Here is a 112,650-nt window from a genome sequence, read left to right on the forward strand (position 1 = left end):
GAGAACTTGACCTGCGCGCATCATGATGCGCGCAGGTCACGTGTCACCTATGTCTCCGAACACCTGTTACCCATGTCTCCGGTCTGTACATGCGGGAGAGGGGGCACCCAGGCGGTTATCCAACACCGGTTGCTCCTGCTATCCCTTCAAGGGACCCCGTTACACAGTGATTGATCAGGCAAACGTATCGATCTCGCCACGCCCAAGCACACGCGCGGGACGCACCGTCGTACTGGCCCCTGCCGCCGGCTCAACAGCCGCCAGCGTGCCGCTACCAAAGCCGGTTTGCCCGCGCCCATTCCCCGGCGCTTGCTGTTGCTGCCCGTTCCCATTGCCCGCCTGGCTGGCAAAGGCGTCTGCGCCCACCGAGGTCTGGCCAAGCTGGATGCCGTTCTCCGACAGCGCGGTGCGCAGGTGCGGCAGCGCCGCTTCCACCGCGGCGCGCACGGCCTGGTGGGGCGAGACGAACTGGGCCTGGGCCTGGTCGTTGACCACGTTGAGCACGACCTTGAGCGGCCCGAGATCGGGCGGGTTCAGCTGCAGTTCGGCGCGTTGCTGGCCTTGCGTGCTCATGCGGATCATCTGCTGGCCAAGGGCCTGCGGCCACTGGCTGTCGTACAGCTGCGGGGTGACCACCGGACGGGCGGAGGCGGCGGCAGCGGCTGCAGTAGCCGACGGGGTGGCCTGGCCGGCCAGCGCGGCGGCCACGGCTGGTGTGTTGTCGGGGCTGGCCGCGCCAGCCTCGCCGGTGCGGGCGGCAGCCTGTGCGACGGCGAACGGCGTTGCCGCGGGCCTGGCATCGGCCGTGCCGGGGCTGGCGGCGAGCGGATCGGCGCGGTGCTGGGCGATGCCGCTGTCCGGGCGCTTGCCCGATCCGCCGGCAGACTGGCCGCTGGCGTCCTGCTGGACCGCGAGCACGTCGCCCGGGATGGCCTGGGCCGTGCCGGCCTTGCCGTCGGTGCCTGCGCTGGTGCTGGTCTGCATCGCGGCGCGCTGGGATGCGATGGTGGCCAGCGTGTCGGCTACCGAAGGCTGTGCTGGCCGGGCTTCGGTGGTGACGACCTGCAGCGTTTCCGGCAGTGGCGTGGCGGCCGCCGGCATGGCATCGGCCTGGGCATCTGCCGTGGCCGGCTGCGCGGCATTTGCCAGTGCCGCCTGCAGTGCGGCGGCGCCGGTGTCGGCAACGCCGGCGATGGCGGAACCCGCCGCGCCGGCCGGCGCGGCAGCGGGGCTGGCCGGGGCTGCGGCGGGAAGCATCAGGGCCAGGGCCGCTGCGGCAGCGGCTGCGGCATCCGTCGGCGTGGCCGCCGCGGTGTCATCCTGGTCCTGGTCTTCATCCTTGTGGTCGGCCGCGGGCTTCTTGCCGGCCGCGGCGGCTGGCTGCGGCTTGCCGGCGTCGGCCTGCGCCGCGGGCTGGCGCGATGCGGGCTGGTCGCGCGCGGCGGCTTCCCTGGCCGGCGGCGCGGGCGCCTTGCTGCTTTCGCGGGCGCGCGACAGCGCGTCGCCGAATCCGCTCGCGGTTGCATCGGCGCTGGCGCGCCTGGCGCCCTCGACCGCATTGGCGGCGCTGCTGACAATCTGGCTGATATCGATCATGGAGTTGGCTACGGGGGTGGCCCGGGTCAGGCTTCGCTGAGACGGCTGGCCGTGGTGCGGGCCAGGCGGGCGGCGTATTCGTCGTTGGCGCGCTGCTCGCGGCGCGCGGCACCCTGTTCTTCCTTCGCTTCGGCGCGCGCGATCAGTGTGTCGAACGAGTTCAGGCGGCGCTTCTGGTGCTGCCAGTGGTTGCGCCCTGCCAGCAGGTCGGCTTCGGCCTTGGCCAGCGCCGCGCCCTGCTGGCGGATGGCATGGTCGAGCGAATCGAGAAAGCGCGAGAAATCCTGCCAGCGGCTGGAGGTCATGCCTTCGGCGGCCACCATCTGCATGCGCGCGCGGTACTCATGGCGGTACTCGGTGAGCTGGTTGAGCTGCTGCTCAGCCTGCGTGCGCAGTCCCTGCAGCCTCCCCAGCTCGCGCGCGGCGGCGTCGGTATCGTTCTGGGCGAGGTCAGCCAGCGTATTAAGCGGTGAATGCTTGAGCATGTTCACTCCTGTCGAAGAGGCTGTGAAGCTGAGCGATGGCGTCGTCGTAGCCGGCGCGCTCGTGGATGTCCTGCTGCAGGAAGGCTTCCATGCGCGGGTGCAGGCGCATCGCCAGGTCCAGCTCCGGGTCGTTGCCCGGCACATAGGCACCCACGCTGATCAGGTCGCGGTTGCGCTGGTAGCGCGACATCAGCTGCTTGAAGCGCCGCACCGAGCCGAACTGCTCCTGCGGGATCAGCGCGGTCATGGCGCGGCTGATCGATGCTTCCACGTCGATGGCCGGGTAGTGGCCGGATTCGGCCAGGCTGCGCGACAGCACGATATGGCCGTCCAGGATGGCGCGCGCGGAATCGGCGATCGGGTCCTGCTGGTCGTCGCCTTCGGTCAGCACCGTGTAGAACGCGGTGATCGAGCCGCCCCCTTCGGGGCCATTGCCGGTGCGCTCGACCAGCGTCGGCAGCTTGGCAAAGACCGAGGGCGGATAGCCCTTGGTCGCCGGCGGCTCGCCGATGGCCAGCGCGATCTCGCGCTGCGCCATGGCGTAGCGCGTCAGCGAATCCATGATCAGCAGCACATGCTGGCCCTGGTCGCGGAAATACTCGGCCAGCCGCGTTGCATAGGCGGCGCCCTGCATGCGCAGCAGCGGCGAGGTATCGGCCGGCGCGGCCACCACGACTGATCGTGCGCGGCCTTCGGGGCCAAGGATGTTCTCGATGAACTCCTTCACTTCGCGGCCGCGTTCGCCGATCAGGCCGACCACGATCACGTCGGCGCTGGTATAGCGCGCCATCATGCCGAGCAGCACGCTCTTGCCCACGCCCGAGCCCGCGAACAGGCCCATGCGCTGGCCGCGTCCGACGGTCAGCATGCCGTTGATGGCGCGCACGCCGGTATCGAGCACAGTCTCGATCGGTGCGCGCATCAGCGGGTTGATCTGCTCGCCGGCCAGCGGCACTTCCATGGCGGCGGTGATCGGGCCCAGCCCGTCGAGCGGACGGCCCGCGGCGTCCAGCACGCGGCCCAGCAGGCCGGCGCCAACCGGCAGGCGCTTGGAGCCCGGCTCGCGCGGCGTGGCGGTGCCGGCCGGCTGCGGCGATGGTTCCAGCGGATAGACGCGCGCGCCCGGCAGCAAGCCCACCACATCCGATTGCGGCATCAGGTAGAGCCGGTCGGCGCCAAAGCCCACCACCTCCGCCTCCGCGGTGCGCGGGGCATTGCTGTCGGTGGTGAACTGCCCCGCGGGCAGCTCGATCAGGCAGTCGCTGCCCACCGGCAGGCGCAGGCCCACGGCTTCCAGCACCAGGCCCGCGGCGCGCGTCAGGCGGCCGCAGCTGCGCTTGCTGTCGAGCCCGGCGATGCCGGCCGCGGCGCTGTCCAGCGCGCCGATCCAGCGTTGCGCATGAGGCAGTCCCTGATCCGGTGCGGGCGTGGCTTGCGCGGCGGTGTCAGGCATGTGGCGGCTCCCATGGATCGTCGCGGCCCAGCGCCTTGACCACGCGCGTCCAGCGCGTGGGCAGCGTGGCATCGCGCTCGCCGCTGGCGGCGCTGGCGATGCAGCCGCCGCGCGCCACCAACGGATCGGCGCGTACGGCCCAGCCCGCCGCCGCCAGTTCGCCATGCAGATGGGTTTCCACCAGCGCCACGTCGTCGGGATGCAGCAGCAGGCTGGGCGATCCGCACAGCGCGGGTTCGCTGGCCAGCAGCTCGCGCACGGCCGGCAGCAGCACCGCGGGGTCGTCGGCAAGCGCAGTGCGCACCAGCTGGCGCGCCACGTCCAGCGCCAGCGACACCAACGCGCGCGAGACCTGGTCGTCCACGCCGCTGAGCGCGCTGCGGAAGTTGGTGGCCAGCGCCTGCAGTTGCGTGGCCTCGTTGCGTGCGGCTTCGAGGCCGCGGGCGTAGCCCTCGCGGTGGCCGTCGCCGTAGCCCTGGGTCTGCCCCTGGGTGTAGCCCTGGGCATAGCCTTCCTTGCGCGCGCCTTCGCGCATCGCGTCAAGCGCCTCGAAGTCGATCGGCGGCGGTGCGGGCTCGGAGGGCATGGCGGCCAGGGCTTCGGGCGGCTCGCTGTCGCGGGGATCGAGCGAGCCCATCTGCCAGCGCTGCCAGCCGGCCGCGCCGCCACGGGCGCGCCGCGGAGGCTCGAACGGCGCAAAGCCGCCGGGTTCGGCGGCCGCGCCGTTGCCGGCAAGGGAAGAGAGCGGGTCGCCGCGCGGCGCGTGGCGTGCGGCCTGGCCGCGCTCAGGGTTTGCCTCAGACATAGGCATCGTCGCCTCCGCCGATCTGCACTTCGCCCGCATCCGCCAGGCGTCTTACCACCTGCAGGATGGCCTTCTGCTCGGCCTCGACCTGCGACACGCGCACCGGGCCCAGCGCGTCCAGGTCCTCGCGCAGCATCTCGCCGGCGCGGGTGGACATATTGCGGATGAACTTGTCGCGCAGTTCCTGCGGCGCGCCCTTGAGCGCGACGATGAGCGACTCGGTGGCGATTTCCTTGAGCACGCGCTGGATGCCGCGGTCGTCGACCTCCAGCAGGTTCTCGAACAGGAACATCTCGTCGATGATTTTCTGCGCCAGGTCGCCGTCGTGCAGGCGCACGCCGTCGATGACGGCCTCTTCGTGCGCGGTGCTCATCAGGTTGATGATCTCGGCCGCGGTGCGCACGCCGCCCATGCGGCTGCGCTTCAGGCTCTGGCCCGCCAGCAGCTTGGTCAGCACGTCGGTCAGTTCCTGCAGCGCGCCCGGCTGCACGCCGCCGAAGGTGGCGATACGCAGGATCACGTCGTTGCGCAGGCGGTCGGTGAACAGTGCCAGCACTTCTGACGACTTCTGGCGGTCCAGGTGGATCAGGATGGTGGCGATGATCTGCGGGTGCTCGTCGCGGATCAGCTCGGCAATGGCCGTGGCGTCCATCCAGTTCAGCGAATCGATCCCGCCGCCCGGATCGCGCGACTCCAGGATGTCTTCGATCACCGACTGGGCGCGTTCCTCGCCCAGCGCCTTGTTCAGCACGCTGCGGATAAAGGCGTTGGAATCGACGTTCAGGGCCAGGTACTGCTCGGTCTCGGCGCGGAACTCGCCCAGCACCTCGGCCATTTCCTCGCGGGTGACCGAGCTGAGTGTGGCCATGGCCGAGCCCAGTTCCTGCACTTCGCGCTGCGACAGGTGCTTGAACACCTCGGCCGCGGCATCCTCGCCGATCGCCATCATCAGGACGGCGCTCTTTTGCAGGCCAGATTCGGAGATGCCCTTAGCGGTTGTCATTGGCAATCCAGTTCTTGATCACGCTGGCGACCAGGCGCGGGTCGCGCTGTGCGGCGTCGCGCACCAGCGCGAGGTCGCTTTCATACTTGGCGGCAAGCCGCAGGATCTCCGGGTTGGCGGGCTCGTCCGGCGGCAGCAGCACTGCCTCGGTCTCGTCCTTGGCTTCCGGTGCCGGCAGCGGCGGCGAGGTGTAGCGGCGCAGGATCGGGCGCGCCACCTTGAACCACACGAACAGCGCCAGCACTGCCAGCAGCAGGTAGCCAGCAAGGGTCTTGCCCAGCTCGATCATGTCGGGCTGCTTCCACAGCGGCACCTCGGGCGCGGCCTTGTCGCGCTCGGCGGTGAACGGGCTGTTGACTACGTTGATGGAGTCGCCGCGGTCGGCCGAGAACCCCATCGCCTCCTTGGTCAGGTTCTGGATCTGCGCCAGCAGTGCCGGCGGCAGCGGTTCGGCCACGAGCTTGCCCTTGGCATCGGCCTGCTGGCGGTAGTTGACCACCACCGCCACCGACAGGCGGCGCACGCCGCCCGGTGCCTGCTGCACGTGGCGCACGGAGCGGTCCAGTTCGTAGTTGACGGTGGAGTCGCGGCGATTGCTGCTGGGGCCGCCGGAAGCCGTGGAACTGGCGCCCTGGGCCCCCTGGCCTGGCTGGGCAGCCTGACCCGGCTGTCCCGGTTGCGCGGCAGCCGGAGCGCCGGCCTGTCCCGGCGCCTGGCCCGCACGCGGCGTCTGCGGCGTGGTCACGGGCGCGGCGGCGGCAGCCGGCGGCTGGTTCGACAGCGCGCCGGGCACGCCGCCCGGCGGCGTGACACCCTGCTGGGTCGACTCGCTGGTCTGCTGGCTGCGGATCGCCGAGCGGGTCGGGTCCTGGTTGGGCTTGTAGCTCTCGTCGGTGTGCTCGACGATGGAAAAGTCCACGTCGGCGGTCACCTGCGCGCGCACGTTGTCCTTGCCGACGATCGGCGTCAGGATCGCTTCGATGCGCTTCAGGTAGTTCTGCTCCAGCGCCTGGACGTACTTGAGCTGGGTCGCGTCGAGCATGCGCTCGTTGCCGCTGTTCGACAGCAGGTTGCCGTGCTGGTCGACGATCGAGATCGACTTGGGCGTCAGCTCCGGCACGCTCGACGACACCAGGTGGCTGATCGCAGCGACCTGGCCTTCATCGATGGCGCGGCCCGGGTACAGCTGCAGCACGATCGACGCGGTCGGCTTCTGGCGCTCGCGCACGAACAGCGTAGGCTTGGGGATGGCCAGGTGCACGCGGGCGGACTGCACCGCGGCGATGGATTCGATCGAGCGCGCCAGTTCGCCTTCCAGTCCGCGCTGGTAATTGACCTGCTCGGCAAACTGGCTGATGCCGAACTTCTGGTTGTCCATCAGCTCCATGCCGGCCGTGCCGCTCTTGGGCAGGCCCTGCGATGCCAGGCGCAGGCGCGTCTCATGCACCTTCTCGGCCGGCACCATGACCGCGCCGCCGCCTTCGGCGAACTTGTACGGCACGTTCATCTGCTGCAGCGACTGCAGCACCGCGCCGCCATCGCGCTCGGACAGGTTGCTGTATAGCACCTTGTAGTCCGGGCTGCGCGACCACAGCACGCCCACCGCGATGGCCGCGGCCAGGGCGGCGCCGGCCAGCATCAGCGGCAGCTTCGGGTTGGCCTTCAGGCGCTCGATCACTTCTGCCGGGCGCCCGGGCAGTGCCACGGTCGCGGTCATGCGCGTGCTCCGGATCCGGCGCCGCGATGCTGGCGACGGCACGGGCGATGCTGACCGCCTTGGTCGTCGGCGCGGCTCACGGCACGGCTCACATTACGCTGCAGAGAAAACACGCGTACTCCCGAATCGATGGTTGTCTGGTGATTTCCGGAGCCAGCACAGGACGGCCGCCCGCGCTCTTCCGGCACGATGGCAATGATCGGCCAGACTTGAGCGCGACAATCCGGCGAACAGACGCGGTTTTTTGTCCGATTTCGGCCCATGGGAGGACGGAGACGGCGGGTACTCTGCGGGGGCTGAAACTGGGTGCGAACCGCCTGAGGCCCTCCTGCCGGCAGGCTGCTCTGCGATGCGAGGGGCGCGCCACAAGACGAACTCTGCCGGTGGACCGGCATACGACGAGCCAAATGACCACTATCTCTTCCATCGAGGGCATGCTGCAGCAACTGCGCGGGATGTCCCAGGTTGCCTCGGGCAACAGTGCCAGCCAGTCCGCCGCGCCGGTCGGCGGCGGCTTTGCCGGCGAGCTGCAGCGCTCGCTGGGGCGCATCAACGCCGCGCAAGAACGCGCCTACGGCCAGGCCGAGGCGTTCGAGCTGGGCAAGCCCGGCGTGGCGCTCAATGACGTGATGATCGACCTGCAGAAGGCCAATGTGTCGTTCCAGACCGGGGTGCAGGTGCGGAACCGGCTGGTGGCGGCTTACCAGGAAATGATGAATATGGCGGTGTAAGCCTACCGGCCTGCCTCTAAAGCAAAAAGCCCCTGGGCGCGCAAGCGGCCAGGGGCTCTTGTCGTCAGGGAGGCCTGCCGGGTCAGGCCTGCGCTTCAGCGCCTGCGTCCCTGCCCGCTTCAAGGTGGTAGATCCACGCCAGCAGCTCTGCCACGGCCACATAGAGCTGCGGCGGCACGTGGCTGTCCAGGTCGACCTGCATCAGCAGGTTCACCAGGGTGGGTGAATCGTGGATATAGACGCCCGCATCGCGCGCGCGCGCGATGATGGCTTCGGCCACCACGCCATAGCCCTTGGCGACCACGCGCGGGGCCCTGTCGCTGTGCTGGTAGGACAGCGCGATCGCCGCGCCGCGGTCTTGCGCCGCTTCGCTCATCGCGCCGCTCCTTCCATCATGTTGTCCTGGGTCTGCACGCTCAGGCGCTGCAGCACGATGCCCTGCGCCTCCAGCTGGTTGCGCAGCAGCGGCCGTGCCGCGATCAAACGCGCCGCGACATCGGTCTCGGGCGTTGCCACGCGGGCGTCGAGCCCTGCCGGCCCCAGTGTCAGCACCGCTTCGACGATGCCGAGGCTCGGCAATTGCAGCCGCAGGCGGCTGGACCATGGCCGGGCGCTGTCGTCATGGGCCTGAGCGGCGCCATCCGCGTCGGGGCGCAGCAACTCCCACTCCATCGGCACGCCGGGCCAGGCTTCGCCGGCAAAGCGGAACTGCTGCGTGGCGAGCAATTCCAGCTGCTGGCGGACCACGCCTTCGGTTGCCGGATGGATGGCCGGGCCGGCTGCCGCGGCCTGCCGGCCGGCGTCCGCCGAGGCGGTGTCCGGCAGGCCAGCGGCGGCGCGCGCCGCGTGGGGGATGAGGCTGTCCGGCGCGGCAGCGCGCGCGCCAGCCTCCGCGGTGGTCTGGTAGGCCTGCGTGGCCAGCGCCGCGGCGGACTGGCGTTGGGCCCCCGGTTCGGCAGCGGCTTCGCGGCTGTAGGCCGCCGTGGTGGCGGCGCCTTGCCGCAGCGCCTGTTCCGCCGCCGCATGGCTGTGGGCCACGCGCGGATTGCCGGCCGAGGCCAGCGCTTCAGCCAGCACCTGCGAGGCCGGAATCAGCGGCGGCGCCGAGGGCCGCGCCGGCTCTGCCGCTGCGGCACCGCCGGCGTAGGTCAGCAGCGAAGACGGCGGCGGTGTTGCCGCGGCTTGCGCAGTGCCACCTGGAGCAGCCGCTCGGGCCGGCACCGGTACTTGCGCCTGCGGCTCCTGGCGGATGCCGGGCAACGCGCGCGCGCCGGCAACCCACTGTGCCAGGTGCGATTCGTAGAACAGGCCGCTCTGCCCGACCGTATTGGCAAGGGCCGCCGCGGCGGCCTGCGCGGACGCAGGCGTGGGCGCGGCGGCCAGCAGCGGGCCGGCGCTGCGCACCGGCTGGGCCTCGGTACCGTCCATCACCGCCAGGATGGCGCGTGCCGCCGCGCTCAGCGATTCCTGCGTCGAAGTGCCCGGCAGCAATGCAGCCTGGCCTGCCACGGCGTTGGGACCGGTGGCCTGCTGGCTGTGGCGGATCGCCTGGCCGGTGGAGTTCTGGACATTCGCCTCGGTGGCCTCGGGCACGGGCTGCAGCGCAGCCAGCTTGTCGATGGCAAGCGCGGTGCGCAACGGTTGTGGGTCCGGGGCCTGACCGGGTGCCAGGCCTGGAGGCAGATGGATGCCGGTCATACGGGTCGTGTGAATGCAGACGGCGGGCATTCCGGCCCGCCGCGGTGAGTAGCGCAGCGGTCAGGCTGCGTCAGGCGGTGGCGCCGTAGGCGGCGGACAGTTCGATCTGGCGGCGCGAGCTGGTCAGCATGTCGCCAAGCTTCTTCAGCTGCGGCATGGCCAGGTCGCGGATGCGGGCATCGTAAGTGAGGATGCGGTCCAGCAACTGGTAGCGGCGCATGCGCTCCGCATCGGAGAACGGTGCCTCGTGGTCCATCTGGCGCAGGCGGTCCACCTGGGCCAGGTAGCCCTGCTGCAGCTCGGCGACGGTGTCCCAGTCAGCTGCCTGGGCGGCTTCGTGCATCCGTGCGGACAGCGCGAGGATTTCCTCGTAGCAGTCCACGATCGGGGAAAACTCGGGAAGGGAAGCCATGTCAGTTGTCCTGTAAAGCGGGTTGCCGATCCGCGGCCGTGTCGTCGATCTGCGCCCAGGCCGAAGCCAGACTTTCGAGCAGCGTGTCGACCTCGGCCAGCAGGGCCGCGTCGCTGCGCAGGTTGGCCAGCATCAGGCGGCGCACCATGTACTCGTACAGGGATTCGAGGTTGGCGGAGATCTCGCCGCCAGCCTCATGGTCGAGCACGGCGCGCAGGCCGTTGTCGATGATGTCGATGGCTTTGGAGATGGCGTTGCCGCGTTCGGCAATGTTGCCGCCTTCCAGGTGGAACTTCGCCCGCGCGATGGCTGCGCGCGCGCCGTCGTAAAGCATGGTGATAAGCTTGTGCGGGCTGGCGCTCATGGCACCGGTCTGGACGCCCACCTGGGCGTAGGCGTTGGCGGATGCGCGGGCGAACATGGTGGCTTTGCTCCGGAATGGTTACTTGGAGTTGTTGCTCAACGCGTTGAACTGCTGCGTCAGGTAGCTGCTGGTGCGGTTCATCTGCGCGACCACAAGGTCCAGTTGCGTGAACTGGGCCTTGTAGCGGTCGATGGTGGCGGTGACGCGGTCCTGGACGCGGTCATAGTCGTCTTCCAGGTTCTTCAGCGTCTTGGTGATGCCGTCTTGGGCCACCTTCAGCGCGCCATCGGTCTTGCTCAGGCCTTCGATATAGGTGGTTGCCTGCTTGCCGATGCCGCCTGTGCCCGTCGTGCTGGAGAACATGGCCGTGACGCCGCCAAGGTTGTTGTTCAGCGCCTTGGTCAGCTTGGCATCATCGAGCTTCATGGTGCCGTCCTTCTCGAACGTGATGCCGACGTCGATCAGCGTGATCTGGCCGCCCTTGCCGTCATCCATGGCGCCGCCCAGCATCGAGCGCAGGCTGGATTGGATCGAGCGCAGCGTGCCGTCGCCGGTCAGTGCCGCGGAGGTGCCGGCCTTGGTATCGAATGCCGTCAGCGACTTGGCCGTGCTCTGGATATTGTTGTAGGCGGTGACAAAGGCCTGGACCGACGCCTTGATCGCATCGTTGTCGCGTGTGACCACCAGCGAGGTGGTGCCGGTCTTGGCCAGGTTCATGGTCACGCCCTGGGCGGCGTCCACCACTGAGTTGCTCTGGCTGACCACGTCGATGCCGTTGATCTTCAGCGTCGCGTTTGCCGGCGGGACCTTCTGCTCCATCTTGTTGACGCCCGCGGCTGCGGCCGGGTCGAAGGCGATCACGTTGTTCAGCGCCGCATCGGCCGACGACACGCGCATGGTCGCCTGCGTGCCGGTCTTGTCCGAGGTCAGCACCAGGCGGTACGGGCTGGCACTGCCGTCATTGACGACGCTCGCGGTCACGCCGATGCCGGCCTTGTTGATGGCGTCGCGCATGCCTTCCAGGGAGGAGCCAGCCGGGATGGTGACCTTCTTGGTGCTGGTGGCCGCGCCGCCGGTTGCCAGCGCGTCGCCGAAATCAAACGTGATCTCGCCGCCGCCGATGGCCGCCTTCTGGTCGGCAACGTTGCCGCTCACCAGCGACTGGGCGGTGGCCAGCGTGTTGACGGTGATGCTGTAGTTGCCCGGCACCGCGTTGGCGGCGGTCGTGACGGACATCACATCCGGCGTGCCCACGTTCGCCTTCACCGCGCCGAAGGTGCCGGCCTCAGACAGCTTCTTGGCGGCTGCCTTGTAGGCATCCAGCACACTCTGCACCTGGCTGTAGGCCGACAGCTTGGTCTGGTAGCTCTTGGCCTGCGTGTTGATGGCGTCAAGCGGCGCCTGCTCGGCCTTCTGCAGCTGGTCCAGCAGGCTGCTCAGGTCCAGGTTGGAGCCGATGCCGATGGAGGAGATCGTTGCCATGTTCTTGTCTCGTCTTCAACTGATGTTCAGGTCTCAGGCCGCCTGGCTGATGAACAGCCCCTGCAGCTTGTCGATGGCGCGGGCGATGCGCAGCACCTCTTCGGTGGGCATCTGCCGGATCAGGTCGCCGGTTTCCTTGTCGATCACCTTGGTGATGACGCGGTGGGTGGTCTCGTCGATTTCAAAACGCAGGCCGACCGAAGTGGTCTTGAGCGCCTCGACCAGTTCGCCGATGGCGGCGGACGTATCCACGGTTTGCGACGACGGGGCGACGGCGTTTCCCTCCAGTATGCGAAAGGCGGCCGCTGCGCGGGCCGCAGTGCTGTTGGGCAGCACTTCAGACGGCAAGCGCGCTGCGGTTGGGTTCACGGTTGGTGGTGGCGCCATGGTCTGCTCCGTCGGCGTGGTTTGTCCTCAGGCTGAAGCGCTTGGCAGGCAGCGGTCTGCCTGCGAAACGTTCCAGCGTGTTCCGGCAAAAAGGCCGGGCCTTGCGGCCCAGCCTTGTATGCCTGCTCGCGGATGCGATTAACGCAGCAGCGACAGCACGTTCTGCGTGGTCTGGTTGGCTTGCGCCAGGACCGAGGTGCCAGCCTGTTGCAGGATCTGGGCGCGGGTCATGTTCGACACTTCCGTCGCGTAGTCTGCATCCTGGATGCGGGAGCGCGAGGACGACAGATTGTTGACGGTGGTGCCCAGGTTCGCGATGACGGAGTCAAATCGGTTCTGAACGGCACCCAGCGAGCTGCGGAGCGTGTCCACTTGCGCCAGTGCTTTGTCCAAAGCGGCCAGCGGCGAGCTGGTTGCCGCACCCGCAGGGGTATATTCGGCAGCAGCGGCAAGCGTGGCCGCGTCGACGATCGCAGCATTGGCGAAAGTCACAGCGCCGGTGCCTGCATTCACCGCACCTTGATACTGCTTACCGTTGTCCAGGCGGATGATGTAGTCGGTGTACGTGCCGTTGGCGGCTGCAGTGCCGACGCCATGCACGGTGAACTTGCCTGCGCCTGCAATCCCATCGACGGAGGTCGTGGTCAAGTTCGTGACGGTGGTTTTTCCAGCGACCGAAGTGTCGGTGAGCGACGTCAGGGCCTGCGATACGCCACTAACACTAAAGCTGCTCAGACCGAGGGTCTTGGAGCTGATTTCGCTCAGGTTAATGGTGATGGTTTCCCCGTCTTTCGCGCCAACCTGAACTTTCAAGGGACTGGCAGCACTCGACAGGACCTTCACGCCGTTGAAGTCCGTCTGCGTCGACACACGGTCGATTTCCTGCAGTCGCTGGCCGATTTCATCCTGGATCGACTTCAGGTCCGAAGCCGAGTTCGAACCGTTGGCAGCCTGCACGCTCAGCTCACGGATGCGCTGCAGGTTGTTGTTGACTTCGGTCAGCGCGCCTTCAGTGGTCTGCGCCAGCGAGATACCGTCGTTGGCATTGCGCTGGGCTTGCGTCAGGCCCTTGATGTTCGCGGAGAAACGGTTCGCAATCGCCTGGCCGGCGGCGTCGTCCTTGGCGCTGTTGATGCGCAGGCCCGACGACAGACGCTGGATCGCCGTGTTCAGCGACGATTGCGACGTGTTCATGTTGTTCTGAGTCATCAGAGACAACGAATTGGTGTTAATGACTTGCGCCATGATACGACTCCTATATGCAAAGTTTTGGGCATTCCGGCTAGTGCCGTAACGTTGGCGGCCTGCTTTGCAGGGCGTAGAGTGCCTCCGTTGCTTGGGTTATCGACCGGGCAAGGCAAAGGTTTAGAGTGATCTCCGCGATAGTTTCGCGGGGTGCCGGTGGGGCGGGAAGGCGCGTGAGGCGGGCGTTGACCTAGCGGCGCTTGTGGGTGCGGGGGATGTAGATCGGCAGGAAGTCCGGCTCTGGAGCCAAATCCGGCGCCACCGCCGGCGCGTCCGGCGCATTGGCCAGCGTGACCAGGCAGATGGCCCGCTTGTAGACCACCGTGGGCCGGATGTCGTCCGGCTGCCGGCCAAGCAGCACCACATAGTCGTCTGACGCCAGGATGAGACCCTGCAGCCGGGCGCCGGTGGACAGGTGGACGATCACCGGGGCCTGGCTGGTGCTGTATGCCGCAAATTGCTGGTGCTGCAGTTGTTTCCGGCTGCGTGACTTGGGCCGGGTTTCCTTCTTCTTCACAACGACTCCGGAAGAGCCCGCAAGGGTTCTGGCGGCTGATAACAGTCCATTGGCCGGCGGCTTGGTGTGCGCCACGGCCAGGGCGGCACGAGAAACATCCGCTCTCGGTAACGGCGCAGGTGCCGGCGGTTGGCGCTGCCAGAAGAGAAGGGGAGTACTTCAGCGCCGAGAGTAACAAAGTTTTTTCAAGCGTTGACGAACCGCACGCCGTTCCTGGAATAGAGGTGTTGCTCTATAAAAGTTGTTGCTCTTGAGGCTGTGATATTGTAGCCGATTGTGTGCCGCATACTGCGGCCAGAGCGGCGAGCCACGCAGGCTCGATGTGGACTGCGCTCGCGAGGAAATTGCCAGCCCATACGAAAAATGCCCTGATGTAGCGTCAGGGCTAAAATCATCAAAAGTGCGCCAATAATCTCATACCGTCATAAGGGAATCCCCTGATAGAAACGGGATTTACACCTCATGTAAGCGCGTTTATATTCTTGGCAAGAGCTTTTCGGCTCGAGCAGTCCTGGAAAGCCTACGAGCACCCCGCGCGTAGGCTTCTTTTTTTGCCTGCGTCGTTTGAATCGCGCTCTGTGGCGCTGTGGCTGGTGCGGTTAGTAAAACCGACCGGCCGTTCGGAATGCCCAGGCAGATTTAATGCCACTTTCGCGTCGCGCAATCCTCCGAAATGCGAGGGTTTTTGCCGCCAATTCTCATTTCCGTTCAAGAAGTTCGGCTGAAAGCCGATAGCCGGCGCGAGCCTCAGCCGGTCGTCGTGGCGGTGCCGCGGGCCACGCGCCGCCGTGCGCGCGCTGCCAGGCCGGCGCCCAGCACCCAGCGCAGCGCCGGTGCCAGCACATGCATGCCCGCGAGTGCTGCCGGGCGCCGTATCGAAGGGCCGTCCAGATCGAGCTGTTGCCGTGCCCACGGCGGCAGCAGTGCGATGCCCGCGTCGGCCATGATCCGCACCGCCGGCTGCAGCAGCGGGTTGGCCACCGGCATCTTCCGCACCAGCCGCACTACTTCGCTGGTGCGTTCGCTGGCCAGCAGCGCAGGCCGCATGGCCTCCAGGTAGGCCGTGACTTCGGCGCGCGAGCGCGGCACGTCGGCCGCGCCCAGCATCTGGGCGATGCGCGCAACCTCGTCGTAGTAGCGATCCTGCTCGGTGCCGCTCAGTGGTCCGACATAGCGCAGATAGCCAGCCAGGAAGCTCGAGACCTCGGCCACGTGCACCCACGTCAGCAACGCCGGGTCGGAGGCGGCATAGTGCCGCCCGTCCGGGGCCACGCCGACCACGCCGGCATGGATGCGCCGTACGCGCCCGATCAGCGCCATGGCATCGGCACGGCTGCCGTAGGTGGTGCCGGCGATGAACTGCGCGGTGCGCCCCAGGCGCCCCTGCATGTCGGTGCGAAAGCTGGAGTGGTCCCAGACCCCGGCCAGCGCCAGCGGATGCAGCGTCTGCAGCAGCAGCGCACTGACGCCGCTCGCGAGCATTGCCGGAAAGTCGGCATGCACGCGCCAGCAGACCGCGTCGGGCCCGAACAGGCCGGGATCGCCCGGCGGGTTGTCGTAGTCGAGGGTCAGGCCGGAATTGCTGCGGGTCAGCGCGCGCACGTGCGCGCCGGCGCGCTCGCGCAGCCTGGTGGAGAGATGGTTCAGCGGGCCGCGTCGTGGCTGCGCAGAGCGGCCGGCGGCGGGGTCGGTAAAGCTGGACAAGGCCGGTGCCTGAATCGGAAAGTCAGGGCCAGCATACACGGGATGCGGGGCGATGTGCGCGGGGTCATGCCGCTGCGCTTGCCGCAAAAAGGGCCGGAGCCCCCTTGCGGGAGTCCCGGCCTGTCAATCTCCGGCGTATGCCCCTGCGGCCGCACCGCATGTTGCTGCCGCACATACCCGGAAAGCTGCCTGTTGTCGTGGCTGGTGCGGCTTACTTACGGCTGGCGTTGTCCGCCTTGCTGGCCACCCTGTTGCCCGCCCTGGCCGCCTTGCTGGCCGCTGCGTTGGCCGCTTTGCTGGCCCGGTTGCGAGCTGCCGCGATCCTGCTGCTGTTGTTGGTCCTGCTTGCGGTCCTGGTTACCCATCTGACCGCCGCCTTGTTGTTGTCCCGGCTGCTGCTGGCTGCCGCGCTGGCCAGATTGTTCCTGCTGCTTCTGTTCCTGCGGCTTCTGGCCCGACTGCGATTGACCCGGCTGTTGCTGCTGTCCCATTGCTAGCTCCTTGACGCGGCGAACTGCCGCATTCCCTGTTTCGCAATCGCCATGCCAAGCATGGAAGGACCCGGGTGCCGCCAGCAATGGCCTGTAGCGGGGAATGCAGCACATCACGCGGCGGGCGCTTTTACAACGGGCGGCCCGATTTACACACCCTGGATACGGTCGCGGACGCCTGGTGCGGCCTGGCTGGCAGGTATGGAGCTTGCTCAAATATGCCTTACCAGTGGTTCCGCGTGCCAGGCAAGGCCGGCAACGGATGCGCTGGTGACCCGAAACAGGAGGCAGCCATGCGTTTTTCCCGAATCCCCGCGCGCGCCGTGCGGATGGCCTGTGTTGCTGCAGCGCTGGCGGTGGCCGGCAACACCCTGGCGCTCGACAAGAGCGGCCTGATCCTGGTTGCGGCCGACGATACCCCTGTGGCACCCGTCAATTCCGCGCCGGGCATGCCCGGCCGTGCCGACCCTGACCGGGGCGCCGCCCCGGACGTGAGCGCCGACAAGGCCAAGCGGGCCGTCGAGGACGGTGCCATCACCACCAGGATCAAGACCAAGCTGCTCACGACCAAGGACCTCAAGTCCACCGGCATCCGTGTGAAAACCAGGCAGGGCACGGTCGACGTGAGCGGCACGGTGCCGAGCCAGCAGCAGCACGACGTGGCGCTCGACGCGATCCGCAGCGTCGAGGGCGTGACGTCGGTCAATGACAACCTGAAGGTGTCATCGCGGTAAGCGGGTTTGTTCGATGCTGAGGGTTTGCTCCCCTCTCCCGCGCGCGGGAGAGGGAGAACGCAATCGGAATTTGGCCGCCTGCCTAAGCCGCGTGCTTCCTGCGCGTAGTGCTTGAACTCTTGCGCGCGGCCGGCGCGTGCGACTCGCGCTTGGCCGGTGCACGCTTGGTCTTGGCGGCGGTGCTGGCGCGCTTGGCAGGCGGGGTCGCAGCCCGCTTGGCAGCCGGCTGCTTCCTGGCGGCGGCATGCCGCGCAGGGGCCTTGCGGCGCGCGGGCGTGGCGTCTTCCTTGTCTTCCTTGCCGCGCTGGCCCAGGCTCTGGCGCAGCAGCGCCACCATGTCGATGACCTTGGCGCCCTGGCGCGGCGCTTCTTCCTCTTCCGCAGGCGGGGTCAGCTGGTGGGTCTTGCCGGAGTCGATCTTTTCTTCGATGCGCGCCATCAGGTCGTCACGATAGCTGTCGCGGTACTGTTCCGGCTCCCAGTCTTCGCTCATGTCCTCGACCAGCTTGGTGGCCATCTCGATCTCGCGCGCATGCGCGCCGGTAGGTTTGCCGGTGGCCGCCTTGGGCAGGCGCAGTTCGGAGATGGGCAGCACCTCGTCGGCAAAGCGCATGGTGTTGAGCACCAGCGCGTCGCCGTGCACCAGCATCGCGGCCAGGTGCTGGCGGGCGCGCAGCACCACCAGCGCCAGCGCGGCACGCCCGGTGCGGCGCATGGTTTCGTGCAGCAGCGCGTAGCCGCGCTCGCCGCGCTTGTCGGGCTCGAGGTAATAGGGCGTGTCGAAGTAGTACGGCGGGATGCTCTGCGCGTCGACAAAGCTGACGATATCCACCGTCTGCGTGGCCTCGACATTAGCCTGGCGGAAGTCTTCCTCGTTCAGCAGCACGTATTCGTCCTTGGCATACTGGTAGCCCTTGACGATATGCTCCTTGTCGACCGGCTTGCCGGTGCTCTTGTTGATGCGCTGGTAGCCCACCGGCGCCATGTCGCGCACGTCGAGCAGGTCAAGGTCCAGCGTCTGGCTGCGCGACGCGGGCCGCAATACCACCGGGATATTGACCAGGCCAAAGGTTATGGCGCCTTTCCAGATGATGCGTGACACGTGAGGGCTCCTTTGCCAGCCGCACGGGCACGTTGCGGCGGCGGGGGCGGCAGATCGCCCGGAGGCGGGTCTGCCACCGGTTCGGGCGGGCCCGGCGGAGGTTCCGGCGGTGGGGTTTCAGGCTTGCGCGGCGGGATGTCGGGATCGGGCGTGGTATGCACGGAGCTTCCTTGTTCAAGGGTGGATGGGAGCGGCGGCTGGCATCGGCATCGCGCTAGGGATGGTCCGCGCTGAGTGCGTCCAGCAGCCGTGTCAGCGCGTCCAGGTCGGCCGGCTTGACCAGGTGCTGGTCGAAGCCGGCTTCCAGCGCGCGGCGGCGGTCCTCGGGCTGGCCGAAGCCGGTCAGCGCCACCAGCGTGGCGCCGCGCATCTCGGGCAGCGCGCGCAGGCGGCGCGCGGTCTCGAAGCCGTCCATGGCGGGCATGCCCAGGTCCAGCAGCACCACCTCCGGCCGGGCATCGGTGGCGCGCGCCAGCGCGCTGGGGCCGTCGGCGGCGGTCACCACCGTATGGCCGAGCGTCTGCAGCGTCATCATCATGGCCTCGAGCGCGTCAGGGTTGTCGTCCACCACCATGATCCGGCGGGGTATGCCGCGGTGCGGCGCGGCGCGGCCGGAGCCTGGGTGCCACTTCTGCCACGGCTCCACCGGCAGCGTCACCGTGAAGGTGCTGCCCTGTCCGGGGCCGGGGCTGTCGGCGCGAATGGTGCCGCCATGCAGGCGCACCAGCTTTTGCACCAGCGTCAGGCCGATGCCGGGACCGTCCTGCTGGAACGCGCTGCGCGGCGGTTCTGGCTGGGTGCCGTCGTCGCGCGGGGCCAGCGGGTCGAACAGCTGCCGCTGCAGTGCCTCGGACAGGCCGGCGCCGTTGTCGCGCACGCGCACGGTGACGCGGGCGCCGGACGCGGCATCGGGCGCGGTGTCCGCCGCGCCGTCCTCAAGACTGGCATCGACGAAGATCTGGCCGCCGGCGGGCGTGTAGGCCGCGGCGTTCTGCAGCAGGTTGCTGAAGATCTGCGTCAGGCGCACCAGGTCTCCACGTACCGGCAGGGGCTGCTCGGGCAGCGACAGGCGCAGCGTATGGCCGCAGGCGTCCATCGTGGGGCGCACGGCTTCCACCGCGGTATTGAGCGCGGTGCGCAGTTCCACCAGGTCCTCGCGCAGCGTGATGCGGCCCTGGTTGAAGCGCGAGATGTCGAGCAGCTCGTCCACCAGCCGGGTCAGGTGGTGCAGCTGCCGGCCGATGATGTCGCGCGCGCGGAACATGTCCTCGCGCGAGGGCGAGAGCTGCTGCAACAGGTCCGCGGCGCTGCGCAGCGGCGCCAGCGGATTGCGCAGTTCGTGCGCCAGCATGGCCAGGAACTGGTCCTTGCGCCGTTCCTCGTCGTGCAGCGCGCGGCCGGCACGGTTTTGCAGCGTCACGTCCTGGCAGGTGCCGGCAATGCGCAACGGCGGCGTGCGGTCGTCGGCCGGCGGGCCTTCCGCGCCGCGTACCGGGAACGCGCGCGCGCGGATATCGCGCAGCTCGCCGTCCGGGCGCGCAAGGCGGAACTCGAGGTCCAGCCTGCCATCGCTCAGCATGCTGGCGAACGCCGCTTCCACGCGCGCACGGTCGGCCGACGCCACGCGCTCCAGGCAGCGGCGCGGCTCTTGCGTCAGCTGCTCGGGCGCATGGCCGCACAACGTGGCGAGCGAGGGGCTGGCGAACAGCAAGCGGGGCTCGGCCGGGTCGAGGATCCAGACCACGTCGGCCAGCGATTCAGCCAGCTGGCGGAACATGTCTTCATGCTCATGCAGTGCCCGCGAGGTGCGGTGATAGGCGTCCTCGGCCCCGCGCAGCCGCAGCAGCGCCTGGATGCTCGACAACACCTCTTCCGGCTCGGCAGGCTCGACCAGGTAGCCGTCGGCGCCGCAGTTCAGCGCCTCTACGCGCTGGCGCGATTGCGCCAGCCCTGGCGAGGTCAGCAGCACCAGCGTGTGCGCGGTCTGTGGATCGGCCTTGAGCAGCCGGCAAACTTCCAGCCCGCTGATATCGGGCAGGCGTGAGGCCAGCAGGACCAGCACCGGCGCATGCTGTCGCACCAGCGACAGCGCCGAATGGCCGGTGGCGGCCTCGATCACGGAATACTCGCCGCGATGGAGGATGCGGCTCTTGACGTAGCGCGGCCCCTCGCGGTCATCGACATTCAGGATCAGCGGGGCCGGGTTGGCGGCATGCGGCGTCATGGCATCACGCTGACAGGCGCTTGCGCGCCCGCGCGGAGGTCTGCTCAGGGCCCGGGATGGTCCGCGGCGGCGCCGTGTAAAACCGCGCCGGCCGCGCCGCACCGCTTGCAAGCTTTGCCGCGCCGGCGCGGCTGCCGGTTGTAGTTATTACATGCGCACAGAAGTCGTCCATCGCCATTCCCCCTTATGCATCAGCACGCCTGCGGTCTTTGCCAGGCTGTTGCGCTGGCAGAGTGGCAAGAGGCGTGCCGGGCAGGCGTCGCCCGGCACGCAGCGCGGCAACCGCGTGGCGTCGCGCTTCAGCGGCGGGCCGCCTCGCCGCCATGCGCTTCGGCGCTGGGGGAGGTGCCGCCGTGCGGTCCGGCCGAGCCGGCCGCTTCGGCAGCTTTCTGCGGGATCTTGCCGGGCTCGGTAGTACCGCCGCCGGTGGCGCCCTTGCCAAAGCGCGCAGCGATCCGGTCCTGGACCCGGCTTAATGCCTCGGCCTGCTGTTTGGCCGCTTCGGCTTCCTTGGTCTTTTTGGCTTCGGCGGCCTGCTGCTGCTCGGGCGTCGGTGCCGGCAGGCGTGCCTGCACCGGGCTGGCGGCGAAGGACAGCATCGCGCAGGAAACCAGCAGGTGGCGCAAGGCGCGCCGGTTGCGTGGCGCGGCAGCGGCGGCTCGAATCTTCGCGGCGATCCTGAGTTGGCTCATCATCACGTCTCCATGTCGTTGCTGCACTGGCAGCAGTGCAACGAGGCACACGCGGCGGGTGTGCCGGGCCGTGTGCCATGACCGGGATGCGGCAAGAAATGTGCCGCTTGGCTTCTGCTGCGGATTTCCGGCGGGAACGGGAGGCTATCGGGCGCGTGCCAGTCGCGCCGCGGCGCGCGTGATCGCCTGCCGGGTTTCGGCGTAGTCCGCCCATGGGTCGTCGGCCGCAACGGCGTCGAGCCTCGGGCCGGCATTGGCCACGGTCCACTGCGCGGCGCCTTGCAGGCTATCGAGTTCCTCCCACCACACCGGCATCGATACCCCCAGCCCCGGGCGTGCCCGCGCCGAGAATGCCGCCACCGTGGTGGCGCCTATGCCATTGCGCAGGTAATCGATGAAAATCTTGCCAACGCGGTTGCTTGGACCGCTCTTGGCCACGAAGCGCTGCGGCACGGTGGCGGCGACATGGCGCACCGCGTCATGCGCGAACGCCTTCACCTCGTCCCAGCCGGCACGCGGCGTGATCGGCACCACCACGTGCAGCCCCTTGCCGCCGCTGGTCTTCAGGAAGCTGGCGAGGCCGAGTTCATCGAGCAGCGCCTTCATCAGCGCGGCGGCTTCCTGCATTTGTGCCCAGGGCACGCCTTCGCCCGGGTCCAGGTCGAAGATGATGCGGTTGGGGCGGTCGATGCTGCGCTTGCTGGCGTTCCAGGTGTGGAACTCCACCACGTTGAGCTGTGCCGCGGCCACCAGGGCTTCGGCTGACGCGATTTCCAGCAGCGCGGGATGCCCCGGCCACAGGCCCGGATCGAGCACGTTGAGGCCGTCGACCCGCAGCGTGTCGCTATGCCGCTGGAAGAACTGCTCGCCGCCCACGCCCGACGGCGCGCGCACCATCGCGATCGGTCGCCCGCGCAGGTGCGGCAGGATCAGCGGCGCGGCGCGTTCGTAGTAGCGCACCAGGTCGCCCTTGGTCAGGCCGGATGCCGTGTCGATGACGCGCTCGGCATGGCTGATCGCGACCTTGCCGCCGGCGGCGGTGGTGCGCTTTGCCGCGGCCTTCGGCCGTGTGCCGGCATGCTTTGCCGTGGTTGCCGCGGGCTTGCCTTTGGCCGCCGGCGTTGCCGGCCGCTCCACCGACACCGCGCGCGCGGGCTTGTCGGTGCGCAGGCCGTGGAAGACGGAATGGCGCACGCGGCCCTCGCGGGTCCAGCTGCCGAACGAGACCTCGGCCACCAGCTTTGGCCGCACCCAGTGCCCTTTCACGCCTGCCGGCACGCTCTCAAAGGGCGCGGAATCGGCGCGCAACGCGTCCAGTTGCGTGCGCAGCGCGCCCAGCGTGCGTGTGTCGAAGCCGGTGCCGACATTGCCCGCGTAGCGCAGCCGCCCGCCGCTGTCGTGCACGCCAAGCAGCAGCGAGCCGATGCCGGCGCGGCTGCCTTTCGGGTCGGTGAAGCCCGCCACCACGAACTCCTGGCGCAAGGTGCATTTCAGCTTGATCCAGGTACTGGTGCGCGCGCTGACATAGGCGGCGTCGGCGCGCTTGCCGATCACGCCTTCAAGCTTCATGCGGCAGGCTGCCTCAAGCATGTCGGCAGGGCCGGCCTCGAAGTCCTCGCTGAACTGCAGGCGCGGCGAGGTGTTGTGCGCGAAGATCCGGCGCAGCAGGGCGCGCCGCTCCACCAGCGGCAGCTTGCGCAGGTCATGGCCGGCAAAGTAGGGCAGGTCGAACACGAAATACTGGATGCCCTCGACGCGCGCGGTATCGAAGGCATTCTGCAGCGCCTGGAAGTCGGTTGCGCCATGCTTGCCGAGCACCACGATCTCGCCATCGAGCCAGCCGTCGGGCAGGCCGAGTGTGCCGACGTCGCGCGCCAGCACACGCAGCTTGCTGGTCCAGTCGTTGCCCTGGCGCGTGAACAGGCGCACATCCTTGCCGTCGATGCGGGCCAGCAGCCGGTAGCCGTCGAACTTGATCTCGTAGCGCCACGCCTGCGCGTCGGACGGAGGCTGCTCCACCAGCGTGGCCAGCTGCGGCGCCAGCGCCAGCGGCAAGGCCGCGCGCGGCGCGCCGCGCGGCGGCTTCAGGGACTTCGCCGTGCCGTGTGCATCTGGTGCGGCTTCGTCAGGCGGCTGCGCGGACTTGGCGCGCTTTGCCGCGGGTTTGCGCTGCGTGCCGCCCAGCACGCTGTCCGGCAAGGCCTCGACCACATCGAACTCCGATGCCGGCACGGCGGTCTCGTCGCGCTCCTTGATCAGCAGCCAGGCGTCCTGCTCCTTCTGCCGGCTGCCGTGCATGCGCACCAGGGTCCAGTGACCGTGCAGCTTTTCACCGCGCAGCTCGAACTTCAGCTTGCCGGCGCGGTAGCCGGCCTCGGCATCGCCCACCGGCAACCAGGTGCCGCGGTCCCAGACGATGACCGTGCCGGCGCCATAGTGGCCGGCGGGGATCACGCCCTCGAAGCCGGCATAGTCCAGCGGGTGATCCTCGACATGGATGGCCATGCGCTTGTCGGCCGGGTCCAGGCTCGGGCCCTTGGGCACGGCCCAGCTTTTCAGGGCGCCGCCGAGTTCGAGGCGAACGTCGTAGTGCAGCCGACGCGCCGCATGCTTCTGGATCACGAAGGACAGCTCGCCGGCGCGCTTGCGCGGTTTGCCGCGGGTGCGCGCGGCGCCGCTGGGCTCAGGCGTGGCGCCGAAGTCGCGCATGCGGCGGTACTTATCGAGCGCGGCGGGAGCGGCCTTGGCGGCTGGCGCGCCGCGTGCCGCCGGGCGGGCCGTGCTGGCGCGCTTGCCGCTGGGCTTGCCGGCGCCTTTTGCCGCGGCGCGGCGTTTGCCTGGATCCTTTGGCGCTGTCGGTCGCGTGGTCTTGGCCATGGCTGTCGCCGGTTAGGTGGGATGTATCCAGCTTAGGCAGCACATGCCGCCGCTGAAATCGGCGCCCGTCCTACAGCGCCCGGCGGCAGCCCCATGCGCGCGCCGCGCCATGTGGTTCTTACCGGGTGTTGTAAATCTGTGGCAGCCCGCCTGCCGCGGCGCCGCCAGCCAGGGCCGCCCCGGACAGGAACGCTCCTTGCGACTCCCCAGCGGCATGCCCGGCACCGTGCCGGGCCTCCCCGAGGAGAAGCGGCGATGAAACCAACCCTGAAGAACATTGGCTCGCAGGTCATCGTCCTGACCGGTGCCAGCAGCGGCGTGGGCCTGGTGACGGCGCGCAAGGCGGCGCAGCAGGGCGCGCGGCTGGTGCTGGTGGCGCGCAGCGAGGGCTCGCTGCACCAGCTGGCCGAAGAGCTGCGCGAGCATGGCAATGAAGTCATCACCGTGGTGGCCGATGTCGGCAAGCATGAAGAGGTTGGCAAGGTGGCGCAGGCTGCGATCGAGCGCTTCGGTGGCTTCGATACCTGGATCAACAACGCCGGCGTGACTATCTTCGGCCGCCATTGCGACGTGCCGCTGGAAGACCAGCGGCGGCTGTTCGATACCAACTACTGGGGCACCGTGCATGGCTCGCTGGCGGCGGCCGCGCACCTGCGCGAGCACGGCGGCGCCATCATCAACATGGGCAGCGAGGCGGCGGACGGCCCGCTGCCGCTGCAAAGCGCCTACGCGGCCTCGCAGCACGCGATCAAGGGTTTTACCGATTCGCTGCGGCTGGAACTGGAGCAGGAGCAGGCGCCGGTCAGCGTGACGCTGATCAAGCCTGCCGGACTGGAAACGCCGCTGGCGATGCACGCCAAGAACTTCCTCGATGTCGAGCCGCGCATGCCGCCGCCGCTGTATGACCCGGCGCTGGCGGCCGACGCGATCCTGTTTGCCGCCGCGAACCCGCGCCGCGAGCTTTTCGTTGGTGCGGCCGCCAAGGCGTTCTCGGCCGCGGCGTACCACGCGCCGCACACCTTCGACCGCTTCATGCGCCGCTTCATGGGCCGCGCGCAACAGACGGCCCACCCCGCGGGCCCGCTCGAGGACAACGCGCTGTATGGCAGCGGCAGCGGCCTGCAGGAACGCAGCGGCAGCCACCACGCGCTGCACTCCTGTCCCTACACCACCACGGCGCGGCACCCGATGCTGGCCACTGCGCTGGTGGTGGGCGCCTCCGCCGCGGTTGCCGCGGTGTACCAGTTGCGGCACAGGCGCTAGTGTCCGGTGCCGCGCACATGGGTGGCGCATGCGCCGAGAACACCTATCATTGACTCGAATGCCCGCATTTGCGGGCATTCGGCCCTCCGCAGCGCGGCGGCGCCAGGCCGCGCGCGCACGGGGCCTGCTGTCTTCACCCCATCACACAGAAGGTGTGCACATGTCCGAGCCGCATGCGGCAAAAGGCGTCCGTACGTCACCCGTCGGCGATCCGGACGGCACCCTGGCGGACGATGCCGGCCTCCTGCTGGCGGCACAGTACCGGCGCCTGCTCGACGCGGTGGAAGACTGCGCCGTGTTCGAGACCGATGCGCACGGGTGCATTGCGATGTGGCCGGATGCCGCGCGGCGCGTGTTCGGCTACAGCGCCGAGGAAATCACCGGTTGTCACCTTTCCTGCCTGCATCGTCCTGACGATGTCGCTGCCGGCCTGCCGCAGCAATGGCTGCAGGCGGCCGCACTCGGAGGCAGCGCGCGCGACCAGGGCTGGCGCGTGCGGCGCGACGGCAGCCTGCTGCAGGCGTCCTGCCTCATGCGGGCCATTGGTGCTGCCGACGGGCCGGACGTGGCGGCCAGGCATGGCGATGCCTCGTCCGTGGAGTCCGCGGCAGGCCAGGCCGCCGGCTTTATCGTGTCGTGCCGCGACATTACCGTGCAGCAGGCCGCATCCGAGCATGCCCGGCTGGCCGATACCCGGATGCGGCTGCTGGCCGAAAACCTGCCCGGCACCGCGGTGTGCGAACTTGATCTGGACGGCACCATCCGCAGCTGGAACGTCGGCGCGCAGGCGCTGGCCGGATATGTCGAGGCCGAAGCCGTCGGCCAGCCGCTGGCACTGCTCTATTCCCGCCAGGATGCCGCCGCGGGGCGCGACCGCGCGGCGCTGGAAGCCGCGCGCGCCTGCGGCCAGTGGGCCGGCGAAGAGCGCGTGGCACGCAAGGACGGCTCGGTGGTGCGTTGCCATACGCGCATGGTGCTGGTGCGCGACGCCGCCGGCTGCCCGACCAGCCTGCTGTGGACCGTGCGCGACCTGAGCGATGCGCTGCGGCTGGAAATGCTGGAAGCCGGCAGCCGCCGGCTGCAATCGTTCCTGGCCATCCTGGCGCATGAACTGCGCAATCCGCTGGCGGCGGTGCGCAACGCGGTCGAAGTGATCGAGCTGACCCCGGATGCCGACACGCGCGTGCGCCGCTGCGCCGGGATCATCGACCGCCAGCTGCACCAGCTGGAGCGGCTGGTGAACGACCTGCTCGACGTAGGCCGCGTGACCGCCGGCAAGCTGAAGATGGAGCTGACGCCCACCTCGTACAACGACGTGGTAACCACCAGCATCGAGGCAATCCGCCCGGTGCTGGAAGCCGCCGGCCAGCGGCTCGTGTTGGCGCTCCCGGCAAGCTCGCCCTATGTGCGCGCCGACGCCGCGCGGCTGGGGCAGGTGCTGCTGAACCTGCTCAGCAATGCGGTCAAGTACACCCCGCGCGGCGGTACCGTCAGCGTGCATGTGAGCGTGGAGTCAGCGCGCGTGATCACCGCCGTGTCGGATACTGGCCGGGGTCTCGCGCCGGCGGCGCTGGACCGCATCTTCAACCTGTTCGCGCAGGAGGCCGACGCCGGCAGCCGCAGCGGCCTGGGCATCGGGCTGGCACTGGCCAAGGCCGTGGTGGAAGCGCACGGCGGCGCGATCCAGGCCGACAGCGGTGGCGCGGGCACGGGCAGCACCTTCACCGTGATCCTGCCGCGCGTCAGCGCGCGCCGGCGCGAGGCCGGCACGCCGCCGCCGGGGCCGGTGCCGCGGCGCCGCGTGCTGGTGGTGGATGACAATGCCGATTCGGCCGACAGCATGGCCGAGCTGCTGGGCCTGCTCGGCCATGAGGCGCGCGCGGCCCATGGCGGCCAGCAGGCACTGGACCTGGTTGCCGAATTCCGCCCGGATTGCGTGCTGCTCGACCTGGAAATGCCCGACATGTCGGGCTTTGAAGTCCTGCCGGCATTGCGCCAGGCGTGCGCCCCGCACGCGGTGCAGTTCCTGGCGCTGACCGGGCGCTGCACTGCCGAAGACCAGCGGCGCAGCGAACTGGCCGGCTTCCATGCCTACCTGACCAAGCCGCTGGCGATCGAGGCCCTGTCGCGCGCGCTGGCTGCGCCGCGGCCTTACAAGGAGCGGTAGGCGTCCAGCCGGTTGTACAGCGTCTTCAGGCTGATGCCGAGCGCGCGCGCGGCCTGGCGCTTGTCGCCGTCAAAGCGCGCCAGCGTGGCCATGATGATTTCGCGCTGGGTGTCGGCCAGCGTGGTGCCGACGCGCACGCTGACCACGCCGTCCACCGTGGTGGGCCGCGGCGGCTGCGTGGCCAGGTTGGGGTTGCCGATCTCCACGACCTTGTCGGCCAGGATAAAGGCGCGGTAGACGGCGTTCTTCAGCTCGCGCACATTGCCCGGCCAGTCATAGCGCACCAGCCGCTCCAGCGAGGCGGCCGAGAAGGCCTTGTCGGTGCGCTCCATGGCGTTGTACTCGGCCAGGAAGTGGCGTGCCAGCGGCACGATATCGTCGGGCCGCTCGCGCAGCGGCGGGATATGCAGCGGGAACACGGCCAGCCGGTACAGCAGGTCTTCGCGCAACTGGCCGGCACGTGCTGCCTCGACCGGGTCGCGGTTGGTGGCTGCCAGGATGCGCACGTCGGTGGCGATGGGCGTGTCGCCGCCGACGCGGTGGAAGGTGCGGCCTTCCAGCACCCGCAACAACTTGATCTGCATATCGAGCGGCATTTCAGTGACTTCGTCGAGAAACAGCGTGCCCCCATGAGCCTGCTCGAAGTAGCCTGCCTTCTGCTCGATCGCGCCGGTAAAGCCGCCTTTCTCGTGTCCGAACAGTTCTGACTCGATCAACGTGGGCTGGATTGCGCCGCAGTTGACCGCAATGAAGGGGCCCTTGCGGCGCGCGCTGCGCTCATGCACCGCGCGCGCCACCACTTCCTTGCCGGAGCCGCTTTCGCCTACCGCAAGCATGGTGACATCGGTGGGCGCCACGCGCTCGATCTGGGCCAGCAGGCGTTGCATGGCGGGCGACGCGCTTTCCCACAGCAGCGAGACCTGCGAGGGTATGGCACGGCGCGGCGCTGGCTCGCGCGCCGGCTCGGATGTGCTGGCGGCGTGGCTGGCGGGCTGGCCAGAGAGAGCGGCGTTGGTGCGCCGCGATGTGCTGGCGGTCACGGGCACAATGAAGGCCTCGGTCGGGGGCGGGCTTGTCGTGAGAAGTTCCTATGCTAGCCTTTGGCGCAGGGGCTTGCCATAGGTGTCTGAGCCCGCGCGGAAACATCCGACAGCTGTGTCAGACGGACACCGGCAACGACCGTGCCTGCCCGCGCTTAGACTGGCATTACGCAGTGGACTTGTGCAACCGACTGACAATGTCGCAGTCGAAACCCGTGCCGCCCCTGTGCCTGTCGCGCCACGCCTTGCATGGAGCGTGGCGGCAGGCGTGCCCGAGCCCGGCAGCATGACCGCCGTGGCCCGCGAACGGAGGCGCCAGCGGATTTCGCCCAAGTTTCCAATAGGTCTCACTGACGGATCGTATGCCCCACATCCTGATTGTCGATGACGACGAAAACGCATGTGCCGCGCTAGCCGAGATCGTGGCCATGGAAGGCTTCAGCTCCGCCACGGCGGGCACCCTGCGCGAGGCACGGCTGCAGATCGGCTGGCGCATGCCGGAGGCGATTGTGGCGGACCTGCGCCTGCCGGACGGCAACGGCATGGAGCTGTTCGACGAGGTTGGCGCCTCGGGCGTCGAAGTGATCCTCACGACCGGCTATGCCAGCGTGGAAAGCGCGGTCGAAGCGCTGCGCGCCGGTGCCACCGATTACCTGGTCAAGCCCATCAACGTGGCGCGGCTGCAGACCGTGCTCAGGCGCCTGGCCACCACCGGCGAGTTGCGCGCCGAGATCCATTCGCTGCGCGGTGAGTTGCGCCGCTACGGTCGTTTCGGCCGGCTGATGGGCAGTTCCGAAGTGATGCAGGTGGTCTACGACCAGCTTGCGCGCGTGGCCCCGACTGAAGCCACGGTACTGCTGATCGGCGAAAGCGGCACCGGCAAGGAACTGGCCGCGCAGACCGTGCACGAGCTCTCGTCGCGGCGGCGCCAGCCGTTCCTGGCGGTCAACTGCGGCGCGATCTCGCCCACGCTGATCGAAAGCGAGATGTTCGGCCACGAGCGCGGCAGCTTTACCGGCGCGGACCGCCAGCACAAGGGCTATTTCGAGCGCGCCGACGGCGGCACCCTGTTCCTGGACGAGATCACCGAGATGCCCGCCGAGCTGCAGGTCAAGCTGCTGCGCGTGCTGGAGACCGGCACCTTCATGCGCGTGGGCACCAACCGCGAATGCCATGCCGATGTGCGCGTGCTGGCCGCCACCAACCGCAACCCTGAAGATGCGGTGGCCGACGGCAAGCTGCGCGCGGACCTGTTCCACCGGCTGAACGTGTTCCCGGTAGAACTGCCGCCGCTGCGCGCGCGCGGCGACGACGTGATCCAGATCGCCAACCTGATGCTGGACCAGCTCAATGCCGAGCAGGGCACCCGGCGCCGCTTCGCGCCCAATGTGCTGGACAGCCTGCGCCTGCACGCCTGGCCCGGCAATGTGCGCGAGCTGCGCAACTTCGTGCAGCGCGCCTTCATCATGTCCGACGACGACCTCATCACCGAAGTGCAGGTGCCGCTGCAGGTCGCGGCCACGCAGGCGCCGGGCGCGGCGGTGGTGTCGGTGCCGGTGGGCATGTCCCTGGCCGATGCCGACCGGCAGCTGATCTTCGCCACGCTGGAGCAATGCGCGGGGGTGAAGAAGCACGCGGCCGAGATCCTCGGCATCAGCCTGAAGACTTTGTACAACCGGCTGGAAGATTATGCCGCCCGCGGCGAATTGCCCGAGTGGCTACGCGCCTCGCGCAACGACACCGGTTCGTCGGCTACCGGCTGACGGCGTGAGGCAGCGCCTGCGTTTGCGGGGATCGGCCCGTGCCAGTGGGCCGCAGCGCCCTGTGCAGCACGTTTCTTGCTTCCTCCAACGCATCCAACCCGGCCAATCCGGCCGGGGACGTGCCAATGCCGAGCCGCACATGACGCAGCAACCCCCGCAATCCGCGATGCCGGACGCTCCGCTTTCTTCGCCGGCCGGCGCCGTGCGCAGCGTGCAAGAGGTGAGCGCGCTGATCGAGCAATCGGCGCATGACCTGCGTTCGTCGCTGAACGCCATCCAGAGCTGGGCCTACGTGCTGGACCGTGCTTTCGATGCCACGCCGGCGCCCGCGCAGCGCGCGCTGGACGGGATTCGCTCCGGCATGCAGCAGCAGCTGGCGCTGATCGAGGAGATGGAAGAGGCCGTGCGGCTGCTGGCCGACGAGAGCGCACCGCGCTGGCAGCGCCTGGACCTGCTGGCGCTCACGGCCCAGGCCATTGCCGACCGGCGTACCACTGCCGAAGCCCGTGGCGTGCTGCTGTCGCCGGTCGCCACCGACGGTGCCGCCGACTCGTCCGAATCGGCCTATCTGATCGATGGCGACGCCGAGCGGCTGGCCCCGCTGCTGCGGCACCTGCTGGTGCATTGCATCTGGCGCGCGCCGGCCGGCGGCACGGTCGCCGTGCAGGTGTTGAGCGAGCCGGATCACGTAAAGCTGCGCATCACCGAGAGCCCGCCGCTGGACCAGCAGCGCAGCGCCAGCCGGCTGGCCGCGCTGACCGATTTCTTCGGGCGCCGGGCGGCGCCGGACGGCGCGACCCCGGCCCGGCAGAGCAGCGCGCTGCTGCTGACGCGCCGCATGGTCGAAATGCACGGGGCGGCGCTGAGCGCGGAAAGCGATGGCTGCGATAACGACCGGATCAGGGTCTGCATCGCCGTCAGGTTCCCGCGCCACATGAGCGCCTGACGCGGCGCCGCGCATCCATGTAGTTTTTACCGGCCTGTCGCGTGCGCTACGCGTAGCGCTTGCCGGCCGGCCGTGGTTGCACTTGCCATACCTGCGGCGTCACGGCAGCGCCCGCACCGCTCCCCCGCCACGCTCCTGTCTTTTCCCGTTTCTGGCCCGCGCCTTGCATGGATGAATGACCCAACCAAGGAGGGTACAACCATGCCCAAAGCCAGCCGCAAATCCGACAAGGCCGCGCAGGTTGCTCACAAGCCGTCCGGCGCGAAATCCGACAAGTCCCGGGCTGCCCGCATGAGCGGGCCATCCGCGGGCAAGGCCCGTGCAGGCAGCAAGGCCGCCGCAGGCGACAAGCAACGGGGCAAGGAAGCCAAGACCTACCAGGCCGCCGTGGACGACTCGCTGGAGATGACGTTCCCGGCCAGCGACCCGATCTCGCCGAGCGCAGCCATGCACGCCGAGAAGAAGACGCAGACCGCGCGCGACGATGTCGACTGGAAGCTCAAACGGGGCAGTGAAGAGCAGCCCGTGGGCGCCAAGCCGGCAGGCCAGCGCAAGGGGTCGGCCAGCAAGCGCTGAAGCGCATTTCCGCAACCCTGAGTCCAGGTGCCGCGGCGGGACCCTACCCAGGGCCCCGCGCCGCGGCCCGCCAAACGGAGATAGCCATGACCCGAGTCCAACCTGAACCCCCTGAAGAACGGCCGCCGCACGGCGCATCCATCGTCGGCGGCATCGACCGCGATTCCCCGGGCCCTGGCCCATTCGTGATGGCAGCCGACACGCTCGAGGGCAACAAGGTGGTTGACCCCGCCGGCGACGATATCGGCACCATCGACCACATCATGATCGACGTGCTGGGCGGGCGCGTGGCCTACGCAGTGCTGGCCATGGGCGGCTTCCTTGGCATTGGTGAAAAACTCTTCGCCTTGCCGTGGTCGGCGCTGACGCTCGATACGCGGCGCAAGTGTTTTGTGCTTGGTGTTGAAAGGGATCGGCTCAAGGCCGCGCCGGGGTTTGACAAGGACCACTGGCCCAGCATGGCGGATTCGCAGTGGGCTACCAGCATTCACCAGTATTACGGGATTTCGCCTTATTGGGAGGCGGATCGGTATGACCCTTGGGATGAGAGGAGGAGGTGATGGGGAGTTTGGGGTGATGGCACTTAGCTAGACTGCATACGGTCGCATGTCGTTCTTGGCGGGCGTGGCTGTTTCGCCGGCGTAGCCGGCGAGTCACTTTTTGTCCGAGCGACAAAAAGTAACCAAAAAACGCGTCGCCTGTGCGGCTGGCAATCTAATTTCACGGTGTTGGTGGTTCGCACGGTGGTGCTTGCCGTTAGGCGTGGGTGCCCGTTCGACCCTGCTACGCCATGTGAGTGTGTGCCAGTGCCTGCGTTAACCCACTATTGAACGATCCCCATGCAGGGCGTAGGCCGCCTGCTGCCAGCCGAATCGCGAGAACGCCTACGGCTGCTACGCAGGCTCAAAATGCGCTGACGGTCATTGGGCGCTTGCGCGGAGCGCAGCCGAAGGCGTTAATGCGATATCGCTTGAGAGCGCGGGCCACCGCCCGACTTGGGGATCGTTCAAAAGCCGGTTATCGCAGGCACTGTCCCTGACTCACATGGCGGTAGCAGGGTCGAACCGCGACCACATCCAAACGGCAAGCACCGCCGCCCATATGACCGACGCCGCGTAATTGATTGCCAGCCGCATAGGCGACGCGCTCTTTGCCTACTTTCTGTCGCTCGGACAGAAAGTAGGTCGCCGGCTACGCCGGCGAAACAGCCACGCCCGCCAAGGACGATAAGCGACCGCATACCGCCAAGCCAATAAAGCCACACCCGCCAAGCGCCATAAACCAACCAAATGACGCCAATCACAAACAGCCACCCTCTGTGGGAGCGCCAACAATGAACAATTCCAGCCCAATCCCGCCAGCCATTGACCATCGACCCGGGTCCGGCAAGCATTCCGGCGTGCTGCATGCCTTTGACCGCTTCGCCGGCGCCGCCACGCGCCAGGCCGGATCGCCCGTCGCATTCGTGCTGGCCGTCGGCGTGGTGGCCGCGTGGGCCATCACCGGCCCATTGTTTTCCTATTCCGAGACCTGGCAACTGGTCATCAACACCGGCACCACCATCGTCACCTTCCTGATGGTGTTCCTGATCCAGCAGAGCCAGAACAAGGACGCGGTCGCGGTCCACCTGAAGCTCAATGAACTGCTCGCCTCGCACCGCGAAGCCAGCAATATGCTGGTGTCGATCGAAGACCTGGACGAGGAAGAGCTGCGCCAGCTGGTGACCTTCTATCGCCACCTGGCCGAGCTGGCTGACAAGGAAGACGGTATCAAGTCGAGCCATTCGCTGGACGAGGCGCGCGAGAACCACGCCGCCAAGCGGCAGGCGCGCGCAGCGCGCGGGCGCCGGCTGGACGGCAGCGACGCCGGGAGCCGCTCACCCACCGTGGTACCCAGCTCTTAGCCCATGCGGCCCCTCCCACCCCATCGAGGGACAGCCACCAGCAAGGAGCCGCCCGTGTCCGAACCGAGCAAGGCAACGAATCAAAAGCGCGCCGCCCCGGGCAACCCGCCGGCGCGCAGCCGCGCGGTGATGGTCTACGGTTGCGAGACCCTGGGCAAGGCCGACAGCCACCATGGCACGACCCTTGCCAATATTGCCCGCAAGGTCGCCGACATTGCGGGTCTGACCTTCGCAGGCGCCTACGCCGCGCCTGATGCGGGGCTGCCTGTGCCGTACCTGGTGCCCGCGCAGACGCTGGTGGGGCGCATGCTGGCCCAGGATCTCGGCGTGCGGGACGCGGGCGACCTGTTTGGCGGGGTGGTGCCTTACGCCTTCGTGGCCACCAAGGCGATCACGCACGGCCTGGTGGCGCCCGGCGCGGCAGCACCGCGGGGCTGGTCCGAGGACTTTGTGCGGCGCGTGGTGGGCGCTACCCTGCCGGGCTTTACCGCCTTCACGCTCGGCGACGCGCGGATTGCGGCAATGCGCCTGCTGGCGCTGGGGCCGGTACGGCTGAAAGAACCGTACGGCGTCGGCGGGCTGGGCCAGCGCGTGGTCCACGACGAACGCTCGCTGGACGAGGCACTTGCCGCGATGGCGCCCGACGTGGTGGAAGCCCATGGCCTGGTGGCGGAGCGCGACCTGGATGCGCCGCAGACCTACAGCGTGGGGCAGGTGGAACTGGCGGGCCTGCGGGCCAGCTATTGCGGCACGCAAGGGCTCACTGCCAACAACCACGGGCAGAAGGTCTATGGCGGCTCGACGCTGACAATGGTGCGCGGCGGCCTCGAGGCGCTGCTGCAGCACCCGTTCGACGCCCGCACGCTGGCCGCGGTGCGGGCCGCGATGGTGTACCACGAAGCCGCGCTCGCGTGCTATGGCGATGCCGGGAGCATGGTGCTGTCGCGCTGCAACTACGACGTCGCCTTCGGCTCGCCCGCGGGCAGCGCCGGCCACGGGCAAGTGCTTGGGGGCGTGCTGGAACAGTCCTGGCGGGTGGGCGGCGCGACCGGCGCCGAACTGGCGGCGCTGGCCGCGCTGCGCGAGGATCCGCGCCGCGCCCGCGCGGTGGCTGCCACGCGCGAGGTCTATGGCAAGGGCGTGCGCGTGCCGGACGACGCCGAGATCTACTTCCAGGGAGAGGACCGGCACGCCGGTCCGTTGACTAAATACGCACGACTGGAGCCTGAATCCGATGGCAACGCATGAAGACCTGCTGCAGATAGAAAGCGAAGGCGGCACCATTGCCGGCACCCTGATCAGCCCGCAAACCAGGCTGCCGGGCGTGCTGTTTGTCCACGGCTGGGGCGGCAGCCAGCAGCAGTACCTGGCCCGCGCGCGCAAGGTGGCGGGGCTGGGCTGCGTCTGCCTGACCTTCGACCTGACCGGGCACGCCGGCACCCAGGCGCAATACGAGACGGTCAGCCGCATGCGCAACCTGGCCGACGTGGTGGCCGCCTACGATGTGCTGGTGCGCCAGCCCGAAGTGGACCGCAACGCCATCGCGGTGGTGGGCAGCAGCTACGGCGGCTACCTGGCTGCGCTGCTGAGCACGCTGCGCCAGGTGCGCTGGATGGCGTTCCGCGCGCCGGCGCTGTACATGGACTCGGGCTGGGAACTGCCCAAGCGCCAGCTGCATCGCGAACAGGACCTGGTGGCCTACCGGCGCAGCGTGGTGCCGCCCGAGAGCAACCGCGCCCTGCGCGCTTGCGCGGAATTTGCCGGCGACGTGCTGGTGATCGAATCCGAGCACGACCAGGTGGTGCCGCACGCCGCGGTGATGAGCTACGTGGATGCCTGCGTGCATGCCAACTCCATGACCTACCGCGTGATCAAGGGTGCCGACCACGGCCTGACGGAAGAGGAAAGCCAGCGCGGCTACAGCAGCCTGCTGGTCAACTGGCTGCGCGAGATGATCACCGTCGCGCGCGCCGGCCCGGTCAGCGCGGAGCGCGCCGAGCCGCCCGCGGAGCGGCCCGCGCCGCAGGCGGCCACCGACGAGCTTGGCATGCCGCAGGCCGAGTCCGCCAGCGCGCCGGCGGCGGTATCCGGCGCGCAATAGCGTGGCCTGGCCTGGCCGATAGCAGCAGGCCAGGACAACTGAACCGGCTCAGCACCCCAGTGGGCCGATGTAGCCGGGCAGGCCGCGCGCGCCCGCGGCGTGGGCCAGCCGGAACGCCTGCGCCAGCGCGATGGCAAAGTGATGCGGGGTGTCGAACGGGCCCGCCACGTGGCGGCGGAAATAGTCGGCCCAGCGGAAATCCATATAGGCGGTCTTGACCTTGCGATAGCCGCCGGCCAGCTGCACGAAAGCCTCGAGGCTGCGATACGGGTCGTCGCGCATGTCATGGACGCCGGCAGGCAGTTCCGTCAGCGGACGGCGGCGCCCGTGCTCGTCGTAAGGGTGGACCATGTGCTCGGCCACCATGTGGCGCCAGAACGCCGGCAGGTTCATGTCGCTCAGGTCGGCGCGCACCACGCCCGGCACATGGGTGAGCCCGAGATCGTGCCAGGCGCGCACCCAGTGATGGTGGTCGACCACGTACAGGGCCTGTTCCGGACCGATCACCAGGTGTACGCGGTGCCGGTCCAGGAACGCGGCGCGGTCCTCCGGCGGCACGCGCCGGGTGACATGGACCTTCTGCGCGACATGGTAGCCGCCTACCGTGATCTGGGTGGGACGCAGGGCATCCAGCGGCACCATCAGCTTGCTGCCCGGGCACAGCTTGCGAGGCTGGCGGCGCATGGGCGCATCAACTCTTGTTCAGCGTGCGCTCGGGCGAGATCCCCGAAGCATCGGTGCCGGCCGCATCGTCGCCGCCGACCTCGGAGCCCGCCGCCCACGCGGCGCCTGGCTGGCGCTGCACGCGCAGGTGATTGTTCACCTCGGTGACGCCGAACACGGCATCGGCAATGTCCTCGATCACGTACTTCTCGCGGCGCTCGCGCACGGTGCCGTCCAGCGTCACCACGCCGTTGGCCACTTCCACGCTGACGTCGTGGACATCGACATAGGGGTTCATCGCCAGACGTTCGCACACATCCTCGCGCACGCGCTCATCGGCGCGGCGGTAGCCCTTGGGGCCGACCGGACGGCGCCCGGCGCGCTGGCCGCCTGGCGCTCCCGCTTGCGCCGTATAGGGCGCGTGGCGCCGGTAGCCCGGATCATCCGGGTACACACGCTGGCCGCCACTGTACGACTGGCCACCGCTGCCGGCATCGCCAAAATAGCCGCCGCCATAGCTCGGCTGCCCGGCGCGCTGCGCGCGGTCGCGTTCCATGCCTTCGCGCCAGTGCATGGCGCGGCCGCCGCGTTCACCCCATTCTTCTTCACCACCGTGCCAACCGCGGCCAGGCTGGCGCGGGTCATTCTCATCGCTGAGTTCGCTGCGGCGTCCGCGCGGGCCGAAGCGGTCTTCATCGCGGTAGCCATAGCCCGATTCGCGTTCTTCGCTGCGATAGCCGCTGTCCTGCGGGGCCGGCCGGTAGCCACCGTAGCCGCTGCTGTACGGATGGCCGGTGCCGCCCGTGTCGGCAGCGCCATAGCCCTGTTCGCCCCAACTGCCGCGGCGTTGGCCGGCAGGCGTGTCCTGCTGGTACCACGGGCCGCCATGGCGCTCGGACTCGCGTTCGCGGCCCGGAGGCGCGGATTGGCCGCTGCTGTCGCCGCGCCAGTCCTCGCCCCATTCCTGTCCCCAGTCCTCCGAGCCGCTGCCCCGGCCCTGGTCGCGCGTCCGTTGCGCCGGGCCGCGCTCGCGGCGCTGCGTTTCGCTGCCGCTGCGGGGGCCGCTGCGGCTGCGCTCGTTGCGGAAGTTGAACATGGTTGCCTCCTGGCTGTGGGGCCCGGGCGTCTTCCGCCGCACTGCCTGGTGCGGCGGGCCCGTGCGGCAACTGCCGCAGGCGCGCCGGGCCGGTGACGTTCATGCCTGCAATGGCCGCAATATCCGTGCCCCGACGCGTGCGCGGGGCCAGGCGGGCTGGCCGCCCGGGGCGCTGTAAGGATTGCCGGGCAATGTAAGGGTTACGGGCGGCGTGTCAGCCCGGGCCACGCCGCGGCCGCGACGCGGCTGCCGCGGCGTGGCCCGGGCTCGCCGTTTGCGGCATGGAATTTGCGCGGCACCTGCAAGGGCCGCGATGCGGCCGCGCAGACAGGAGCCAGCTATGTCCACACCGACCAGCATCCCGCCCCAGCACCAGTCGCGCCAACCTGGCCTGGAGTCCGCCATGCGGCCGCAGCCGGACAGCGGCGCCGACGACTATGTCGGCAGCGGCCGGCTGCGCGGGCGCGCGGCGCTGATCACCGGCGGCGACAGCGGCATCGGCCGGGCCATTGCGGTGGCCTTTGCGCGTGAAGGCGCCGATGTCGCCATCGCCTATCTCGATGAGCATGCCGATGCGCGCGAGACCGTCGAGCTGGTTGAGGGGGCGGGCCGCAAATGCCTGGCGATCGCCGGCGACCTCGCTGACCGCGCGCATGCCGAGGCCGTGGCGCGACAGGCGTTGCAGCAGTACGGCAAGCTCGACATCCTGGTCAACAACGCCGCCGAGCAACACCCCAAGGCCTCGCTGGAAGAGGTCGACGCCAGCCAGGTGGAGGCCACCTTCCGCACCAATGTGTTTGCGATGTTCCACCTGACGCGCGCGGTGCTGCCGCACCTGAAGTCGGGCGCGTCGATACTGAACACCACTTCGGTGACCGCGTATCGCGGCAGCAAGCACCTGCTGGATTATTCCGCCACCAAGGGTGCGATCGTGTCTTTCACGCGCTCCCTGGCGCTGCAGGTGGTCGAGCGCGGCATCCGTGTCAACGGCGTTGCGCCGGGCCCGATCTGGACACCGCTGATCCCGTCGACCTTCACCGCGGAGGAAGTGGCCGAATTTGGCAAGAAGACGCCGATGGGGCGCCCGGGACAACCGTTCGAGGTGGCGGCGGGCTTTGTTTTCCTGGCATCCGACGCGGCCAGCTATATCACCGGGCAGATCCTGCACATCAACGGCGGCGAGGTCGTCAACGGCTGAGGCGCCAGGGCGGGGCATGTAGTTCCGGGGCCGCCTTTGCAAATATTGCACGCCGGCGTGCGCGCCATGCAGGCCGTGCGCGCGGCGTGCCGCACAGCAGGCGCAGGCGTGGCTCTTGCAATGTGGATGACAGCAGTCATGACCAGCGCCACCATCATGGGAGTCAGTCATCATGTCATCGATCGTAGCCGGACGTTTCGATTCGATTGCCAGCGCCGAAGACGTGGCACGTACCCTGTTCTCGCGCGGCTTCTCCGTGTGGGACGTATCCATCATGTCGGTGGGGCCGGACAGTACGCCGGAAAGCGGCGCGGTGGACCGCGTCATGCTGGCGGCATGCGTCAACAACGGCCTCGATTCCGTTGCCGTGGACGTGCTGCGTGAAGCCGGGGCGAGCGCGCTGGAATGCGCGCAAGGCAACTGGGAATGCGGCCAGTGGACGGATTTCAATCCCGCCCGCCACGGCGAGCCCATACGCGGCGGCGAGGGTGAGTACTGGCCACGCCCGCTCGCACGCGAGGCGGTTGCCGAAGAGAGCACCGGCAACGAAGACCCGGGCAGCGAGCTTGAGCACTTCGTCGACCAGAAGCGTGCCGAGAACGACTGAGCGCCGCGCTGCCGCGGCCGGCAGCGCTGAACCAGGCACGCCGCGCAGCGCGCGAGGCAACGCCGTTGCCGAACTGGCTCGCCTGCGCCCGACCCAGCTGACGCTCGGTTATGCCCACGTCAGCTACAAGATGGATGTCACGCAGCGCCACGCGAACCCGGACGACCACGCGGCGCTGCGGCGCTTCATGCGCCGCCATCGCGTCAAGACCGTGGCCGGGCCGGGCGGCAGCCTCTATATCATCGATCACCATCACTGGGCGCGGGCGTGGCTGGATCTCGGCTACGAGCAGGCACCCGTGCGCGTGCTGCATGACTTCAGCCGCCTGAGCCCGTCGGCGTTCTGGAAACGGATGCGCCGTCTCGGCCATGTCCATCCCTATGACGAGCACGGCCAGCTGCTGGGCCCGAAGGCGCTGCCGCCCACTGTGCGGGGCATGCGCGACGATCCCTATCGCAGCCTGGCTGCCTTTGCGCGCGAGGCCGGGGCCTGCCGCAAGCCTGGCAGCGCTGCCGGCGATTTCTCCTGGGCCGCCTTCCTGCGCGAGCGGGTGGAACAGGACCTCGGCAGCGTTGCGGGATTCGGGCTGGCGCTGGCGGAGTCGATCCGGCTGGCGCGCAGCGCCCGCGCAAGACGTTTGCCCGGCTATTGCGGCGGGCCGGTGAGGGGGAGGGTCGGGGGAAAGAAGGGCGGTGCCAGATAGGCAGGCAGCCTGGCAGACCGCTTGGGTGCTCCCCTCTCCCGCAGGTGGGAGAGGGGAGCAACCCGGCAGCATCGCTGACGCTGGTCCCGGATCAACTGTCTGACTTGTGCTTCGGCATGCCCTTGGTCTTGGTCGAAGCCATCTTGTCGAGTTCCTTTTCGCTCATCGATTTATACATCGAGCGGGAAGGTCCCTTGAGCGATCCGGCCTTCTTTTCGCCGCGCTTTGCGGAGAGCGCCGCTCCCGCGGCCTGCTGTTGCGCCTTGGATTTGGCTGGCATCTGGGTCTCCTTGCAAATGGGGGAAGGAACCGGGCGATGCGGTGGCACACGCCCGCGCTTCGTTATAGGGCGCCGGCGCGGCAGCGACAAGGGTAGCCCCGCGCTGGCGCCGCTGCGTGCGCCAGCCGGCGTGCGTTGCCCGCAGGCTGGCCGGGAACGCTAGATCCGGCCAAGCACCACGAGCAGCACCACGATCAGGACGATCAGGCCCAGGCCGCCGCTAGGCCAGTAGCCCCAGCCGGAACTGTAGGGCCAGGCCGGCAGTGCGCCGATCAGCAGCAGGATCAGGATGATCAGGAGAAGGGTGCCGATTCCCATGGCGTGCTCCTTGTTGTGGATCTGGCAAGCCGGGCTTCCGGACCGGGGTGGCCTCGGAGAGCCAACTGCTTACAGTTCAGCCTAGATCAGGGGGCGCCGGCGTCCCCCCGGACTAGGGCTGAAATCGCTGTAGGAATCGGACGACGTTGGGGTGTCGGGCGCGCAACATGCAGGGCTGTGGTGGCGGACACTGCGCCGCGTTCAGCACGCTGCGTTCAGCCCGTGCTCGACGGCATAGACGGCCACCTGCACGCGGCTGGCCAGGTTCAGCTTCTTCAGGATGTTCTGCACGTGGATCTTCACCGTGCTTTCCGCCACGCCCAGGTCGCGCGCGATCTCCTTGTTGCTTTCGCCGCGCGCCAGGCCCTGCACGATCTCGCGCTCGCGCGCGGTCAGCCGCGGCGCTTCGTCCTGGCGCGCCGCGGCCACCGGTGCCGGAGCGCGGAACTGGGCCACCAGCTTGGCGGTCATGCTGTCGGAGATGACCGGCTCGCCGGCCGCGGCACGGCGGATGCAGGCGATCAGCGCCTCGGTCTCGATATTCTTGATCAGGTAGCCGCGCGCGCCGCCGCGCAGCGCGGCGGCCAGTTCCTCGGCTTCCTCGGACACGGTCAGCACGATCACGGCGGTCTGCGGCAGGTCTTCCACCAGCAGCTGCAGGGCTTCCAGGCCGGACAGGCCGGGCATGTTCAGGTCCAGCAGGATCACGTCGGGACGGTGCTGCTTGGCGCGCTTGATGCCTTCCACGCCGTCGGCGGCTTCGTCGACGATCTCGAAGTCGGCCTGCCGCTGCAGCAGCGCACGGATGCCGGAGCGGAACAGGGTGTGGTCGTCGATCAGCAGGATGCGGATGGTCATGGCTGGGTCTCGGTGGTCGTGGGGGCGGGGCGGGTGTCGGCGAACTCGCGGGCGCCGGAAGAGCGGCCGGCGGGCAGCACCAGTTCGATGCGCACGCCGTGGCCGGGGCGGGCCTGCACGTGCAGCTGCGCCCCCAGCCGCGCCGCGCGCTCGCGCATGATGTTCAGGCCGATATGTGCTTCGGCGCGCGTGGCGATTTCTTCCGGATCGAAGCCCTCGCCGTCGTCCTGCACCACCAGCCGGAAATCGCGGCCGTGGCTGAGTGCCACCGCCACGTGCCCCGCCATGGCGTGCTTGCGCACATTGGAGAGCGCCTCCTGCAGGATGAACAGCACCTGCAGCTGCTGCTCCGGCGCCAGCGGCCAGGCGCCGCCGCTCTCGTCAATGGCGAGCGTGGCCTCGGTGCGGCACTGGCGCCGGAAGCGGCCCACGGTCTCTTCCACCGCCGGTCGCAGCTCGCCGGTGCCGAGCCGCGAGCGGAAGTTGTTCAGCAGTTCGCGCACATCCTGGTAGCTCTCTTCCACGCCGTGGCGCAGCATCGGCACGATCTCGCGGGTCTCGGCCAGGTCGTCGCGCTCGACCGCGGCGTCCAGCAGCTGCACCTGCAGGTTCAGGTAGTTCAGGCCCTGGGCAATGCTGTCGTGCAGGCCCTGCGCCACCAGGTTGCGCTCTTCCACCACCGCCAGCTGGCGCGCGGTCGCGGACAGGCGCAGGTGTTCCAGCGCGGTGCCAAGGTGCTGGCCCAGTGTTTCCAGCATCTGGCGGTCTGACGGGGGCAGCGCGCGCGGCGTGCGGAAGTGCAGCGCGAACACGCCGGTGGCGCCGCGCTGGCTTTCGATGCGGAAGGCCGCCAGCGACTGGAAGCCGTTGCGGCTGCAGGGCGTGACATCCCCTGCGGCGCCCTGGCGCTGCGCCGCGCGCAGGTCGACGATGGCGACCACGGCCTCGCGCGTGGCGTCGCCGCAATGGCAGGCGTTGGCCGCCGCGCAGGATTCGGATTCGGCCAGCGCCGCCGGCAGGCCGGCGGCTGCCAGCAGGTGCATCCTGCCGTGGCGGCTGTCCAGCACGCGCACGCTGCCGCCATCGGCATCGAACTGGCGCATCACGCGTTCCAGGAAGCCGCGCGCCATGGCCTCGGCATCGGCGGCCTGGTTCAGGAAGGCGGCCATGTCGTAGAGCGTCTCCAGGTCGCGGTTCTGGCGTTCCAGCTCGGCGGTCTTCTGCGCCACGCGCGTCTCCAGGTCGTGGTACAGCCCCTGCAGTTCGCCAGCCATGCGGTTGAAGCCTTCGCTGAGGGTGCCGAACTCGTCGCGGCTTTCCACCGGCAGGCGCAGCGAGAACTCGCGCGCGGCCATGCGCCGCAGGCCGTCCTGCAGCCGCAGCACCGGCAGGATGATCCACAGGTAGAGCAGGTAGATCACGGCCACGGTGCCGACGCAGGCCATTGCCGCCAGCGCGATCTGCGACAAGCGCAGCCAGTCGGTCTTGCGCGCGCTGTCATGCTCGATCATGCCGACCAGGCGATCGGCCTGCGCGACGAAGCCGGGCAGTGCGGCGATATAGCGTGCCGGGGCGGCGGCGTCGCCCGTTCCGGCTACCGCCAGCGGGCGCAGCCGTTGTTGCCAGCCCTGCGTGACGCGGGTCATCTGGGCATGGATGGCGGGTTCGTCCGGCAGGAACAGCGGGCGCGCCGCGTCGCCTTTCCTGAGCAGGGCCAGCGTGGCGTCCAGCGCCTGCACCTGCTCGGCCAGTGCATTGTCCTGGCCTGCCTGTGCCAGCGTCAGTTCGATCGCCACGCGGTTGGCGCGCATGCGCAGGCTGCCGGCGTCATTGATGGCGGCACCCGCGCCTTCCAGCTTCCATGACAGCCACAGCGTGCCGGCAATCATGCCCAGCACCACCAGCAGCACGGCCAGCGAGAGCGAGATGATGCGGGTGGAGAGGCGGTCGCGCAGCGCCGGCAGGCCGGCAGCGCGGGAGTCCGCCGCGGCGCTGGCGGCTGGAGGATCGGTTCGGAACATGGCGGTATCGGGGGCTACCAGTCGGGGGAAGCCGGGTGGTGGCCCGGCGGCCGGCGCGTGCATGGCTGCGCGCTGGCATCGAGGGCAATTTTCCCTGCGCAGCACGCGGGGCTTCCTGCGCAAGATCAAGAAAACCCGGCTTCGGCGTCTGGTATGTGCGGCCGGCGGCGCATCGGCTTGTCAATTGCGGGGAATGCCGCCCACACACCAGGCCTGTCACGTCGTGACATATCGCTCCCACCGCATGGCGCGGGGATACATCGTCGGACTTGGCTGCGGTCAAATCCACACGACTTGCCCTGGCCTAGCATCCGGTCAACATTGATGAGGAGAGGCGAGGCGTGAAGGCAGCCAGTTTCGACTATGAACGCGCCCCGCGCCTGGCAGTGGTGTTCGGCTGCCTGATGCCGGCGCCGTGGCTTGGCGCCGCGGCCGGGGTATTGCTTGCTGCCGGTCCCCCCGGCGGCTTGCCGGACCGCTTTGCGCCACTGGCGCTGGTGGCGGTCCATGTGCTGGCGCTGGGCATGCTGCTGCCGGTCATGGTGGGCGCGCTGTTCCAGATGATGCCGGTGGTGGCCGGCGTGGCCGTGCCGGGTGCGGGGCTGCTTGCGCCGTTCATGGCCGCGGCCGGCGCGGGCGTGGCCACCGCCCTGGCCATCGGCCTGCTCGGCGGCGAACCTGTGGCGATGCAGGCGGCGGCGGCCGTGGCGGTGATCCTGTTGCTGGCCGGCGCCATTCTGCTGGCTGCGGGCCGGCGCGTGGCCGCAGTGGATGCCACCACGCGCACCCTTGCCGGCATCGGCGCGCCGCTGATGGTCGCGGTGCTGTGCGGCATGGTGCTGGCCGGCGCCTTCGGCGGCTGGTGGCGCGTGCCGGTGGCGCGCTGGCTCGGCCTGCATATGGCGTGGGCGCTGGGCGGCTGGCTGGCCGCGCTGGTGACCGGCGTGGCCACCACCGTGCTGCCGATGTTCTGGCAGTCGCCGCGCCTGCCGGCGGCGATCGGGCGCTGGCTGCCCATGGCGCACTGGTTGCCGCTGGCGCTGTTCAGCGCCGCGGCAATGCTGTGGCCGGATCACCGGGCACTGGCGCATGGCGTGCTGCTCGTGTGGCTGGCGTTCGTGGCGGTGGTGGGCGCATGCGGGCTGGCCGGCACGCTGTGCGCGCGGCGGCGCCATGATCCGCTGTGGCTGCTCTGGCCGGTGGCATGCGCCAGCATGGCAGGCGCGGCGCTGCTGGGGGCGGCGGCCGTGGTGCTGCCCGCCGCCGGGCTGCCGCTGGCATGGTGGGCCGGCACCATGGCGCTGGTCGGCGTGGGCGTGCTGCCGGTCACGGCCATGCTCGGCAAGATCGTGCCGTTCCTGGCCTGGCTGCACCTGCGCCGGCTGCTGCCGCCGCGCGCGCGGGTGCCGGCCATGCAGGCCATCATCGTGCCGGGCCGGCAACGGCGGCAGGCATGGCTGCTGCTGGCTGCCTACGTCCTGCTGCTGGCGGTGCCGCTGGCGCCGGCGCCGCTGGCCCGCGCTGGCGGCGTGCTGCTGGCGGGTGCCAATGCGTGGCTGGGGTGGCAACTGCTGGGAGCGTTGCGATGCATGCGGGAGATGAGGAAGCGCGGCGGATTACCGCCGCGCATTGCTGACAAGGTTTCCATGCCGCCGGTTTGCTCCCCTCTCCCGCCTGCGGGAGAGGGGCCGGGGGAGAGGGCAGGCGCCGGCATACCGACGCGCCTCACTTCGTAGACACTCCGGCCCTCTCCCCCACCCCTCTCCCGCAAGCGGGCGAGGGGAGCCTTGTTCGCGCGGCGTTGGCTACGGCACGCACGACAGGCATGCGTCAGGCTGGTGTCGGGGCTTGGGTCAGCCCCGCAGGCTTTTCCCCCGTCAACAGGTAATGCATCAGCTCCGCCACCGGCCGGATCGCCTCGCCGAAGGGCAGCGCACCCCGGCCGCGGAAGAACAGGCCGCGCTCCACGTCGCCGCGCACGGCCTGCGCCAGCTTCAGGTCGATGCAGAACTGGCCGATGCGGGCAATGCCGTCGCGCAGCCCGCACGCCTGCAGGCAGTCGAAGCCCTCCAGGCATTCACGCGGCTTGGCGCGGCGCTGCAACCGCGACTCGCTCGACAGGTAGCGCGACAGCCACGGCGTCAGCACCGCGCGCGCGGGCAGCCCGGCCACGCTGGTGAACTCGCGCAGGGTCTCGGGCCGCGCCGTGGCCAGCACCTGCTTGAAGGCCGGGTGGGCATCGCATTCCTCGGTCACGGCGAAGGCCGTGCCCAGCTGCACCGCGGCGGCGCCCTCGCCCAGCCAGTGGCGCACCTTGGCATGGCTGTCGATGCCGCCGGCCAGGATCAGCGGAATGCTGTCCCAGGCCAGCCCGAGCTGCGCAAACAGCTCGCGGCATTCGGCCAGCACGCGCGAAAACGAGAAGCGCGGCTCTGACAGGTCCTGGATGGTGGCCGCGCCCAGGTGGCCGCCGGCATGCGCCGGATGCTCGACCACGATGGCATCGGGCAGGCGGCCCTTCTTCATCCAGCGGCGCAGCACCAGGCCGATGCCGCGCGCCTCGGACAGGATCGGGATCAGCGCCACCCTGGGGTGGCTGGCGGTCAGCTCGGGCAGGTCCAGCGGCAGGCCGGCGCCCATGACGATGGCATCGGCGCCGCTTTCGCAGGATTGCCGCACCAGCGCGGCGTGCGAGCCCACCGCCTTCATCACGTTGACGGCGATCAGCCCGCGGCCCTCGGACGCCGTGCGCGCGGCACGGATCTCGCGATCCAGCGCTTCGAGGTTGGCGGCTTCGATGGCGGGCTTGTCACGGCTGCCGCGGGTGCGTTCCATCAGGTCGGGGTGGTGGTGGCGCAGGTCGATGCTGGCGATGGTGCCGACGCCGTTCTCGCGCGCGACGGCGCCGGCCAGCCGGTGGGCCGAGATGCCGATGCCCATGCCGCCCTGCACGATGGGCAGCAGGCGGCGGCCGGCCAGCTTGAGCCAGGGTTGATTCATAAAATCTCCGGAAGAGGATGGGCGCGGGGCCGGCATGCGGCCAGCCGCGTGGATGACCGGGCAAGCGTGGCACAGCGGCACGGGCCGGCGTTTGCCGCAGGTCAAGCGCGCGGTGGTGGCCTGCCATCGGCCTACGCCAACCGGCATAGGCCAACGCGGGCGGTGTGCCGTTGGCGTGGGTTTGCGCGCGGTCAAGCCCCTGCTGCAAGCGCTTGGCTAGCATCGGCCGCTGTCTTCATCTTCGCGCCGCCGCCGGCGCCATCACCGATGACCCCTGTCTCCCCAGCCCCATCCACCGCGGCGAACGTGCCGCGCCGGCCCCAGCTCGTTGCGCCCGCCGGTTCGCTGGCGGCCCTGCGCATGGCGCTGCAGCACGGCGCCGACGCGGTCTACCTGGGCCTGCGCGATGCCACCAACGCGCGCAACTTCGGCGGCCTGAACTTTACCGAGGCCGACATCCGCACCGGCGTGGCCGAAGCCCACGCGCGCGGCGCCGAGGTGCTGTTCGCGATCAACACCTTTGCCCAGATGGGCGCGGTGGCCCAATGGCAGCGCGCGGTCGATGCGGCGGCGGACCTTGGCGCCGACGCGGTCATCATGGCCGACGCCGGCCTGATGGGCTATGCGTGCGAGCGCCATCCGGGGTTGCGGCTGCACCTGTCGGTGCAGGGTTCGGCCACGCATGCCGACGCCATCGAGCTGATGCGCGAGCGCTTCCATATCCGCCGCGTGGTGCTGCCGCGCGTGCTGTCGCTGGCGCAGATCGGCAAGCTGGCGCGCCAGACCAGCGTGGAGCTGGAGGTGTTCGGCTTCGGCAGCCTGTGCGTGATGGCCGAGGGGCGCTGCCTGCTGTCCTCCTACGCCACCGGCGATTCGCCCAACAACAAGGGCGTCTGCTCGCCCGCGCACGCGGTGCGCTGGACCGAGCAGGACGGGACCATGCAGGCGCGGCTGTCGGGCATCCTGATCGACAGCTATGCGCCGGGCGAGCCGGCCGGCTATCCCACGCTGTGCAAGGGCCGCTTCGAGGTGGAGGGCGAGCGCGGCTACGTGCTGGAAGAGCCCACCAGCCTCAATGCGCTGTCGCTGCTGCCGGCGCTGATCGACATGGGCATCGCTGCCATCAAGATCGAAGGCCGGCAGCGCAGCCCGCGCTATGTGGGCGATGTGGTCGGCGTGCTGCGCGCGGCCATCGACGCGGCCTGCGCCGATCCGGCGCGCTTCGTGCCGCGGCAAGAGTGGCAGAGCACGCTGGGGCGCCATGCCGAAGGCGACCAGGTCACGCAAGGCGCCTACGACCGGCCGTGGCGGTGACACCCATGACATCGATCTGCCTTGAACCGGCCATGACGGAGCTTCCCATGCCAGAGATTGCCGCGGCCGCGATGCCGCAAACCATAGCGATGCCCGACTTCGGCATCGCCCTGGGCCCACTGCTGTACTACTGGCGGCGCGAGGCCGTGATGCAGTTCTATGCGTCGGTCGCCGATGCGCCGGTCGACCGCGTCTATCTCGGCGAGACCGTCTGTACGCGCCGCCATGAAGTCCGCCATGCGCAATGGCTGGAGATTGCGCAGATGCTGCGCGATGCCGGCAAGGAGGTGGTGCTGTCGACGCCGGTGCTGGTGGAGTCCGACACCGATATCGCCTGGATGCGGCGCGCCTGCGCGCAGGACGACTACCTGGTCGAGGCCAACGATCTGGGCGCGGTGCGCTGCATGGCAGGGCGGCCCTTTGTCGGCGGCCCCCACCTCAATGTCTACCACGCCGATACGCTGGCGTGGCTGGCCGGGCTGGGCGCGGCCGGCTGCGTCGCGCCGGTGGAGATGGATGGCGGAACGCTGGCCGCGCTGGCAGCGGCGCGCCCCACCGGCATGCGCCTGGAAGCCTTTGTCTGGGGCCGGCTGCCGCTGGCGTTCTCGGCGCGCTGCTTTACGGCGCGCCACCATCGCCTGCGCAAGGACAGTTGCGAGTTCCGCTGCATGGATTATCCCGACGGCCTGGTGGCCGCCACCGGCGAGGGGCAGGCGTTCTTCACGCTCAACGGCGTGCAGACGCAGAGCGCCACCTGCCTGGACCTGTGCGCAGAGGCGTTGGCGATGGCGCGCATGGGCGTGGGGATGCTGCGTGTGAGTCCGCACTCATCCGGCACGCTGCAGGTGGTGCAACAGCTCGCGGCGATTCGTGCTGGTGAACAGGCACCCGCTGGCAGCGGCATCACCCCGGCCGGCGCCCAGCCCTGCAACGGCTACTGGCACGGCAGCGCGGGCATCGCCTGGGAGGCCCGGGCATGAGCGCGCTGCACAAGCTGATCGCGGGCGTGCACCGGCGCATGCCCGCCCGTGCCAGGGCGCTGCCGCTGGTGGCGGCGCTGGAGCTGGCGCGCCGGGCGGGATGGCTGGAGCCACCGGCCGCACTGGACGGACACGCCTTCCTGCTGACGGTGCAGGACCTTGGGCTGGCCGTGCCGTTCCGCTGCGAAGGCGGGCGCTTTCGTGCCGCGGCAGCGGACGCCGAGCCTGAGCTGACGCTGCGCGCCTGCGCGGTCGACTACCTGCGCCTGCTGGGCGGCGAGGCCGATACCGACACGCTGTTCTTCCAGCGCCGGCTGGTGATCAGCGGCGATACCGCGCTGGGCCTGGAGGTCAAGTACTGGCTCGACGCCGCGCCGCGGCCCGCATGGGTCAGCCAGGCGGCGGCGCGGCTGGTGGCCTTGCACGGCGCCACCGTGGGGCGGGCAGGTGCGGCGTCGTAGCCGTACCGCTCAGGCGTCGCCGTCCAGCATGAAGCGGTTGCGTCCCGCGCGCTTGGCCCGGTACATCGCGCTGTCGGCGCGGTGCAGCAGCGGCTCCAGCCGCGGCGCTTCCGGCACGGTCCAGACCGCGCCCACGCTGATGGTGACCACCGGCTGCACCGGCGTGCCGTTGTGCGCGATGCCGAGATCGCGCACAACGGCCACCATGCGGCGCGCCACGTCACGGGTCTCTTCACGCGTGGCGCCGGGCAGCACCGCCGCGAATTCCTCGCCGCCCAGACGGGCGCAGAACTGCTCGCCGGACAGCGTGCGGGCCAGGGCGCCGGCAATCTGCCGCAGGCAGTCGTCGCCGGCCACGTGGCCATGCAGGTCGTTGTATTGCTTGAACTGGTCCACATCCAGGATCAGCAGGCCCAGCGCCTGGTTGCGCTCGCACGCCCGGGTCACGGCCGCGATCGACTCGCGCTGGAAGTAGCGCCGGTTGCGGATGCCGGTCAGGGCGTCGATGTCCAGGTCGGCCTGCACCTGCCACAACTGTTCCTCGGTCTGGCCGAGCCGTGCGGTCAGGGCCAGCTCGCGCGACTGGAAGCGGCTGATGTCGCGCAAAAACAGCAGGCTGCCGATCTGCCTGCCGTCCAGGCGGGCAACCCCTTCCACAGTGAGCTCGAAGGGCGCGCCCGGCGGCACGAAGGGCGTGGCTGCGAGCTTGGCAGTGTCGGCAGGCGAGTGCTGCAGCGCGGCTTCCCAGCCGGAGGGCAGGGGGTCGCCGCGGCGCAGGGCCGGCCAAAGCTGCGCGGCGGCCGGGTTGAATTCGACGATGACGCCGTGGCTGTCGACGATCACGCAGCCCTCGCTGAGGGCATCGAACACCCGCAGGCGGGCGTAGTGGCCGATATCGTCAAGGTGCGTGCGCAGCGCGCAGAACCAGACCAGCACCGCCATCAGCGAGAACGTCGCCGGCGTCAGGTCCCCGCCCAGCGGCCCGGTCCAGCGGTTGAGGTAGGCGACATTGGCAACCAGGGGCAGGGCCAGGCCCGACGCCAGGATGGCGCGGCCCCGCCGCGACAAGGCCCCATTGGGCACTTCAGCCGTCACCAGGAAATACAGGCTCACCCCCAGCAGCAGGTACGACCAGGCCGCCACCGCGGCATAGCCGATGCCGTGGTCGAACACCGCGCCCGGCAATACGCCGGGAGGCATCAGCGTGATGCGCGGCCAGATCAGCCGGTGGCGCTCGTTGGTGAAGACCATCACCACAGTGACCACCGCCACCAGCACGGGCAGCCACAGCCTGGACCAGGGCACCACATAGCGCGGGCGGCTCAGGTGCACCATCGCCACCAGCCAGCCGATCGGCACGGCGACGATCCCGAGGTACTGGATCTTGGCCCACAGGATGCGCCCTTCCAGGTCCGTGGAGCTGATCTCGAGCAGGCGGCCGCCGCTCCAGGTCGCCGCGCCGAATGCCAGCACCAGGAACGCCTGGACGGTCGGATCGTCGCGCCGCGGCCAGGTGGCGATGGCCATGCCGATGCAGGCGACCACGGCGACGGTAAGCAGGAGAACCAGGGAATATGAGGGCATTGAAGGCGGAGCGCGTCCCGAGACCCGGGCGTTGGTTCCGGCGATCCGCGATCTCGTCAGCCAGCATGATACCGGGCTGCGCGGCTGGCTTGGCAGTGGGTGCGCCGATGCAACAGGTGGCAGGCAAGGGGCGCGCGCGCGCCACTACCTGGCGCCGGGCGAACCGATCGGGATGATCGCCGCGACGGCGCAAGGCGGGGGCGGCCGGGTCATGCCGGCCGCGGGGTTTCGCGGACCAGCCAGAAGGGGACGTCGGTGACGTCCTTTTGCATGCCTTGCCAGTCAGGCATCAGGCCCCGCGTCAGCAGGTGGCCCCAGCCATCGATCCACTTCTGCTGGGTCCGCGCGTACAGTTCCAGCATGGCCGACGCATAGTGCAGCGGGCCGCCGATCAGCGGCAGCTCGCAGGCAATCTCGCGCGCGTAGAAGGCCTCTGGCTGCGGCGCGAGGATCGAGCCCATGGCATCGAACTGCAATTCTTCATACATGGTGCGGGCGAACTCCAGGTTGAGCTCGGCCATGCGGCGCCAGTTGTCCGCCAGGTCGGCCTGCATGGCCTCGACCTGGTGCGCGCCGGAGAAGAAGGTGGGAAACGGCCAGAAGCCGAGCGGCCAGAAGACTTGCGTTGCGGTCATCATCACGGGGATCTCCGGTGGTGGGGCGTGCGCGCAGCGGGGCGGCAGTTGCTGCACACGGCGATGCCGCGATGCGGGCGGCGGCACACCCGGACTAGCTTATGCGGTAACGGCGCGCATCGCCATGCCGGCATCCTGGCACCCTAGTGTGTCAATTACTTGCACCCCAGCCGCCTGGCCAGCTTATGCAGGTTGCTGGCATCGATACCCAGCTGGCGCGCTGCCTGCGCCCAATTGCCGCCCTGGTCCTTCAATGCCTGTTCGATGCAGGCGCGCTGGGTTTGCTCGACCGCGTCGCGCAGGGTGATGCCTGCGGCAAGCGCCGGGGCGGCGAACGCGCTGGCCATGCCGGCGCCGGCATGGTGTGCCGCGGGCACTTCCAGTCCGTCGAGGTCGAGCAGTTCAGGCTCCAGCGTCACGATGTCATTGCGGCCCGCGCCGCGGCTGACGGCACGCAGCGCCGCGCGGCTGATCACATGCTCCAGCTCGCGCACGTTGCCGGGCCAGCGGTAGCTGCGCAGCGCAGCCTGCGCACCGCCTGACAGCCGCAGGCTGCGCAGCCCCAGGCGCGCGCGGTTCAGCTCCAGGAAGCGCCCGGCCAGCAGCAGCACGTCGTTGCCGCGCTCGCGCAGCGGCGGGATCGGGATCGGGTAGACCGACAGGCGGTGGTACAGGTCGGCGCGGAAGGAGCCGTCGCGCACATGCTCGCGCAGGTTGCGGTTGGTCGCGGCAATCACGCGCACGTTGACGCGGCGCGGGCGGTCCGAGCCCAGCCGCTGGATCTCGCCGTTCTGCAGCGTGCGCAGCAGCTTGGCCTGGATCGCCAGCGGCAGTTCGCCGACTTCATCGAGGAAGAGGGTGCCGCCGTCGGCGGCCTCGAAGCGTCCCGGGCGCTCGCCGGTCGCGCCCGAGAACGCGCCGCGCGCGTGGCCGAACAGCTCGCTTTCAGCCAGCGACTCCGGCAGCGCCGCGCAGTTGACATGCACCAGCGGCTGCGCGCGCCGGCGCGACTGGCGGTGCAGCCGGTGCGCGAACAGCTCCTTGCCCACGCCGGTTTCGCCCAGCAGCAGCACCGGCAGGTCGGTATCGGCCACCACTTCGAGCTCATGCAGCAGGTTGGCGATGGCCTCGCTCTGGCCGATGATCTCGCCGCCGATGTCGCCATGCTGGGCCGTGCCTTCGTCGGCCTCGGGCGTGCCGCGTGCCAGCTGCAGTGCGCGGATCTCGCCTTCCAGCCGGGTGGTGCGGATGGCCGCTTCCACGATCACCGTCAGCCGCTGCAGCTCGGCCTGGGCCGCGGCATCGAAGGTGCCGATCGCCAGCGCATCCAGCGTCAGCGCGCCCCAGGGCTGGCCGTCCACGGCCAGGCTGGTGCCCATGCAGTCGTGCACCGGCAGCGGCTCGCCGACGTGCTCGTCGATCAGGCCGTCGTATGGGTCGGGCAGCATGCTGTCGTGATGGAAGCAGGTCACCCCGCGCCGCGCCAGGATCGCGGCCAGGCGCGGGTGCAGGCCGACCGCAAAGCGCCGGCCCAGCGCATCGCGCACCAGGCCATCGACCGCAACCGGGCGCAGGTGGTCTTCTTCCAGCCGCAGCAGCGCCACCGCGCCACAGCGGAAATGCGTGCGCAGCATGCTGACCAGCCGCTGCAGGCGCACCGCATGCGGCAGGTCGGTGACAAGGTCGGCCAGCAACTCGGGATACATCGCGCTCGGTAGCATGGTTAAAAATACCGTCAGGGTGATAAGTACCGCGAGAAGTATAGGGTATTAATTACCGTCAGTGTTTCAACCCATTGATCCGGATAGGTTTTTTTCAGGCACGCTCCTCGCGTAAGTCGTGCAGGCATAACTTACACATGGAGCAACCATCATGACCTTGCAGGACCACTCGCTTGGCCAACTGGCCCGCCTGATCCCTGGTGCCACCCGGATCTTCCACGACTACGGGCTGGACTTCTGCTGCGGAGGCAAGCAGACCCTGCGCGACGCCGCGCAGCAAAAGGGTCTCGATGCGGCTGCCGTCGGCACCATCGACGCCCAACTGCGCGCGCTGCAGGACGAAGGGCCGTCGGCGCAGGACTGGAACACGGCGGTGCCGGCCGAGCTGATCGACCATATCCTCACGCGCTTCCATGCGCGCCATCGCGAGCAGTTGCCCGAGCTGATCCGCCTGGCGCGGCGCGTCGAGCAGGTGCACGGTGACCGGCCCGATTGCCCGCTTGGCCTGGCCGATCACCTGAGCGAGATGCTGGGCGAGCTGGAAACGCATATGCAGAAGGAAGAGCAGGTGCTGTTCCCGATGTTGTCGCGCGGCCTGCATGCTGCCGCGGGCCGGCCGATCACGGTGATGCGGGCCGAGCATGACGACCACGGCGTGGCCTTGCAGCGGCTGGCGGCGCTGACCAACGACATCACGCTGCCGCGCGCGGCCTGCAATACCTGGCGCGCGCTCTACCTGGGCCTGCGCACGCTGCGCGAAGACCTGATGGAACACATCCACCTGGAAAACAACGTGCTGTTCGAGATCGCCACGGCGCCCGCCGCCGCGCAAGCCACTGGCTGCGGTTGCTCGACGCACGCCTGAGCTCTCCCGCCACCATAACCAACGACTTCGCATCATGGGTTCCTACCGCAGACTCTGGTTCCTGCTGATCGCCGTGCTGGCGGTCACGTTCTCCCTGCTCGGCTACTACGGCGTCGAGGTGTACCGGCAGGCCCCGCCAATTCCGGCCAAGGTTGTCGTGGGCGACGGGCGCACGCTCTTCAGCGGCGACGACATCCTCGACGGCCAGACCGCATGGCAGTCCGTGGGCGGCATGCAGCTCGGCTCGATCTGGGGCCATGGCGCCTACCAGGCGCCGGACTGGACCGCCGACTGGCTGCACCGCGAGCTGACTGCGTGGCTGGACCTGGCCGCACAGGACGCCTACGGCCGTCCTTTCGCCAAGCTCACCGCGCCGGAGCAAGGCGCGCTGCGCGAACAGCTGCGCACCGAATATCGCGGCAATGCCACGGATCCGGACACCAACGTGCTGACCGTGTCCAAGCGCCGCGCGCAGGCCATCGCCAATACCGCGGCCTACTACGACCAGCTCTTCTCCGACGCGCCGGCGCTGCACACCACGCGCGAGCACTATGCGATGAAGGAGAACACGCTGCCTAGCGCCGAACGGCGCGAGCAACTGACACAGTTCTTCTTCTGGACCGCGTGGGCCGCTTCGACCGCGCGCCCGGGGCATGAGGCCACCTATACCAACAACTGGCCGCACGAGCCGCTGATCGGCAACCAGCCCACCAGCGAGAATGTGGTGTGGTCGGTGATCAGCGTGGTGGTGCTGCTGGCCGGGGTCGGCTTCCTGGTGTGGGCGTGGGCCTTCCTGCGCGGCAAGGAAGAAGCGCCGCCGCAGGCGCCGGCGCGCGACCCGCTGCTGGCCGTGGCGCTGACGCCGTCGCAGCGCGCGCTCGGCAAGTACCTGTTCCTGGTGGTCGCGCTGTTCGTATTCCAGGTGTTGCTGGGCGGCTTTACCGCGCACTACACCGTCGAGGGCCAGAAGTTCTACGGCATCGATGTGTCGCAGTGGTTCCCGTACGCACTGGTGCGCACCTGGCATATCCAGAGCGCGCTGTTCTGGATCGCCACCGGCTTCCTGGCCGCGGGCCTGTTCCTCGCGCCGCTGATCAACGGCGGCAAGGACCCGAAGTACCAGCGCCTGGGCGTGGACATCCTGTTCTGGGCACTGGTGGTCGTGGTGGTGGGCTCGTTCACCGGCAACTACCTGGCGATCGCGCAGAAGCTGCCGGCCCACCTGAACTTCTGGCTGGGCCACCAGGGCTATGAGTATGTCGACCTGGGCCGCCTGTGGCAGATCGGCAAGTTCGCCGGCATTCTGATCTGGCTGGTGCTGATGATGCGCGGCATCCTGCCGGCGCTGCGCGCGCGCGGCACCGACCGCAACCTGCTGGCGCTGCTGACCTCGTCGGTAGTGGCAATCGGCCTGTTCTACGGCGCCGGCCTGGCCTACGGCGAGCGCACCAGCCTGACGGTGATGGAGTACTGGCGCTGGTGGGTGGTGCACCTGTGGGTGGAAGGGTTCTTCGAAGTCTTTGCCACCACCGCGCTGGCCTTCATCTTCTCCACGCTGGGCCTGGTGTCGCGCCCGATGGCAACGGCCGCCAGCCTGGCCTCGGCCTCGCTGTTCATGCTGGGCGGGATTCCCGGCACCTTCCACCACCTGTACTTTGCCGGCACCACCACGCCCGTGATGGCAGTGGGCGCCGCCTTCAGCGCGCTGGAAGTGGTGCCGCTGATCGTGCTGGGCCATGAGGCCTGGGAGAACTGGAGCCTGAAGCGGCGCGCGCCATGGATGGCAGACCTGAAGTGGCCGCTGATGTGCTTTGTCGCGGTGGCGTTCTGGAACATGCTGGGCGCCGGGGTGTTCGGCTTCATGATCAACCCGCCGATCGCGCTGTACTACATCCAGGGGCAGAACACCACGCCAGTGCACGCCCATGCCGCGCTGTTCGGGGTGTACGGGTTCCTGGCGCTGGGCTTCACGCTGCTGGTGCTGCGCTACGTGCGTCCGGCCTACCGGCTCAGCCCAACGCTGATGAAGACCGCCTTCTGGGGACTGAACCTCGGCCTGGTGCTGATGATCGGCACCAGCCTGCTGCCGATCGGCATCATCCAGTTCCTGGCCAGCGTCGAGCATGGCACCTGGTATGCGCGCAGCGAGGCTTTCATGCAGCAGCCCATCCTGCAGACCCTGCGCTGGGTGCGCACCTTCGGCGATGTGGTGTTTATCGTCGGCGCGGTGTCGTTTGCCTGGCAGGTAGTGCTGGGGCTGGCCAACCGCACGCCGCTGGCGGCGGATGCGGCGACGGCAAGGATGAAGCCGGCGGCACGTTAAAAGATTGGGAGCGAGAGGCAGTGCTTGCCCGCCCGGGGTTCCGGGCGGGCTTTTTTTATCCTGCCGATGCGTGGCGGCTCAACTGTTCCCCGCCTGCTGCGCCTCGGCTACGATTTCCCGGATGGCCTGCTCGAAAGCCTCCACCGGCTGCCCGCCGGTGACCAGGTAGCGGTTGTTGAAGATGATCGATGGCACCGACTGGATGCCCATGCGCTGGTACTCCTGGATTTCCGCGCGCACCGCATCGGCATAGTCATCGCTGTCCAGCACCTTGCGCGCCGCCGCGGCATCCAGGCCAACGGCCTGCGCGGCTTCGACCAGCACCTCGTGATTGCTCGGGTCCTTGCCGTCGGCATGGTAAGCGCGCAGCAGCGCCAGCTTCAGCGGCAGCTGCTTGCCTTCCAGGCCCGCCCAGTGCAGCAGCCGGTGGGCATCGAAGGTGTTGTAGACATGGGTGCGCTCGCCAAACGGAAAGCCCACGCCGGCGCCGCGCTCACGGATCATGGCCTGGGTCTCTGCGATCTGCGCCGGGGTGCGCCCGTACTTCCTGCCGAGATAGTCGACGATCGCCTCGCCCTCCGGGCGCATCCCCGGGTTGAGTTCAAACGGATGCACGACGATTTCGGCATCCACCGCATCGCCAAGGCGCTGCAGCGCGAGTTGCAGCGAAGACAGGCCGATGGCGCACCAGGGGCAGGCAATGTCGGAGACGAAGTCGATCTTGATGGGTTGGGGCATGGCTACTCCTGGCGTGGGCAGGGGCATGGCCCCGGTCCGGATCTGGAAACTGCCGACAGGGTAGCCTGACTGGCGAATCCTTGCAGGCGGGCACCGCGGCCGTGGCCGCGCGCCCGCCCCATCAGTACCCGTCAGTCCCAGCGGCGCCCGTGGCCGTGGCCGTCATTGTCGCCATGACGGTGTGCCCATTCGCGCTCGCGCCAGTCGCGGCGGTGGTCCCGATAGCCTTCGCGGTAGCCTTCCCGGTAGTAGCCACGGTGGTAGTCCCTGCGATAGCCGCGGTCATAGTCATAGCGTACCGGGACCGGTGCCACCACGACGGGGCGCGGTGCCACCACTACCGGGCTGGGCGCATAGGCAACCGGAGCCGGCGCATACACCGGCGCAGGGGCATAGACCGGGGCTGGACGATAGACCGGCGCCGGCTGGGCCACCACCACGCCCGGCACGCCGATGCCGATATCGATATTCACACCGGCGTACGCCCCGGCGCTGGCCACCAGCATTGCACCACCTGCTACCGCCATTGCGATGATTCGTTTCATGGTTGCCTCCCAAGGGGCGTTGGACATGGGCTCACTGTAGGGGGCGGGCCTGTAATATGGGGCGCGCGAAGTGTTGCAAGTGTGACGTGGTGTAACCCCGCTGCAGGGCCGGGACCTCTTGGCTACGCCTGTATCATGCAACCCCGTTGCCGAAGCTCTTTCCTTCCCTAGCTGCTCCATGTGCCGTACCGCCTTTGTCCTGCTGGCCCTGACCGCCTTCACCGCCATCCCCACCGCAGCCACTGCCGCCGCCGATCTCCAGGCCGGCAAGGCGTTGTTCGCCACGCGCTGCGCCTCGTGCCACCACGTCGGCCGCAACGCGCGCGCAGGCTTTGGCCCGCAGCTGAACGGCATCTTCGGCCGTGCCGCGGGCGGCACCAGTGATTTCCAGTATTCGGAAGCGATGCGCGCTTCAAAGGTGGTGTGGTCGCATGACACGCTGCGTGCCTTCATCCATTCGCCCGGCAAGGTCGTGCCTGGCACCAAGATGCGCTTCTGGGGTCTCAGCGACGACAAGCAGATCAGCGATCTGCTGGCTTACCTGCAGACATTGCAGTAGGCGGGAAATGCGGCCCTGGCCCTTCCCCGGCCAGCGCGTCATGCGGATTCCGCAACGGGCAATCCTTCAACGACAGACACCCGCACCCGATACACCCATCCAGCTGGTCACGCAATTGCGTGAGCGTGCGGATCCGTTCATCCAGGTCATCGCGCCAGCTGGCCGACAGCCGGCGCCAGTCGGCCGCAGTGGGCGCACGCCCGTCCGGCAGCTTCTGCATGGCATCGGAGATCACCGCCAGCGGCAGCCCCATGCGCTGCGCCACGCGGATCACGGCCAGGCGCCGCAGCACGGCACGCGCATAGCGGCGCTGGTTGCCGCCGCTGCGGGTGCTGGCGATCAGGCCGCGCGATTCATAGAAATGCAGGGCGGATACGGCAATGCCCGTGCGCGCGGCGACTTCGCCGATGGAGAGCAGTTCTTCTGAAGGCGCGGCACGGCGTCGGCGCGGTGAGGGGAGGTTGTTCGCGGAAGCCATCGGCAGTGGAAGACACCAGTGGAACGGAGGAATGCCCATGCTACCACCAAGGCTGCGCTTGACCTCAAGCTAGGTTGAGGTTTGATACTTGCGACTCCACTGTTCGCCACGCCTCAAATACAGAGCTGATGACCATGTTCCCGTTCTCGCCCTCATCCTTGCGTTCCCCCGCTATGCCCGCGCTGCCTTCAATGCCCACCATGCCGGTTGCCCGCCCCAATCCCTCGCTGAGCCTCATCAATCCCGAGGGCCTGTACGACCCGCGGCCCAACGGCTATTCGCATGTGGCCATGGTGGAAGGCCCGGCCCGCATCGTCTATATCGCGGGGCAGGGCGGTGAGGACGCGGCCGGCTGCCTGCCGCTCGATTTTCCGCGCCAGGTGGCACGCGCCATGCAGAACCTGCGCATCGCGCTGCAAGCGGCAGGCGCCGACGTGGGCGATGTGGCCAAGCTCACGGTGCTGGTGGTCGACCACTCGCACGACCGCCTGCGCACCTTCGGCGCGGCGCTGCGCGAGATGTGGGGCGACAAGCCGACGCCGGCCTGCACGCTGATCCCGGTGCCGCGGCTGGCGCTGGACAACATGTTGTTCGAGATCGAAGCGACCGCGGTGCTGCCGGGCTGACCGCAACTCAACGACTGCGTGATCGCCGAAGTGGCGCGCGTGGTCGGGCGCGGGCGGATGAAGGCAATGTTCTTCGGGCCGATGCCAAAGGCAGGATTGCCTGCAGCCGCAAAGCAGGCCTGGGCTGCACCGCTGCGGCGCTTTGCCGCAGCGGCTGTCCCATCTTCAGCGCGGTGCGGCGCTGAAAGTCTTGTTGACGATCTTCCAGACGCCGTCGATCTCCAGCAGCGTCATGTAGTCGGTGAAGGTCACGCCCGGATACTCCAGCACCACCTTGGCCACGCCGGCATTGCCCACCACATCGAACTGCGTGATAAAGCGCTTGCGCTGCGCCTCGTCCGCCGCGGGATGGCCGGGGCAGCGCGCCGAGGCGAATTCCTCGACCGTCAGCGAATGCAGCTTGCCATCACGGAACGAGACGATGCGCGCATCGGCGGCAAACGCCTTGTACATGAACTCGGCCTTGCCGGTGATATGGCCCTGCAGGTAATCCTCGATTGGCGCGAGCGCGGCCACGTGGCGGGAAGTCAGGCCCGTTTCTGAATACGTCATGGTCTCCTCCAAAACTGGGGCGGCACCGGGTTACCACCTCATGCCGCACGTTGAAAGCGCTGATTGTATTCCAGTTTTGTATGCAAACGTGCAGGACGCCGCCGCTTAGACCGATGTGGCGATGAGTTCACGTAGCCAGCGGTGCGCCGGATCGCGATGCACGCGCTCTGGCCACAACATCGACATCTCATAGCCCGGCACTTCGACAGGCGGTTCCACCACCTTCAGTCCCGGCACGCCGCGCACCAACCGCTCGGGCAGCATCGCCACCAGATCGGTGCTGGCAACGGCCGACGTGACAAACAGGAAGTGGGGCACCGAAAGCACCACCCGCCGCTGCATGCCGGTCAGTGCTAGCGCCTCGTCGGTGACGCCGTAAAAGCCGCCGCCGTCCGGAGACACGATCACGTGGTCGAGCGCGCAGAACTGCGCCAGCGTGGGCCGCCGCTTCAGCCGCGGATGGCCGGCGCGGCCCGCCAGCACATAGCGCTCGGTGAACAGCGCACGCCGGTGCAGGCCCGGCGGCGAGCCATCGGTGGTGTGTAAGGCCAGGTCCAGTTCCGCACGCTCGGCCTGCCGGGCGATGCGCGGCGGCACCATCTCGACCACGGCCAGGCGCGCGCCGGGCGCCGCCATGCGCAGCGCCTGCAGCGCCGGCAGCACGATGGTCGATTCGCCGTAATCCGTCGCGGCCACGCGCCAGGTGTGGGTCGAGGCAGCGGGATCGAACGGAATATCGGACGAAACCGCATGCTCCAGCGCGCCCAGCGCTTCGCGCAACGGCCCGCGCAGCGATTCGGCCTTGGCGGTGGGACGCATGCCGCGCGGGCCCGGCAACAGCAACGGGTCGCCGAAGTAATCGCGCAGCCTGGACAGGTGCACGCTGACCGAAGGCTGCGACAGGTGCAGCCGCTGGGCCGCGCGGGTCACGTTGTGCTCGGACAGCAGCACATCCAGCGTCACCAGCAGGTTCAGGTCCAGCCGCCTGAGATTATTCATGACAATACCTGGGATATTGGATATTCATTTCTAATATAGCGGACGACGGCCTATTCTGGCTTCACTCAATCATTGGAAGCCGCTGTCATGAACGTATTGCTTGTCTATGCCCACCCGGAACCGAGGTCGCTCAACGGTGCGATCCGCGACTTTGCCGTGCAGCGCTTGCGCGATGCCGGGCACCAGGTCCAGGTCTCGGACCTGTATGCGATGCAGTGGAAGTCCCAGCTCGACGCTGCCGACACCAAGGCCCGGCCCGGCGACACGCCGTTCCATCCGTCACTGGATTCCAAGCACGCCTTCGAGAACGGGCTGCAGAGCGATGACATCGCGCATGAGCAGGAAAAGCTGCGCTGGGCCGACGCCGTCATCCTGCAGTTCCCGCTGTGGTGGTTCTCGATGCCGGCCATCCTGAAGGGCTGGGTCGAGCGCGTCTATGCCTATGGTTTTGCCTACGGCGTCGGCGAGCACTCCGATGAGCGCTGGGGCGACCGCTATGGCGAGGGCATGCTCGCCGGCAAGCGTGCCATGCTGATCGTCACGACCGGCGGCTGGGAATCGCACTACAGCCCGCGCGGCATTAATGGCCCGATCGACGACATCTTGTTCCCGATCCACCACGGCATCCTGTACTACCCCGGGTTTGACGTGCTGCCGCCGTACCTGGTGTATCGGACCAGCAAGGTTGATGAGGCCCGCTTTGCCCGGATTCGCGAGGAGTTGGGCGAGCGGCTGGATGCGCTGGGGACGACCGCACCGATTCCGTTCCGGCGGCAGAACGCGGGGGACTACGAGATTCCGCAGCTGACGCTTCGCGAGGAGGTTGCGCCGGGGGCGGTGGGGTTCGGGGCGCATGTGGAATAGGCGGCAGGCCGCTCGCCGCACCCATGCCGGACTTTCTCCGCCCGAATATCCGCCCGCGCCGCCACCGTGCGCATCTCGGGCAAATCCCCTACCTACCCGCCCCATCACCGCCGCGCGATTTCCCCTGGCCGGAGTTTGCGCTAGATCGACACGCGCACCTAGGTTCCTGACGCGCAGTTCGCCCTCGACAGCGCCATCCCAGTATCAACTGCACCGGCCCGGCAACGTTACCTTTGAGGCCGGTGCTGCTACCGAGCCGAACGACAATCATCGCGACTGCGAGTTGCTGGGGTTCGTTCCAGAACCCTCCGCGGGAATCTCATGAGAAAAAGGTAAACAATTTCCGTGACCGGCAAGTTCTGTCCAACCCGGGGAGAGCAGTGGATGCCGGCGCAGAGAAGGCACTAGAAGAAGTCTGGGGGCAAGGCAAGGGCGGCGTCATGAAGCCGGGTGACGCCATTTGCCGGGTACCAAGGGATCGCATGCTAGCGAGCAACTCGCGCTCGACTACTCCATTCCTGGTACCGACTGTACCGGCTCGGCGACGACCCCATTCGAGGGCGAGGCCGACATCAAGCTGAACGACCACCCCTCGATTGCGTGCTGCTGGTGTTCCAGAGCCAGTCGCCGCAGAACATCTCACGCGAAAATGTGAAAAATTGCCATAAACAAGGGAGTAGGCCAAATCGGCCGCGATATCCTGCTGTGGCCCAGCGCCGGACCCGATCCCTGGCCGATATTAGAGAATTTAAATTCTGGTTTTAGTATTTATATTCCGAATTTTCTGATGGTTCTTGGGGAATATTCCTGCATGGTCCGGAAAGTGGGCTTGGTATGATGTGTGCGCCCGGATTCTCGGAGGTGTGTTCTAGCGCTCCACCCTAGTTTCGGATCGCTGGTGGCCTTGGATGCGTGCGTTCACTCAAGCTAGGAGAGCAAGAATGTCGACTCGATTTTGCTGTGGAGAAGCAACGAAGGTTGCCAGCCAACGATGACCCGGTCTGCCGTGGGCGGGGGCACTCGTGCATCCATGAAAGGCGGTTGTTGCAGTAACGAAAGATAATCGAAGGGGCAATGCAGAATGTTTGGTCGCTCACCAATGAGACTCGTCAAGAATCGTCGGTTGCTTGATGCGGCGTTGCTTGCTGGCGCAATAATTCTTGCATCGGTCGTGCTCTGGGCGCACGCCCAAGAGCGCCACGATCTCCCCCCATTTGACTACGAGAAGGCGAAACAGCTTTCGCGAGAAAAGAGAGCGGGGTATGAACGGGACCTGTTCAACGAGCTGTACGCCTGGAACACGGGCTCGCCAAAGTACATGGGTATCGACGGCACAAATCGCCGTGAGGCTGATTGGATGGCCATGGCTCAGGACGGGTATGAGCTGGCTTATATCACGCTGCAGGTTCTCCAACCGTCCACCGGTATTCGCTACTCCGTCGACAAGCCCTTGGCTCGACTTACCAAATTAGCCGATGGCGGAGATGCCGGGGCAATGTGTTTGTACACCTATCTCATTGATAGAGATCCTGCGGGGAAGGAAGCGCAGTACATTAAACCCGGTTATGCATACAAGCAACGAGGTGCGGAACTTGGGCATCCGGCTTGCTTGCGGGATGTTAGCTATTATCTGATGACCGGAATTCACGGGTATCCGAAGGATGTGCCAGCAGGTATCACCGCAGCCATAGGGGCTGAACGTGCAGGCTACGGCGGGGCACGACTCATAGCTACCTATCTTGCGCAGCAATCAGCAGAAAGCGATGAAGAGTGGACAAGGCTCTACTGTTGGCAGTATCTGGCAAGGCACTACACCGTCTATTCAGATCTCAATACTGTAATTTCGCAGCTTCGCGACCCCTTCAGACGGCCACCGAAGCCGACGTATTTCGCACTTGCAGACGAGCTTGAAAGGTGGGCACCTTCATTGAGCGAATGCGTTGCCCTTGGCCTGGGAGATGATTGATGTCTGCGTTACAAGATCAGTGGATAAACCAAGCGCAGCAGTTGCGCGCAGATTCATTGCGCTTGGAGAATGTTGGCACTTAAGCTCTCCGCGAGCAACGCTACGAGCGGCCAAATAGCCCAAGCGGAAATCAAGCACCTTAATGCCGTCAAGCAGTACAACGACTTCCTGGATACCGCCAAGCAAGACTACGCGAAAGCGATGCAGTACGAAGCGCGGTTGCGTAACGAGCCCAATCTGTCTGCGCTGGAACGTCACCAACTGGAAATCACCCGCGATGCGCTGAATGCGCGAGCCGGCGAGTTTCAGCAATTCGCAATCGACAACACGCTGTTCCCTCAGTCCGGGAATCCCGGTGAAGCTGGTTCCAGAACCCGCCGCAGGACATCTCACGAGTAAATGTGAACAATTGCCATAAACAATGGAGTGGTCCAGATCGCTAGCGGTATCCTGGCGTGTCCAGGCACTGAACGCGACTCCGAGCTGATACTAGCGAATTTAAACTCTGATCTTATTGTTTCTATTCTGAATTTTCTGGTAGTTGTTGGGGAATATTCAGGCATGAACCGGAAAATAGGTTTGGTACGATGCGTGCGCCCGATTCTCAGAGGTCTGTTCTAGCGGTCTCACTATTTTCGGTTCGCTGGTGGGATAGTGCCTGCACTCAAACTCGGAGAGCAAAAACGCCCGACTCGATTTTTTTGCTGTGGAGAAGCAACGAAGGTCGTCAGCCAAAGATGACTCGATCTTCGTGGGTGGGGATTCGTGATCCGCGAAAAGCGGTTGTTGTAGCAATGAGAAGTAATCGAAGGGGCAATGCAGAATGTTTGGTCGCTTACCAATGAAACTCGTCAAGAATCGTCGGTTGCTTGATGCGGCGTTGCTTGCTGGCGCAATTCTTCTTGCATCGGTCGTGCTCTGGGCGCACGCCCAAGAGCGCCACGATCTCCCCCCATTTGACTACGAGAAGGCGAAGCAGCTTTCGCGAGAAAAGAGAGTGGGGTATGAACGGGACCTGTTCAACGAGCTGTACGCCTGGAACACGGGCTCGCCAAAGTACATGGGCAAGGATGGGACCACCCGGCGCGAGGCCGACTGGATGGCCATGGCAGATGACGGCTATGAACTGGCGTATATCGCGTTACAGGTTCTCCAGCCGTCCACCGGTATCCGCTACTCCGTAAAGGCGCCACTGACGCGACTTACCGAATTGGCTGCTGGCGGAGATACGGGGGCTATGTGCTTATACCTGAGCTTGATTAACACAGACCCCAACAGCAAAGAAGCAAAGTACATTGATACGGGCATTGCCTATCTACGAAGAGGGGCTGAACTTGGCCATCCCGCCTGTTTGCGGAATGTTGGTTCCTTTTTCTTGAGAGGAATTTATGGATTTCCGCGGAATGTTGCTGAAGGATTCGATGCGGAAATTCGATCGGAGCGAGAAGGCTACGGTGGCGCCGCGTCGATAGCCATTTATCTCGCGCGCAAGCCAATCATCAATGATGCTGACTGGAAGCGACTCTATTGCTGGCAGCAGTTGGCTTCAAAATACGTGGTTTATTCAGAATTCAACACGGTCATCTTTCAGCTTATCAATCCGCTCAAGAACCCCAGTTCACACAATGTGGCGTTGGCAGAGCAGCTAGCCAAATGGTCCCCGACCTTGAATGAATGTGTTGCACTTGGGCTTGGAGATGAATGATGGGAACGCTCCAGACACAGTGGAAAGCACAAGCAAATCAGTTGCAGGACGCCGTCTCCAGATGGAATGCGACGGCACAAGATTTGGTGGATCATAAGGCGCCGCCAGAGCGAATATCCCAAGCGCGCCTCAATGAGCTCGCTGCCGTCAAGCAATACAACGACTTCCTCGATACGGCCAAGCAGGACTATGCCAAGGCGACACAGTACGAAGCGCGTCTGCGTAACGAGCCCAATCTGTCTGCGCTGGAACGTCACCAACTGGAAATCACCCGCGATGCGCTGAATGCGCGAGCCGGCGAGTTTCAGCAATTCGCAATCGACAACAAGCTGTTCCCCCAGTCTGCGAATCCGGTGAAGCTGGACGGCAAGATCTATTACGACAACGGCCACACAGAGTGGGATACCGGTACCGCACGAGGGATACTGGGTTCCGCCATCGATAGTGGCAAGTCGGTGTTTTCGGCCGGTCTCGAATGGATTACGCCAAGCAACGCTACGAATCAGCTTGCTTGTGCGGAGGGCTTCAATAGCCTGGTGGGTGCCGTGACCGGCAAAGTTCTGTCCAACCCAGGCGGCGCAGCGAATCCCGCCGCCGAGAAGGCGCTAGAAGAAATCTGGGGGCAAGGCAAGGGCGGCGTCATGAAGCCGGGCGAGGGTATTTGCAAGATGCTATACCCGAAGGGCGATCCAACCATACAGGAGCTGCGAAAGGCCGGGCTTATCAGTGAGTTGGAGCTGCCCGGTGAATTTGGTGATCAGTATGTGGTGCTCGACATTCCCGCCGAAATAGTCGCCTATGGCCTCGTGGGCGCTGAGGCAGAGAATCGCATACGAAATGGCGAGATGACGGCGGAAGAAGCCTACGCCATACTTGGGCCACAACGCGACACGGTACCTGAAAGTGCTTTCGGCCTTCTTCCACATGAGGGGGCCACCGAGTTCGACTTCATTGAAGGCACAGAGGTCGCCTCGCTTGCCCATCTTGATACCGCCCCAACGCCTGACGATATCACTTCCCATCCCGATTCCTCGGATTCATCCCCGGTGCCATTGCAAGACGTGCTGGGCAGCGTGCAAAGCTTGCAATCTCTCATGCAAGCCATCGAGTCCGGCGATACAAAAGCCATCGCGCTTGCGAGCGCGGCCATGCTGTCCAGTCTCGACAGCGTAAGCGGCGGAAAAATTCTTCCCGACGGCATACCGGGTGCCTTGAACGCACTGGCTGCGGGAATGAACCTGCTCAATGCCATCCAGGACGGGGATGGCTTGGGTATTGCCGCATCAAGCTTGAACCTTGGCAGTCAGGCTGCGGCGATGTATGCCAATGTGCTCAAGCAACAAGGCGTCGTTGCCTTCCAGGCCGAGTCGGGCTCCGCGGCCTCCTTGCTGGACGCCGCCGCCACAGTTGGGCAAGTGGCTGGTGCCCTGGCATTTGTCGCCAGTGTTGTCACGCTGCTGAAGGCAATCGAGGACGGCAACGGCGTCCAGACCGCCGGCGCTGCGCTGAGTGCTATTGCTGCTGGCATGGCCGTAGCGGGATACACCGCTTATTGCCCTCCGGTAGCCTTTGCGGCGATAGCCGTCACGATGATCGGCTCGGCGGTGTTCGCCAAGGATCTTCCGACGCTAGAAGGTGAAGCCACCGCTGTGTGGAATCCGGACGGCAGCATTCACGTGCTCAAGACCACCGATGCCGAGGATGGCGGCGCGACGCCTGCCAACATCCTGCAAAGCCTGGTCGATGCCCTGCAGGTGTCGCTTGCCCAGCTGGTGGATGCCAACGGCAACCCACTTTACGCCATCATTCCACAGCGCCTGCCGACCATCGGCTATATCTTCGATCCTGATGGGGCGCGCCTGAACGATAACGGCGGTCAGTTGTATCTCAAGTGGATCGACGACAACGGCCAGGAGCAGAGACGCTACTATGATGGCGCCGGTTTGCGCTACGACACCAGCCAGGCGACCATTGCGCAGCAGTTCATGCAGCAGGCGTTCGCTGCCATCGTCCCGGCCTGGGAAGCAGAATCGGTGCTTGCCCACATGCGCGAATCTGGTGTCGTCACCGCTCCTGTGACCGGCAGCATTGAAGAGAGCCGGTCGCGGGCCGGCCAGCAACTGCACAGCCCGGACTGGCATGAGGCCAAGGCCGACGCAGGCATGCCTGAGACAGACGCTGACGGCATCCACCAGCATTTTACTGCGCTGACGGTCGACGAGAAGCCGGCACTGCCTGCAGGTGTGAACCCTGGCCGCATCGGCAAGAACGTCGATCTGGATGGCTACATCGAGCAAACGGACTGGGTGAACGCCAACCAGGGCATCCTCTCCATCGATGTGAACGGCGATGGCGGGATCGGGCAGAACGAGATCCTGACCAACGACCTGGATGCCTCCGCCGCCCATGCCCGCAACAGCCTGCAATGGCTCGACGTCAACCACGACGGCAAGCTGGACGCCTCCGACCCGGCCTTTGCCGCCCTGGGCATCTGGCTGGACGTTAACCGCAACGGCCAGACCGATCAGGGCGAGTTCGCATCATTCCTCGACCGGGGTATCGCCAGCCTGGACTTCACCAGCGCGCCACCAGTCCTGCGTGCCGCCGATGGAAGTGTCATGACGGTCACCGAGCACCACCTGACGGCGGACGTGCGTGGCGACGCCTATCAGGCGGCTTTTGTGGACACGGACGGCGATGGCCGGCTTGACGCCTTTGCCGGCATGCTGCACGCGAAGGAAGGCGGCGAGACGATCCTGAATGCCGTCGTCACCCATGATTACACGGGCGAAGCTGGCCATACCCATGGTGGCGTAGCCTTGGAAAACGCCAGCGCTGAGATGCAAGTTGCCGAAGGCGACAGTCGCATCAGAACTGCCAGCGACAAGCAGCACGAGCAGACGCTTGCGGAAGACGCGATCGTCGCTGGCGATGACCGCGTGGCCGATGGCGAGGGCACGACCCCGGTCGGGCAGACTGCCACCCGTGTCGAGCGAGATGACAGCCGCCTGAGCTCGAAGGACGACCCGAATCCCGTCAGGCCTGCGCAGCGTACCGATACGGTGCGCCTGGCCGATGGCCGTGTTACCAGCGCTCCACCAGCTAGCCCAACTGACGCCTTCGCTGCCATCCGCGATCAGTGGATCAAGACTAGCGACAGCCTGCTTGCGGGCACCGGTGCGCTGCTGGGTGTCGCGGCGGGTGCAGTGGCCGGCGTTGCCAACGCGGCAGAAGGTGGCGGACAGCCCGATGCGCCAGCCCCCACTATCGATACATCCGGCAACAACACCATCAGCCGCCTGCCGTCAGAACTTGCAACGACGGCTGATTCGCCGGGCCAGCCGCAACCGACTGTGGCTCAGCCGCCCTTTGTAGAGGCGACAGTCAACGCCTTGCCAGCGGCGATGCGCCCACTTGGCAGCGAGGCAACGCTCGGGTCGCCGGTCGAAGTCACTTTGGATCTGATCGGATCAGTGCCGGCGGCTGGTGTCAATTACGATGCCGCAAGTGACGATACGATCCTGATCACAACGCCCGACCGCGTGGCAACCGGGCCGAACGGCGAGGATATCCAGATCATCGCGCCGGACGTAGCCGATGAGCAGGTCGCAGGCATCGAGGACACTCGCTATGCCATCGATGCGGCAGTGCTGCTGGCCAACGATACCTCGCGCAACGTCCTGACCCAGCCACTGCGCCTGATCAACGTCTACGGCGGCGAGAATGGCACGGTGACCCTGACACTGCTGCCCGACGGCAGCCAGCGCATTGTGTTCACCCCTGACCCCGACTATTGGGGGCCGGCGCGTTTCCGCTACACCGTCGAGGATGAGTATGGCCTGCAGGCGACCGGCCGCGTCTATCTGGACATTGCGCCGGTCAATGACGCGCCGGTCACCGCTGGCGAAACGGCTGCTATCGATGAGGATACCGGCGTGCTGTTCACCTCGGCGCAACTGCTTGCCAACGATTTCGATGTGGATACGCCCACCATCGGCGACGTGCTGAGCATCCTGCGTGTTTCGGACGCCACGCACGGCCTTGTGGCCCTCGATGGCCACGGCAACGTGCGGATCCTGCCCGACCAGGATTATTTCGGGCCGGCCAGCTTTGTCTACTGGGTGTCGGATGGTCACGGTGGACTGACGCCCGCCACGGTCAATCTCGACATCCGCCCCGTCAATGACGCGCCGGTGGTGGCGGGTGAAACAGTCGCCACCGACGAGGACACCGTACTGCTGATCGAGCAGGCGACGCTGCTGGCCAACGACTGGGACGTGGATAACCCCCGCTCAGACCTGACCGTGTTCTCGGTGCGCAACGGCCAGCACGGCACGGTCGAGCTGACCCCCGAAGGCCAGATCCGCTTCATGCCTGAGCAGGACTTCTTTGGGATCGCGACCTTCTTCTACACCGTCCACGACGGCGCGGGCGGCTATACGGAGGCGATGGCCACAGTCGATCTGGCGCCGGTCAATGACGCGCCGATCGTGACTGGCGAGGACTTCCGTGGCAATGAGGATGAGGTAGCGACCTTCACTGCGGCCAGCTTGCTTGCCAACGACCGGGATGTGGACGATGCACAAGCCACTCTTACGCTGGTAGCGGTCGGCAACGCCCAGCACGGCGAAGTGCGTCTGAACGCCGACGGAACCGTCAACTTCATCCCGGACGCGGACTACTTTGGCGCCGCAAGCTTTGAGTACACCGTGTCGGACCCGCTCGGCGCCATCACCACCGGGCGGGTGGACATTGACTTGGCCCCCGTCAATGACGCTCCGCGGCTGCGCGACGATGTGATTGCGAGCAACGAGGACACCGCGCTGACGATTGACGCTGCCGCACTGATTGCCAATGATGCGGATGTGGACAACCCGCCCGAGGCGCTTTCTATCACCCGCGTCAACGGCGCCACGCACGGTACCGTGTCGCTGAACCCGGATGGGACCATCCGTTTCGTACCCGATCCAAATTTCTTTGGCGATGCCAGTTTCACGTATGAAGTGAGCGACGGTGTTGGAGGCGTCTCGACCGCCATGGCGACTATTCATGTGGCTCCAGTCAACGATGCGCCGATCGCCAACGACAATATCGTGGACGGACGCCGGGGGGTGGCCATTACGCTGACCGCGGCGGCGCTGCTGGCGGACGACTTCGACATCGACAACCCGCACGGCGCTCTGCGCATTGTGGGCGTGTCCGGTGCCGAGCACGGCACTGTGCGACTGAATGCGGACGGCTCGGTGACCTTCCTGCCGGAGCCTGGCTTTGGCGGCTACCCGGGTGCGCAAGGCCACTTCACCTATACCATCTCCGATGGCGTTGGCGGCTTTGCCACGGCGACCACGACCATCAACCTGGAGAAGATCAACACGACGCCGGTGGCGGTTGATGACGGTTTCTCGGGCTACGAGAACACGCCGTTCGTCATCAATACGGCGCAGTTCCTGGCCAATGACGCGGATCCGGACGGCGACGCGATCACGGTCACCCAGGTTGCCAATGCGCAGCACGGTACGGTCGAGATTCAGGCCGACGGCCAGGTCCGGTTCACGCCTGACCGCGACTTCTATGGGCAAGCGTCCTTTCAGTACCTGGTGTCCGATCCCTACGGAGGGCAGACCTGGGCCACCGCTTTCCTGCATGTTGAGCATGTGAACAAGGCGCCGATCATCGAGGCCGTCGAGTATGGTCGCGCCATTTTTGGGTATTACGACGGCCCGCCGGTCGTGGTGGGCAAGGCTGGTCCGGGTGCGGGTGCGGGCTCTGCCGGGCAGTATGTATACAGTGATGGCCCTGTCTTCCAGCCAGTCTATGACGAAGCACTGGCCTTGTCGCTGGCCTCGCAAGGCCAGCTGTTTGATGCCGGCCGGCAGCTTTATACACCATCGCATTATCAGAATGGCATGCTCAAGCCACTCGCACTAGACCAGATGGATGGCGACTACTTTTTCGCGGGGGCAGGCTATGAGTCAGATCGCGTTCTTGTCCCCGCCAATGATCCCCGAAGAGAAATGGGCCGGATCATTGCCTACGATCCAGATGGCGGTACAGCGGCCATTGTCATATCGATTGTTCAGGCGCCGCAACACGGTTACGCCTACGCCAACACCTATCGGGAAACCGAACATGGCTTTGACCACTCAGGTGAGCTCGTCAGCCGCTATGCCAACTGGCAGTACGAGAGCCATGCGGGAGACCCTTACACCGGTGCTGACGCCTTCACCATCCGTATTACTGATGCTCATGGGGCATCCATGGACGTGGTGATCAACGCTACCCACAAGGGCACCAATGCTAGCGGCGGCTACACGCCGCTCGTGATGGACCTGAATGGCAACGGCGTGGAGTTGCTCGCGGCGGATCAATCCAACGTCAAGGCAGACGTGAATCAAGACGGCCAGGCCGAGCAGATCGGATGGGCCGCCGCGGCCGATGGCGTACTAGGCTTCGATGCCGACAGCGATGGCAAGATCACCGTGGAAGAGACGCGCCTGACCAATTTCGCACCCGGCACGCAGACTGACCTTGAGGCGCTGGCCACCTTCGACACCAATGGCGACGGCAGGATCAGCAAGGAAGACGCCGCCTGGAGCCAGTTCATGGTGGTGCAGGACGTCAATGGCAATGGCGAATTCAGCGAGGCCGAGCACAAGGCCTTGGATGACGGCATCGCCTCCATCGCACTCCAGCGCCAGGGCGAGGCCCACCTCGATCATGGCAACGTTGTGTTCGGCACGGTGGAGGTCACGCACACCGATGGCAGCAAGAGCGAGGCCGCCGACGTGATGTTTGCCGGCAAGGACGTGCCGCTGCCCGGCTTCGCCCTGTACCTGGAAGAGGTCCAGCAGGGAATCGCGCCGACCGAGCCGACCGACGATGCGGTCTTTGCCGCGGATGCCGTTGCACAGTTGCTTGCCGAGACATCATCTTCAGCGTGTCCCTATCCGCCGCACAGCGCGGAAGCCGTGCAATGGAGTTGCCTCCAGTGGAACAAGCTGCTGACGACGGCCGATGGGTCCCAGGCCCCCGGCGGCTTTGTCCCACCGCGCGAGGACACCCTTGCCGAAATGATGGATCGCGCCGCACAGGCCAGCGCGGTGGACTTGGGCATGGGCCAACCATCATGACCTTGATATTCGACATATAAAGGCTCGCAGTCACTGAGCCTGGAAGTAAGAAAAAAACTATCCCGCGGGGGAGAAACGCGCCACCCGCCGGGAACGCTTGATTTTTTGATGGGATAGAACGATGAATGCATTGCTTTGGGCTGTGATGGCCCTGGCATGGGGGCGGCCATGAGCTCGAAGCCAACCCTGCCCAATCTTGGCATGCTTGCCGTATTCGCACGCCTGCATGAGGTCAAGGCCGATCCGGAGGGCCTCGCGCGCCGCTGGGACGTGCGTGAAGACTTTGACGCCAGCCGGCTGTTGTGGGGCCTGGATGACCTTGGCTTCGACGCCAGGTTGGTCGAGGGCGGCGTGGACAAGCTGCGTCGCGCAGCACTACCGGCGCTGGCCTTGACCCGCAGCGGCCGGGTTGTGCTGGTCGGCAAGGTGGATGCCGATGCCGTCCACATGCAGCGGGAACCGGACCAGCCGCCGCAGGCAGTGCCGGCGGCGGCCTTCGCCGGCGAGTTCGCCAATACCTGGATCGAAGCCAGCCGCAGCGTGGCATCCCTGACCGATGGCACGGCCAATGCCGGTGTCTCGGCGTTCGGCTTTGGCTGGTTCTGGCAGGCTATCAAGAAATACAAGGCCGAACTCACGCAAGTGTTGCTGGCCTCGTTCGTCGTGCAGATTTTTGCACTGGTGACGCCCCTTGCCTTTCAGGTCGTGATCGACAAGGTGCTGACCCACCGCTCGCAGGCGACGCTGGTCGTGATGCTGGTGGCGCTGGCTGGCGTGGCGCTGTTCGAGGCGATGCTGACTGGCTTGCGCCAGTACCTGCTCTCCCATACGACCAATCGCGTCGATGTCGAACTGGGCGCGCGCCTGTTCCGGCACCTGATGCGCCTGCCGATGTCTTACTTCAACTCGCGCCGCGCCGGTGACGTGATTGCGTCGATGCGCGAACTGGAGACGGCGCGCAACTTCCTGACCGGGCAGGCGCTGACCGCCTGGCTGGACCTGTTCTTCGCGATGGTGTTCCTGGCGGTCATGTTCTACTACAGCCCGCTCCTGACCATCATCGTGATCTGCTTCCTGCCGATCTTCTTTGGCGCGTCGTATGTCGTCAGCCCGATGCTGCGCAAGAAGCTGGAAGACAAATTTGCACTGGGCGCCGACAACCAGGCGTTCCTGGTGGAGACCATCGGCGCGATGGAGACCCTGAAGGGTCAGGCCGTTGAAGCCAACTGGCAGCGCCGCTGGGAAAGCAGGCTGGTGCGCTACGCGGTGGCCGCATTCGAATCGGGCCATACCGGCAACTGGACCAACCAGGTCATCAATCTGACCAGCAAGGTGTTGACTGTGGTGCTGCTGGGCGTCGGTGCCATGCAGGTGATCGACGGCAACCTCACCGTGGGCGGGTTGATCGCTTTCAACATGCTGTCGGGCCGGGTCAATGCACCGATCATCAAGCTCTCGTCGCTGTGGCAGGAGTTCCAGCAGATGCGCGTGGCGGTCAAGCGCCTGGGCGGCATCATGGACACGCCGACCGAGGCGGGCCAGTTCTCGGACCAGACCCAACGGGCAGCGATTCAGGGCTTTGTCCGCTTCGACCGCGTCAGCTTTGCCTATCAGGCCGACGGCGCTGAAGTGCTGTCGGATGTCTCGTTCTCTGTTCCCGCTGGGGAAGTCGTGGGCGTCGTTGGCGTGTCTGGTGCCGGAAAGACGACACTGATTCGCCAGTTGCAGCGCCTCTACTCACCCACTGGTGGCAGGATCACGATTGACGGAATCGACCTGGCGACAGTGGACACGGCCTGGCTGCGTAGCCAGGTAGGCGTGGTGTCGCAGGATGTCGCGCTGATGAACATGTCGGTGCGCGACAACATCGCCATCTCCGATCCGGGCCTGTCGCTTGAGGCCGTGATGGCAGCTGCCGAGCTGGCCGGAGCGCACGATTTCATCAACGCCTTGCCCCAAGGCTACGACACCGTGATCGGTGAGCGCGGCAGCCTGCTGTCGGGCGGCCAGCGAGCCCGTATCGCCATCGCGCGGGCGCTTGCAACCAACCCGCGCCTGCTGCTGCTCGATGAGGCCACCGCCAGCCTGGACTACGAGTCCGAGCGGGTCATCCACGACAACCTGGAGAAGATCTGCGCGGGCCGCACCGTCTTCATCGTCGCACACCGCCTCTCCACGCTGCGCCTGGCCGACCGCATCCTGGTGCTCGATGGCGGGCAGCTTGTCGAGCAAGGCCATCACACTGAACTGATCACTGGTGCGGGCAAGTATCGCGCTTTGTTCGAGGCGTCGCGTGTGCTGGAAACCCTCACTATCAAGCACAAGGCCCCGGTACAACCGTTGCCGGGAGCCGCCCATGTCTGAACCGATGAAGCCTGACCAACAAGCGGCAGCCGATGCTTTTGCTACCGCCGCCATGGGCATCGCCAACCGCCGTCCGGCGCGCATGGCACGGATCGTCGCTGGCAGTATCTGCGGCATGGCCGTCCTTGCACTGGTCTACGCCACGATGGCGAAAATGGACGTGGTGGTCTCCGCGCAGGGCAAGGTGATTCCGTCGGGCAAGTCCAAGGTGGTGCAGCCGCTCGAAGCCGGCATCGTACGAGAGATCCATGTGCGCGACGGTGAGAAGGTCAAGGCTGGCGCTGTCCTGGTCGAACTCGACCCGACCACCACAGCAGCAGACCGTGACCGGCTGCAGCGCGACCAATGGGAGGCCGTAGCCGGGGTGCAGCGGCTGACGGCGCTTCTCGACGGCAAGTCCGCCATGCCGGCCGTCGAAGGCCTGCCAGCGGATATTGCCCGGACGCAGCAAGCGCTGCTCACCAGCGCGCTGGCCGAGCAACGCGCCAGGCTGGCGGCGCTCGACGCCGAGATCGCCCGCAAGCGTGCCGACCGGGACGGGGCCGCCGCCAGCCTGGAGCAGATCCGTGCCAGCCTGCCGCTTGTCACGAGGAAGAACGACATGCGCGAGGAACTGGTCAAGACCGGGCATATCGCCGAGACCGGCCTGATCGAGACGCGGCTGGAGCTGATCAACCTCAGGAAGGATCTGGCGTTGCAGACCAACCGGCTGGCCGAGGCCGGCGCGGGCCTGAACGCCGCACAGCAACAGCGCGCGCAGGCGGTGGCCGAGTTCAGTGCGCGGCATGCGGCGGAACTGGCCGATGAAAGCCGCAAGGCTGCCACGGCCGAGCTGGAACTGGTCAAGGCCACGCAGCGGCGTGACCTGCAGACCCTGCGCGCACCGATCGACGGCATCGTCCAGCAACTGGCGGTGACTACCGTTGGCGGCGTGGTGACCCAGGCGCAGCCGGTGGCGATCGTGGTGCCCGAGAACACTGCGCTGGAAGTGGATGCTCAGGTGCAGAACAAGGACATCGGCTACGTGAAGCCCGGCCAGCGCGTCATAACCAAGGTGGAGACCTTTGACTTCACCCGCTTCGGCTACATCGAGGGCGAAGTGCAGTGGGTGGGTACCGACGCCATCAATGATCAGAAGCTGGGCCCTATTTATCCAGTGCGCATCAAGCTCGACACGATGGCCACGCCGAACTCGGTCAATGGGCGCAAGGGCGCGCTTACCCCCGGGATGAGCGTGACCGCCGATATCCGCGTGGACGAGCGCCGCATGATTTCCTACTTCCTGTCGCCGCTGATGCGCTACAAGGATGAAGCCTTGCGGGAGCGGTGATGGCACGCATGCATGTTTTGAGCAGCGCTGCTGTGGCTGCGCTGGCCGCGGTCGGCGCGCTTGTCCCGAGCCAGGCCAGCGCCATCGACCTGCTGTCGGTCTACCGGATGGCACAGGGGAGCGACCCCACCTTCGAGGCATCACGCTACGCGCTGGAGGCCGGACGCGAGAAGCTGCCACAGGCTCGCGCCGGCGTGCTGCCCTCGATCAACCTGAATGGCAACGGCAATCGCCAGGACGGGCAATCGAGCTTCGCGGGCAGTCCGTTCACGGACCGCAGCGTGAATAGCTGGGCGTGGAACTTGCAGCTGTCGCAGCCGGTGGTGCGTGTCGCCAACTGGATCGGCGTGGCACAAGCGGGTGCACAGGTCGAGCAGGCCGAGGCACAGTTCGCGCAGGCCGAGAGCGACCTGATCCTGCGCACCTCGCAGGCCTACTTCGATCTGCTGACCGCGCGCGACACCGTGACAGTTGCCCGGGCGCAATTGCGGGCCGTGGAGCAGCAGCGCGTGCTCGCCCAGCGCCGCTACGACGTGGGCGAGGCAACCATTACCGATGTGTACGAGTCGCAGTCCCGCCACGACCTGGGCCGCTCGCAGCTGGTGCAGGCGCTCAACGACCAGGAAGCGAAGCAGGCGGAACTCGAACGGCTGGTCGGGCCATTGCCCGAGCCTGTAGCGGGCCTGAAGGCTGACGTGACCCTGCCGGGTCCCGAGCCGAAGGATGTCAATGCCTGGATGGGGCATGCGCGGGAGAACAACCCGGTAGTCCGCACGCAGTTGGCAGCGGTCGAAGTTGCCGAGAAAGAGCTGTCCCGGAACCGCGCGGCGCACTTGCCGACGCTGGATTTCACGGCTGGCTATGGCAACAACTACACCTCGGGTTCGATGACCTCGCCCGCGGACATCGAGAACCGGGTCAAGTCCGGCACCATCGGGCTGCAGCTGACAATCCCGATCTACCAGGGCGGCGCCGTCAACTCGCGCGTGACCGAGGCGATCGCCAATCGATACAAGTCGCGCGCAGAGCTGGAAGCGGCGCGGCGCCAGGCGGCGACGCAGGCACGGCAAGCTTACGGTGGTGTGACGAGCGGCCTGTCCCAGGTCGAGGCGCTGACTTCTGCGGTCACGTCGAGCCTGGATTCGGTCAACGCGAACAAGATCGGCTACCGGATCGGCACGCGCGTGAACATCGACGTGCTCAATGCCGAGCAACAACTCTTTGCGGCCCAGCGTGATCTCGCGAAGGCACGCTACGACACCATCCTGCAAGGCATGCGGCTGAAGGCGGCGGCGGGCACGCTGACTGAGGTGGATGTGCAGAGCGTGAATGCGCTGCTGACCAATAACGCACAGCAGGAAACGCCGGCAGTGCCCGCCATGCCCGCTGCTGCCAGCATGAAACAATCCAGGACGAGTATCCAATGACTATCCCGACCGACAACGAACAGTTGATGAAGTTTGCTGCCGAGCAAGCGCAGCGCGTCATCAAGAAGATCCCGCTGCTGGGGCCGGTGTCGTGGCTGATGATGAACAACCCAACCACGCGCCACAACTTCTTCGCTGACCTGGAATGGCGCGTGATGCCGCCGCTGATCCTGGAGCAGGCCAAGCTGTATATGCGGGGCGAAATGCCCACGGCCTTCGTGACCTGGGCCTATCTCTCCGACGCTGTGGTCGAGCGGTTTGCCAAGCCGCCATACCAATTGGCGCCCGGAGATTGGAAGTCGGGCGACAAGCCGTTCCTGATCGACGTGTTCGCCCCCTACGGCGGGGCCAAGGACGTGCTGGCTGATCTGAGGGCGACGGTATTCAAGGGCAAGGTGCTACATCAATTAGCACCGGAGGGCGAGCGAACGATGCGCGTGCTGGAGGAGTAAGCCGCAGCGGGCCGGTGGCCCGCCTACCGCGTCACTATTCCGCCCGAATATCCGCCCGCGCCGCCACCGCCCGCATCTCCGGCAATTCCTTCTCCACCCGCGCCTTCACCGCCGCGCCATTGCCATAAGCCGGCGTCAGCGCCAGTTCGACCATGCGTGCCTTGGTAGCCGGCGCGTTGGCGACGTCGGCCAGGGCCTTCTCCAGTTTCTGCTGTACTGGCGCGGGCAGGCCCGCGGGTGCCAGCAGCGCGAACCACGTGCCCATCTGGAAGCCGGGATACCCGCTCTCCGCGACAGTCGGCACTTGCGGCAACGCCGGCAGTCGCTGCGGCGACAGCACCGCCACCGGCCGGATCTTGCCGCCCTTGATCAGCGGCAGGGTCGCCACGACGGTATCGACGGCGACCTGCACCTGGCCGCCGGCCAGCGCGGTCAGGCTGGGGGCGCTGCCGTTGAAGGGGACGTGGACCATGCGGATGCCGGTGGCGGACTTGAGCATCTCCGCGCCGAAATGCACCGAGGAGCCGGCGCCGAACGAGCCGTAGGAGAACTTGTCGGGGTGGGCCTTGGCCTGCGTCACCAGATCCTTGAGCGAGGTGATCTGCGTGTCCGGATTGGCTACCAGCACCAGGCTCATGTCGGCGACCAGGCCCAGCGGGGTGAAGCTCTTGATGGGGTCGTAGCCCAGGTGTTGGCGGATGGCCGGGTTCAGCGTCAGCGTGGTGCTGGCCGCCAGCAGCAGCGTGTAGCCGTCGGGCGCGGCCTTGGATACCTGGGTGGCGCCGATCACGGTGCTGGCGCCGGGCTTGTTCTCGACCACCACCGACTGGCCGAGCTTTTCGCCGAGGCCGACTGCCAGCAGGCGGCCCAGCACGTCAGTGGCGCCGCCCGCGGCGAAGGGCACCACCAGCCGGATCGGGCGGTCCGGCCAGGATTGGGCCTGCGCGGCGGCAGGCGTTGCGGACAGCACCGCGGTCAGGGCGGCGGCGCAGGCGAGAAACGGCTTCAGGGGCATTGCGGTCATCGTTGGCACTCCTGCCGGCAGTTGTAGGAATAGAAGGCAATCGGAAGCAATACGAAACGGGCCGGGACCAGCCGAAGGCTCAATCGAGCCAGGGGCTGCGCACGCGCGAGAAGCCGCCGGCCTGGTCATAGGCATGGCCGAGCTGCAGCACCGCGGCGTCGGCCTGCGCCGGGCCGATGATCTGGATGCCGGCCGGCAGGCCCTGGGGGCCGAAGCCGGCGGGTGCGGCCAGGGCGGGCAGTCCGGCCATGGTGGCCGGCACCACGACCTGCATCCAGCGGTGGTAGGTGTCCATGTCGCGGCCGTCGATGGCGTGCGGCCAGTCCCAGTCGGCATCGAACGGGAACACCTGCGCGGCCGGCAGCACCAGGTAGTCGAAGCGCTCGAACAGCGAGCGCAGTGCCTGGTACCACGCGCTGCGCTCGCACAGGGCTTCGTACACGCGCGTGCCCGGCAGGGCCAGGCCGCGCTCGATCTCCCATGCGGCCTCAGGCTTGAGCAGCGCGCGCTTGGCCGGGTTGTGGTACAGCGCCGCGTTGGCGCCAGCCACCGAGAAGCTGCGCAGGTCGATCCACGCGTGCCACAGTCGCTCCAGGTCGAACTCGGGCAGCGCGGTGTCGACGGTGCAGCCGAGCGTGCGCAGGTGCGTGAGCGCCTGTTCGCAGGTATCGAGCACGCCGGCTTCGGTCGGCAGGTGGCCGCCCAGGTTGCCCAGCCAGCCGATGCGCACACCGGCCCAGTCGCGTTCGGGCGGCAGCGTGAAGGTACCGGGCGCCTCTGTGCGGTGCGTCAGCGGCAGGCGCGCATCGAAGCCGGCCTGCACCGACAGCAGCAGGGCCAGGTCCGGCACGTTGCGCGCCATCGGGCCGGCCACGCTGAACTGCTGGAAGAAGACCTCGTCGCCCGGGCCGTGCGGCACGCAGCCGACCGAGGTGCGCAGGCCATACACGTGGTTGAACGCCGCGGGCGTGCGCAGCGACCCCATCATGTCAGAGCCATCCGCCACCGGCAGCATGTGCAGCGCCACGGCCACCGCGGCGCCGCCGCTGCTGCCGCCGGCGGAGCGCGCCGGGTCGAAGGCGTTGCGGGTGGTGCCGTAGACCGGATTGTAGGTATGGCCGCCCAGGCCAAACTCCGGCGAGTTGGTGCGCCCGACGAAGACCGCGCCGCCGGCGCGCATGCGCTCGAAGATCACGGCGTCGGACTCGCTGACCTGCCCGGCGAAGATCGGCGAGCCCTTGGTGGTGACCATGCCCGCGGCCGGGCTGATGTCCTTGGGCGCCTGCGGGAAGCCGTGCAGCGGGCCGCGGCTGGCGCCGCGTGCCAGTTCGGCGTCGAGCCCGGCGGCCTGCGCGCGCAAGGTGTCGCGCTCCACCGGCGCCACGATGGCATTGACGCACGGGTTATGGCGGTCGATCTGGCCAAGGAAGCCATCGAGCACTTCCACGCACGAGACCTCGCGCGCATGGATGGCGCGCGACAGGGCGACGGCATCGAGTTCGGTGATGGGATCGGGGGTCTGGGTGGGCGCCATGGCTCGGGTGTCTCCTGTGGTGTCGGGAAAAAGCATACGGGCGACGCACGGTTTCCCGCAATCGATGATTTTTTCAAATATCCTTGCGTAAAACGCAAACCAGCCCCGGAGCCGCCCATGCTGTCGCATCGCCTGCAGGAAACCTCGCTGCGCTATTTCCTGGAGGTGATACGCAGCGGCTCGCTGACCGAGGCGGCGCAGCGGCTGAATGTCACCGTGTCGGCCGTGAGCCGCCAGGTCGCCGCGCTCGAAGCGTTGCTCGGCGTGCCGCTGTTCGACCGCCGGCCGCGTGGCATGGTGGCGAGCGCCGCCGGGGAGTTGCTGGCAGCCTATGCCCTGCGCGGCGCGCTGGAAGCCGATCGGGTGGTGTCAGAGATTGCCGCGCTGCAGGGCCTGCGCCGGGGCCGGGTGCGGGTGGCCAGCTCGGCGGGGTTTGCGATCGAGTTCCTGCCGCGCATCATTGCCGAATTCCGCCAGCGCTATCCGGGCCTGCAGTTTCATGTGCGCGTGGCGCCGCCGGCGGAGGTCACCGGCATCGTGCTGCATGGCGAGGCGGACATTGGCATCACCTACAGCCGCGCCGCGGAGCAGGGCATCCGCGTGGAGCACCGGCAGCCCGCGCCGGTGATCGCCATCATGCGGCCGGACCATCCGCTGGCGCGCTTTCGCAGCGTCACGCTGGCCCAGATGCAGCCTTATCCCCTGGCGCTGCCGGAGGGCGACAACACCGTGCGCCAGCTGTTCGACATCGCTTGCGGCGAACGCGGGGTGGTGTTCGAGCCGGTGCTGGTGACCAACCACTTCGAGACCCTGACCAGCTTCGTGCTGCATGGTGGCGGGCTGTCGATCTCCGGCGCCGTCACCGTGGGCGACAGGTTGCGCCGCGGTGAACTGCATGCCGCCTCGATCCGGGAGCGCGGCATGCGCAGCCGCGCGGTCGAGCTGCAGACGCTGGCCGGCCGCACATTGCCTGAGGGTGTGCGTGCGTTCCTGGGGTTTATCCGCGAACGGCTGGCGGCAGAGGTTGGCGTGGCGGGCGCCTAGGCCGTTCTCGGCCTGGAGCGCCCGCCACCGTTGGCGTTATCCGCGCCAGGTGCTGCCGGTCACATCGCTGGTGCTGCGGGCTTCGGGGGCCTCGCGGCGCACGCGGATGTCGTTGTTGACTTCCTTGACGCCGTAGGTGCCGTCGGCCAGGTCTTCGATATAGAACTTCTGGCCGCGGTCGCGCACGGTGCCGGTCAGTGACACCACGCCTTCGCTGACGTCGACGCTGACGTCGCTGACGTCAACGCCGCGCGCGTAGCTGAGCTGCTCGCAGATCTGGTCGCGGATGCGCTCGTCGCTGCGCTGGTAGCCGCGCGGGCCGGTGCGGCGTTCGGAGCTGCCGAACCAGTCGCCCACGGCTTCGCCGATGCGGCGGCCCAGGTTGTAGAGCACGCCATGCGAGCCTTCGCGCTCGTCATCGGGGCTGTCGGTTTCCCAGCCGCGGCGCTGCGCATATTCCCGGTAGCCCGGGCTGTGGCGCCGGATTTCATAGCGCTGCTTCTCTTCCCAGTCCTCGTGCGGGTCGACCCAGTAGCGGGTGTCGCTGCGCAGGTCGCTGAAGTGGGTGTCATGGCCGCGCGTGCGCGGCGATTCACGCGGATCCCGTGCGCGTTCGGCGCTGCGGCGCCACTGGCGCTCGGCGTTGTCGTCGTCGCGTTGCCACGCCTGCGGGTCGCGCCATTCGCTGGCACGCTCCCAGCCATAGCCGCCGTTCAGGCCGTAGCGCAGGTTGCTGCCGTAACGCTCGCTGGACGGGTGTTCCGGGTACCTGCGGGCGCCGTACACTTCGTTGAAATCCCGGTCCGGGCGGGCAGGGTCGCCGTAGCTGGTCTGGCCCGGGGCCATTTGCTGGCGCCGACGCCGCGCTTGCCAGCGCTCCTGTTCGGATTCAGGTTGCCAGTCATCGTCCTGCCATGCCTGGCGGCGTTGGCGCGCGTTGCGCGCATTGCGCTCATCGTAGTAGTAGCCCATGCTGTTTTCCTGACAGTGTGCGTGTGGCGCCATGTGCGGGCGCACATGCCGTGCGCGAACCGCTGGCGGGTAATCAGGAAGGGGCAAGATTCGTACCGTGTGGAGGGGTGCCCCGCGGACGGGGGTTTGCGGCACTTTGGCGTGCACTACCGTGCAACGGTTTCAGAGCTTGTAAGGGATGCAGGGCCGGACGGGCGTGCCGTGCCGCAGGATCCACATGGTGCGGGCAGGGGGACGCCAAACGCATAGCCTGGGGCGAGGCGGCCATTCCGCCGCCCGTCGCCGCCTTTGGCTGGTTTACTTCGTGCTGCTGGTCTTGGTCGACTTTGTCGATTTGGTCGACTTGGTGGTCGTGGCTGCCTTGGCGGGAGCGGCTGCGCTGCCGGCAGCTGCCGTGGTATTGGCCGCTGGTTCGATCTTCGACTTGCTGAACGCGAAATAGCATTCGGTATTGCTGCTGTTGGCCATTTCCGAATCGCGCGTGGCCAGCACGCCGGTGACGTTGACCTTGTCCCCGGTCTGCAGGTTGCTGATCTTCTTCTGGTTGACCATCAGCGCGTCGCGCATCAGCGCCTTGCCGGTGCACTGCGGATTGACCGAGTCCTTGAAGTAGACGGCGATGGTGTCGTCCGACTTGCGCAGGCCATCCACCTTGGTGATGCGGGACACCGTACCCGATACCAGGATTGCCTGCGAATCCCACTTCTTCTTCGCGGTGATTTCGTTCTTCTTCCAGTCCGACCAGATATCGCCCAGCGAAGCCGGCTTCGGATCCGCCAGCATGCGGAAGTCGCCGCTCAGCACGTCGCCGGTGCCGTCGAGCACGCCGCTGATGGAGGACATCGCGCCGTCCATCGATTCACACCCCGCCAGCAACCCGGCCAGCGCCAGCCCTACCACCAGTTTTCCCGTCTTCATTTCTTTTTTTCTCCAGGTCCGCCAGCACCCTCGGCTGACGCCGGGGCATTGTATTCGTACAGCCTGCAAAATCCAACAGAACTGGCAAAAACGCTCTATTTCCGGAAAAAATGGGGGTGGTATCCCCCGAACGGGGCTATCCGGCCACGGGCTCAGGAGCCGGCCGGTTCGGCGCCTCCCCAGAATATGGGATGGGCAACGGCGCGCGGCCATGCGATGAGTCAGGGGCGGCTGACAAGCGCGGCGGCGTTTACCCTGAAGAGAGCCGCCCGGCCGTCCCATGCGCGGGCGGATATGTCAGAATCCGCCGTCGTACGCGGCACAGCATGCGGCAGGACGGGCAGCAAGACTGGCCGGACAACCAGCAGCACAGCGGGCGGCACAACGGCACGGCTCGGGAACACAGGCATGGCAAGCACAACAAGAGTCCTGATCGTCGAGGACGATCCCGCGGCACTGAGCCGGCTGGTGCAGGCCGTCGAGATGCATGCGCCGGCCACCGTGGTGGCAGGCTGCACCGCCAGCGCGGCGGAAGCGCTGGCCTGGCTGGCGCAGCACCAGCCCGACGTGCTGCTGTGCGACCTCGGCCTGCCGGACGGCAGCGGCATTGACGTGATCCGCGCCGCGCGCGAGCGCTATCCCGCCTGCGACTGCATGGTGGTCACGGTGTTCGGCGACGACCAGCACGTGCTGGCCAGCATCGAGGCGGGCGCCATCGGCTACCTGCTCAAGGACGAAACCACGGACCGCATCGCCGCCTCCATCGGCGAACTGCGCGCGGGTGGATCGCCGATGAGCCCGCTGATCGCGCGGCAGGTGGTGAACCGGCTGCGCGGCGCGCCGGCCGAGGCGGTTGCGCGCGATGCCGCGGCCACCGGCGCGGTGGTGCTGTCGGTGCGCGAGAACGAGATCCTGGACCTGATCTCGCGCGGCTATACCTATGCCGAGACTGCCCGCTACCTGGGTCTGAGCGTGCATACCGTGCAATCGCACATCAAGAACATATACGGCAAGCTGGCGGTGCGCTCGCGCGGCGAGGCCGTGTTCGAGGCGGCCAAGCTGGGCCTGCTCAAGTCCTTGTGACCCCACCCCATGCTGCATCGGCCGCGCCACCTCCGGACCGTGCTTGCCGTGCTGCTGGCATGGGCCTGCCTGATGCTGCCCGGCATGGCGGCAGCCGCGGGCACGATGGAACTGGCCGCGGCCACGCGCTCGGCCACGCTGACCGACGGCACGGCGCTGCCGGCGCTCCCGCTGACGCTGCCTGACTACTGGGATCGGGAGCAGCCGGGCAAGTCCGGCACGCTGGTCTACGAACTGCGCTTTGACCGCAACTGGCCCGCGGCTGACCCCGGGGGGCTGTTCGTGCCATGGGCCGGCGGCAGCTACGAGGTGCGCCTCAATGGCGTGCTGATCGCCGCCGGCGGGCGCCTGGACGCCCCCTCGTCGGCGCTGGCCAAGCGCCCCTACTACGCGGCCGTGCCGCCCGAACTGGCGCGCGCGCACGGCAATCTGCTGCGCATCACCGTGGCGGCGCGCGCCTATGCGCGCTCGGGCCTGCTGCCGGTGACGGTGGGCCCGGCCGCTGAAGTGCGCGCGCAGTTCGACCAGGCCTTCCGCCTGCGCGTGGTCGGCCCGCTGATTGCGGCGGTGCTCAGTGTCGTGCTGGGCGGCCTCGCGCTGCTGATCTGGTGGCGCCAGCGCGATCCGCTGTTCGGCCTGTACGGGCTGGCCGAGGTCGCCTGGAGCGTGCGCCTGCTCGACTACTTTGTCGATGACCTGGCGATTCCCGCGGAGTTGCGCAGCTATGTCGTCGCCGCCGCGCGCGAGGTATTCCTGGGCGCCATCGCCAGGTTCTGCCTGCTGGTGATCCGCGTGCCGTGGCGCTGGCTGCATCGCACCCTCAACGCCTACCTGTGGCTGGCGCTGCCGGTGATCGCGCCGCTGGCCGCCATGTCAAGCCACCCGATGGTCTTTCCGCTGAGCTGGCTGGTCAAGGTGGGCATCATCCTGACCGTGGCCGGCGCGATGGTATGGGGCGCATTGCGCCGGCCCAGCCGCGAGGCAACGCTGCTGGCCGCCACCGTGGGCGTGTCGGCGGTGCTGTTCCTGGCGGACTGGATCAAGGTCTGGCTGACCGGCGACTACTACTGGGTCCATTCCATGACCCGCTATGTGTCGGTGCCGTTCAGCGTGGTGATGGCGTGGATGCTGGTGGAGCGCTACACCAGCGCGGTGCAGAGCCTGCAGGACGCCAACCAGGTGCTGACCGAGCGCGTCGCGCAGCGCGAGGCGCAGCTGCGCGCGGCCTTCGCGCGCACGCAGAAGATCGCCGCGGAGGAGACCGCGCTGCGCGAGCGCGGCCGCATCCTGCGCGACATGCACGATGGCCTGGGCAGCCAGCTTGTCACCACGATCTCGATGCTGGAATCCGGCAAGGCCAGCTCGCCGGAAATCGCCGTGCAGGTCCGGCACGCCCTGGATTCGCTGAAGCTTTCCATCGACGCCATGCAGGACACCGGCGGCGACCTGGCGGCGGTGCTGGGCAACCTGCGCTACCGCCTGGGTCCGCGCATCGCCGATGGCGGCCTCGATATCCACTGGGAGGTCGAGCGCCTGCCCGCGCTGGCGCATTTCACCGCGCGCAAGGTGCAGGAGCTGCAATACCTGCTGCTCGAAGGCATCACCAACGTGCTGCAGCACGCGCGGGCAACGGCCCTTACCGTGACCGCCCACGCGGACATGGACGCACAGGTGATCCGGATCACGCTGGCCGACAACGGCCGCGGCTTCGACACCGGGGCCACGCGCGGCGGGCGCGGGCTGCGCAATATGCACGTGCGCGCGGCGGCCATCGGCGGCCGGTTGCAGATCCGGTCGGCGCCGGGCAGTACGGCACTGACGGTGGAGGTTCCGCTGGCGCCGGGAGACGGCGAGGAGGCCGGCACGGACGGCGAGGGGCTCGCGCCCGTCGCGTAGAGGGCCGGTCTGCGTGGCCCTCAGCGCGCGCCACGCAGACCTTTGTGCGCATCGTCGAGGCCGGCAGCCTGTCGATCGCGGCAGCGCAGCTGCAGACGACCCAGCGCACCGTCAGCCGGCGCCTGCAGACGCTGGAGCGGCTGCTCGGCGTGCGCCTGCTGCAGCGCTCCACGCATGCGATGAAGCTGACCGAGGACGGCGAGCGCTGCTATGAGCGTGCCAAGGAACTGGTGGCCGACTGGACCATGTTCGAGGCCGACGTGCGCGGGGTCGGGCATGCGCCGGCAGGCACGCTGCGGGTGGTGGTGCCGCACGCTTTCGGGCAGGAGCTGCTAGTCGGCCCGCTGGCCGGCTTCCTGCAGCAGTACACCGACGTCTCGGTGGAATGGCTGCTGCATGACCGCACCCCGGATTTCATCGCCGAGGCTATCGATTGCGCGATCCATGTGGGCGAGGAGCATGAACCCGGCGTGGTGGCGGTGCGGCTCGCCGACGTGCCGCGCGCGGTCTTTGCCGCACCGTCGCTGTTTGAGGGCAAGCCGCTGCCACGCCGGCCGGAAGACCTTGAGGGCCTGCCATGGCTGGCGCTGCGCACCTTCTATCGTAACGAGGTCGTGCTGCAGAACACGCAGACGCCCCTGCCCGATACCCCACACGTCTTCGGTGCACGCGGGTAGGCAGCGGTGCCGACACTGCCCGTAACCCGTGCCTTCTGCCCCACTTCAGCGCGTTTTCTGCACTGGATTTGCGCATTATCAAGACCTTCGCAATCCGTGCTTCAGGCCTGCAAATCAAGGCCGATAGGAGGAAAACCAAGCCAAGTTCCGCGACCGCCATGACTCCCATTTTCCTTCCCGCCGAGCGCCTGATGGCGCGCCTGAATATCAACCGCAAGCTCGCGCTCATAGCCGTGCTGTTCCTGGTGCCGCTATGCGGCGCCATGTACGTGGTGCTGAGCGATGCGGCGCGATTGATCCGCACCACCGGCGATGAAGCGCGGGGGCTCGCCGTGGTCGGGCATGCGCTCGACTTCATGCGCGAGACCCAGGTCCGGCGCGGCGCTGCCAATGCGGTGTTGTCGGGCAATACAGCCTTTCGTGCCACCTTCGATGCGGCCGACAACAAGGCCGCGGCCGGCCTGGCGGGGCTGACGCGCAGCATCGCGGAAAATCCTGCCTTCGAACTGGCAGCGGGGGCGCGCAAGCTGGAGCAGGACTGGCAGCATCTGCGCGGGCTGGGCCTGGACACCACGGCCGGGCCGCTGTTCGAGCGCCACAGCGCGCTGGTGCGGCAGACGCAGGTGTTTATCGGCGACTTGGCCGAGCGCTCGCAACTCGCACTGGACAGTGAAGCGGGCTCGTACTACCTGATCAACCTGCTGGTGGGACCGATGCCGCGCCTGGCTGAGCTGAGCGCGCTGGCGCGCGGCCGCGGGGCCGGCATCATCGCTCAGGGCGGCTATGCCGATGCCGCGCAGCAGGCGGGCCTGGGCGCGCTCGCCGAGCAGATCCACGACGGGCTGGAAACGGTGCGGCGCGACATCGCGCGCGTCGGGAACGCGGCACCGGCGTACCGGCCGCGCATCGACGCCGCGCTGGCGCGGCTCGCCGCGATGGACAACTTCCATCGCACGCTCAAGGTCCGGATGCTGGGCGCGACCGGCATCGACATCGATGCCAGGACATATTTCGACGAGGCCACCGCGGCCATCGAAGGCGTGGCTGCCGCCAACAAGGCGTTTGCCGAGGTCGCGGGCGCCATGCTGGCACAGCGTGTCGCGGTGCAGGAAAGGCAGTTCGTGTTGCTGGCGGGCATTGCGCTGGTGACCGTGGCCGCCGCGTTCTACCTGTTCATCGGCTTCAGCCGCGGCATGCGCGGCGACGTGCGGCAGGTCGCTGAGATGGTCGAGCGCATCAACGCGGGTGACCTGACCCTGCGCATCGCGGTGCGCGGGCGCGACGAACTGAGCGAGATCAAGCGGCACCTGCTGTCGCTGGTGGACAGCTGGCGCGCGCTGATCGGCGACACCAAGGCCGGCGCGCACAACGTGCTGGCGGCGGCGGGCGATATCGCGCAGGGCAATATCGACCTGTCGCAGCGCACCGAGGAGCAGGCCTCGTCGCTGGAGCAGACCGCGGCCAGCATGGAGCAGCTGACGGCCACCGTGCAGCAGAACGCCAGCAATGCCGGCCAGGCCAGCGAGCTGGCGCGCGAGGCGTCTGACGTGGCGCGCGCCGGCGGCGACGCGGTCGGGCGGATGCAGCAGACCATGCAGGAGATCGAGGCCGATTCGCGGCGCATCGTCGACATCATCGCGGTGATCGACGGCATCGCCTTCCAGACCAATATCCTGGCGCTGAACGCGGCGGTGGAGGCCGCGCGCGCGGGCGAGGCCGGCCGCGGCTTCGCGGTGGTGGCGACCGAAGTGCGCGGGCTGGCGCAGCGCGCCGGCAGCTCGGCCAAGGAGATCCGCACGCTGATCTCGCAATCGGCGCAGCGCGTGGCGTCGGGCAACACGCTGGCGCTGGACGTTGCCGCGACCATGGAGAACACCGTTGCCGCCATCGGCCGCGTGACAGCGATGATGGATGAGATCAGCCATGCGTCGCGCGAGCAGAGCAGCGGCATCGCCCAGGTCAACCAGGCGGTGACGCAGATGGACCAGGTCACGCAGCAGAACGCCGCGCTGGTGGAGGAGGCCGCCGCGGCGGCGCAGTCGCTGCAGGAGCAGGCGCTGCATATGCAGCGGGCGGTGGCGGTATTCCGGACCGAAGCGCAAGCCTAGTCCGCCTCGCGGTGCTCAGCGCCGGAAGATCCAGATCACGACCGACACCAGCACCGACACCAGGATGCAGGTCGTGATCGGAAAGTAGAAGCTGAACCCGTCCCGGACGATATGGATATCGCCGGGCAGCCGCCCGAACGGCAGCTTCGACAGCCAGGGCCAGGCAGCGGCGGCTGCGATCAGCAGGCAGCCAAGGATGAGAAGCACGCGTTGCATGATCGGATGGATTCGGTTGGGCCGGCGGCTTGCCGCGCCGCGTGTCGTGAGACGTTGGACGGGCACGTCGCCGCAGGATTGCATCGGCTCGGCACGCCGGGGGCGAGACTATAGGTCGTGGGTTTCGGAATGTAAATTGAGAGTTGGCGCTCTTTACATGAAATTTCGTTATGCCGCCGAAATGCCGCACGGCTAGTCTGCTAGTAAATTTCACGACCAGCCGGTTTCCTGATAGAAAGCACTCTCCGCTTACCCAGATGTTCAATCTGGTTCCACAAAAATGGCTCGTTCCGGTGAAAGCCCCCACGCTGGACGGCCAATTTCCCGCCGGGTTAACGCTAATTCTGGGTCGCAATGCCTGCTGCCTAAGATTTCGTTCAATTGGAGAACATCAGTTCGCAATTAGAACAAAATCGCATGTCCGGCCTGCAGGACGGCTAGTGCGATTTCCAGGCAAACGGAGACAGCAGTGCAACATCCCACCCAAACCAAAGGCGGCGTCGCAGACGTCCAGGCCTTGATCGACGGCCAGCGGTTCACTGGTTACCAGTGGCTCATTCTTGGCCTGTGCTTCCTGATTGTGGCCGTTGACGGCTTCGATACCGCGGCAATGGGCTATATCGCGCCGGCGCTGGTGCAGGACTGGGGGATCGAGAAAGCAGCCCTCGGGCCCGTCATGAGCGCGGCCCTGTTCGGTCTTGCCTTCGGTGCGATCTTCGCCGGTCCGCTGGCTGATCGGGTCGGCCGCAAGAAGGTGCTGGTGCTGTCAGTCTTCTTCTTTGGCGCCTGCAGTCTCGCCACCGCGTTTGCGCCCACGCTGGGCTGGCTCACGGTCTGGCGCTTCCTGACCGGCCTTGGCCTGGGCGCCGCCATGCCCAATGCCGTGACGCTGACATCGGAGTTCGCGCCGCAACGCCGCCGTGCGGTGCTGGTGAACACCATGTTCTGCGGCTTTCCGCTGGGTTCCGCGGCCGGAGGCTTTGTCGCCGCCGCGATGATTCCGCACTTCGGCTGGCATAGCGTGCTGCTGCTTGGCGGCATCGTGCCACTTGCGCTCGCGCTGTTGCTGGTGGTGCTGTTGCCCGAGTCCGTGCGCTACATGGTCCTGCGCAAGTATCCGGCCGACCAGATTTGCAAGGTGCTGCGGCGCGTGACCGGCGCAGACCTGCCCGAAGCCAGCACCTTCATCATCGGCGAGCAGGCCCCTGCGACCCGATCCGCGATCGGCACCGTGCTGGCCCCCGGCTATCGCCTGGGCTCGGCGATGCTGTGGTCCACTTACTTCATGGGCCTCGTCATCTTCTACCTGCTGACGAGCTGGATGCCGACGCTGATGAAGGACGCCGGTTTTTCGATCCAGCACGCGTCATTCCTGACGGCGCTGTTTCCGCTCGGTGGCGGCATCGGCACCATCGCGGCCGGCTGGTTCATGGACCGCTTCAATCCGAACAAGGTCATCGCCATCACCTACGCCGCAACCGGCGTGCTGATCTACGCAGTAGGCCACGGCACCGGCAGCCAGGTGCTGCTGGGCGTGCTGATCTTCCTCGCCGGTACGGCCATGAACGGTGCCCAGTCATCGATGCCTTCGCTGGCCGCGGCCTTTTACCCGACGCAGGGCCGCGCTACCGGCGTTGCCTGGATGCTTGGCATCGGCCGCTTCGGCGGCATCACCGGTGCGCTGCTCGGTGCCGAACTGCTGCGCCTGCACCTTGGCTTCGACACGATCTTTACGCTGCTCACCGTGCCGGCGTTCCTGGCCGCCGGTGCACTGCTGGTGAAGCATTTCAGCAGCCGCACCGCGGCTGCCGCCGACTCGGACTCGGTCAATGGCAGCGCAAGCGTGGCAAGTCACTGAGCGGCATCAGGCTGGGCCGCGGCGCGAATGCAGTTCGCCAGCGCCTCGGCCATCGGTGTGAGCGTGCGGTCGCCGTGCCGCAGCAGGCCGATCGGTTCCTCGGTGCCCTGCGTATCGATCGGCAGCAGCGCCAGCTCCCCCTCGGATACCGCGCGCCGGGTTGCGGAGAGCGGCGCGGCCCACACGCTGTCGCTCTGCCGGGCCAGCAGCCGTCCGAGATAGGCGTCCGAGGTTTCCACGCATCCGCCCGGCAGGGGCAGGCCGTGCCGGGCGAGCAGGCTTTCCGTGTTGTGGCGGGGAATCGAGCCCGCGGCCGGAATCACCAGCGGCCACGCCAGTGCGTCAACCAGGGTTGGCCGCGATACGGCGGCGAGGGGATGCCCGGGACGAACCGCCAGTGCCAGCGAGTCCGGGCCCAGGGACTCGAACCATAGGCTCTCCATGGCCACCGGGTCATCCATCCGGCCAATGACCAGGTCGAGCACATCCGCCTTGAGCTGGTCGATAAGGTTGCGGTTCATGCCGGTCTGCACGGCAAGGCCGACTTCGGGATGCGCGGCGCGAAAACGCAGCAGGGCGTCGGTCAGCACGGCCGGCACCACGCTCGGCAGCGCACCCAGCCGGATGCGCTCTTGCGGCAGTGCATCCGCGCCGGCCATGCTGTCCGCCGCGGCATCGATATCCGCGAGGATGCGCAGCGCGTGGCGCAGGAAGCGCGTGCCGGCGGTGGTCAGTTCGGTGCCGGCCCGCTGCCGCACCAGCAAACGGGTGCCGGCCAGTTCCTCGAGCTCGCTCAGTGTCTTGGAGACGGCCGGCTGGGTCAGGCCCAGGCGTTCGGCGGCGCGGCCCAGGTGCTGGGTCTGCGATACCGCCACGAAGCAATAAAGGTGCCGCAGCCGCACGCGATTGCGGAAGATTTCGAGCGCGGGAGGTGCCTGTGGTTTCATGCCTAAAAGTTATCGTATTTCGATGTAATCTTAATTTACATGACTTTATGTGCTGTTTAAAGTCAAGCCATTCCAATGACAAGGAGACTGCGCGATGACCCGACTTGCCCAGTACCGTCGTCCCTACTGGGACACCCAACCCGAATACCGCTTCGATCCCTATGCCTCGACGCAGAAGCGCTCGCCGGGCCAACCGCTGGTTGCGCTGCCGCAGTCGCTGTCTGAAGTGACCGGTCCGACCTTCGGCGCCGAGTTCGTCCGCGACGGTGACAACGACCTCACCGCCGGCAACGGCGGCGAGCCCATCGGCGAGCGCATCCTCGTGACCGGCCGCGTGCTCGACGAGAACGGCCGGCCGGTGCCGAATGCGCTGGTCGAGGTCTGGCAGGCCAACGCCGCCGGCCGCTACCTGCACAAGCGCGACCAGCACGACGCCCCGCTCGACCCGCATTTCTCGGGCGAGGGCCGCGCCGTGACCGACGCCAACGGGCACTACCAGTTCAAGACCATCAAGCCCGGCGCCTATCCCTGGCGCAACCACCACAACGCCTGGCGGCCGCAGCACATCCACTTCTCGCTGTTCGGCAATGCCTACGCCACGCGCCTGGTGACGCAGATGTACTTCCCCGGCGATCCCCTGCTGCCGTTCGACCCGATCTTCAACTGCGTGCCGGACGAGAAAGCGCGCAACCGCCTGATCGCCGCCTTCGACTGGGAGACCACCCAGCCCGAATACGCGCTCGGCTACCGTTTCGATATCGTGCTGCGTGGCCGCGATGCCACGCCGATGGAGTAAGACCATGCTTTACGCCACCGCATCCCAGACCGTCGGCCCTTATCTCCATATCGGCCTGAGCGGCCTGAACTGCGCCGACCTGACCGCCAGCGCCCCGGAACTGGCCGGCCAGCGCATCGTGATCGAAGGCCGCGTGACCGACGGCGACGGCGAGCCCGTGCCGGACGGCATGGTCGAGATCTGGCAGGCCAACCCTGCCGGCCGCTACCGCCATCCTGAAGACACCCGCGAACTGCCGCTGGTGCCCGGCTTCACCGGCTTCGGCCGTGTGCCGACCGAGGCCGACGGCTCGTTCCGCTTTGTCACCGTCAAGCCGGGCGCCGTGCCGGGCCCGGACGGACGGCCGCAGGCGCCGCACATCATGGTGTCGGTGTTCATGCGCGGCCTGGTCAGGCATGTGGCCACGCGCATGTACTTCCCGGACGAAGCGGCGGCCAATGCCGCCGATGCCGTGTTGGCGCTGGTCCCCGCCGAGCGCCGCGGCACGCTGGTTGCCAGCGATGCCGGCAACGGTACGCTGCGCTGGGACGTGGCGCTGCAGGGGCAGGCCGAGACAGTGTTCTTCGATATCTGAAGACCCCGCTGCCGGCAACAGACGCATAATCGGGTGGCCGTCGATGTCACGGCCACTCAACGCTACCCATCGCCCCCAATGCCAACCGCTTCGCGTCTCACCGATCCCATGTCCGGCAGCCCGGCCGTGCTGGACATTTTCTCCGACGCCGGCACGGTGCAGCGCATGCTTGCCGTGGAGGCCGCGCTCGCGCGCGCCGAAGCCGACAGCGGCGTGATCCCTGCCGCGGCCGCTGCCGTGATCTCCGACGTCTGCCGCGACCCCGGCATCATTAACCGCGACGCGCTTGCGCAAGCCGCCGTCGCCGCCGGCAATCTCGCCATTCCCTTCGTCAGGCAACTGACCGCCGCCGTGGCCGCGCGCGATGCCGAGGCGGCGCGCTTTGTCCACTGGGGCGCCACCAGCCAGGACATCATCGACACCGCACTGGTGCTCCAGGCCGGCGACGCGCTGCGCGCGCTGGATGCCGACCTGGTGCGCCTGGGCGCAGCCTGCGCCGCGCTGGCTTCGGCGCATCGGGCCACGCCGATGGTCGCGCGCACCTGGCTGCAGCATGCATTGCCGGCCAGCTTCGGCCTCAAGGCCGCGGGCTGGCTCGATGCGCTGCGCCGCGATCTCGGCCGTCTCGATACCACCCGTGCCCAGGCCCGCGTGCTGCAGTTCGGCGGCGCCGCCGGCACGCTCGCCAGCCTTGGCAATGCGGCACCCGCGGTGACCGCCGCGCTGGCCCGCGAACTGGACCTGGCCGCGCCCGTGCTGCCGTGGCACGCGCATCGCGACCGCATGGTCGAGATCGCCACCACACTGGGCATGATGACCGGCACGCTCGGCAAGATGGCGCGCGATATCTCGCTGATGATGCAGACCGAAGTGGCGGAAGTGGCCGAGCCTGCCGGCCCCGGCCGCGGCGGCTCCAGCACCATGCCGCACAAGCGCAACCCGGTCGGCTGCGCGGCGGTGCTGACGGCCGCGGTGCGCGTGCCGCCGCTGGTGGCGACGATGCTGGCGGGCATGGTGCAGGAACATGAGCGTGCCCTGGGGGGCTGGCAGGCCGAGTGGGACACACTGCCGCAGATCGTGACGCTGGCCGCCGGCGCGCTGCGCCAGATGGGTGAGGTCGTGGCGGGGCTGCAGGTCGATGCGGCGCGCATGCGCGCCAACCTCGGCCTCACCCATGGCCTGATCCTCGGCGAGGCGGCGATGCTTGAACTTGGCAGCAGGATCGGCCGGCTGCCGGCGCACCATCTGGTGGAACGCGCCTCGCAACGTGCGGTGGCCGACGGCACCAGCCTGCGTGACGCGCTGGCCAGTACGCTGCAATCCGACCCGGCCCATGCCGGCCTGCTCGATGACGCCGCGCTGGATCGCCTTGCCGACCCCGCCAACTACGCGGGCCAGTCCGCGGCCTTTGCGGACGCTGCCGTGCAGGCCTGGCAATCCGCACTGGTGGCGCGCCTGTCCTGAAACTGCCCTGAGCCCGGAACTATCACGACGCGCCGGTCACGCCGCCGGCCGCGCCCCCAAGGAGACTGCATTGCCCTACCTCGACCACGCCGGTGCCCGGCTCTTCTACACCGTTGACGGCCCTGAGTCCGCGCCGGCCATCCTGTTCTCGAACTCGCTCGGCACCGACCACACCATGTGGGAGCCGCAGGCCGCCGCGCTGGCAGGGCGCTTTCGCGTGGTGCGCTACGACACCCGCGGCCACGGCCGCTCGACCGCACCGGGCGATGCCTTTACCGTGGCGCAGCTCGGGCAGGACGTCATCGCCATCCTGGATGCGCTGGGGATCGGGCAGGCGGTGTTCTGTGGCCTGTCGATGGGCGGGCTCACCGGGATGTGGCTGGGCATCCATGCGCCGCAGCGGTTCTCGCATATCGTGCTGGCCAATACCGCCGCGAAGATCGGCAATGCCGACGGCTGGAATTCCCGCATCGACACCGTGCTGCGCGAAGGCATGGCCGTGATGGTCGCGCCTTCGGTCGAGCGCTGGTTCACGCCGGGGTTTGCCGCCACGGCGGAGCGCGCGCTGGACGGCCTGCGCGATGTGCTCGCCGGGCTCGATCCGCGCGGCTATGCGGCCAGTTGCGCGGCCGTGCGCGACGCCGATTTCCGCGAGTCGGTGGCGTCGATAACGGTGCCCGTGCTGGTTATCGCCGGCAGCCAGGACCCGTCAACCAGCGCGCAGGAAGGCCGCGCGCTGGCCGACGCGATTCCCGGCGCCCGCTTTGTCGAACTGCCCGCCGCGCATATTTCCAGCTTCGAGCAGCCCGGCCGCTTCACGGCAGCGCTGCTCGATTTCGTGCGCGGCCGGCTGCCGGTGACCGATGATCATGCGCGCTACGACGCTGGCCTTGCCGTGCGGCGCGAGGTGCTGGGCAGTGCGCACGTGGACCGGTCGCTCGCGCGGCTGACACCGCTCAACGAGGAGTTCCAGAGCCTAATCACGCGCTATGCCTGGGGTGAGATCTGGACGCGCGAAGGCCTGCCGCGGCATACGCGCAGCCTGCTGACGATCGCCATGATGGTGGCGCTGAACCGCGCGGAGGAGCTTAAGCTGCATCTGCGCGCCGCCGCCAACAACGGCGTGACGCGCGACGAGATCAAGGAGGTGCTGCTGCAGGCCGCGATCTATTGCGGCGTGCCGGCGGCGAACTCGGCATTTCACCTGGCCGAGGAGGTGTTCGCCGAAATCGACCAGGCAGGCTGAGCGGTCAGCCCGCCGCATCCGCGGGCGGTGGCATCGCAAATGCCGGCAGCCGCGCACGCCCCGACTGCCGGAACTCAGTCGGCGCCTGCCCTACCAGCCGCGCAAAGAAGCGCGAGAAGTAGGCCGCGTCAGCGAACCCGAGCGACAGTGCGATGTGCTTGACCTCCAGGTCGCTGAACAGCAGGTCGCGCTGCGCCTCGGCCAGCACGCGCGCGTGGATCATCTGCAGGGCCGACTGCCCGCAAGCCTGGCGGCACACGCGGTTGAGCTGCGTGGGTGTGATGCCGATGGCGCCTGCATAGTGCGTGATGTCCTTGTGCTCACGATAGTCGGATTCGAGCAGCTGCTGGAACAGCCGGAAATGCCGCGCGGGCCGGCTGTCGCTGCGCGCCGCGGCCGGCGCGGCGGCATTGGCCAGCCGCGCGATGCCGATCAGCAGCAGCGTCAGCAATGCCGACAGCGACGCCCCGCGCCAGGCGGACACAGCTTCCATCTCGCCACGAACCAGTGCCAGCGTATCGGCCAGCGCGTGGCCCCGGCGCACGCGGTCGTGGCGCGGATCGGCGAACAGCGGTAGCGCATCCGGCACACCCGCCAGCAGTGTGCGCAGGTGGCTGTCGGTCATGGTCACGACCATGCCGTCGGTGTCCGGCGTGAAGACAAAGCCGTGGATGTGCCGTGGCGGCATCGTTACCAGCGAACCGCTGCGCAGCCGTTCGCGCCGCTCCTCCAGCAGGGCTTCGCCGGCGCCTGAGTGAATGTACAGAATTTGCAGGAATCGATCATGCCGATGGGGCTTGATCTCCCATCCGTGCAGGCGGCTGCGTGCGGCAATGGATTCGAAATGAAGCTGGTTTTCCAGCAGTTCTGAGGGATTGATGCCATACAGCGAGTACGTCGGGACAGGTTTCACGGTGGCTTAGGTGTTTACCATCGATGTTCCGATTGTCCTGTCATTGGTTCGATCTGTCCATTCCTTGGCGGGTCTGCGCCGACTATCTTTAGCGGCAGAAGACCGATACCCACAAGGAGACAAGACATGCGCACCCAGGTTGCCATCATCGGCGCCGGCCCGGCCGGCCTGCTGCTCGGCCAGTTGCTGACACGCGCCGGCATCGACAACATCATCATCGAACAACGCAGTCCCGAATACGTGCTTGGCCGCATCCGCGCGGGCATCCTGGAGAGCGTCACCGTCGACGCGCTGGAACGCGCCGGCGTGGCCGGGCGGCTGCATGCGGAAGGCCTGGTCCACCACGGCATCGCCCTGTCGTACGGCGGGCAGCGCCATCATATCGACCTGCATGCGCTGATCGGGCGCAGCGTCACGGTGTACGGGCAGACCGAGGTCACGCGCGACCTGATGGATGCGCGCCGCGCCGATGACACCCCCACCGTCTATGAAGCGCAGGAGGTGAGCGTGCACGGTTTCGACGGCAGCACGCCGTCGGTGCGCTATCGCAAGGATGGCGCCATGCACGAGGTGGCCTGCGACTACATCGCCGGCTGCGACGGTTTTCACGGCATCTGCCGCGAGAGCGTGCCGGCGGCGGCGCGGCAGGTGTTCGAGCGGGTCTATCCGTTTGGCTGGCTGGGGCTGTTGTCGGAGACGCCCCCCGTTGCCGATGAGCTGGTCTATGCCAGCCATGAGCGCGGCTTCGCGCTGTGCAGCATGCGTTCGCGCCACCGCAGCCGCTACTACGTGCAGGTGGCGGCTAGCGAGCGCGTGGAAGACTGGTCAGACGAGCGCTTCTGGCAGGAGCTGCGCAGCCGGCTCGATCCGCAGACGGCAAGCGCGCTGGTGACCGGGCCCAGCATCGAGAAAAGCATTGCGCCGCTGCGCAGCTTTGTGTGCGAGCCGATGCGTTTTGGCCGGCTGTTCCTGGCGGGCGACGCGGCGCATATCGTGCCGCCTACCGGGGCCAAGGGGTTGAACCTGGCGGCCAGTGATGTGCTGGCGTTGTCCGAAGGCTTTGAAGCCCGTTACCGCCATGCCGATGCCAGCGGCCTCGATGGCTATTCCGCGCGTTGCCTGCAGCGTGTGTGGAAGGCTGAGCGTTTCTCGTGGTGGATGACTTCGCTGTTGCACCGGTTTCCGGATGCGGATGCGTTCTCGTTGCGGATGCAGCAGGCGGAGCTGGACTATTTGGTGGGGTCGGAGGCTGCGTCGCGGGTGTTGGCGGAGAACTATGTGGGGTTGCCGTATTGAGCTGAGTGCACTGCGCGATTGCTGACAGCATTCGCATGCTGTGGGTGTGCTCCCCTCTCCCGCAAGCGGGAGAAGGGAGCACACAATCGGGTCCCCAGAACTCGGTAGAACTTGCCGGAAGCCGACGCTACGCGGCCAGCGAGCCGGCGTCCGACACCACCGCTTGCACCGCTTGCAGCGTGTCTCCAACCACCTCACCCACCAGTACCACGGCCGGGCTGGCCAGCCCCTCCGCGAGCGCTTCGGCGAGCGTGCCGAGCGAGCCGGCCCAGCTGCGTGCCTGCTCGCTGCCGGCATGCATCACCACCGCCGCCGGCATGTCGCTGCGCATCCCCGCCGCCAGCAAGCCGTCGCGGATCGCCGCGAGCCGGCTCATGCCCATATAGATCACCAGCGTGGTGCCGCCACGCACCAGCGCCTGCCAGTCGGGCGAGCCGTGCGCGCTGGTATGGCCGGTTACGAAGGTCACGCCGTGGCAGTGCGCGCGGTGCGTCAGCGCAATCCCCAGTGCCTGCGCGGCGGCCATGCCGCTGCTGATGCCATTGACGATCTCGACGGCCACGCCGTGGCCGCGCAGGAAGGCGGCCTCTTCGCCGCCGCGCCCGAACAGCAGCGGATCGCCGCCCTTGACGCGCGCCACGCTGCGCCCGTCCAGCGCATGCTGCAGCGTCAGCTGCTGGATGCGTTCCTGGCTGACCGAGCAGCGCCCGCCGCGCTTGCCGACCCACTCAACATGGGTGCCGGGACTGGCATAGCAGGACATCTCCGGCGCGACCAGGTCATCGACCAGCCAGACCTCGGCCGCGGCCAGCGCGCGCATGGCGCGTACCGTGACCAGGTCCGGGCTGCCGGGGCCGACGCCGACCAGCCAGACCTTGCCGGGTTTCAGGGGGGGGTTCATCTCGGGCTCCTGCAATGGGGGGCATCACCACGCCGGCTCAGTGGCTGGTGCCGGCCGAGCGCGTGGTCTTGTTGAAGACGTTGTACTTGCCGATGGGCTTGTCCATCGGCAGGCGCCTGACCTCCTGCAAGGTGGCCGCGTCGTAGACCACGATGGCGCCGTCGCGCTCCATCAGGCTGACCAGCGCGTAGCGCCCGTCGCGCGTGAATTCGACGTGGGCAGCGGTGCGCCCCGGGCTCGGCGTGACGCTGCCGACCACCCGCAGGCCTTGCTTGTCGATCACCTGCAGCGTGTCGCGCTTCGGGCTCATCATGGCGTCGGCCCAGGCGTAGGGGGTGTTTTCATGGCTGCGCAGGAAGAAGCCCGGACCGTTGGTCGGTATGGTGGAGACCGTGTGCCAGTCCTGCATGTCGATCACCGTGATGCGGCCTTGCCCGAGGTCGGGCGAGGCCATCACTTCACGGCCATCGCGCTGCCAGGTGATGCCGCTGCCCAGGTGCGGCATGCCGCCAAGCGCAAGCGCCGCGACCTTGCGGCCCTGCAGCAGGTCGATCACCTGGCCGCCACCCTTGCGCGAAGCGCCCAGGATATGGCGATAGGACTGATCGAAGAAGAAGTCGTCGAGCACGTCGTCCAGCACCACCACGCGCGGGGCCAGCGCCGGCAGCGGCGCACCGGCCGCATCGGCATACGGAATCTCCCAGACCTCGGCGATATCCTTCAGCGCGGCAATAAAGCTGTGGCGCGGCGCGGCGTCGTAGACGGCGGAGACGCGCGAGGCCTCGCCATTGCGCCCCTTCACCTCGATCACCCGCGCCAGCGACAGGTCGTCGGCATTGAGCAGCACCAGCGTGCGCGGCAGCGTATTGCCGGCCAGCACCCAGCGGCCATCATCGCTGACGGCGACGTTGCGCGTGTTCACGCCGACCCGGATCTCCGCCACATAGGCCAGGTTCCACAGGTCGTACTTGCTGACCCAGCCATCGCGGCTGGCCAGGTAGACATAGCGGCCGTCGCGGCTGAACTTGGGGCCGCCGTGCAGCGCAAAACGGGTGGCAAAGCGATGGACCGGTGCCAGCCGGTCCCCGTCGAGCACGGTCATATGATGGCTGCCGGCCTCCACTACCACGAACAGGTTGTGCGGATCGGCGCTGAACACCGGCCGCGCCGGCAGGCTGCCGGGGGCGTGGTGGACGATATGGCTGGCGCGGATGGCCTCCGCGCTCCATTGCGGCGTGGCTGCGGGTGCCGTGCGCAGCCAGCGCGCCAGGGCCTGCAAGTCAGGCTCGGCCAGCGTGGCGGCGAATTCCGGCATCTGCGTGGCGGCGCGCCCATCATGCAGCACCTGGTCAAGTTCGCCGGCGCGCCAGCGCTCCAGGCTTTCCGGCAGCAGCGCGGGGCCCATGGCGCCGAGGCGGTCGGCGCCATGGCAGGCGGCGCAGTGCTGGCTGTAGAGCGCCGCGGGGTCGGCGGCCATGGCGGCCTGCGCGGCGCCGGCAAGGGCCAGGGTGACCAGCCATCGGAGCACAGTCTTCATGCCGCGACCTCCGTGCCCGGCGCATGCGCGATCTCGGCATCGCTCAGGTAGCAGCCCGGGTCTTCCGCCCAGGCGTTGCCTGTCAGCGCAAAGGCGCGCACCCGGGTATTGCCGTTGCAGATGGCGCGATATGCGCAGCCTGAGCAACGCCCCTGCAGCGGACGCGGCTTGCTGGCCAGGCCCGCCATCAGCGGATCGGCGCGGCTGGCCCAGATCTCGCCGAACGGCCGCTCGCGCACATTGCCCACGGTCACCTGCCACCACATCGTGTCGGGATGGACATTGCCGAGGTTGTCGATATTGGCCACGCCGACCCCGGTGGCGTTGCCGCCCCAGTGTTCCAGCCGCTGGCGCATATCCGCCAGGCGGTGCGGCAAGTGCCTGGCGATCCAGTACAGCAGGTACACGCCATCCGCATCGTTGTTGCCGGTGACGAAGTCGCCCGCATGGCCCTGCTGCGTGCGCTGCCAGACGTGGTCGAACAGCCAGTCGAGCGCGGCGCGGGTGCGCGCATGGTGCGCGTCTTCGGCGCGATGGCTGCGTGCACGGCCAGCATAGTTGAAGTGCGACAGGTAGAACTTGTCGATGCCCTCGCGCTCGGTCAGCGCCACCAGGTCGGGCAGTTGTGCCGCGTTGGCTTCGGTCAGCGTCATGCGCACGCCCACGCGCAGACCGGCCGCGCGCGCAATGCGCAGGCCCGTCAGCGCCTGCGCAAAGGCGCCGTCGCTGCGGCGGAAGCGGTCGTGCGTGGCGGGCAGGCCGTCCACGCTGACGCCGACGTAGTCGAAGCCCGCCGCCGCTAGCCGCGCGGCATGCGCTGCATCAAGCAGCGTGCCGTTGGACGACAGCGACAGGTGGAAGCCGAGCGCGCGCGCCCGTGCGGCAATCTCGTAGAGGTCCGGCCGCAGCAGCGGTTCGCCCCCGGACAGGATCAGCGCGGGTACGCGCGCATCGCGCAACTGATCGAGCACGCGCAGCGCCTCGGCGGTGTCCAGCTCGCCCTTGAAGTCCGTGTCGGCGGAGGTGGCATAGCAGTGCCGGCAGTTGAGGTTGCAGCGGCGGATCAGGTTCCAGATCACCACCGGGCCGGCGGGCTTGCGCGGCGGCGGCACCGGGCCGGCATCGCGCAGGGCTTCCATGAAGCGGGACAGGCGGAACATGGGCGGGGTTTCCTATTGGTCTGGGCCGGGCGGCGGCAGGCGCAGCCCGGTTTTCTTGAGGATGCGGGTGGACCACAGCACGTCGTGCGCGCGGCAGGCGTCGCCAAGCAGTGCCGCGATCACGGCAACCTGCGGCGCGGCGTCTTCGCGGGAGCGCGCATGGACCATCGCGAACAGGTTGTAGGGCCAATGCGGCAAGTGGCGCGGACGGCAATAGCAATGGCTGACGAAGGGCAGGGCGCCGATGCGCTGGCCCAGCGTGTCGATGCACGCATCGTCCACGTCCCACACGGTCATGCCGTTGGCGCGCCAGCCCAGCCGGTAGTGGTTGGGAACGGCGCCGATACGGCGCAGCACGCCGCGCGCCTGCATCGCGGCGAGCCGCGCAATCACTTCCTGCTCGGTCAGGCCGAGTGCGCCGGCCACTGCCGCGTAGGGCGCCGGCACCAGCGGCAGTCCTGCTTGCGTGGCGCGGATCAGCGCCAGGTCGACGGGATCGACAGGCTCGGGCATCAGGCGGGCAGGTAGAGGTTGACGAAGAACTCGCGTTCCTTGGGGAACGGCAGGATCTCGACGCCGGCCGCCGCCGCAATGCGCGCGAGTACCGGCGCGACATCTCCCCGCCTCGCCACCGCCAGCACGAACCACAGGTTCAGGTGATGGGTGCGCGCGTAGTGGTGGGCGACCTCGGGGTGCGCGTTGATGGCGGCGATCACGGCGTCCATCCGTGCGGCGGGCGCATGGCAGGCGCACAGCACGAAGCTTCCGCCTGCGCGCTCGATCTGGTAGAGCGGGCCGAAGCGCGTCAGCACGCCCGCGGCAAGCAGTGCGCGCAGCCGCTCCAGCAGTTCGGTCTCGGTGATGCCGAGGGCCGACGCGGCTTCGGCATACGGATGCGGCACCAGCGGCAGCCCGCGCTGCAGCGCGTTGATGATGCGGCGGTCGAGCGGGTCGAGTGCGGCGATTGCACCGGTCATGCCGACACCTGCATGGCATAGCGTGTGCCGCGCTGCTTGTAGCAGCGCGTGCCGACCAGCACGGTCCCGGGCGCATGTTCCAGCCCGGCGGTGGCATGGATGCGCGCCAGCGCGGGCTGCAAGTCCTGCGCATTGCGCGCATGGACCATCGCAAACAGGTTGTAGGGCCAGTCGGGCAGCCGGCGCGCGCGGCGGTAGCACAGGGTCACGCGCGCCTGCCGGGCCAGCCGCATGCCGATGGCGTCCACGTGTGCGTCGGGCACATCCCACACGCACATGGCGTTGTGGCCGAAGCCGAAGCGCCCATGCTGCAGCACCACGCCCAGGCGCCGGATCACGCCCTGCGCGGACCAGCGCGTCAGCCGCTCCAGGACCTGAGGCATCGCCATCCGCGCTTGCGCTGCCAGTGCGTGGAACGGGCGCGGCGTCAGCGGCAGGCCGGCTTCCAGTGCGGCCACCAGGCGCCAGTCGTCATCGTCCAGGGCGACAGGCGCGGCGGGAGCGGCGGGAGCGGCCGCGCTGGCAGCGCGGCGGGCGCGTGCGCTGCCCGGGCGCGCGAGCGGGAAGCCGAGGTCGATGTGATACTCGCGGGCCATCGGCAGGTCCAGCGGCGCCAGGCCGGTCATGTCCCCGATCGACGCCAGCGTGACATCGAGCATGCGACGCTCGCGCGCACCCGCGACGAACCACAGGTTGTACGGGTGGCCGCTGCGCGCATAGTTGTGGCTGACCGCCGCGCAGGCGCTGACGCGCGCCGCCACGCGGTCCAGCTGGGCCGGCGGCACGGACAGCGCCGCCAGCGTGCTGACGCCGATCACGTTGGGCGCGAACACGGCGCCGACGCGGCTGATGCGCCCGCTGCCCAGGTCGCGCGCCAGCAGGCTCAGCAGCGTGTGCTCGCACAGGCCGAGCTTGCCGGCCAGCGCCTGGTAGGGCCGCGGCTGCAGCGGGAAATCGCGCTGCAGGGTGTCGTAGACGCTCAGTTCATCGTACATGGTGCCCCTTTACATGCCGAACCGTTGCGCGCGCACGGTGAAGAAGATGCCGCTGGGGTTGTCGGCGGGCAGCGTGGCAATTCGCGCCAGGCTGGCGGTGTCGTAGACCTCGACACGGTCGTCGTCGCGGCAGGACAGCCACAGCGCCTCGCCCTTGGGCGTGAACTCCATGTGCAGCACGCCGCGGCAGGGATGCAGCGTGCGCACCACCTGGCGCGTGGCGGTGTCGATCACCTGCACCGTGTCGTTGTGGGGGAAGGCGAAGTTGACCCAGACCTGGCGCCCGTCGGGTCGTGCCATCACAAAGACCGGCTGGCCGGCCAGGGCCACGCGCGCGGCCTGCTGCCAGCCGTTGGCGGGATCGGCCACCAGCACCTCATGACGGCCGATCGCCGGCAGCCAGGCCATGCCCTGGGCCATGGCCCAGCCGCGCAGGTGCGGCATCTTGTAGACCGGCAGCGGCGCGCTGCCGCGGCCGTAGCCGGAGAGCACGCGGCGCGACTGCAGTGGCGCCTGCCACAGGTCGACCAGCGCCAGGCCGTCCTCACCGAACAGCCCGGCCAGGTACCAGCGGCCGTCGGGCGTGGCCAGTCCGTCGTACGGCTCGCGGCCGGCGGGCAGGCGTGTCACCTGCGGCTGGCGCGGATCGCTGGCGTCGATGATCCAGACCTCGCCGGATTCGAACAGGCTGGCGGCAAAGCGGCGGCCGGGCAGGTCGGCCAGGCCCACCACCTTGGAGCGGCGGCCGTCATTGCCGATGGCCGGCAGCTCCGCCAGCGGCTCAAGCGTCTGGGCGTCGAACAGGCGGATGCCGCCGGGCGCGTAGTTCTGCGCGGCCACCACGCGGCCATCCTGCGAGATCGCGCCGCCGATGCTGTTGCCCGCCTGCAGCACGCGGTGGGTGATGCGGGCGCCGAGCAGGTCCACGCGCGTCAGGCCGCCGTCGCGGCCGAAGACATAGGCGTAGCGTGCATCGCGCGAGAACACCACGCTGGCGTGGGACAAATCGCCCAGTCCTTCCACGGTTGCCAGCCGGGTCATGCCGGTGGTCTCGACGATCTGCAGCCGTCCGGCGGCGCGCTCCACCACCACGCCCAGGTCGCCGGTGCCGCGCACGGCGCTGGCACAACCGGCCACCAGCGCGGCGGCAACGGTGGCGCACAAGGCCGCGGCCAGGCCGCGGATCAGTTGCCTTGCGGCGAGGCGGCCGGTGGCTTGCCGGCCTGCAGTCGATCGATCAGCCATTGGGCTTCATCCTGCGTCATGAAGGGTTGCCAGGGCGGCATCGCGGTGCCGGGGCGGCCGTACAGCACGGTGGCCACCAGGCCCTCGGGCGGCTTGCCGGACAGTGCCTCGCGCGTCAGCGGCGGGCCCAGCCCGCCGCGCAGCGTCATGCCGTGGCAGGCGCCGCAGTCATCGCGCAGCCAGTGCGCAAGCTGCGCCTGCCGGGCAGGATTGGGCTGGGCCGCCGCGCCGGGCGCTGCACCCAGCAGGGCTGTTGCCAGCCCTGCCAGTGCAGCGCGCCGCCAGGCGATGTGATTACGCATGGTGGCGCCGGCTCAGTACACGTCGTGCTGCGTGTTGTAGGCGTTGAACTTGCCGGTCGGGGTGATCAGGCGCTTGTCCTTGATCACGGTCTTGAGCGTGCGGGTCTTGTCGTCGACCACCACCAGCGCGGACTCGCCGTCCTTGGTGCCCCAGACCGAGAACCAGACCTCGTCGCCGGCCTTGTTGTACTCGGCCTGCACCACGCGCCTGGCGCCCGCGCCCTTGAGGTCGGCCCAGTCGGCGATCGGCAGCACCTTGTAGCCGGCTTCCAGGTTGCGCGTGTCGAACACCGCCACCGACTGGTTGAGCTTGGCGTCAGGGTTCAGCGGCGTGTCGACCCACAGGTTGGACGACTTCGGGTGGGTCTTGATGAAGAGCGAGCCCCCGCCCTGGCCCTTGATGGTCTGCACCACCTTCCACGCCTGCGCGGGGTGTCCGGCCGGATCGGTGCCGATCAGGCTGATGGTCTCGTCGCCAAGGTGGCTGGTGGTCCAGACCGGGCCGAACTTCGGATGCGTGAAGTTGGCGCCGCGCCCCGGATGCGGGGTCTTGCCCACGTCGATCAGCGCGGCCAGCTTGTTCTCCTTGGTGTCGACCACGGCGATCTTGTCGGACGCATTGGCGGCCACCAGGAAGTAGCGGCCGGTGGCGTCGAAGCCGCCGTCATGCAGGAACTTGGCTGAATCAATCGTGGTGGTCTTCAGGTTGGACAGGTCCGAGTAGTCGACCATCAGGATCTTGCCGGTCTCCTTGGCATTGATCACGAACTCCGGATGGAAATGGCTGGCGACGATGGCCGCCACGCGCGGCTCGGGGTGGTATTCGTTGTCCACGGTCATGCCGCGCGTGGAGACCACCTTGAGCGGCTTGAGCGTGTCGCCTTCCATGATCACGTACTGCGGCGGCCAGTAGGAGCCAGCCACGGCATACTTGTCTTCATAGCCCTTGTACTTGGAGGTCTCGACCGAGCGTGCCTCCATGCCGATCTTCACTTCGGCGACGATATCGGGCTTGGGCAGCCACAGATCGATCAGGTCCAGCCGCGCGTCGCGGCCGATCACGTACAGGTAGCGCCCGGACGCCGACATGCGCGAGATATGCACCGCGTAGCCGGTCTTGACGATATTGATGATCTGCTTGCTGTCGCCGTCGATCAGCGCCACTTCGCCGGCGTCGCGCAGCGTGACCGAGAAGAGATTGTCCAGGTTGTACTGGTTCATCTTCCTGGTCGGGCGCTGGGCCACCGGCAGGATGTCCTTGCGGCTTTTTTCGATATCGGCCAGCGAGTACTCGGGCGGGGTCGGCGGGTCGAGCTGGATATAGCGCGCCATCAGGTCGACTTCCTTGTCGGAGAGGTCGCCCGAGGTGCCCCAGTTGGGCATGCCGGCGGGGCTGCCGTACTTGATGAAGGTCTTCAGGTACTCGGTGCCGCGTGCGCGGGTGATGTCAGGCGTCAGCGCCTTGCCGGTCGCGCCCTTGCGCAGCACGCCGTGGCAGCCGGCGCAGCGCTCGAAGTAGATCTGCCGGGCGTGGTCGAACTCAGCGGCAGTTAGGGTGGGGATGGCGGCCTTCTGTTCCGCTTTCGGTTCTGCCTTGGTGGCTGCATGTGGCAGCCCGAGCCAGAGTGAGAGCGGCAGTGCCGCGATTGCCGGGTACAGCCAGTTTTTTGCTTTCATGGGTGCCGTGGATCAGCGGTGAGGAAAGCGGTTTCGCGGTGCCCATGCCTGCGTGGCGGGCACCTGTCGTCATGTGGAAATCATGCGGACACACTGACGACATGGAATTGACTGGCATCAAACGACGGCGGTGGTGCGGGAACGAAGTGTGGGGTGGTTGATGCTTGTGGTTGCTATGGTGCAAGCGCACCGTGAAGGCGATGCGCTTGCAAGGGCATGCTTCAGGTCGCGCCCAGGCGGTCGCGCGTGCGCCTGGCCACGTTCGTTGTCCACGGGAACGCGCTCTGGTACTGCTGGATGAACTGCTCGATCTCGCCGCGCTGCCGCAGCGACAGGCCGATCATGTCCAGCCCTTCGATAAACATGCGGCGGTGCCGTGCCGACAGCTCGAAGGCGTAGTTGCCGGAGGGGGTGCGCACGCGCATCGCCCCGACATCGATGCTGATGGTGTTGCCCGCGTCCGCGTCCACGTCGTTCATCAACTGCTCGATCACCTCGCGCGGCAGCATCACCAGCAGCAGCCGGTTGTTCATCGCGTTCGAATAGAAGATCTCGCCGAAGCTCGGCGCAATCACGGCGCGGATGCCGAATTGCTGCAGGCCCCAGACGGCGTGCTCGCGGCTGGAGCCGCAGCCGAAGTTGGCGCCGCTTACCAGGATGCTGGTGCCGGCGTACTCGGGCCGGTTCAGCACGAAGCCAGGGCGCGGCGCGCCGCTGGCATCGAAGCGGTGGTCGTAGAGGATGCCTTCGGCCAGCCCGGCCTTGTCGATCCCGCGCAGGAACTGCTTGGGGATGATCTGGTCGGTATCGAGGTTCTCGAAGCGGATGGCGGCGCCTTTGCCGGCGATGCAGGTGGGTTCAGGCATGGGTGATCTCCAGCTTGCGGACGTCGGTGATGACGCCGGTGACGGCGGCCGCGGCGGCCATGGCCGGGCTCATCAGGTGGGTGATGGCACCGCGTCCCTGCCGGCCCTCGAAATTGCGGTTGGTGGTGGAAGCGCAGCGCACGCCGTCGGCGAGCACGTCGTCGTTCATGGCCAGGCACATCGAGCAGCCCGGTTGCCGCCATTCAAAGCCGGCGGCGGTGAGGACTTCGGCCAGGCCCTCGCGCTCGGCCTGGGCCTTGACCGCGCCCGATCCGGGCACCACCATGGCCCGGACCCCGGCGGCCACCTTGCGGCCGCGCACCACGCTGGCCACCGCGCGCAGGTCCTCGATACGGCCGTTGGTGCAGGAGCCGATGAAGACGTGCTGGATCGGCGTGCCTGCCAGCGCGGCGCCCGGCTGCAGGTGCGTGTACGCCAGCGCGCGCTCGACCGAGCGCTGCTCGGCCTCATCGAGCTGGTCTTCCGGGAACGGGATCTGGCCGGACACCGGCAGCACCTGGTCCGGGCTGGTGCCCCAGGTCACGTAGGGCTCGATCTCGCTTGCGTCGAACACGAAGTCCATGTCGAACACGGCGTCAGCATCGCTTTGGAGAGTCGCCCAGTAGCCGAGCGCGGCGTCGCGCTGCGGGCCTTCGATATCGACGGCGCGGCGCAGCACATAGTCGGTGGCGACCGCGTCCGGCGCGATCAGCGCGCCGCGCGCCGCGGCCTCCACGGTCATGTTGCACAGCGTGAAGCGTGCCTCGACGCTCAGGTCGCGGATCGCCGATCCGCAGTACTCCACCACATAGCCGCGCGCACCCTGCGCGCCGATCGCGCCGATGATCCTGAGGATCAGGTCCTTGGCGGTGGTGCCGGCGGGCAGCTTGCCGTCCACGCGGATGCGCATGGTCCTGGCCATCCGGTAGACCAGCGTCTGGGTGGCCAGCACATGCTCGACCTCGGAGGTGCCGATGCCGAAGCCCAGCGCGCCGAGCGCGCCATAGGTGGTGGTATGGCTGTCGCCGCAGATCACCACCATGCCCGGCCGGATCATGCCGTGCTCGGGCGCGATCACATGCTCGATGCCCTGCAGCGTGTCGTTGGTGTCGAACAGCGGGATCGCGTGCCGCTCGCAATTGGCACGCAGGTTGGTGGCCTGCAGCGCCGAGGCCGGGTCCGCGATCACGCGGATTGCGCTGGGGTGCGTCGGGATGATATGGCTGACCACCGAGACGTTCTGGCCGGGCACCAGCACGCCGCGGTCCTGTTCACGCAGCCCGGCGAAAGCCTGCGGGCTGGTGTACTCGTTCATCAGGTGCAGGTCGCAGTACAACAGCACATTGTCGTCGTCGATCCTGGCCACGGTATGGGAGTCGACCAGCTTCTGGTATAGCGTCTTGGGGGTCATGGCAACTGCCTTGTCTGTCGTTATTCCGCGGTGATGCCGCGCTGCCTGATCAGGTTGGCCCACACGGGCATCTCCTTTTCCAGGCGCTGGCGGGCGGCCTCGGGCGTGGTCGGGGTGGGCTCGAAGCCTTCCTTGAGCATGCGCTCACGGGTTGCCTGGGCGGCCAGCGCGGTGTTCAGCGTCGCGTTCAGCTTGTCGATCACGGGCCTGGGCGTGCCGGCCGGGGCAAACACCATGAACCAGGTCTCGAAGGCATAGCCGGGCAGGCCCGCCTCGGCCGCGGTCGGCACATTGGGCAACTGCGGCGCGCGCTTGCTGCCGGTGACGGCGAGCGCCTTGAGCTTGCCGCCCTGCACATGCTGCTGCGCGGCCGAGATCACCGGGAAGCTCATGTCGACCTGGCCCGCGATGGTGTCGACCAGGGCAGGGCCGCCGCCGCGGTACGGCACGTGGACGATGGAGACGTTGGCCACCGACTTGAACAGCTCGGCCGACATATGGAAGGTGCTGCCGTTGCCCGCGGACCCGTAGGTCAGCTTGCCCGGCGTGGCCCTGGCAGCGGCGATCAGTTCCTGCAGGTTCCTGGCGGGCACGTTGTTGTTGACCACCAGCACATGCTGCGAACTGGCGACCATGCCGATCGGGGCCAGGTCCTTCAGCGTGTCATACGGCATGCGCGGGAACAGACCCGGGTTGATGGCCAGGGACACCGTCTGCAGGCCGATGGTGTAGCCGTCGGCGGCGGCCTTGGCCACGGCATCGACGCCGATATTGCCGCCGGCGCCGGCACGGTTCTCGACCACGATGGTGCCGCCCAGGCTCTTCGACCAGGCATCCGAGACCAGGCGGGCGGCGATGTCTGCGCTGCCGCCCGGGGCGTACGGCACGATCAGGCGTACCGGGCGCTGGGGATAGGACTGGGCCGCGGCCGTGCCGATCGACGCGGCACACAGCAGCAAGGCCGTGAGGTGGGCAACTTTCATGGGTGTCTCCTGGTTTAGGAATCGTTATGGAAACCATCGTATCATTCACCCAGGGGCACATAATTCAAACTCAGTTACTTCTTTGTTTCCTGATATTCACTAATGGATAACCTCTCGGACGTCGCGTTCTTTGCGTGCATCAACAAGCACGGCAGCCTGGCCGGCGCGGCGCAGGAGCTTGGCGTGACGCCGCCCGCGGTCAGCAAGCGGCTGGCGGGGCTGGAGGCACGGCTGCGCGTCCGGTTGCTGCACCGGACCACGCGCCGCATCAGCCTGACGCCGGAAGGGGAAAGCTATCTGGTGGAGGGCGCGCGGATCCTTGCGGAGATGGAGGCACTGGAGCGATCGATCGCGGGTACCGGCAGCACCCCGCACGGCTTGCTGAAGATCGGCGCAACGCTCGGCTTCGGACGGCGGCATATCGCGCCGGCGCTGTCGGGGTTCTCGCGCCGCTTTCCGAACATCGAAGTCCAGCTCTACCTGACCGACCGGCCCCTGAACCTGGTCGAGCAGGGCCTGGACGCCATGATCCACTTTGGCGAGATGCCGGACGTGAGGCTGACGGCGCGCCTGCTGGCCAACAACCGCCGCCTGCTCTGTGCCGCGCCGTCCTACCTGAAAGCGCGGGGCGAGCCGTCAAGCCCGCGCGAGCTGGCGCGGCACAACTGCATCTTCATCCGCGAAGCCGACGAGACCTTCGGCACCTGGCACCTGCGCCATGGCGCGCAGCAGGAGACCGTCAAGGTCCGCGGCACCATGAGCACCAATGACGGCGAGTCGGCGCTGGCCTGGGCGCTCGATGGCCAGGGCCTGATCGTGCGCTCCGAGTGGGATGTTGCGGAGCCCCTGCGCAGCGGCGCCCTGCGCCGGGTGCTGCCGCAATGGCAGTTCGCGCCCGCGGATATCCACCTGGTGTTCCCGGCGCGCAACCATCGTCCGGACAAGGTGCGGGCGCTGGTGGATTTCCTGCTGGAGCACTTTGCCAGCCACCGTGCCTCCGGCGCGGGCAGCCCGGACAGCAGCTGGTAGCCATCTGGCGGCGATCCTGCGCGGCACTGGAGCCGCGCCACCCGATACTGGGGGGCGATTCCGGCGCCGCTAGCGTCCATCATGACCGGCAATACCAGAAGCCCGACGGAAACACGCATGGAAACAGCCCCCACGCCCCAACCCGGACGCACGCTGCGTCACACCCGCCAGATCCAATGCCGCGGCTATCTGCGCGACGATGGCCTCTATGACATCGAGGCCGATATGGATGATATTTCCGCCGACGCCACCGAACTGCCCTTTGTCAGCGTGCCCGACGGGGGCTTCATTCACCAGATGCGCCTGTGCATGACGATCGACGCGGACCTGGTGATCCGGCGCTTCGAGGCCCGCACCGAGACCGGCCCGACGCCATACTGCGCGGAGATCAACGCCGCCTATCGGCAGCTCGAGGGCCTGCGCATCGGCGGCGGCTTCCGGCAGCAGGCCAGGGCGCGCCTGGGGGGCGCCAAGGGCTGTACCCACCTGACCGAGCTGCTGGGGCCGCTGGCCACCACCGCGATGCAGACCATCATGTCGGTCCAGCGCGAACAGTCGCCGTGGCATGCCAAGCTGGCGGGAGACGAGCCCGTACCCCGGCCCTGGATACTGGACACCTGCCACGCCTACCGCAACGACGGTGAGGCCGTGAACGTCATATGGCCGTTGCACCGTCGCGCGAGCGACTGAACGCGGCGGCCGCGCTCGCCGCCCCCGCCTCGTCCTTCATGGCGAGGATGAAGCCCCCCACCTGTGCAATGTCGTCAAGGGCCATGCAAGGCAGTACCGTGTCCATGCGCGCATCGCTGGCCAGCGCGACGATCGAAGGGTCGCCCGGGTAGTAGGGCGCGCGCCCGTGCGCCGGCCGGTAGACCTCGATGCGCGGAATCGCCTCGCGCCGGAAGCCTTCCACCAGCGTGATATCGGCCGGCCGCAGGCGCGCCACCTGCTCGGCCAGCGTCGGCTCGGCCTCGTCGGCCAGTTCGCGCACGATGGCGAAGCGATAGGGCGATGCCACCATCACCTCGGCCGCGCCGGCGGCGCGAAAGCGCGCGCTGTCCTTGCCCGGCGGCTCCAGTTCCAGCGGATGATGGCTGTGCTTGATCACGTTGACGGTCAGGCCCTGCGCGCGGAACCACGGCAGTAGTGCCGTGATCAGCG

At 67.8% G+C, this 112,650-nt stretch carries 99 protein-coding genes and 1 pseudogene (1 of these 100 only partly in view); 45 read left to right on the top strand and 55 right to left on the bottom strand.

Features of this window, described 5'->3' with window-relative positions:
* Positions 1-174 precede the first annotated feature (174 nt).
* The 6 genes from AC3WLE_RS08225 to fliF are packed head-to-tail and all read right to left on the bottom strand — an operon-like array spanning position 175 to position 7,059.
* Complete coding sequence (locus AC3WLE_RS08225) at positions 175-1,596, bottom strand: flagellar hook-length control protein FliK (RefSeq protein WP_492357344.1); 1,422 nt, start codon at positions 1,594-1,596, stop codon at positions 175-177.
* Positions 1,597-1,622: 26 nt separating this feature from the next.
* Entirely contained in the window at positions 1,623-2,081 is a 459-nt protein-coding gene (gene fliJ / locus AC3WLE_RS08230) for a flagellar export protein FliJ (protein ID WP_492357343.1), read from the bottom strand.
* Positions 2,059-3,534, bottom strand: a complete 1,476-nt coding sequence (gene fliI / locus AC3WLE_RS08235) for a flagellar protein export ATPase FliI (protein WP_492318311.1) — start codon at positions 3,532-3,534, stop codon at positions 2,059-2,061. The genes fliJ and fliI overlap by 23 nt, the downstream gene beginning before the upstream one ends.
* The gene (gene fliH / locus AC3WLE_RS08240) at positions 3,527-4,345 is read right to left on the bottom strand and encodes a flagellar assembly protein FliH (protein WP_492357342.1); all 819 of its coding nucleotides are present in this window, start codon (positions 4,343-4,345) and stop codon (positions 3,527-3,529) included. The genes fliI and fliH overlap by 8 nt, the downstream gene beginning before the upstream one ends.
* On the bottom strand, positions 4,332-5,342 hold the full coding sequence (fliG, locus tag AC3WLE_RS08245; RefSeq protein ID WP_492318313.1) for a flagellar motor switch protein FliG: 1,011 nt from the start codon (positions 5,340-5,342) through the stop codon (positions 4,332-4,334). Before fliG ends, fliH begins: the two co-directional genes overlap by 14 nt.
* Positions 5,329-7,059, bottom strand: coding sequence for a flagellar basal-body MS-ring/collar protein FliF (gene fliF, locus AC3WLE_RS08250; RefSeq protein ID WP_492318314.1), 1,731 nt, complete (start codon positions 7,057-7,059; stop codon positions 5,329-5,331). The genes fliG and fliF overlap by 14 nt, the downstream gene beginning before the upstream one ends.
* Before the next feature lie 407 nt (positions 7,060-7,466).
* Between fliF and fliE the strand changes: the two genes are divergently transcribed.
* Complete coding sequence (gene fliE, locus AC3WLE_RS08255; RefSeq protein WP_041688225.1) at positions 7,467-7,790, top strand: flagellar hook-basal body complex protein FliE; 324 nt, start codon at positions 7,467-7,469, stop codon at positions 7,788-7,790.
* Between the two features lie 82 nt (positions 7,791-7,872).
* Here fliE and AC3WLE_RS08260 read toward each other — a convergent pair whose 3' ends face one another.
* From AC3WLE_RS08260 to AC3WLE_RS08300, 9 genes are all read right to left on the bottom strand, one after another.
* The gene (locus AC3WLE_RS08260) at positions 7,873-8,166 is read right to left on the bottom strand and encodes an EscU/YscU/HrcU family type III secretion system export apparatus switch protein (protein ID WP_492357341.1); all 294 of its coding nucleotides are present in this window, start codon (positions 8,164-8,166) and stop codon (positions 7,873-7,875) included.
* Entirely contained in the window at positions 8,163-9,488 is a 1,326-nt protein-coding gene (gene fliK, locus AC3WLE_RS08265) for a flagellar hook-length control protein FliK (RefSeq protein ID WP_492357340.1), read from the bottom strand. The genes AC3WLE_RS08260 and fliK overlap by 4 nt, the downstream gene beginning before the upstream one ends.
* Before the next feature lie 70 nt (positions 9,489-9,558).
* On the bottom strand, positions 9,559-9,900 hold the full coding sequence (locus AC3WLE_RS08270) for a flagellar protein FliT (RefSeq protein WP_492357339.1): 342 nt from the start codon (positions 9,898-9,900) through the stop codon (positions 9,559-9,561).
* Position 9,901: 1 nt separating this feature from the next.
* The gene (gene fliS, locus AC3WLE_RS08275) at positions 9,902-10,321 is read right to left on the bottom strand and encodes a flagellar export chaperone FliS (RefSeq protein WP_492357338.1); all 420 of its coding nucleotides are present in this window, start codon (positions 10,319-10,321) and stop codon (positions 9,902-9,904) included.
* Positions 10,322-10,342: 21 nt separating this feature from the next.
* On the bottom strand, positions 10,343-11,746 hold the full coding sequence (fliD, locus tag AC3WLE_RS08280) for a flagellar filament capping protein FliD (RefSeq protein ID WP_492357337.1): 1,404 nt from the start codon (positions 11,744-11,746) through the stop codon (positions 10,343-10,345).
* Between the two features lie 33 nt (positions 11,747-11,779).
* Complete coding sequence (locus tag AC3WLE_RS08285) at positions 11,780-11,998, bottom strand: flagellar protein FlaG (protein WP_492357336.1); 219 nt, start codon at positions 11,996-11,998, stop codon at positions 11,780-11,782.
* A 273-nt stretch (positions 11,999-12,271) separates the two neighbouring features.
* Positions 12,272-13,378: a FliC/FljB family flagellin gene (locus tag AC3WLE_RS08290; protein WP_492357335.1), complete on the bottom strand. Its 1,107-nt coding sequence runs from the start codon at positions 13,376-13,378 to the stop codon at positions 12,272-12,274.
* Positions 13,379-13,568: 190 nt separating this feature from the next.
* Positions 13,569-13,895, bottom strand: coding sequence for an RNA chaperone Hfq (locus tag AC3WLE_RS08295; protein WP_492357334.1), 327 nt, complete (start codon positions 13,893-13,895; stop codon positions 13,569-13,571).
* 747 nt (positions 13,896-14,642) lie between these two features.
* A complete protein-coding gene (locus AC3WLE_RS08300; protein WP_492357333.1) occupies positions 14,643-15,599 on the bottom strand; it encodes an oxygenase MpaB family protein in 957 nt (318 codons plus the stop codon).
* A gap of 158 nt (positions 15,600-15,757) precedes the next feature.
* On the opposite strand from AC3WLE_RS08300, the gene AC3WLE_RS08305 reads away from it, so the two are divergent.
* Positions 15,758-16,096: a hypothetical protein gene (locus tag AC3WLE_RS08305; protein ID WP_492350788.1), complete on the top strand. Its 339-nt coding sequence runs from the start codon at positions 15,758-15,760 to the stop codon at positions 16,094-16,096.
* 287 nt (positions 16,097-16,383) lie between these two features.
* A complete protein-coding gene (locus tag AC3WLE_RS08310) occupies positions 16,384-16,824 on the top strand; it encodes a BON domain-containing protein (RefSeq protein WP_492350787.1) in 441 nt (146 codons plus the stop codon).
* 82 nt (positions 16,825-16,906) lie between these two features.
* On the opposite strand, the gene ku is transcribed toward AC3WLE_RS08310, so the two are convergent.
* The 4 genes from ku to ligD form a co-directional block, all read right to left on the bottom strand.
* The gene (gene ku / locus AC3WLE_RS08315) at positions 16,907-17,926 is read right to left on the bottom strand and encodes a non-homologous end joining protein Ku (protein ID WP_492350786.1); all 1,020 of its coding nucleotides are present in this window, start codon (positions 17,924-17,926) and stop codon (positions 16,907-16,909) included.
* Positions 17,927-18,140: 214 nt separating this feature from the next.
* On the bottom strand, positions 18,141-20,150 hold the full coding sequence (locus AC3WLE_RS08320) for a response regulator (RefSeq protein ID WP_492350785.1): 2,010 nt from the start codon (positions 20,148-20,150) through the stop codon (positions 18,141-18,143).
* A 299-nt stretch (positions 20,151-20,449) separates the two neighbouring features.
* Entirely contained in the window at positions 20,450-20,845 is a 396-nt protein-coding gene (locus AC3WLE_RS08325; RefSeq protein WP_492318327.1) for a hypothetical protein, read from the bottom strand.
* 141 nt (positions 20,846-20,986) lie between these two features.
* Positions 20,987-23,719 (bottom strand): DNA ligase D, encoded by a 2,733-nt coding sequence (ligD, locus tag AC3WLE_RS08330; protein ID WP_492357332.1) that lies wholly within the window; start codon positions 23,717-23,719, stop codon positions 20,987-20,989.
* 255 nt (positions 23,720-23,974) lie between these two features.
* On the opposite strand from ligD, the gene AC3WLE_RS08335 reads away from it, so the two are divergent.
* Together AC3WLE_RS08335 and AC3WLE_RS08340 are read left to right on the top strand one after the other, a co-directional pair.
* On the top strand, positions 23,975-24,982 hold the full coding sequence (locus AC3WLE_RS08335) for an SDR family oxidoreductase (RefSeq protein WP_492350783.1): 1,008 nt from the start codon (positions 23,975-23,977) through the stop codon (positions 24,980-24,982).
* Positions 24,983-25,142: 160 nt separating this feature from the next.
* On the top strand, positions 25,143-27,149 hold the full coding sequence (locus tag AC3WLE_RS08340; RefSeq protein WP_492357331.1) for a PAS domain-containing hybrid sensor histidine kinase/response regulator: 2,007 nt from the start codon (positions 25,143-25,145) through the stop codon (positions 27,147-27,149).
* Here AC3WLE_RS08340 and AC3WLE_RS08345 read toward each other — a convergent pair.
* A complete protein-coding gene (locus AC3WLE_RS08345; protein ID WP_492318331.1) occupies positions 27,134-28,195 on the bottom strand; it encodes a sigma-54 interaction domain-containing protein in 1,062 nt (353 codons plus the stop codon). The genes AC3WLE_RS08340 and AC3WLE_RS08345 overlap by 16 nt on opposite strands.
* 356 nt (positions 28,196-28,551) lie before the next feature.
* Between AC3WLE_RS08345 and AC3WLE_RS08350 the strand changes: the two genes are divergently transcribed.
* The 7 genes from AC3WLE_RS08350 (at position 28,552) to AC3WLE_RS08380 (ending at position 35,478) form a co-directional block, all read left to right on the top strand.
* The gene (locus AC3WLE_RS08350; protein ID WP_492318332.1) at positions 28,552-29,952 is read left to right on the top strand and encodes a sigma-54-dependent transcriptional regulator; all 1,401 of its coding nucleotides are present in this window, start codon (positions 28,552-28,554) and stop codon (positions 29,950-29,952) included.
* A 139-nt stretch (positions 29,953-30,091) separates the two neighbouring features.
* Positions 30,092-30,898 carry a sensor histidine kinase gene (locus tag AC3WLE_RS08355; RefSeq protein ID WP_492318333.1) on the top strand — a complete coding sequence of 269 codons (807 nt, stop codon included), beginning with the start codon at positions 30,092-30,094 and terminating at the stop codon, positions 30,896-30,898.
* A 201-nt stretch (positions 30,899-31,099) separates the two neighbouring features.
* Entirely contained in the window at positions 31,100-31,474 is a 375-nt protein-coding gene (locus AC3WLE_RS08360) for a hypothetical protein (RefSeq protein ID WP_492318334.1), read from the top strand.
* Positions 31,475-31,560: 86 nt separating this feature from the next.
* Positions 31,561-32,034, top strand: a complete 474-nt coding sequence (locus tag AC3WLE_RS08365; RefSeq protein WP_010810663.1) for a PRC-barrel domain-containing protein — start codon at positions 31,561-31,563, stop codon at positions 32,032-32,034.
* A 773-nt stretch (positions 32,035-32,807) separates the two neighbouring features.
* Positions 32,808-33,377, top strand: a complete 570-nt coding sequence (locus AC3WLE_RS08370; RefSeq protein WP_492318335.1) for a low affinity iron permease family protein — start codon at positions 32,808-32,810, stop codon at positions 33,375-33,377.
* Positions 33,378-33,431: 54 nt separating this feature from the next.
* Positions 33,432-34,625, top strand: a complete 1,194-nt coding sequence (locus AC3WLE_RS08375) for a DUF3182 family protein (protein WP_492357330.1) — start codon at positions 33,432-33,434, stop codon at positions 34,623-34,625.
* The gene (locus tag AC3WLE_RS08380; RefSeq protein WP_492353434.1) at positions 34,612-35,478 is read left to right on the top strand and encodes an alpha/beta hydrolase family protein; all 867 of its coding nucleotides are present in this window, start codon (positions 34,612-34,614) and stop codon (positions 35,476-35,478) included. Before AC3WLE_RS08375 ends, AC3WLE_RS08380 begins: the two co-directional genes overlap by 14 nt.
* Before the next feature lie 48 nt (positions 35,479-35,526).
* On the opposite strand, the gene AC3WLE_RS08385 is transcribed toward AC3WLE_RS08380, so the two are convergent.
* The gene (locus AC3WLE_RS08385; protein WP_492357329.1) at positions 35,527-36,162 is read right to left on the bottom strand and encodes a ParB-like protein; all 636 of its coding nucleotides are present in this window, start codon (positions 36,160-36,162) and stop codon (positions 35,527-35,529) included.
* 7 nt (positions 36,163-36,169) lie between these two features.
* Positions 36,170-37,237 (bottom strand): BON domain-containing protein, encoded by a 1,068-nt coding sequence (locus AC3WLE_RS08390; RefSeq protein WP_492353436.1) that lies wholly within the window; start codon positions 37,235-37,237, stop codon positions 36,170-36,172.
* Positions 37,238-37,577: 340 nt separating this feature from the next.
* On the opposite strand from AC3WLE_RS08390, the gene AC3WLE_RS08395 reads away from it, so the two are divergent.
* From AC3WLE_RS08395 to AC3WLE_RS08405, 3 genes are all read left to right on the top strand, one after another.
* The gene (locus AC3WLE_RS08395) at positions 37,578-38,435 is read left to right on the top strand and encodes an SDR family oxidoreductase (protein WP_058697358.1); all 858 of its coding nucleotides are present in this window, start codon (positions 37,578-37,580) and stop codon (positions 38,433-38,435) included.
* A gap of 172 nt (positions 38,436-38,607) precedes the next feature.
* On the top strand, positions 38,608-39,042 hold the full coding sequence (locus AC3WLE_RS08400; RefSeq protein ID WP_492353438.1) for a hypothetical protein: 435 nt from the start codon (positions 38,608-38,610) through the stop codon (positions 39,040-39,042).
* Positions 39,026-39,745 carry a ParB-like protein gene (locus tag AC3WLE_RS08405; RefSeq protein ID WP_492353439.1) on the top strand — a complete coding sequence of 240 codons (720 nt, stop codon included), beginning with the start codon at positions 39,026-39,028 and terminating at the stop codon, positions 39,743-39,745. Before AC3WLE_RS08400 ends, AC3WLE_RS08405 begins: the two co-directional genes overlap by 17 nt.
* 91 nt (positions 39,746-39,836) lie before the next feature.
* On the opposite strand, the gene AC3WLE_RS08410 is transcribed toward AC3WLE_RS08405, so the two are convergent.
* The 4 genes from AC3WLE_RS08410 to AC3WLE_RS08425 form a co-directional block, all read right to left on the bottom strand.
* Positions 39,837-40,025, bottom strand: a complete 189-nt coding sequence (locus AC3WLE_RS08410; protein ID WP_010810654.1) for a DUF3008 family protein — start codon at positions 40,023-40,025, stop codon at positions 39,837-39,839.
* Between the two features lie 159 nt (positions 40,026-40,184).
* Positions 40,185-40,343, bottom strand: coding sequence for a DUF3309 family protein (locus AC3WLE_RS08415; protein ID WP_492356742.1), 159 nt, complete (start codon positions 40,341-40,343; stop codon positions 40,185-40,187).
* 201 nt (positions 40,344-40,544) lie between these two features.
* Positions 40,545-41,201 (bottom strand): response regulator, encoded by a 657-nt coding sequence (locus tag AC3WLE_RS08420; RefSeq protein ID WP_492356741.1) that lies wholly within the window; start codon positions 41,199-41,201, stop codon positions 40,545-40,547.
* A complete protein-coding gene (locus tag AC3WLE_RS08425; RefSeq protein WP_492356740.1) occupies positions 41,198-43,222 on the bottom strand; it encodes a type IV pili methyl-accepting chemotaxis transducer N-terminal domain-containing protein in 2,025 nt (674 codons plus the stop codon). The genes AC3WLE_RS08420 and AC3WLE_RS08425 overlap by 4 nt, the downstream gene beginning before the upstream one ends.
* 341 nt (positions 43,223-43,563) lie before the next feature.
* Between AC3WLE_RS08425 and AC3WLE_RS08430 the strand changes: the two genes are divergently transcribed.
* Positions 43,564-44,958, top strand: a complete 1,395-nt coding sequence (locus AC3WLE_RS08430) for a hypothetical protein (RefSeq protein ID WP_492356739.1) — start codon at positions 43,564-43,566, stop codon at positions 44,956-44,958.
* 94 nt (positions 44,959-45,052) lie between these two features.
* On the opposite strand, the gene AC3WLE_RS08435 is transcribed toward AC3WLE_RS08430, so the two are convergent.
* The gene (locus tag AC3WLE_RS08435) at positions 45,053-46,222 is read right to left on the bottom strand and encodes an NAD(P)H-dependent flavin oxidoreductase (protein ID WP_492318344.1); all 1,170 of its coding nucleotides are present in this window, start codon (positions 46,220-46,222) and stop codon (positions 45,053-45,055) included.
* Between the two features lie 267 nt (positions 46,223-46,489).
* On the opposite strand from AC3WLE_RS08435, the gene ubiU reads away from it, so the two are divergent.
* The 3 genes from ubiU to ubiT are packed head-to-tail and all read left to right on the top strand — an operon-like array spanning position 46,490 to position 48,977.
* The gene (ubiU, locus tag AC3WLE_RS08440; RefSeq protein WP_492353113.1) at positions 46,490-47,536 is read left to right on the top strand and encodes a ubiquinone anaerobic biosynthesis protein UbiU; all 1,047 of its coding nucleotides are present in this window, start codon (positions 46,490-46,492) and stop codon (positions 47,534-47,536) included.
* A 47-nt stretch (positions 47,537-47,583) separates the two neighbouring features.
* Positions 47,584-48,516: a U32 family peptidase gene (locus AC3WLE_RS08445; protein ID WP_492353112.1), complete on the top strand. Its 933-nt coding sequence runs from the start codon at positions 47,584-47,586 to the stop codon at positions 48,514-48,516.
* Positions 48,513-48,977, top strand: a complete 465-nt coding sequence (gene ubiT / locus AC3WLE_RS08450; protein WP_010810646.1) for a ubiquinone anaerobic biosynthesis accessory factor UbiT — start codon at positions 48,513-48,515, stop codon at positions 48,975-48,977. Before AC3WLE_RS08445 ends, ubiT begins: the two co-directional genes overlap by 4 nt.
* Positions 48,978-48,986: 9 nt before the next feature.
* Here the strand turns inward: ubiT and AC3WLE_RS08455 are convergent, their stop codons facing one another.
* The 3 genes from AC3WLE_RS08455 to norR all read right to left on the bottom strand — a co-directional run bounded on the left by AC3WLE_RS08455 (position 48,987) and on the right by norR (position 52,917).
* The gene (locus AC3WLE_RS08455) at positions 48,987-50,561 is read right to left on the bottom strand and encodes a histidine kinase N-terminal 7TM domain-containing protein (RefSeq protein ID WP_492318347.1); all 1,575 of its coding nucleotides are present in this window, start codon (positions 50,559-50,561) and stop codon (positions 48,987-48,989) included.
* A 209-nt stretch (positions 50,562-50,770) separates the two neighbouring features.
* A complete protein-coding gene (locus AC3WLE_RS08460; RefSeq protein WP_492318454.1) occupies positions 50,771-51,199 on the bottom strand; it encodes a polyhydroxyalkanoate granule-associated phasin in 429 nt (142 codons plus the stop codon).
* Positions 51,200-51,351: 152 nt separating this feature from the next.
* Positions 51,352-52,917 (bottom strand): nitric oxide reductase transcriptional regulator NorR, encoded by a 1,566-nt coding sequence (gene norR / locus AC3WLE_RS08465; protein WP_492318348.1) that lies wholly within the window; start codon positions 52,915-52,917, stop codon positions 51,352-51,354.
* A 151-nt stretch (positions 52,918-53,068) separates the two neighbouring features.
* On the opposite strand from norR, the gene ytfE reads away from it, so the two are divergent.
* Together ytfE and AC3WLE_RS08475 are read left to right on the top strand one after the other, a co-directional pair.
* Positions 53,069-53,782 carry an iron-sulfur cluster repair protein YtfE gene (ytfE, locus tag AC3WLE_RS08470; RefSeq protein ID WP_492356738.1) on the top strand — a complete coding sequence of 238 codons (714 nt, stop codon included), beginning with the start codon at positions 53,069-53,071 and terminating at the stop codon, positions 53,780-53,782.
* Positions 53,783-53,816: 34 nt separating this feature from the next.
* A complete protein-coding gene (locus AC3WLE_RS08475; RefSeq protein ID WP_492356737.1) occupies positions 53,817-56,105 on the top strand; it encodes a nitric-oxide reductase large subunit in 2,289 nt (762 codons plus the stop codon).
* Positions 56,106-56,183: 78 nt separating this feature from the next.
* Here AC3WLE_RS08475 and AC3WLE_RS08480 read toward each other — a convergent pair whose 3' ends face one another.
* Together AC3WLE_RS08480 and AC3WLE_RS08485 are read right to left on the bottom strand one after the other, a co-directional pair.
* Positions 56,184-56,843, bottom strand: a complete 660-nt coding sequence (locus tag AC3WLE_RS08480; RefSeq protein WP_436224698.1) for a DsbA family oxidoreductase — start codon at positions 56,841-56,843, stop codon at positions 56,184-56,186.
* A gap of 131 nt (positions 56,844-56,974) precedes the next feature.
* Positions 56,975-57,388, bottom strand: coding sequence for a hypothetical protein (locus AC3WLE_RS08485; protein WP_492318352.1), 414 nt, complete (start codon positions 57,386-57,388; stop codon positions 56,975-56,977).
* A 178-nt stretch (positions 57,389-57,566) separates the two neighbouring features.
* Between AC3WLE_RS08485 and AC3WLE_RS08490 the strand changes: the two genes are divergently transcribed.
* Positions 57,567-57,947 carry a c-type cytochrome gene (locus tag AC3WLE_RS08490; protein WP_492356736.1) on the top strand — a complete coding sequence of 127 codons (381 nt, stop codon included), beginning with the start codon at positions 57,567-57,569 and terminating at the stop codon, positions 57,945-57,947.
* On the opposite strand, the gene soxR is transcribed toward AC3WLE_RS08490, so the two are convergent.
* A complete protein-coding gene (gene soxR, locus AC3WLE_RS08495) occupies positions 57,910-58,425 on the bottom strand; it encodes a redox-sensitive transcriptional activator SoxR (protein WP_492318354.1) in 516 nt (171 codons plus the stop codon). The two genes, AC3WLE_RS08490 and soxR, sit on opposite strands and share 38 nt — an antisense overlap.
* A gap of 200 nt (positions 58,426-58,625) precedes the next feature.
* On the opposite strand from soxR, the gene AC3WLE_RS08500 reads away from it, so the two are divergent.
* Complete coding sequence (locus AC3WLE_RS08500; protein ID WP_018315435.1) at positions 58,626-59,051, top strand: RidA family protein; 426 nt, start codon at positions 58,626-58,628, stop codon at positions 59,049-59,051.
* A gap of 165 nt (positions 59,052-59,216) precedes the next feature.
* Here AC3WLE_RS08500 and AC3WLE_RS08505 read toward each other — a convergent pair whose 3' ends face one another.
* Together AC3WLE_RS08505 and AC3WLE_RS08510 are read right to left on the bottom strand one after the other, a co-directional pair.
* A complete protein-coding gene (locus AC3WLE_RS08505; RefSeq protein WP_010810825.1) occupies positions 59,217-59,603 on the bottom strand; it encodes a nuclear transport factor 2 family protein in 387 nt (128 codons plus the stop codon).
* 105 nt (positions 59,604-59,708) lie between these two features.
* Entirely contained in the window at positions 59,709-60,602 is an 894-nt protein-coding gene (locus tag AC3WLE_RS08510) for a LysR family transcriptional regulator (RefSeq protein WP_492356735.1), read from the bottom strand.
* 87 nt (positions 60,603-60,689) lie between these two features.
* On the opposite strand from AC3WLE_RS08510, the gene AC3WLE_RS08515 reads away from it, so the two are divergent.
* The 9 genes from AC3WLE_RS08515 (at position 60,690) to AC3WLE_RS08555 (ending at position 77,840) form a co-directional block, all read left to right on the top strand.
* On the top strand, positions 60,690-61,466 hold the full coding sequence (locus AC3WLE_RS08515; RefSeq protein WP_492356734.1) for an NAD(P)H-dependent oxidoreductase: 777 nt from the start codon (positions 60,690-60,692) through the stop codon (positions 61,464-61,466).
* 1,099 nt (positions 61,467-62,565) lie between these two features.
* A complete protein-coding gene (locus AC3WLE_RS08520) occupies positions 62,566-63,432 on the top strand; it encodes a hypothetical protein (protein WP_492318357.1) in 867 nt (288 codons plus the stop codon).
* Between the two features lie 69 nt (positions 63,433-63,501).
* Complete coding sequence (locus AC3WLE_RS08525) at positions 63,502-63,831, top strand: hypothetical protein (protein ID WP_492363566.1); 330 nt, start codon at positions 63,502-63,504, stop codon at positions 63,829-63,831.
* A 442-nt stretch (positions 63,832-64,273) separates the two neighbouring features.
* A complete protein-coding gene (locus tag AC3WLE_RS08530; RefSeq protein WP_492318359.1) occupies positions 64,274-65,137 on the top strand; it encodes an SEL1-like repeat protein in 864 nt (287 codons plus the stop codon).
* Entirely contained in the window at positions 65,134-72,267 is a 7,134-nt protein-coding gene (locus tag AC3WLE_RS08535; RefSeq protein ID WP_492356732.1) for a tandem-95 repeat protein, read from the top strand. Before AC3WLE_RS08530 ends, AC3WLE_RS08535 begins: the two co-directional genes overlap by 4 nt.
* Positions 72,268-72,435: 168 nt before the next feature.
* On the top strand, positions 72,436-74,631 hold the full coding sequence (locus AC3WLE_RS08540) for a peptidase domain-containing ABC transporter (protein WP_492356731.1): 2,196 nt from the start codon (positions 72,436-72,438) through the stop codon (positions 74,629-74,631).
* Positions 74,624-75,961, top strand: a complete 1,338-nt coding sequence (locus tag AC3WLE_RS08545; RefSeq protein ID WP_492356730.1) for an HlyD family type I secretion periplasmic adaptor subunit — start codon at positions 74,624-74,626, stop codon at positions 75,959-75,961. Before AC3WLE_RS08540 ends, AC3WLE_RS08545 begins: the two co-directional genes overlap by 8 nt.
* Before the next feature lie 8 nt (positions 75,962-75,969).
* On the top strand, positions 75,970-77,388 hold the full coding sequence (locus AC3WLE_RS08550; RefSeq protein WP_492356729.1) for a TolC family outer membrane protein: 1,419 nt from the start codon (positions 75,970-75,972) through the stop codon (positions 77,386-77,388).
* Positions 77,385-77,840, top strand: coding sequence for a toxin-activating lysine-acyltransferase (locus AC3WLE_RS08555; protein ID WP_492318362.1), 456 nt, complete (start codon positions 77,385-77,387; stop codon positions 77,838-77,840). Before AC3WLE_RS08550 ends, AC3WLE_RS08555 begins: the two co-directional genes overlap by 4 nt.
* 34 nt (positions 77,841-77,874) lie before the next feature.
* Here AC3WLE_RS08555 and AC3WLE_RS08560 read toward each other — a convergent pair whose 3' ends face one another.
* Both AC3WLE_RS08560 and AC3WLE_RS08565 read right to left on the bottom strand, forming a co-directional pair.
* Positions 77,875-78,864, bottom strand: a complete 990-nt coding sequence (locus tag AC3WLE_RS08560; RefSeq protein WP_492356728.1) for a Bug family tripartite tricarboxylate transporter substrate binding protein — start codon at positions 78,862-78,864, stop codon at positions 77,875-77,877.
* Positions 78,865-78,943: 79 nt separating this feature from the next.
* Positions 78,944-80,398, bottom strand: coding sequence for an amidase (locus AC3WLE_RS08565; RefSeq protein ID WP_492356727.1), 1,455 nt, complete (start codon positions 80,396-80,398; stop codon positions 78,944-78,946).
* 117 nt (positions 80,399-80,515) lie between these two features.
* On the opposite strand from AC3WLE_RS08565, the gene AC3WLE_RS08570 reads away from it, so the two are divergent.
* Complete coding sequence (locus AC3WLE_RS08570) at positions 80,516-81,442, top strand: LysR substrate-binding domain-containing protein (RefSeq protein WP_492352225.1); 927 nt, start codon at positions 80,516-80,518, stop codon at positions 81,440-81,442.
* Between the two features lie 36 nt (positions 81,443-81,478).
* Here the strand turns inward: AC3WLE_RS08570 and AC3WLE_RS08575 are convergent, their stop codons facing one another.
* Positions 81,479-82,414: a BON domain-containing protein gene (locus AC3WLE_RS08575; protein WP_492318366.1), complete on the bottom strand. Its 936-nt coding sequence runs from the start codon at positions 82,412-82,414 to the stop codon at positions 81,479-81,481.
* A gap of 297 nt (positions 82,415-82,711) precedes the next feature.
* Complete coding sequence (locus AC3WLE_RS08580; RefSeq protein WP_492352224.1) at positions 82,712-83,332, bottom strand: OB-fold protein; 621 nt, start codon at positions 83,330-83,332, stop codon at positions 82,712-82,714.
* Between the two features lie 408 nt (positions 83,333-83,740).
* Here AC3WLE_RS08580 and AC3WLE_RS08585 point away from each other — a divergent pair, with 408 nt between their 5' ends.
* The 4 genes and pseudogenes from AC3WLE_RS08585 (at position 83,741) to AC3WLE_RS08600 (ending at position 89,096) form a co-directional block, all read left to right on the top strand.
* Complete coding sequence (locus AC3WLE_RS08585; RefSeq protein WP_492318368.1) at positions 83,741-84,415, top strand: response regulator; 675 nt, start codon at positions 83,741-83,743, stop codon at positions 84,413-84,415.
* Positions 84,416-84,424: 9 nt separating this feature from the next.
* A complete protein-coding gene (locus AC3WLE_RS08590) occupies positions 84,425-86,311 on the top strand; it encodes a sensor histidine kinase (RefSeq protein ID WP_492318369.1) in 1,887 nt (628 codons plus the stop codon).
* A 35-nt stretch (positions 86,312-86,346) separates the two neighbouring features.
* A pseudogene (locus AC3WLE_RS08595) lies at positions 86,347-86,946 on the top strand (LysR family transcriptional regulator); the annotation flags it as partial.
* A gap of 200 nt (positions 86,947-87,146) precedes the next feature.
* The gene (locus AC3WLE_RS08600; protein WP_492318370.1) at positions 87,147-89,096 is read left to right on the top strand and encodes a methyl-accepting chemotaxis protein; all 1,950 of its coding nucleotides are present in this window, start codon (positions 87,147-87,149) and stop codon (positions 89,094-89,096) included.
* A gap of 15 nt (positions 89,097-89,111) precedes the next feature.
* Here the strand turns inward: AC3WLE_RS08600 and AC3WLE_RS08605 are convergent, their stop codons facing one another.
* Positions 89,112-89,312, bottom strand: coding sequence for a DUF2905 domain-containing protein (locus AC3WLE_RS08605; protein WP_492356726.1), 201 nt, complete (start codon positions 89,310-89,312; stop codon positions 89,112-89,114).
* A 469-nt stretch (positions 89,313-89,781) separates the two neighbouring features.
* Here AC3WLE_RS08605 and AC3WLE_RS08610 point away from each other — a divergent pair, with 469 nt between their 5' ends.
* Positions 89,782-91,170: an MFS transporter gene (locus AC3WLE_RS08610; protein WP_492356725.1), complete on the top strand. Its 1,389-nt coding sequence runs from the start codon at positions 89,782-89,784 to the stop codon at positions 91,168-91,170.
* Here AC3WLE_RS08610 and AC3WLE_RS08615 read toward each other — a convergent pair.
* The gene (locus tag AC3WLE_RS08615; RefSeq protein ID WP_492356724.1) at positions 91,164-92,117 is read right to left on the bottom strand and encodes a LysR substrate-binding domain-containing protein; all 954 of its coding nucleotides are present in this window, start codon (positions 92,115-92,117) and stop codon (positions 91,164-91,166) included. The two genes, AC3WLE_RS08610 and AC3WLE_RS08615, sit on opposite strands and share 7 nt — an antisense overlap.
* 94 nt (positions 92,118-92,211) lie before the next feature.
* Here AC3WLE_RS08615 and pcaH point away from each other — a divergent pair, with 94 nt between their 5' ends.
* From pcaH to pcaDC, 4 genes are all read left to right on the top strand, one after another.
* Positions 92,212-92,913, top strand: coding sequence for a protocatechuate 3,4-dioxygenase subunit beta (pcaH, locus tag AC3WLE_RS08620; RefSeq protein WP_492356723.1), 702 nt, complete (start codon positions 92,212-92,214; stop codon positions 92,911-92,913).
* A gap of 4 nt (positions 92,914-92,917) precedes the next feature.
* Positions 92,918-93,487, top strand: a complete 570-nt coding sequence (pcaG, locus tag AC3WLE_RS08625; protein ID WP_492318374.1) for a protocatechuate 3,4-dioxygenase subunit alpha — start codon at positions 92,918-92,920, stop codon at positions 93,485-93,487.
* A gap of 78 nt (positions 93,488-93,565) precedes the next feature.
* Positions 93,566-94,951 (top strand): 3-carboxy-cis,cis-muconate cycloisomerase, encoded by a 1,386-nt coding sequence (locus tag AC3WLE_RS08630; protein WP_492356722.1) that lies wholly within the window; start codon positions 93,566-93,568, stop codon positions 94,949-94,951.
* A gap of 70 nt (positions 94,952-95,021) precedes the next feature.
* A complete protein-coding gene (gene pcaDC / locus AC3WLE_RS08635; protein ID WP_492318376.1) occupies positions 95,022-96,197 on the top strand; it encodes a bifunctional 3-oxoadipate enol-lactonase/4-carboxymuconolactone decarboxylase PcaDC in 1,176 nt (391 codons plus the stop codon).
* A gap of 4 nt (positions 96,198-96,201) precedes the next feature.
* Here the strand turns inward: pcaDC and AC3WLE_RS08640 are convergent, their stop codons facing one another.
* Positions 96,202-97,110 (bottom strand): helix-turn-helix domain-containing protein, encoded by a 909-nt coding sequence (locus tag AC3WLE_RS08640; RefSeq protein ID WP_492356721.1) that lies wholly within the window; start codon positions 97,108-97,110, stop codon positions 96,202-96,204.
* Between the two features lie 126 nt (positions 97,111-97,236).
* Here AC3WLE_RS08640 and pobA point away from each other — a divergent pair, with 126 nt between their 5' ends.
* Positions 97,237-98,406, top strand: a complete 1,170-nt coding sequence (gene pobA, locus AC3WLE_RS08645) for a 4-hydroxybenzoate 3-monooxygenase (RefSeq protein ID WP_492318378.1) — start codon at positions 97,237-97,239, stop codon at positions 98,404-98,406.
* A 127-nt stretch (positions 98,407-98,533) separates the two neighbouring features.
* Here pobA and cobA read toward each other — a convergent pair whose 3' ends face one another.
* The 12 genes from cobA to AC3WLE_RS08705 all read right to left on the bottom strand — a co-directional run bounded on the left by cobA (position 98,534) and on the right by AC3WLE_RS08705 (position 110,460).
* Entirely contained in the window at positions 98,534-99,307 is a 774-nt protein-coding gene (gene cobA, locus AC3WLE_RS08650; RefSeq protein ID WP_492356720.1) for a uroporphyrinogen-III C-methyltransferase, read from the bottom strand.
* Between the two features lie 37 nt (positions 99,308-99,344).
* Positions 99,345-100,844: a cytochrome D1 domain-containing protein gene (locus AC3WLE_RS08655; RefSeq protein ID WP_492356719.1), complete on the bottom strand. Its 1,500-nt coding sequence runs from the start codon at positions 100,842-100,844 to the stop codon at positions 99,345-99,347.
* Positions 100,841-102,004 (bottom strand): heme d1 biosynthesis radical SAM protein NirJ, encoded by a 1,164-nt coding sequence (gene nirJ, locus AC3WLE_RS08660; protein WP_492352217.1) that lies wholly within the window; start codon positions 102,002-102,004, stop codon positions 100,841-100,843. The genes AC3WLE_RS08655 and nirJ overlap by 4 nt, the downstream gene beginning before the upstream one ends.
* Before the next feature lie 12 nt (positions 102,005-102,016).
* Positions 102,017-102,517: a siroheme decarboxylase subunit beta gene (gene ahbB, locus AC3WLE_RS08665; protein ID WP_492318382.1), complete on the bottom strand. Its 501-nt coding sequence runs from the start codon at positions 102,515-102,517 to the stop codon at positions 102,017-102,019.
* Positions 102,517-102,981 carry an Lrp/AsnC family transcriptional regulator gene (locus AC3WLE_RS08670; RefSeq protein ID WP_492318383.1) on the bottom strand — a complete coding sequence of 155 codons (465 nt, stop codon included), beginning with the start codon at positions 102,979-102,981 and terminating at the stop codon, positions 102,517-102,519. The genes ahbB (AC3WLE_RS08665) and AC3WLE_RS08670 overlap by 1 nt, the downstream gene beginning before the upstream one ends.
* Positions 102,978-103,976: a siroheme decarboxylase subunit beta gene (ahbB, locus tag AC3WLE_RS08675; protein ID WP_492352216.1), complete on the bottom strand. Its 999-nt coding sequence runs from the start codon at positions 103,974-103,976 to the stop codon at positions 102,978-102,980. Before ahbB (AC3WLE_RS08675) ends, AC3WLE_RS08670 begins: the two co-directional genes overlap by 4 nt.
* Before the next feature lie 9 nt (positions 103,977-103,985).
* A complete protein-coding gene (locus AC3WLE_RS08680; protein ID WP_492352215.1) occupies positions 103,986-105,221 on the bottom strand; it encodes a cytochrome D1 domain-containing protein in 1,236 nt (411 codons plus the stop codon).
* A complete protein-coding gene (locus tag AC3WLE_RS08685; RefSeq protein WP_492318386.1) occupies positions 105,161-105,523 on the bottom strand; it encodes a c-type cytochrome in 363 nt (120 codons plus the stop codon). The genes AC3WLE_RS08680 and AC3WLE_RS08685 overlap by 61 nt, the downstream gene beginning before the upstream one ends.
* A gap of 12 nt (positions 105,524-105,535) precedes the next feature.
* Positions 105,536-107,200, bottom strand: coding sequence for a cytochrome D1 domain-containing protein (locus AC3WLE_RS08690; RefSeq protein ID WP_492318387.1), 1,665 nt, complete (start codon positions 107,198-107,200; stop codon positions 105,536-105,538).
* Between the two features lie 221 nt (positions 107,201-107,421).
* On the bottom strand, positions 107,422-108,066 hold the full coding sequence (gene leuD / locus AC3WLE_RS08695) for a 3-isopropylmalate dehydratase small subunit (RefSeq protein ID WP_492318388.1): 645 nt from the start codon (positions 108,064-108,066) through the stop codon (positions 107,422-107,424).
* The gene (gene leuC, locus AC3WLE_RS08700) at positions 108,059-109,477 is read right to left on the bottom strand and encodes a 3-isopropylmalate dehydratase large subunit (RefSeq protein WP_492356718.1); all 1,419 of its coding nucleotides are present in this window, start codon (positions 109,475-109,477) and stop codon (positions 108,059-108,061) included. Before leuC ends, leuD begins: the two co-directional genes overlap by 8 nt.
* 20 nt (positions 109,478-109,497) lie before the next feature.
* Positions 109,498-110,460, bottom strand: a complete 963-nt coding sequence (locus tag AC3WLE_RS08705) for a tripartite tricarboxylate transporter substrate binding protein (protein ID WP_492352212.1) — start codon at positions 110,458-110,460, stop codon at positions 109,498-109,500.
* A 102-nt stretch (positions 110,461-110,562) separates the two neighbouring features.
* On the opposite strand from AC3WLE_RS08705, the gene AC3WLE_RS08710 reads away from it, so the two are divergent.
* Both AC3WLE_RS08710 and AC3WLE_RS08715 read left to right on the top strand, forming a co-directional pair.
* Entirely contained in the window at positions 110,563-111,489 is a 927-nt protein-coding gene (locus AC3WLE_RS08710; protein ID WP_492352211.1) for a LysR family transcriptional regulator, read from the top strand.
* A 117-nt stretch (positions 111,490-111,606) separates the two neighbouring features.
* Positions 111,607-112,179, top strand: a complete 573-nt coding sequence (locus tag AC3WLE_RS08715; RefSeq protein ID WP_492356717.1) for a DUF2889 domain-containing protein — start codon at positions 111,607-111,609, stop codon at positions 112,177-112,179.
* Here AC3WLE_RS08715 and mobB read toward each other — a convergent pair.
* On the bottom strand, positions 112,145-112,650 hold the 3' portion of the coding sequence (mobB, locus tag AC3WLE_RS08720) for a molybdopterin-guanine dinucleotide biosynthesis protein B (protein ID WP_492356716.1). The gene runs 52 nt beyond the window's last position; only the last 506 of its 558 coding nucleotides appear in the window; its start codon lies off the right edge, out of view — the gene reads right to left on this strand; its stop codon occupies positions 112,145-112,147. The two genes, AC3WLE_RS08715 and mobB, sit on opposite strands and share 35 nt — an antisense overlap.

It is taken from the genome of Cupriavidus sp. FW306-1B-F12B (assembly GCF_058781795.1).

Bases quoted from the DNA above. Each gene is read 5' to 3' on its own strand.
- AC3WLE_RS08225 (WP_492357344.1), bottom strand. From the start codon at position 1,596: ATGATCGATATCAGCCAGATTGTCAGCAGCGCCGCCAATGCGGTCGAG.
- fliJ (WP_492357343.1), bottom strand. From the start codon at position 2,081: ATGCTCAAGCATTCACCGCTTAATACGCTGGCTGACCTCGCCCAGAAC.
- fliI (WP_492318311.1), bottom strand. From the start codon at position 3,534: ATGCCTGACACCGCCGCGCAAGCCACGCCCGCACCGGATCAGGGACTG.
- fliH (WP_492357342.1), bottom strand. From the start codon at position 4,345: ATGCCTATGTCTGAGGCAAACCCTGAGCGCGGCCAGGCCGCACGCCAC.
- fliG (WP_492318313.1), bottom strand. From the start codon at position 5,342: ATGACAACCGCTAAGGGCATCTCCGAATCTGGCCTGCAAAAGAGCGCC.
- fliF (WP_492318314.1), bottom strand. From the start codon at position 7,059: ATGACCGCGACCGTGGCACTGCCCGGGCGCCCGGCAGAAGTGATCGAG.
- fliE (WP_041688225.1), top strand. From the start codon at position 7,467: ATGACCACTATCTCTTCCATCGAGGGCATGCTGCAGCAACTGCGCGGG.
- AC3WLE_RS08260 (WP_492357341.1), bottom strand. From the start codon at position 8,166: ATGAGCGAAGCGGCGCAAGACCGCGGCGCGGCGATCGCGCTGTCCTAC.
- fliK (WP_492357340.1), bottom strand. From the start codon at position 9,488: ATGACCGGCATCCATCTGCCTCCAGGCCTGGCACCCGGTCAGGCCCCG.
- AC3WLE_RS08270 (WP_492357339.1), bottom strand. From the start codon at position 9,900: ATGGCTTCCCTTCCCGAGTTTTCCCCGATCGTGGACTGCTACGAGGAA.
- fliS (WP_492357338.1), bottom strand. From the start codon at position 10,321: ATGTTCGCCCGCGCATCCGCCAACGCCTACGCCCAGGTGGGCGTCCAG.
- fliD (WP_492357337.1), bottom strand. From the start codon at position 11,746: ATGGCAACGATCTCCTCCATCGGCATCGGCTCCAACCTGGACCTGAGC.
- AC3WLE_RS08290 (WP_492357335.1), bottom strand. From the start codon at position 13,378: ATGGCGCAAGTCATTAACACCAATTCGTTGTCTCTGATGACTCAGAAC.
- AC3WLE_RS08305 (WP_492350788.1), top strand. From the start codon at position 15,758: ATGTTGCTGCCGCACATACCCGGAAAGCTGCCTGTTGTCGTGGCTGGT.
- AC3WLE_RS08310 (WP_492350787.1), top strand. From the start codon at position 16,384: ATGCGTTTTTCCCGAATCCCCGCGCGCGCCGTGCGGATGGCCTGTGTT.
- AC3WLE_RS08320 (WP_492350785.1), bottom strand. From the start codon at position 20,150: ATGACGCCGCATGCCGCCAACCCGGCCCCGCTGATCCTGAATGTCGAT.
- AC3WLE_RS08325 (WP_492318327.1), bottom strand. From the start codon at position 20,845: ATGATGAGCCAACTCAGGATCGCCGCGAAGATTCGAGCCGCCGCTGCC.
- ligD (WP_492357332.1), bottom strand. From the start codon at position 23,719: ATGGCCAAGACCACGCGACCGACAGCGCCAAAGGATCCAGGCAAACGC.
- AC3WLE_RS08335 (WP_492350783.1), top strand. From the start codon at position 23,975: ATGAAACCAACCCTGAAGAACATTGGCTCGCAGGTCATCGTCCTGACC.
- AC3WLE_RS08340 (WP_492357331.1), top strand. From the start codon at position 25,143: ATGTCCGAGCCGCATGCGGCAAAAGGCGTCCGTACGTCACCCGTCGGC.
- AC3WLE_RS08350 (WP_492318332.1), top strand. From the start codon at position 28,552: ATGCCCCACATCCTGATTGTCGATGACGACGAAAACGCATGTGCCGCG.
- AC3WLE_RS08355 (WP_492318333.1), top strand. From the start codon at position 30,092: ATGACGCAGCAACCCCCGCAATCCGCGATGCCGGACGCTCCGCTTTCT.
- AC3WLE_RS08360 (WP_492318334.1), top strand. From the start codon at position 31,100: ATGCCCAAAGCCAGCCGCAAATCCGACAAGGCCGCGCAGGTTGCTCAC.
- AC3WLE_RS08365 (WP_010810663.1), top strand. From the start codon at position 31,561: ATGACCCGAGTCCAACCTGAACCCCCTGAAGAACGGCCGCCGCACGGC.
- AC3WLE_RS08370 (WP_492318335.1), top strand. From the start codon at position 32,808: ATGAACAATTCCAGCCCAATCCCGCCAGCCATTGACCATCGACCCGGG.
- AC3WLE_RS08380 (WP_492353434.1), top strand. From the start codon at position 34,612: ATGGCAACGCATGAAGACCTGCTGCAGATAGAAAGCGAAGGCGGCACC.
- AC3WLE_RS08385 (WP_492357329.1), bottom strand. From the start codon at position 36,162: ATGCGCCGCCAGCCTCGCAAGCTGTGCCCGGGCAGCAAGCTGATGGTG.
- AC3WLE_RS08390 (WP_492353436.1), bottom strand. From the start codon at position 37,237: ATGTTCAACTTCCGCAACGAGCGCAGCCGCAGCGGCCCCCGCAGCGGC.
- AC3WLE_RS08395 (WP_058697358.1), top strand. From the start codon at position 37,578: ATGTCCACACCGACCAGCATCCCGCCCCAGCACCAGTCGCGCCAACCT.
- AC3WLE_RS08400 (WP_492353438.1), top strand. From the start codon at position 38,608: ATGTCATCGATCGTAGCCGGACGTTTCGATTCGATTGCCAGCGCCGAA.
- AC3WLE_RS08410 (WP_010810654.1), bottom strand. From the start codon at position 40,025: ATGCCAGCCAAATCCAAGGCGCAACAGCAGGCCGCGGGAGCGGCGCTC.
- AC3WLE_RS08415 (WP_492356742.1), bottom strand. From the start codon at position 40,343: ATGGGAATCGGCACCCTTCTCCTGATCATCCTGATCCTGCTGCTGATC.
- AC3WLE_RS08420 (WP_492356741.1), bottom strand. From the start codon at position 41,201: ATGACCATCCGCATCCTGCTGATCGACGACCACACCCTGTTCCGCTCC.
- AC3WLE_RS08425 (WP_492356740.1), bottom strand. From the start codon at position 43,222: ATGTTCCGAACCGATCCTCCAGCCGCCAGCGCCGCGGCGGACTCCCGC.
- AC3WLE_RS08435 (WP_492318344.1), bottom strand. From the start codon at position 46,222: ATGAATCAACCCTGGCTCAAGCTGGCCGGCCGCCGCCTGCTGCCCATC.
- ubiU (WP_492353113.1), top strand. From the start codon at position 46,490: ATGACCCCTGTCTCCCCAGCCCCATCCACCGCGGCGAACGTGCCGCGC.
- AC3WLE_RS08445 (WP_492353112.1), top strand. From the start codon at position 47,584: ATGCCAGAGATTGCCGCGGCCGCGATGCCGCAAACCATAGCGATGCCC.
- ubiT (WP_010810646.1), top strand. From the start codon at position 48,513: ATGAGCGCGCTGCACAAGCTGATCGCGGGCGTGCACCGGCGCATGCCC.
- AC3WLE_RS08455 (WP_492318347.1), bottom strand. From the start codon at position 50,561: ATGCCCTCATATTCCCTGGTTCTCCTGCTTACCGTCGCCGTGGTCGCC.
- AC3WLE_RS08460 (WP_492318454.1), bottom strand. From the start codon at position 51,199: ATGATGACCGCAACGCAAGTCTTCTGGCCGCTCGGCTTCTGGCCGTTT.
- norR (WP_492318348.1), bottom strand. From the start codon at position 52,917: ATGCTACCGAGCGCGATGTATCCCGAGTTGCTGGCCGACCTTGTCACC.
- ytfE (WP_492356738.1), top strand. From the start codon at position 53,069: ATGACCTTGCAGGACCACTCGCTTGGCCAACTGGCCCGCCTGATCCCT.
- AC3WLE_RS08475 (WP_492356737.1), top strand. From the start codon at position 53,817: ATGGGTTCCTACCGCAGACTCTGGTTCCTGCTGATCGCCGTGCTGGCG.
- AC3WLE_RS08480 (WP_436224698.1), bottom strand. From the start codon at position 56,843: ATGCCCCAACCCATCAAGATCGACTTCGTCTCCGACATTGCCTGCCCC.
- AC3WLE_RS08485 (WP_492318352.1), bottom strand. From the start codon at position 57,388: ATGAAACGAATCATCGCAATGGCGGTAGCAGGTGGTGCAATGCTGGTG.
- AC3WLE_RS08490 (WP_492356736.1), top strand. From the start codon at position 57,567: ATGTGCCGTACCGCCTTTGTCCTGCTGGCCCTGACCGCCTTCACCGCC.
- soxR (WP_492318354.1), bottom strand. From the start codon at position 58,425: ATGGCTTCCGCGAACAACCTCCCCTCACCGCGCCGACGCCGTGCCGCG.
- AC3WLE_RS08500 (WP_018315435.1), top strand. From the start codon at position 58,626: ATGCCGGTTGCCCGCCCCAATCCCTCGCTGAGCCTCATCAATCCCGAG.
- AC3WLE_RS08505 (WP_010810825.1), bottom strand. From the start codon at position 59,603: ATGACGTATTCAGAAACGGGCCTGACTTCCCGCCACGTGGCCGCGCTC.
- AC3WLE_RS08510 (WP_492356735.1), bottom strand. From the start codon at position 60,602: ATGAATAATCTCAGGCGGCTGGACCTGAACCTGCTGGTGACGCTGGAT.
- AC3WLE_RS08515 (WP_492356734.1), top strand. From the start codon at position 60,690: ATGAACGTATTGCTTGTCTATGCCCACCCGGAACCGAGGTCGCTCAAC.
- AC3WLE_RS08520 (WP_492318357.1), top strand. From the start codon at position 62,566: ATGAGACTCGTCAAGAATCGTCGGTTGCTTGATGCGGCGTTGCTTGCT.
- AC3WLE_RS08525 (WP_492363566.1), top strand. From the start codon at position 63,502: ATGTTGGCACTTAAGCTCTCCGCGAGCAACGCTACGAGCGGCCAAATA.
- AC3WLE_RS08530 (WP_492318359.1), top strand. From the start codon at position 64,274: ATGAAACTCGTCAAGAATCGTCGGTTGCTTGATGCGGCGTTGCTTGCT.
- AC3WLE_RS08535 (WP_492356732.1), top strand. From the start codon at position 65,134: ATGATGGGAACGCTCCAGACACAGTGGAAAGCACAAGCAAATCAGTTG.
- AC3WLE_RS08540 (WP_492356731.1), top strand. From the start codon at position 72,436: ATGAGCTCGAAGCCAACCCTGCCCAATCTTGGCATGCTTGCCGTATTC.
- AC3WLE_RS08545 (WP_492356730.1), top strand. From the start codon at position 74,624: ATGTCTGAACCGATGAAGCCTGACCAACAAGCGGCAGCCGATGCTTTT.
- AC3WLE_RS08550 (WP_492356729.1), top strand. From the start codon at position 75,970: ATGCATGTTTTGAGCAGCGCTGCTGTGGCTGCGCTGGCCGCGGTCGGC.
- AC3WLE_RS08555 (WP_492318362.1), top strand. From the start codon at position 77,385: ATGACTATCCCGACCGACAACGAACAGTTGATGAAGTTTGCTGCCGAG.
- AC3WLE_RS08560 (WP_492356728.1), bottom strand. From the start codon at position 78,864: ATGACCGCAATGCCCCTGAAGCCGTTTCTCGCCTGCGCCGCCGCCCTG.
- AC3WLE_RS08565 (WP_492356727.1), bottom strand. From the start codon at position 80,398: ATGGCGCCCACCCAGACCCCCGATCCCATCACCGAACTCGATGCCGTC.
- AC3WLE_RS08570 (WP_492352225.1), top strand. From the start codon at position 80,516: ATGCTGTCGCATCGCCTGCAGGAAACCTCGCTGCGCTATTTCCTGGAG.
- AC3WLE_RS08575 (WP_492318366.1), bottom strand. From the start codon at position 82,414: ATGGGCTACTACTACGATGAGCGCAATGCGCGCAACGCGCGCCAACGC.
- AC3WLE_RS08580 (WP_492352224.1), bottom strand. From the start codon at position 83,332: ATGAAGACGGGAAAACTGGTGGTAGGGCTGGCGCTGGCCGGGTTGCTG.
- AC3WLE_RS08585 (WP_492318368.1), top strand. From the start codon at position 83,741: ATGGCAAGCACAACAAGAGTCCTGATCGTCGAGGACGATCCCGCGGCA.
- AC3WLE_RS08590 (WP_492318369.1), top strand. From the start codon at position 84,425: ATGCTGCATCGGCCGCGCCACCTCCGGACCGTGCTTGCCGTGCTGCTG.
- AC3WLE_RS08600 (WP_492318370.1), top strand. From the start codon at position 87,147: ATGACTCCCATTTTCCTTCCCGCCGAGCGCCTGATGGCGCGCCTGAAT.
- AC3WLE_RS08605 (WP_492356726.1), bottom strand. From the start codon at position 89,312: ATGCAACGCGTGCTTCTCATCCTTGGCTGCCTGCTGATCGCAGCCGCC.
- AC3WLE_RS08615 (WP_492356724.1), bottom strand. From the start codon at position 92,117: ATGAAACCACAGGCACCTCCCGCGCTCGAAATCTTCCGCAATCGCGTG.
- pcaH (WP_492356723.1), top strand. From the start codon at position 92,212: ATGACCCGACTTGCCCAGTACCGTCGTCCCTACTGGGACACCCAACCC.
- pcaG (WP_492318374.1), top strand. From the start codon at position 92,918: ATGCTTTACGCCACCGCATCCCAGACCGTCGGCCCTTATCTCCATATC.
- AC3WLE_RS08630 (WP_492356722.1), top strand. From the start codon at position 93,566: ATGCCAACCGCTTCGCGTCTCACCGATCCCATGTCCGGCAGCCCGGCC.
- pobA (WP_492318378.1), top strand. From the start codon at position 97,237: ATGCGCACCCAGGTTGCCATCATCGGCGCCGGCCCGGCCGGCCTGCTG.
- cobA (WP_492356720.1), bottom strand. From the start codon at position 99,307: ATGAACCCCCCCCTGAAACCCGGCAAGGTCTGGCTGGTCGGCGTCGGC.
- AC3WLE_RS08655 (WP_492356719.1), bottom strand. From the start codon at position 100,844: ATGAAGACTGTGCTCCGATGGCTGGTCACCCTGGCCCTTGCCGGCGCC.
- nirJ (WP_492352217.1), bottom strand. From the start codon at position 102,004: ATGTTCCGCCTGTCCCGCTTCATGGAAGCCCTGCGCGATGCCGGCCCG.
- ahbB (WP_492318382.1), bottom strand. From the start codon at position 102,517: ATGCCCGAGCCTGTCGATCCCGTCGACCTGGCGCTGATCCGCGCCACG.
- AC3WLE_RS08670 (WP_492318383.1), bottom strand. From the start codon at position 102,981: ATGACCGGTGCAATCGCCGCACTCGACCCGCTCGACCGCCGCATCATC.
- ahbB (WP_492352216.1), bottom strand. From the start codon at position 103,976: ATGTACGATGAACTGAGCGTCTACGACACCCTGCAGCGCGATTTCCCG.
- AC3WLE_RS08680 (WP_492352215.1), bottom strand. From the start codon at position 105,221: ATGGCTGATCGATCGACTGCAGGCCGGCAAGCCACCGGCCGCCTCGCC.
- AC3WLE_RS08685 (WP_492318386.1), bottom strand. From the start codon at position 105,523: ATGCGTAATCACATCGCCTGGCGGCGCGCTGCACTGGCAGGGCTGGCA.
- AC3WLE_RS08690 (WP_492318387.1), bottom strand. From the start codon at position 107,200: ATGAAAGCAAAAAACTGGCTGTACCCGGCAATCGCGGCACTGCCGCTC.
- leuD (WP_492318388.1), bottom strand. From the start codon at position 108,066: ATGCCTGAACCCACCTGCATCGCCGGCAAAGGCGCCGCCATCCGCTTC.
- leuC (WP_492356718.1), bottom strand. From the start codon at position 109,477: ATGACCCCCAAGACGCTATACCAGAAGCTGGTCGACTCCCATACCGTG.
- AC3WLE_RS08705 (WP_492352212.1), bottom strand. From the start codon at position 110,460: ATGAAAGTTGCCCACCTCACGGCCTTGCTGCTGTGTGCCGCGTCGATC.
- AC3WLE_RS08710 (WP_492352211.1), top strand. From the start codon at position 110,563: ATGGATAACCTCTCGGACGTCGCGTTCTTTGCGTGCATCAACAAGCAC.
- AC3WLE_RS08715 (WP_492356717.1), top strand. From the start codon at position 111,607: ATGGAAACAGCCCCCACGCCCCAACCCGGACGCACGCTGCGTCACACC.